At 67.7% G+C, this 111,490-nt stretch carries 113 protein-coding genes, 1 tRNA gene and 1 pseudogene (1 of these 115 cut by a window edge); 68 read left to right on the top strand and 47 right to left on the bottom strand.

The genetic code is table 11. The features are described 5' to 3' along the window. The 4 genes from ileS to dhaM all read left to right on the top strand — a co-directional run. On the top strand, window positions 1-130 hold the end of the coding sequence (ileS, locus tag C457_RS07800) for an isoleucine--tRNA ligase (protein WP_008093438.1). The gene continues 3,002 nt to the left of window position 1, outside the view; 130 of the gene's 3,132 nt are visible here — the last part of the coding sequence; the start codon falls outside the window, past its left edge; the stop codon is at window positions 128-130. 192 nt (window positions 131-322) lie between these two features. Beyond that, the gene (gene dhaK, locus C457_RS07795) at window positions 323-1,321 is read left to right on the top strand and encodes a dihydroxyacetone kinase subunit DhaK (protein ID WP_004976917.1); all 999 of its coding nucleotides are present in this window, start codon (window positions 323-325) and stop codon (window positions 1,319-1,321) included. 114 nt (window positions 1,322-1,435) lie between these two features. Further along, entirely contained in the window at window positions 1,436-2,134 is a 699-nt protein-coding gene (gene dhaL, locus C457_RS07790; RefSeq protein ID WP_008093436.1) for a dihydroxyacetone kinase subunit DhaL, read from the top strand. Further along, on the top strand, window positions 2,131-2,517 hold the full coding sequence (gene dhaM / locus C457_RS07785; protein ID WP_004976921.1) for a dihydroxyacetone kinase phosphoryl donor subunit DhaM: 387 nt from the start codon (window positions 2,131-2,133) through the stop codon (window positions 2,515-2,517). The genes dhaL and dhaM overlap by 4 nt, the downstream gene beginning before the upstream one ends. A gap of 83 nt (window positions 2,518-2,600) precedes the next feature. On the opposite strand, the gene ptsH1 (C457_RS07780) is transcribed toward dhaM, so the two are convergent. The 6 genes from ptsH1 (C457_RS07780) to glpA form a co-directional block, all read right to left on the bottom strand. Beyond that, entirely contained in the window at window positions 2,601-2,876 is a 276-nt protein-coding gene (ptsH1, locus tag C457_RS07780; RefSeq protein ID WP_004976923.1) for a phosphocarrier protein HPr, read from the bottom strand. A 100-nt stretch (window positions 2,877-2,976) separates the two neighbouring features. Then, on the bottom strand, window positions 2,977-4,041 hold the full coding sequence (locus C457_RS07775; protein WP_008093432.1) for a hypothetical protein: 1,065 nt from the start codon (window positions 4,039-4,041) through the stop codon (window positions 2,977-2,979). A 3-nt stretch (window positions 4,042-4,044) separates the two neighbouring features. Beyond that, window positions 4,045-5,577: a glycerol kinase GlpK gene (gene glpK, locus C457_RS07770; RefSeq protein ID WP_008093431.1), complete on the bottom strand. Its 1,533-nt coding sequence runs from the start codon at window positions 5,575-5,577 to the stop codon at window positions 4,045-4,047. A gap of 363 nt (window positions 5,578-5,940) precedes the next feature. After that, window positions 5,941-7,251, bottom strand: coding sequence for an anaerobic glycerol-3-phosphate dehydrogenase subunit C (locus C457_RS07765; protein WP_008093429.1), 1,311 nt, complete (start codon window positions 7,249-7,251; stop codon window positions 5,941-5,943). Beyond that, a complete protein-coding gene (gene glpB / locus C457_RS07760; RefSeq protein WP_049913444.1) occupies window positions 7,248-8,516 on the bottom strand; it encodes a glycerol-3-phosphate dehydrogenase subunit GlpB in 1,269 nt (422 codons plus the stop codon). The genes C457_RS07765 and glpB overlap by 4 nt, the downstream gene beginning before the upstream one ends. Beyond that, a complete protein-coding gene (glpA, locus tag C457_RS07755; protein WP_008093425.1) occupies window positions 8,503-10,287 on the bottom strand; it encodes an anaerobic glycerol-3-phosphate dehydrogenase subunit GlpA in 1,785 nt (594 codons plus the stop codon). Before glpA ends, glpB begins: the two co-directional genes overlap by 14 nt. Before the next feature lie 355 nt (window positions 10,288-10,642). On the opposite strand from glpA, the gene C457_RS07750 reads away from it, so the two are divergent. Beyond that, window positions 10,643-11,845 carry a Cdc6/Cdc18 family protein gene (locus tag C457_RS07750; protein WP_008093424.1) on the top strand — a complete coding sequence of 401 codons (1,203 nt, stop codon included), beginning with the start codon at window positions 10,643-10,645 and terminating at the stop codon, window positions 11,843-11,845. A 138-nt stretch (window positions 11,846-11,983) separates the two neighbouring features. Continuing rightward, complete coding sequence (locus tag C457_RS07745) at window positions 11,984-12,664, top strand: phosphoglycolate phosphatase (protein WP_008093422.1); 681 nt, start codon at window positions 11,984-11,986, stop codon at window positions 12,662-12,664. A 31-nt stretch (window positions 12,665-12,695) separates the two neighbouring features. Here C457_RS07745 and C457_RS07740 read toward each other — a convergent pair whose 3' ends face one another. Next, entirely contained in the window at window positions 12,696-12,884 is a 189-nt protein-coding gene (locus C457_RS07740; RefSeq protein ID WP_008093420.1) for an HEWD family protein, read from the bottom strand. A 177-nt stretch (window positions 12,885-13,061) separates the two neighbouring features. Between C457_RS07740 and C457_RS07735 the strand changes: the two genes are divergently transcribed. Beyond that, window positions 13,062-13,616 (top strand): class I SAM-dependent methyltransferase, encoded by a 555-nt coding sequence (locus tag C457_RS07735; protein WP_008093419.1) that lies wholly within the window; start codon window positions 13,062-13,064, stop codon window positions 13,614-13,616. A gap of 181 nt (window positions 13,617-13,797) precedes the next feature. Continuing rightward, window positions 13,798-13,953, top strand: coding sequence for a rubrerythrin-like domain-containing protein (locus tag C457_RS19965; RefSeq protein ID WP_008093418.1), 156 nt, complete (start codon window positions 13,798-13,800; stop codon window positions 13,951-13,953). A gap of 101 nt (window positions 13,954-14,054) precedes the next feature. Here C457_RS19965 and C457_RS07730 read toward each other — a convergent pair whose 3' ends face one another. Further along, a complete protein-coding gene (locus C457_RS07730; protein WP_008093417.1) occupies window positions 14,055-15,023 on the bottom strand; it encodes a DUF368 domain-containing protein in 969 nt (322 codons plus the stop codon). Between the two features lie 123 nt (window positions 15,024-15,146). Further along, window positions 15,147-18,281, bottom strand: a complete 3,135-nt coding sequence (locus tag C457_RS07725; RefSeq protein WP_008093416.1) for an oligosaccharyl transferase, archaeosortase A system-associated — start codon at window positions 18,279-18,281, stop codon at window positions 15,147-15,149. A 185-nt stretch (window positions 18,282-18,466) separates the two neighbouring features. On the opposite strand from C457_RS07725, the gene C457_RS07720 reads away from it, so the two are divergent. The 4 genes from C457_RS07720 (at window position 18,467) to C457_RS07710 (ending at window position 21,772) form a co-directional block, all read left to right on the top strand. Then, window positions 18,467-19,186: a glycosyltransferase family 2 protein gene (locus C457_RS07720; protein ID WP_008093415.1), complete on the top strand. Its 720-nt coding sequence runs from the start codon at window positions 18,467-18,469 to the stop codon at window positions 19,184-19,186. Between the two features lie 18 nt (window positions 19,187-19,204). Beyond that, on the top strand, window positions 19,205-19,738 hold the full coding sequence (locus tag C457_RS20875; protein WP_239640737.1) for a sulfatase-like hydrolase/transferase: 534 nt from the start codon (window positions 19,205-19,207) through the stop codon (window positions 19,736-19,738). Then, complete coding sequence (locus C457_RS07715; RefSeq protein WP_239640736.1) at window positions 19,705-20,649, top strand: sulfatase-like hydrolase/transferase; 945 nt, start codon at window positions 19,705-19,707, stop codon at window positions 20,647-20,649. The genes C457_RS20875 and C457_RS07715 overlap by 34 nt, the downstream gene beginning before the upstream one ends. A gap of 175 nt (window positions 20,650-20,824) precedes the next feature. Continuing rightward, entirely contained in the window at window positions 20,825-21,772 is a 948-nt protein-coding gene (locus C457_RS07710; protein ID WP_008093414.1) for a hypothetical protein, read from the top strand. A 36-nt stretch (window positions 21,773-21,808) separates the two neighbouring features. On the opposite strand, the gene C457_RS07705 is transcribed toward C457_RS07710, so the two are convergent. After that, window positions 21,809-22,507: a CatB-related O-acetyltransferase gene (locus tag C457_RS07705; protein ID WP_049905203.1), complete on the bottom strand. Its 699-nt coding sequence runs from the start codon at window positions 22,505-22,507 to the stop codon at window positions 21,809-21,811. Between the two features lie 134 nt (window positions 22,508-22,641). Between C457_RS07705 and C457_RS07700 the strand changes: the two genes are divergently transcribed. Both C457_RS07700 and C457_RS07695 read left to right on the top strand, forming a co-directional pair. Continuing rightward, complete coding sequence (locus C457_RS07700; protein ID WP_083864266.1) at window positions 22,642-23,565, top strand: glycosyltransferase family 2 protein; 924 nt, start codon at window positions 22,642-22,644, stop codon at window positions 23,563-23,565. Window positions 23,566-23,844: 279 nt separating this feature from the next. Beyond that, the gene (locus tag C457_RS07695) at window positions 23,845-24,603 is read left to right on the top strand and encodes a hypothetical protein (RefSeq protein WP_008093412.1); all 759 of its coding nucleotides are present in this window, start codon (window positions 23,845-23,847) and stop codon (window positions 24,601-24,603) included. A 57-nt stretch (window positions 24,604-24,660) separates the two neighbouring features. Here the strand turns inward: C457_RS07695 and C457_RS07690 are convergent, their stop codons facing one another. Beyond that, window positions 24,661-26,004 (bottom strand): sulfatase-like hydrolase/transferase, encoded by a 1,344-nt coding sequence (locus C457_RS07690; protein ID WP_008093410.1) that lies wholly within the window; start codon window positions 26,002-26,004, stop codon window positions 24,661-24,663. 101 nt (window positions 26,005-26,105) lie between these two features. Here C457_RS07690 and C457_RS07685 point away from each other — a divergent pair, with 101 nt between their 5' ends. The 3 genes from C457_RS07685 (at window position 26,106) to C457_RS07675 (ending at window position 30,521) form a co-directional block, all read left to right on the top strand. Continuing rightward, window positions 26,106-27,518: a sulfatase-like hydrolase/transferase gene (locus tag C457_RS07685; protein ID WP_008093408.1), complete on the top strand. Its 1,413-nt coding sequence runs from the start codon at window positions 26,106-26,108 to the stop codon at window positions 27,516-27,518. 114 nt (window positions 27,519-27,632) lie between these two features. Next, window positions 27,633-29,030, top strand: coding sequence for a sulfatase-like hydrolase/transferase (locus C457_RS07680; RefSeq protein ID WP_008093406.1), 1,398 nt, complete (start codon window positions 27,633-27,635; stop codon window positions 29,028-29,030). A gap of 48 nt (window positions 29,031-29,078) precedes the next feature. Further along, window positions 29,079-30,521 carry a lipopolysaccharide biosynthesis protein gene (locus C457_RS07675; RefSeq protein WP_008093404.1) on the top strand — a complete coding sequence of 481 codons (1,443 nt, stop codon included), beginning with the start codon at window positions 29,079-29,081 and terminating at the stop codon, window positions 30,519-30,521. A gap of 63 nt (window positions 30,522-30,584) precedes the next feature. On the opposite strand, the gene C457_RS07670 is transcribed toward C457_RS07675, so the two are convergent. Continuing rightward, complete coding sequence (locus tag C457_RS07670; protein ID WP_008093402.1) at window positions 30,585-31,655, bottom strand: glycosyltransferase family 4 protein; 1,071 nt, start codon at window positions 31,653-31,655, stop codon at window positions 30,585-30,587. After that, window positions 31,652-32,806: a glycosyltransferase gene (locus C457_RS07665; RefSeq protein ID WP_008093400.1), complete on the bottom strand. Its 1,155-nt coding sequence runs from the start codon at window positions 32,804-32,806 to the stop codon at window positions 31,652-31,654. Before C457_RS07665 ends, C457_RS07670 begins: the two co-directional genes overlap by 4 nt. 111 nt (window positions 32,807-32,917) lie before the next feature. Here C457_RS07665 and aglJ point away from each other — a divergent pair, with 111 nt between their 5' ends. Then, window positions 32,918-33,826, top strand: coding sequence for an S-layer glycoprotein N-glycosyltransferase AglJ (gene aglJ / locus C457_RS07660; protein WP_008093398.1), 909 nt, complete (start codon window positions 32,918-32,920; stop codon window positions 33,824-33,826). Between the two features lie 58 nt (window positions 33,827-33,884). Here aglJ and C457_RS07655 read toward each other — a convergent pair whose 3' ends face one another. Continuing rightward, window positions 33,885-34,211: a hypothetical protein gene (locus C457_RS07655; RefSeq protein ID WP_008093396.1), complete on the bottom strand. Its 327-nt coding sequence runs from the start codon at window positions 34,209-34,211 to the stop codon at window positions 33,885-33,887. A gap of 138 nt (window positions 34,212-34,349) precedes the next feature. Here C457_RS07655 and C457_RS07650 point away from each other — a divergent pair, with 138 nt between their 5' ends. Further along, complete coding sequence (locus C457_RS07650) at window positions 34,350-34,562, top strand: ribbon-helix-helix domain-containing protein (RefSeq protein ID WP_004976972.1); 213 nt, start codon at window positions 34,350-34,352, stop codon at window positions 34,560-34,562. Between the two features lie 63 nt (window positions 34,563-34,625). Here the strand turns inward: C457_RS07650 and C457_RS07645 are convergent, their stop codons facing one another. From C457_RS07645 to C457_RS07635, 3 genes are all read right to left on the bottom strand, one after another. Further along, window positions 34,626-35,141, bottom strand: a complete 516-nt coding sequence (locus C457_RS07645) for a hypothetical protein (protein WP_008093392.1) — start codon at window positions 35,139-35,141, stop codon at window positions 34,626-34,628. Continuing rightward, complete coding sequence (locus C457_RS07640; protein ID WP_008093390.1) at window positions 35,141-35,827, bottom strand: hypothetical protein; 687 nt, start codon at window positions 35,825-35,827, stop codon at window positions 35,141-35,143. Before C457_RS07640 ends, C457_RS07645 begins: the two co-directional genes overlap by 1 nt. 115 nt (window positions 35,828-35,942) lie before the next feature. Continuing rightward, entirely contained in the window at window positions 35,943-36,230 is a 288-nt protein-coding gene (locus tag C457_RS07635; RefSeq protein WP_008093389.1) for a DUF5779 family protein, read from the bottom strand. Window positions 36,231-36,569: 339 nt separating this feature from the next. Here C457_RS07635 and C457_RS07630 point away from each other — a divergent pair, with 339 nt between their 5' ends. From C457_RS07630 to C457_RS20595, 17 genes are all read left to right on the top strand, one after another. Then, window positions 36,570-37,832, top strand: a complete 1,263-nt coding sequence (locus tag C457_RS07630) for a LeuA family protein (RefSeq protein WP_008093387.1) — start codon at window positions 36,570-36,572, stop codon at window positions 37,830-37,832. 364 nt (window positions 37,833-38,196) lie between these two features. After that, window positions 38,197-39,960, top strand: a complete 1,764-nt coding sequence (gene ilvB, locus C457_RS07625; RefSeq protein WP_008093385.1) for a biosynthetic-type acetolactate synthase large subunit — start codon at window positions 38,197-38,199, stop codon at window positions 39,958-39,960. Beyond that, window positions 39,957-40,613 (top strand): acetolactate synthase small subunit, encoded by a 657-nt coding sequence (ilvN, locus tag C457_RS07620; RefSeq protein WP_008093383.1) that lies wholly within the window; start codon window positions 39,957-39,959, stop codon window positions 40,611-40,613. Before ilvB ends, ilvN begins: the two co-directional genes overlap by 4 nt. Next, on the top strand, window positions 40,610-41,656 hold the full coding sequence (ilvC, locus tag C457_RS07615; RefSeq protein WP_008093381.1) for a ketol-acid reductoisomerase: 1,047 nt from the start codon (window positions 40,610-40,612) through the stop codon (window positions 41,654-41,656). Before ilvN ends, ilvC begins: the two co-directional genes overlap by 4 nt. 11 nt (window positions 41,657-41,667) lie before the next feature. Continuing rightward, window positions 41,668-41,943: a hypothetical protein gene (locus C457_RS07610; protein WP_008093378.1), complete on the top strand. Its 276-nt coding sequence runs from the start codon at window positions 41,668-41,670 to the stop codon at window positions 41,941-41,943. Next, entirely contained in the window at window positions 41,936-43,357 is a 1,422-nt protein-coding gene (gene leuC, locus C457_RS07605) for a 3-isopropylmalate dehydratase large subunit (RefSeq protein ID WP_008093377.1), read from the top strand. Before C457_RS07610 ends, leuC begins: the two co-directional genes overlap by 8 nt. Then, on the top strand, window positions 43,354-43,962 hold the full coding sequence (leuD, locus tag C457_RS07600) for a 3-isopropylmalate dehydratase small subunit (protein ID WP_008093374.1): 609 nt from the start codon (window positions 43,354-43,356) through the stop codon (window positions 43,960-43,962). The genes leuC and leuD overlap by 4 nt, the downstream gene beginning before the upstream one ends. Continuing rightward, window positions 43,955-44,929 (top strand): 3-isopropylmalate dehydrogenase, encoded by a 975-nt coding sequence (gene leuB, locus C457_RS07595; RefSeq protein ID WP_008093373.1) that lies wholly within the window; start codon window positions 43,955-43,957, stop codon window positions 44,927-44,929. The genes leuD and leuB overlap by 8 nt, the downstream gene beginning before the upstream one ends. A 203-nt stretch (window positions 44,930-45,132) precedes the next feature. Then, window positions 45,133-45,900 (top strand): HTH-type transcriptional regulator GlpR, encoded by a 768-nt coding sequence (gene glpR / locus C457_RS07590; RefSeq protein WP_008093371.1) that lies wholly within the window; start codon window positions 45,133-45,135, stop codon window positions 45,898-45,900. Continuing rightward, window positions 45,897-46,814 carry a 1-phosphofructokinase gene (gene pfkB / locus C457_RS07585; RefSeq protein WP_008093369.1) on the top strand — a complete coding sequence of 306 codons (918 nt, stop codon included), beginning with the start codon at window positions 45,897-45,899 and terminating at the stop codon, window positions 46,812-46,814. The genes glpR and pfkB overlap by 4 nt, the downstream gene beginning before the upstream one ends. Before the next feature lie 105 nt (window positions 46,815-46,919). After that, complete coding sequence (ptfC, locus tag C457_RS07580; protein WP_004977002.1) at window positions 46,920-48,047, top strand: fructose PTS transporter subunit IIC; 1,128 nt, start codon at window positions 46,920-46,922, stop codon at window positions 48,045-48,047. Window positions 48,048-48,091: 44 nt separating this feature from the next. Continuing rightward, window positions 48,092-48,556: a fructose PTS transporter subunit IIA gene (ptfA, locus tag C457_RS07575; protein WP_004970773.1), complete on the top strand. Its 465-nt coding sequence runs from the start codon at window positions 48,092-48,094 to the stop codon at window positions 48,554-48,556. Further along, a complete protein-coding gene (gene ptsH1 / locus C457_RS07570) occupies window positions 48,556-48,825 on the top strand; it encodes a phosphocarrier protein HPr (RefSeq protein ID WP_008093366.1) in 270 nt (89 codons plus the stop codon). The genes ptfA and ptsH1 (C457_RS07570) overlap by 1 nt, the downstream gene beginning before the upstream one ends. A gap of 3 nt (window positions 48,826-48,828) precedes the next feature. Then, complete coding sequence (ptsP, locus tag C457_RS07565) at window positions 48,829-50,526, top strand: phosphoenolpyruvate--protein phosphotransferase (RefSeq protein WP_008093364.1); 1,698 nt, start codon at window positions 48,829-48,831, stop codon at window positions 50,524-50,526. Further along, window positions 50,523-50,999: a fructose PTS transporter subunit IIB gene (gene ptfB, locus C457_RS07560; RefSeq protein ID WP_049913440.1), complete on the top strand. Its 477-nt coding sequence runs from the start codon at window positions 50,523-50,525 to the stop codon at window positions 50,997-50,999. The genes ptsP and ptfB overlap by 4 nt, the downstream gene beginning before the upstream one ends. Window positions 51,000-51,163: 164 nt before the next feature. Continuing rightward, entirely contained in the window at window positions 51,164-52,156 is a 993-nt protein-coding gene (gene fba, locus C457_RS07555; RefSeq protein ID WP_008093360.1) for a class II fructose-bisphosphate aldolase, read from the top strand. 204 nt (window positions 52,157-52,360) lie between these two features. Then, window positions 52,361-52,510, top strand: a complete 150-nt coding sequence (locus C457_RS20595) for a DUF7557 family protein (RefSeq protein ID WP_004043442.1) — start codon at window positions 52,361-52,363, stop codon at window positions 52,508-52,510. Window positions 52,511-52,567: 57 nt separating this feature from the next. Here the strand turns inward: C457_RS20595 and C457_RS21035 are convergent, their stop codons facing one another. Further along, window positions 52,568-52,693 carry a hypothetical protein gene (locus tag C457_RS21035; RefSeq protein ID WP_255409903.1) on the bottom strand — a complete coding sequence of 42 codons (126 nt, stop codon included), beginning with the start codon at window positions 52,691-52,693 and terminating at the stop codon, window positions 52,568-52,570. 106 nt (window positions 52,694-52,799) lie between these two features. Then, window positions 52,800-53,246: a DUF5799 family protein gene (locus tag C457_RS07550; protein ID WP_008093358.1), complete on the bottom strand. Its 447-nt coding sequence runs from the start codon at window positions 53,244-53,246 to the stop codon at window positions 52,800-52,802. Window positions 53,247-53,404: 158 nt separating this feature from the next. Between C457_RS07550 and C457_RS07545 the strand changes: the two genes are divergently transcribed. Then, complete coding sequence (locus C457_RS07545; RefSeq protein WP_008093357.1) at window positions 53,405-54,628, top strand: HAD family hydrolase; 1,224 nt, start codon at window positions 53,405-53,407, stop codon at window positions 54,626-54,628. 27 nt (window positions 54,629-54,655) lie between these two features. Here C457_RS07545 and C457_RS07540 read toward each other — a convergent pair whose 3' ends face one another. Beyond that, window positions 54,656-55,252, bottom strand: a complete 597-nt coding sequence (locus C457_RS07540; protein ID WP_008093356.1) for a hypothetical protein — start codon at window positions 55,250-55,252, stop codon at window positions 54,656-54,658. A gap of 406 nt (window positions 55,253-55,658) precedes the next feature. Between C457_RS07540 and C457_RS07535 the strand changes: the two genes are divergently transcribed. Beyond that, on the top strand, window positions 55,659-56,105 hold the full coding sequence (locus C457_RS07535) for a luciferase domain-containing protein (RefSeq protein ID WP_008093355.1): 447 nt from the start codon (window positions 55,659-55,661) through the stop codon (window positions 56,103-56,105). A 76-nt stretch (window positions 56,106-56,181) separates the two neighbouring features. After that, window positions 56,182-57,420 (top strand): mandelate racemase/muconate lactonizing enzyme family protein, encoded by a 1,239-nt coding sequence (locus C457_RS07530; RefSeq protein WP_008093354.1) that lies wholly within the window; start codon window positions 56,182-56,184, stop codon window positions 57,418-57,420. Window positions 57,421-57,701: 281 nt separating this feature from the next. On the opposite strand, the gene galK is transcribed toward C457_RS07530, so the two are convergent. From galK to C457_RS07515, 3 genes are all read right to left on the bottom strand, one after another. Then, entirely contained in the window at window positions 57,702-58,934 is a 1,233-nt protein-coding gene (gene galK, locus C457_RS07525; protein ID WP_008093353.1) for a galactokinase, read from the bottom strand. Then, window positions 58,931-59,512 carry an MOSC domain-containing protein gene (locus C457_RS07520; RefSeq protein WP_008093351.1) on the bottom strand — a complete coding sequence of 194 codons (582 nt, stop codon included), beginning with the start codon at window positions 59,510-59,512 and terminating at the stop codon, window positions 58,931-58,933. Before C457_RS07520 ends, galK begins: the two co-directional genes overlap by 4 nt. An 85-nt stretch (window positions 59,513-59,597) precedes the next feature. After that, on the bottom strand, window positions 59,598-60,233 hold the full coding sequence (locus C457_RS07515; protein ID WP_008093349.1) for a hypothetical protein: 636 nt from the start codon (window positions 60,231-60,233) through the stop codon (window positions 59,598-59,600). A gap of 136 nt (window positions 60,234-60,369) precedes the next feature. Between C457_RS07515 and C457_RS07510 the strand changes: the two genes are divergently transcribed. Together C457_RS07510 and C457_RS07505 are read left to right on the top strand one after the other, a co-directional pair. Further along, on the top strand, window positions 60,370-62,136 hold the full coding sequence (locus C457_RS07510) for a globin-coupled sensor protein (protein WP_008093347.1): 1,767 nt from the start codon (window positions 60,370-60,372) through the stop codon (window positions 62,134-62,136). A 64-nt stretch (window positions 62,137-62,200) separates the two neighbouring features. Then, window positions 62,201-63,343, top strand: coding sequence for an MBL fold metallo-hydrolase (locus tag C457_RS07505; protein ID WP_008093345.1), 1,143 nt, complete (start codon window positions 62,201-62,203; stop codon window positions 63,341-63,343). A gap of 123 nt (window positions 63,344-63,466) precedes the next feature. On the opposite strand, the gene C457_RS07500 is transcribed toward C457_RS07505, so the two are convergent. The 3 genes from C457_RS07500 to C457_RS07490 form a co-directional block, all read right to left on the bottom strand. Further along, complete coding sequence (locus C457_RS07500) at window positions 63,467-63,793, bottom strand: 2Fe-2S iron-sulfur cluster-binding protein (RefSeq protein WP_004969999.1); 327 nt, start codon at window positions 63,791-63,793, stop codon at window positions 63,467-63,469. Window positions 63,794-63,940: 147 nt separating this feature from the next. Next, on the bottom strand, window positions 63,941-64,426 hold the full coding sequence (locus tag C457_RS07495) for a universal stress protein (protein WP_008093343.1): 486 nt from the start codon (window positions 64,424-64,426) through the stop codon (window positions 63,941-63,943). 34 nt (window positions 64,427-64,460) lie between these two features. Further along, a complete protein-coding gene (locus C457_RS07490) occupies window positions 64,461-64,748 on the bottom strand; it encodes a hypothetical protein (protein ID WP_008093341.1) in 288 nt (95 codons plus the stop codon). Between the two features lie 101 nt (window positions 64,749-64,849). Here C457_RS07490 and C457_RS07485 point away from each other — a divergent pair, with 101 nt between their 5' ends. Beyond that, window positions 64,850-66,493 carry a flippase activity-associated protein Agl23 gene (locus C457_RS07485; protein ID WP_008093339.1) on the top strand — a complete coding sequence of 548 codons (1,644 nt, stop codon included), beginning with the start codon at window positions 64,850-64,852 and terminating at the stop codon, window positions 66,491-66,493. Window positions 66,494-66,546: 53 nt separating this feature from the next. Here C457_RS07485 and C457_RS07480 read toward each other — a convergent pair. Beyond that, window positions 66,547-67,585, bottom strand: a pseudogene (locus tag C457_RS07480) (transcription initiation factor IIB). Between the two features lie 141 nt (window positions 67,586-67,726). Here C457_RS07480 and C457_RS07475 point away from each other — a divergent pair. From C457_RS07475 to C457_RS07465, 3 genes are all read left to right on the top strand, one after another. Beyond that, complete coding sequence (locus C457_RS07475) at window positions 67,727-68,710, top strand: lamin tail domain-containing protein (RefSeq protein WP_008093335.1); 984 nt, start codon at window positions 67,727-67,729, stop codon at window positions 68,708-68,710. Between the two features lie 214 nt (window positions 68,711-68,924). Further along, window positions 68,925-69,320 (top strand): hypothetical protein, encoded by a 396-nt coding sequence (locus tag C457_RS07470; protein WP_008093333.1) that lies wholly within the window; start codon window positions 68,925-68,927, stop codon window positions 69,318-69,320. Then, the gene (locus tag C457_RS07465; protein WP_008093331.1) at window positions 69,320-69,946 is read left to right on the top strand and encodes an METTL5 family protein; all 627 of its coding nucleotides are present in this window, start codon (window positions 69,320-69,322) and stop codon (window positions 69,944-69,946) included. Before C457_RS07470 ends, C457_RS07465 begins: the two co-directional genes overlap by 1 nt. A 51-nt stretch (window positions 69,947-69,997) precedes the next feature. Here the strand turns inward: C457_RS07465 and C457_RS07460 are convergent, their stop codons facing one another. From C457_RS07460 to C457_RS07450, 3 genes are all read right to left on the bottom strand, one after another. Then, window positions 69,998-71,650 carry a rhomboid family intramembrane serine protease gene (locus tag C457_RS07460; RefSeq protein WP_008093329.1) on the bottom strand — a complete coding sequence of 551 codons (1,653 nt, stop codon included), beginning with the start codon at window positions 71,648-71,650 and terminating at the stop codon, window positions 69,998-70,000. Between the two features lie 144 nt (window positions 71,651-71,794). Beyond that, window positions 71,795-72,073: a UPF0058 family protein gene (locus C457_RS07455; protein WP_004969989.1), complete on the bottom strand. Its 279-nt coding sequence runs from the start codon at window positions 72,071-72,073 to the stop codon at window positions 71,795-71,797. A gap of 58 nt (window positions 72,074-72,131) precedes the next feature. Next, window positions 72,132-72,344, bottom strand: a complete 213-nt coding sequence (locus C457_RS07450) for a ribbon-helix-helix domain-containing protein (protein WP_004043463.1) — start codon at window positions 72,342-72,344, stop codon at window positions 72,132-72,134. Between the two features lie 182 nt (window positions 72,345-72,526). Between C457_RS07450 and C457_RS07445 the strand changes: the two genes are divergently transcribed. The 4 genes from C457_RS07445 (at window position 72,527) to C457_RS07430 (ending at window position 77,040) form a co-directional block, all read left to right on the top strand. After that, on the top strand, window positions 72,527-73,120 hold the full coding sequence (locus C457_RS07445; protein ID WP_008093322.1) for a sulfite oxidase-like oxidoreductase: 594 nt from the start codon (window positions 72,527-72,529) through the stop codon (window positions 73,118-73,120). Window positions 73,121-73,271: 151 nt separating this feature from the next. Continuing rightward, window positions 73,272-74,603 carry an isochorismate synthase gene (locus tag C457_RS07440; protein ID WP_008093321.1) on the top strand — a complete coding sequence of 444 codons (1,332 nt, stop codon included), beginning with the start codon at window positions 73,272-73,274 and terminating at the stop codon, window positions 74,601-74,603. 120 nt (window positions 74,604-74,723) lie between these two features. Continuing rightward, the gene (gene menD / locus C457_RS07435; protein ID WP_008093319.1) at window positions 74,724-76,472 is read left to right on the top strand and encodes a 2-succinyl-5-enolpyruvyl-6-hydroxy-3-cyclohexene-1-carboxylic-acid synthase; all 1,749 of its coding nucleotides are present in this window, start codon (window positions 74,724-74,726) and stop codon (window positions 76,470-76,472) included. A 55-nt stretch (window positions 76,473-76,527) separates the two neighbouring features. Next, on the top strand, window positions 76,528-77,040 hold the full coding sequence (locus C457_RS07430) for a hypothetical protein (protein ID WP_008093317.1): 513 nt from the start codon (window positions 76,528-76,530) through the stop codon (window positions 77,038-77,040). On the opposite strand, the gene C457_RS07425 is transcribed toward C457_RS07430, so the two are convergent. Further along, window positions 77,037-77,558, bottom strand: coding sequence for a hypothetical protein (locus C457_RS07425; RefSeq protein WP_008093315.1), 522 nt, complete (start codon window positions 77,556-77,558; stop codon window positions 77,037-77,039). The genes C457_RS07430 and C457_RS07425 overlap by 4 nt on opposite strands. Beyond that, window positions 77,551-78,015, bottom strand: coding sequence for a hypothetical protein (locus C457_RS07420; RefSeq protein WP_008093313.1), 465 nt, complete (start codon window positions 78,013-78,015; stop codon window positions 77,551-77,553). The genes C457_RS07425 and C457_RS07420 overlap by 8 nt, the downstream gene beginning before the upstream one ends. Window positions 78,016-78,135: 120 nt before the next feature. Between C457_RS07420 and C457_RS07415 the strand changes: the two genes are divergently transcribed. From C457_RS07415 to C457_RS07380, 8 genes are all read left to right on the top strand, one after another. Then, window positions 78,136-79,053: a 1,4-dihydroxy-2-naphthoyl-CoA synthase gene (locus C457_RS07415; protein ID WP_004043470.1), complete on the top strand. Its 918-nt coding sequence runs from the start codon at window positions 78,136-78,138 to the stop codon at window positions 79,051-79,053. A gap of 144 nt (window positions 79,054-79,197) precedes the next feature. Then, on the top strand, window positions 79,198-80,415 hold the full coding sequence (locus C457_RS07410) for an ABC transporter substrate-binding protein (protein WP_008093309.1): 1,218 nt from the start codon (window positions 79,198-79,200) through the stop codon (window positions 80,413-80,415). Between the two features lies 1 nt (window position 80,416). Continuing rightward, a complete protein-coding gene (locus tag C457_RS07405; protein WP_008093307.1) occupies window positions 80,417-81,385 on the top strand; it encodes an NAD(P)/FAD-dependent oxidoreductase in 969 nt (322 codons plus the stop codon). A 180-nt stretch (window positions 81,386-81,565) separates the two neighbouring features. Further along, a complete protein-coding gene (locus tag C457_RS07400; RefSeq protein ID WP_049913439.1) occupies window positions 81,566-82,504 on the top strand; it encodes a 1,4-dihydroxy-2-naphthoate polyprenyltransferase in 939 nt (312 codons plus the stop codon). A gap of 2 nt (window positions 82,505-82,506) precedes the next feature. Further along, window positions 82,507-83,559, top strand: coding sequence for an o-succinylbenzoate synthase (menC, locus tag C457_RS07395; RefSeq protein WP_008093304.1), 1,053 nt, complete (start codon window positions 82,507-82,509; stop codon window positions 83,557-83,559). Between the two features lie 69 nt (window positions 83,560-83,628). After that, window positions 83,629-84,438 carry an enoyl-CoA hydratase/isomerase family protein gene (locus tag C457_RS07390; RefSeq protein WP_008093303.1) on the top strand — a complete coding sequence of 270 codons (810 nt, stop codon included), beginning with the start codon at window positions 83,629-83,631 and terminating at the stop codon, window positions 84,436-84,438. A 98-nt stretch (window positions 84,439-84,536) separates the two neighbouring features. Continuing rightward, window positions 84,537-85,253, top strand: coding sequence for a ThuA domain-containing protein (locus C457_RS07385; RefSeq protein ID WP_008093302.1), 717 nt, complete (start codon window positions 84,537-84,539; stop codon window positions 85,251-85,253). A gap of 144 nt (window positions 85,254-85,397) precedes the next feature. Next, window positions 85,398-86,156, top strand: coding sequence for a glucose 1-dehydrogenase (locus C457_RS07380; RefSeq protein ID WP_008093301.1), 759 nt, complete (start codon window positions 85,398-85,400; stop codon window positions 86,154-86,156). A gap of 278 nt (window positions 86,157-86,434) precedes the next feature. Here C457_RS07380 and C457_RS07375 read toward each other — a convergent pair whose 3' ends face one another. Beyond that, window positions 86,435-87,310 carry a hypothetical protein gene (locus tag C457_RS07375; protein WP_008093300.1) on the bottom strand — a complete coding sequence of 292 codons (876 nt, stop codon included), beginning with the start codon at window positions 87,308-87,310 and terminating at the stop codon, window positions 86,435-86,437. 412 nt (window positions 87,311-87,722) lie between these two features. Here C457_RS07375 and C457_RS07370 point away from each other — a divergent pair, with 412 nt between their 5' ends. Next, window positions 87,723-89,264 (top strand): ATP-binding response regulator, encoded by a 1,542-nt coding sequence (locus C457_RS07370; protein WP_008093299.1) that lies wholly within the window; start codon window positions 87,723-87,725, stop codon window positions 89,262-89,264. 5 nt (window positions 89,265-89,269) lie between these two features. Here the strand turns inward: C457_RS07370 and pyrI are convergent, their stop codons facing one another. From pyrI to gdhB, 5 genes are all read right to left on the bottom strand, one after another. Further along, entirely contained in the window at window positions 89,270-89,737 is a 468-nt protein-coding gene (pyrI, locus tag C457_RS07365) for an aspartate carbamoyltransferase regulatory subunit (RefSeq protein WP_004977049.1), read from the bottom strand. Continuing rightward, entirely contained in the window at window positions 89,734-90,648 is a 915-nt protein-coding gene (gene pyrB / locus C457_RS07360) for an aspartate carbamoyltransferase (protein WP_008093297.1), read from the bottom strand. Before pyrB ends, pyrI begins: the two co-directional genes overlap by 4 nt. Window positions 90,649-90,816: 168 nt before the next feature. Continuing rightward, window positions 90,817-92,070, bottom strand: a complete 1,254-nt coding sequence (locus C457_RS07355) for a Glu/Leu/Phe/Val family dehydrogenase (protein WP_008093296.1) — start codon at window positions 92,068-92,070, stop codon at window positions 90,817-90,819. Between the two features lie 138 nt (window positions 92,071-92,208). After that, a complete protein-coding gene (locus C457_RS07350; protein WP_008093294.1) occupies window positions 92,209-93,048 on the bottom strand; it encodes an HpcH/HpaI aldolase/citrate lyase family protein in 840 nt (279 codons plus the stop codon). Between the two features lie 51 nt (window positions 93,049-93,099). Continuing rightward, a complete protein-coding gene (gene gdhB / locus C457_RS07345) occupies window positions 93,100-94,386 on the bottom strand; it encodes a glutamate dehydrogenase GdhB (RefSeq protein ID WP_004977053.1) in 1,287 nt (428 codons plus the stop codon). Between the two features lie 184 nt (window positions 94,387-94,570). Between gdhB and C457_RS07340 the strand changes: the two genes are divergently transcribed. Both C457_RS07340 and C457_RS07335 read left to right on the top strand, forming a co-directional pair. Next, a complete protein-coding gene (locus tag C457_RS07340) occupies window positions 94,571-95,071 on the top strand; it encodes a MaoC family dehydratase (RefSeq protein ID WP_338036217.1) in 501 nt (166 codons plus the stop codon). 96 nt (window positions 95,072-95,167) lie between these two features. Beyond that, window positions 95,168-95,623 (top strand): DoxX family membrane protein, encoded by a 456-nt coding sequence (locus C457_RS07335; protein ID WP_008093289.1) that lies wholly within the window; start codon window positions 95,168-95,170, stop codon window positions 95,621-95,623. Here C457_RS07335 and C457_RS07330 read toward each other — a convergent pair. The 4 genes from C457_RS07330 to C457_RS07315 form a co-directional block, all read right to left on the bottom strand. After that, complete coding sequence (locus C457_RS07330; RefSeq protein WP_008093287.1) at window positions 95,607-95,966, bottom strand: DUF5658 family protein; 360 nt, start codon at window positions 95,964-95,966, stop codon at window positions 95,607-95,609. The genes C457_RS07335 and C457_RS07330 overlap by 17 nt on opposite strands. Before the next feature lie 189 nt (window positions 95,967-96,155). Next, complete coding sequence (locus C457_RS07325) at window positions 96,156-97,901, bottom strand: acyl-CoA carboxylase subunit beta (protein ID WP_008093285.1); 1,746 nt, start codon at window positions 97,899-97,901, stop codon at window positions 96,156-96,158. 208 nt (window positions 97,902-98,109) lie between these two features. Continuing rightward, window positions 98,110-99,003 (bottom strand): class 1 fructose-bisphosphatase, encoded by an 894-nt coding sequence (locus tag C457_RS07320; RefSeq protein ID WP_008093281.1) that lies wholly within the window; start codon window positions 99,001-99,003, stop codon window positions 98,110-98,112. Between the two features lie 301 nt (window positions 99,004-99,304). After that, complete coding sequence (locus C457_RS07315) at window positions 99,305-100,219, bottom strand: helix-hairpin-helix domain-containing protein (RefSeq protein WP_008093279.1); 915 nt, start codon at window positions 100,217-100,219, stop codon at window positions 99,305-99,307. A gap of 124 nt (window positions 100,220-100,343) precedes the next feature. On the opposite strand from C457_RS07315, the gene C457_RS07310 reads away from it, so the two are divergent. Continuing rightward, window positions 100,344-101,204 (top strand): 3-hydroxyacyl-CoA dehydrogenase family protein, encoded by an 861-nt coding sequence (locus tag C457_RS07310; RefSeq protein WP_008093277.1) that lies wholly within the window; start codon window positions 100,344-100,346, stop codon window positions 101,202-101,204. Here C457_RS07310 and C457_RS07305 read toward each other — a convergent pair. Further along, window positions 101,201-101,455: a hypothetical protein gene (locus C457_RS07305; RefSeq protein WP_008093276.1), complete on the bottom strand. Its 255-nt coding sequence runs from the start codon at window positions 101,453-101,455 to the stop codon at window positions 101,201-101,203. The genes C457_RS07310 and C457_RS07305 overlap by 4 nt on opposite strands. Window positions 101,456-101,566: 111 nt before the next feature. On the opposite strand from C457_RS07305, the gene C457_RS07300 reads away from it, so the two are divergent. The 5 genes from C457_RS07300 to C457_RS07280 all read left to right on the top strand — a co-directional run bounded on the left by C457_RS07300 (window position 101,567) and on the right by C457_RS07280 (window position 107,075). Then, window positions 101,567-102,559 (top strand): ABC transporter ATP-binding protein, encoded by a 993-nt coding sequence (locus C457_RS07300; protein ID WP_008093274.1) that lies wholly within the window; start codon window positions 101,567-101,569, stop codon window positions 102,557-102,559. Beyond that, window positions 102,556-104,421 (top strand): ABC transporter permease, encoded by a 1,866-nt coding sequence (locus C457_RS07295; protein ID WP_008093273.1) that lies wholly within the window; start codon window positions 102,556-102,558, stop codon window positions 104,419-104,421. Before C457_RS07300 ends, C457_RS07295 begins: the two co-directional genes overlap by 4 nt. Beyond that, a complete protein-coding gene (locus C457_RS07290; protein WP_008093271.1) occupies window positions 104,414-105,472 on the top strand; it encodes an ABC transporter permease in 1,059 nt (352 codons plus the stop codon). The genes C457_RS07295 and C457_RS07290 overlap by 8 nt, the downstream gene beginning before the upstream one ends. A gap of 96 nt (window positions 105,473-105,568) precedes the next feature. Continuing rightward, complete coding sequence (locus C457_RS07285; RefSeq protein WP_008093269.1) at window positions 105,569-105,907, top strand: DUF5798 family protein; 339 nt, start codon at window positions 105,569-105,571, stop codon at window positions 105,905-105,907. 187 nt (window positions 105,908-106,094) lie between these two features. Beyond that, window positions 106,095-107,075, top strand: coding sequence for a PLP-dependent cysteine synthase family protein (locus C457_RS07280; protein ID WP_008093267.1), 981 nt, complete (start codon window positions 106,095-106,097; stop codon window positions 107,073-107,075). Between the two features lie 51 nt (window positions 107,076-107,126). Here the strand turns inward: C457_RS07280 and C457_RS07275 are convergent, their stop codons facing one another. The 3 genes from C457_RS07275 to C457_RS07265 all read right to left on the bottom strand — a co-directional run bounded on the left by C457_RS07275 (window position 107,127) and on the right by C457_RS07265 (window position 109,328). After that, window positions 107,127-107,546, bottom strand: coding sequence for a CoA-binding protein (locus C457_RS07275; RefSeq protein WP_008093265.1), 420 nt, complete (start codon window positions 107,544-107,546; stop codon window positions 107,127-107,129). A 128-nt stretch (window positions 107,547-107,674) separates the two neighbouring features. Next, window positions 107,675-108,286: an RAD55 family ATPase gene (locus C457_RS07270; protein WP_004977073.1), complete on the bottom strand. Its 612-nt coding sequence runs from the start codon at window positions 108,284-108,286 to the stop codon at window positions 107,675-107,677. Between the two features lie 187 nt (window positions 108,287-108,473). Further along, complete coding sequence (locus C457_RS07265; protein ID WP_008093262.1) at window positions 108,474-109,328, bottom strand: geranylgeranylglycerol-phosphate geranylgeranyltransferase; 855 nt, start codon at window positions 109,326-109,328, stop codon at window positions 108,474-108,476. Window positions 109,329-109,422: 94 nt separating this feature from the next. On the opposite strand from C457_RS07265, the gene C457_RS07260 reads away from it, so the two are divergent. Next, window positions 109,423-109,497 (top strand) — tRNA-Arg (locus C457_RS07260). 387 nt (window positions 109,498-109,884) lie between these two features. Then, window positions 109,885-111,222 (top strand): permease, encoded by a 1,338-nt coding sequence (locus C457_RS07255; protein ID WP_008093261.1) that lies wholly within the window; start codon window positions 109,885-109,887, stop codon window positions 111,220-111,222. 81 nt (window positions 111,223-111,303) lie between these two features. Here the strand turns inward: C457_RS07255 and C457_RS07250 are convergent. Further along, window positions 111,304-111,490 (bottom strand): nonhistone chromosomal protein (locus C457_RS07250; protein ID WP_004977094.1); only part of this gene is annotated, 187 nt, incomplete at its 5' end.

Here is a 111,490-nt window from a genome sequence, read left to right as displayed (position 1 = left end):
GAACCGCGACCTCATCGCCGAGGAGGTCCGCGCCCGCGAGCTCGACCTCGGTGACGCCGAGGGCGAGACGGTCGAGACGTGGGACGTCGAGGACGTGACGGTGACCATCGCGGTCACGCAACTCGACTGAGGCGGCCCCGCGCGGTCTCCGGCCGCTGGCGGCGGTCGGCTGGCGTTCGGCCGGCGTTCGATCGCGGCCCGGCCGTCGCCGACCACCCGCGAAATAGTGGGTGACGTAACCCGATTTTTCGCAGACGACGCCGGCTTCGACTTCCGGCTGACCAACACTTTTGGCCTTATCGACCGTGAGGGACTGTGAGTCATGAAGAAACTCATCAACGAACCCGGAGCGGTCGTAGACGAGATGCTCGACGGGATGGTCGCGGCGCACCCCGAACTGCGCCGGCTCGACGGCACGAACGTCCTCGTCCGCGGCGACGCGCCGGTCGATGGGAAGGTCGCGGTCGTCTCCGGCGGCGGGTCGGGCCACGAGCCGACGCACGCGGGCTATCTCGGCGAGGGGATGCTCGACGGCGCGGCGGCGGGTGAGGTCTTCACCTCGCCGACGGCCGACCAGTTGAACGAGATGATTCAGGCCACGGACGCGGGCGAGGGCGTCCTCTGCGTCGTCAAGAACTACGAGGGCGACGTGATGAACTTCGACACCGCCGCCGAGATGGCCGCCATGGAGGGCGTCGAGGTCGAGCAGGTCGTCGTCAACGACGACGTGGCCGTCGAGGACTCGCTGTACACGTCGGGTCGTCGCGGCGTCGCGGGCACCATCTTCGTCCACAAGTGCGCCGGCGCGAAGGCCGCCGCGGGCGGCGACCTCGAAGCGGTCACAGCCGTCGCCGAGAAGGTCGTCGACAACGTGCGCACGATGGGGATGGCCCTCACCTCCTGTGTCACGCCGGAGAAGGGCGAACCGACGTTCGACCTCGGCGAGGACGAAATCGAACTCGGTATCGGCATCCACGGCGAGCCGGGAACCGAGCGCGCCGACATCATGAGCGCCGACGAGATAACCGAACACCTGACCGAGAACGTCCTCGACGACCTCGAACTCGACGAGGGCGAGGAGGTCGTGACGATGGTCAACGGCATGGGCGGCACGCCGCTGTCGGAGCTGTACATCGTCAACCGTAAGCTCCAGTCCATCCTCGACGACCGCGGCATCGAGACGTGGGACGCGTGGGTCGGCGACTACATGACCTCGCTCGACATGATGGGTTGTTCGGTCTCCGTACTCCGCGTCGACGACGAGCTGAAGGAACTGCTCGGCGCGCCCGCGGAGACGCCCGGCCTGACCGTCACCGAGTAAGCGGCGACGCTCGCCGAGCACGCTCGGGGACGACTCCCGACGCGTCCACCGATTTTTCGCGGCAGAACAGTCCCGCGGGACAAGGGATTAACGACAGGCCGACGAAGGACAGCCATGGCTGACGCAGAGACACAACGCGAAGCGGTGCTGGACGCGCTCGACAACGTCGCCGAGCGCCTCGCCGAGGAGAAGGAGTACCTCACGGACCTCGACTCCGCCATCGGCGACGCCGACCACGGCGCGAACATGGAGCGCGGCTTCGGCAAGGCCGCCGACAAGCGCGACGAGTTCGCCGAGATGGAGCCGAACGAGGTCGTCAAGAACGTCGGGACGACGCTCATCTCGAACGTCGGCGGGGCCTCCGGCCCCCTCTACGGCGGCTCTATCATGTTCGCCAGTCAGGAACTCGAAGGCGGCATCACCGCCGAGACTTCGGTGGCGTTCGCGGAGGCGTACCTCGACAAGGTCAAGGACCGCGGCGGCGCGCAGGTCGGCGCGAAGACGATGGTCGACGCGCTCGTCCCCGCCGTCCACACCTACAAGAAGTCCATCGAGCAGGACGACCTCCCGCCGCTCGAAGCCCTCGCCAAGGCCGTCGACGCGGCCGAGCGCGGTGTCGCCTTCACAGTCCCCATCAAGGCGATGAAGGGCCGCGCGTCGTTCCTCGACTGGCGCTCGGTCGGCCATCAGGACCCCGGCGCGACGAGCACGTTGTTCATCCTCGAAGAGCTGCTTGAGACGGCCGAGGAGTACCTCGACGGCGAGGTCGACCGCGACGCTCGGGCCGAAGACGCTGTCGGGAGAGCGGAATGATTGGCCTCGTCGTCGTCTCGCACAGCGCAAAGGCGGCCGAGGGAATCGCTGAGGTCGCCGCGCAGATGGGCGGCGGCAACGCCCGAATCGTTCCCGCTGGCGGCGACGAGGACGGCATCGGAACCTCGCCGGACCGCATCCGCGAGGGCATCGAGGAGGCCGACGACGGCGACGGCGTCGTCGTCCTCGTGGACCTCGGCAGCGCCGTGATGAACGCGGAACTCGCCATCGAGATGGCGACGGACTCCGAGGCGGTCATCGCCGACGCGCCGATTCTGGAGGGGACGCTCAACGCGGCCGTCGAGACGACGAGCAAGAAGGCGACGCTCGACTCGGTCGTCGAGCGCGCCGAGGACGCCCGCGACTACCGGAAGCTGAACTGAGCGGCCGGCTGGCGACCCGGCCGCAGTCGGCGACGCGTGCGGAAAAAAGACACCGCCGCGGGGCGGACCCGGACCGGCGTTTCCTATTCTTCGTCGCCGGCTTCGGGCGTCGAGAGCACTGCTTCGAGGGCGTCGAGCGCCGCTTCCGCGTCGTCGCCCTCTGCGACGAGGCGAATCTCCTCGCCGTGACCGACGCCGAGGCCGGTGACCGCGAGCATGCTGGCGGCGGGGACGAGGTCGTCCTCGTCGGCGCGGCCGAGCTGTACGTCGGCGTCGAAGGAGTTCGCGGTCTCGACGAACTGGGAGGCGGGACGGGCGTGGAGGCCGTCTTTCGGGACGACGGCGACGATGCGTTCCATACGTTCGGTATCGACCGGGGAGCGTTATCGCTACCGGTTGCGGAACGCGTCGCAGAAAAATTGTGAACGACGTGTGCGGGGCCGGGGGCGTCCGGGGCGGTTAGAGCCCGAGGTACGCCGAGTTGGGGATGGCCCCGAGCAGGAACAGCACGCCGATGAGCAGCGAGTAGATGGTAATCGACATCGCCGGTGGGTCCACGTGCGTTCCGGAGTGCGCGTAGGCCACGCGCTGGGTGACCTCGCCGAGCAGCGCGCCGATGAGACCACCGACCGCGGCGGCGACGATGATGAGCGGTTCGCTCCCGCCGACCATCGGGGCGGCGACGGCTCCGAACGCCGACCCACCGAGAGTGATGTGGTGGGTGACGGGTATCTTCTCGACGCCGAGGTTCAAGAACAGCAGGCTGGCCGCGGAGATACCGTAGGCGAGGAAGAAGCTCTCCGTGATGAGCCACGTCCAGCCGCCGAGGATACCGGCTCCGAGACCGATGACAACGATGTTGACCCACTTGTACTGGTGGGGGAGCCACGGTTCGGTCGCGGGCCGGCCGCTCCCGTCGCCGCGCATCGTTCCCTTCTCGAACGGCGACATGTCGAGGAGGCCGCTGCCGGCGGGCGAGCCGATGAGCGGGTAGCCGAAGGCGATACGCGCGATGAACGCCGTCGTCATGACGGACAGTGCGACGCTGTCGAGCGGGAGGCCGATACCTCCCGCGATGCGGGAGATGAGGAGCCCGAGGACGCCGAAGAGGCCGCCGACTGCGAGGATGTCGGGCTGCGTGCCGAACGCGTACGTGATGTCCTTACCGAAGTGGTAGCCGCCCTCGCTGGGGTCCATGTCCGCGTACCGCTTGCCCGCGTAGGCGCTGGCGGCGACGCCGCCGGCGAAGGCGATGTGCGGGCCGACGAACGGGCCGAACCCGATACTGCCGGTGATACCCGTGCCGAGTTCACCTGCGGTGATGAGGTCGGCTCCTTCGAACTGTCGGATGACGATGCCCGCCGTCTCGCCGAGCAGCACGACGAAGCCGGTGAAGATGAACGACGGCAGTGCGCCGATGGCCGCGCCGAACATACCGCCCGCGAACGCCGCGAGCAGGAGGACGACGAATCGTTCGGCGCTGACGCCGATGACCGGAATCTGGAGTGCGAATGTTTCGAACACGAGTTACTCCTCCCGGGCCCAGTCGAGCGAGCGGTCGACGGCCTCTTTCCAGCGGCCGTAGCGCGCTTCGACGTTCTGTGGGTCTTTCGGGGCGAACTCGCGGTCGACCTGCCAGTTCTCGCGGAGTTCGTCGAGCGTCTCCCAGTAGCCGACGGCGAGGCCGGCGGCGTAGGCCGCGCCGAGGGCGGTCGTCTCGTCGACCTGCGGGCGGACGATCTCCGTGTCGAGGATGTTCGACTGGAGCTGACAGAGGAAGTTGTTCTTGACCGCGCCGCCGTCGACGCGGAGGCTGGAGAGGTCGATGTCGCTGTCGGACTCCATCGCCTCGGCCACGTCGCGCGTCTGGAACGCGATGGACTCGAGCGTCGCGCGGACGATGTGCTCGCGGCGGGTGCCGCGGGTCATGCCGACGATGGTGCCGCGGGCGCGCTGGTCCCAGTGGGGCGCGCCGAGGCCCGTGAACGCGGGGACGAAGTAGACGCCGTCGGTGGACTCGACCGACCGAGCGAGCTTCTCGGACTCGGCGGCGTTGTCGATGAGCGTCATGTCTTCGAGCCACTCGATTGCCGCGCCGGTGATGAAGATGGAGCCTTCGAGGGCGTACTGGACCGGCTCACCGGAGCGCTGGAAGCCGACGGTGGTGAGGAGGCCGTGTTCGGACATGACCGCCTCTTCGCCGGTGTTCATCAGCATGAACGAACCGGTACCGTAGGTGTTCTTCGCGTCGCCGGCGTCGAAACAGGTCTGGCCGAACAGCGCGGCCTGCTGGTCGCCGAGCGCGCCGGCGACGGGGACTTCCGCGCCGAGGAAGCTGTCCGCGTCGGTCTCGCCGTAGTGGTCGTCGTCGGACGACGGGCGGACCTCGGGGAGAAGTTCGCGCGGGACGTTGAATTCCTCTAAGAGTTCGTCGTCCCACTCCATGTCGTGGATGTTGAACAGCATGGTCCGCGACGCGTTCGTCACGTCCGTGATGTGGTTCCCCGTCAGATTGTAGATGAGCCACGTGTCGATGGTCCCGAAGGCGAGTTCGCCGTCGGCGGCGCGGTCTCGGATATCTTCGGGTCGGGAGCGCTGGAGCTTGATGGGGTCGGAGTTGTCCAGCAGCCACTCGGCTTTCGTCGCGGAGAAGTACGCGTCGGGCTCGAGACCCGTCTTCGCGCGTACGTCGTCGGTCTTGCCGTCCGCCTCGAGCGTCTCGATGCGGTCGGTCGTCCGACGGTCCTGCCAGACGATGGCGTTGTGAATCGGCTGTCCGGTCTCGCGGTCCCAGATGAGCGTCGTCTCGCGCTGGTTCGTGATACCGATGGCTTCCAACTGCTCGGCGTCGAGTCCGGCGCTTCCGAGCGCCGCATCGATGACTTTCTTCGTGTTCTCCCAAATCTCGTTCGCGTCGTGTTCGACCCAACCGGGCTCTGGGTAGATCTGTTCGTGCTTCTCGTAGGCGTTGGCGACCACCTTGCCGTCGTGGTCGAACACCATGAACCGCGTGCCTGTGGTACCCTGGTCGATGGCACCGACGTAAGTTTCTCCTGACATTTCTAACCAACCTCGATACGAACTCTCGGTGTGAGAGTCCTACCACTACAAACGTGTACAAATTATATGATAAATGTTTCTTTACTACTGGCCTGTATATTGTGGAGAATGAAATTGCATTACAAGGTCTGAAACACCAGAATATGGCGTCTACTATTTCACACGGGCACTATTTCACCCGTTTTAATCGAGGACAGAATCGGGCGGACAAAACGGACGATTCGGTCGAACGACGGACAAATCCGGTGATTAACAAGCAACAATCACCGGAAAGTCCCCGTCGAATCGGCGCGCGCGCCGAGCGCGACGGCGTTCGAGTGGTCCGGCGCTCGAACGAAGTCGTTCGTCAGCCGTGCGCGCGTGTCAGACCAACGCCTCTTCGAGGAGCTGGAGCGGGTGTTTGATGTCGTAGCCCGTTCCGTGCTCCATCTGCATCGAGCAGGTGGGGCACTCGGTCATGCCGACGTTCCCCTGCGCGTGCTCCATGTGGTCGAACATGTCCGCGCCGATCTGCATCGACTTGTCGTACTTCTCTTCCTTCCAGCCGTAGGTACCGGAGATGCCGGAACAGGAGTCGCCCACGTCCTCGATGTCGACACCGTCGAGCTGGCGGAACAGCTCGACCGCCTGCCGGTCGAGACCCTGATTGCGGCCGTGACACGGCGCGTGGTACGCGAACGACTGGTCCTCGACGGACGCTTCTCGAATCTCGCTTTCGAGGTCCTCGTGGATGCGCAGGTACTCGAGCGCCTCGTAGGTGTGCGCCGAGAGGTCCTCGATGCCGTCGATGTCGAACAGCTCGGGGTACTCCTGGCGGAGCGACATCGAACAGGAGGTACACGACGCGATGATGTCGTAGCCCTCGGGGATGAGCCCCGCGAAGTTCTCGACGTTGATGCCGGCGGCGCGCTTTGCGTCGTCGAGCATGCCGTTTGCGAACATCGGCGTCCCCGAACAGCGCTGTTTGGGGACGACGACCTCGTAGCCGAACGACTCGAAGAGGCGGACCATCGCCTTGCCCACCTCGGGTGTGTTGTAGTTGGAGTAACAGCCGTGGAAGTAGGCGACGCGCTTCTCCTCGGAGCGGACCTGCGGGCCGCCGCGTTCGTTCCACCACTCGCGGAACGTCTGGGTGGCGAACTCGGGGAAGTCGCGCTCGGCCGTGATGCCGAGCACCTTCTCGTTTATCTGCTGGACGACCGAGTTGCCCATGACGGCGTTCGCCAGCCGGGGGAACATGCTGCCCAACTGGGCGAGCGTGCCGTAGTTGGCGAGGATGCGGTTGCGGATGTACTCCCGCGAGAGCTTGTCCATCTCCTCGTCGACGTACTCGCCGCGGGCCGTGTTGTGCATCTGGCTGAGCGGGACGCCCGAGGGACAGGCGTCGTCACAGCGCATGCAGTTCGAACACGACATGATGGAGTCGTCGACGGCCTCGTCTTCCTTGCGCTTGAGCCGCCATTGCTCCGGGCCCTGGAACTTCGGCCCGGGGAACTCGTCGTCGACTTCCGCGACCGGGCAGGACACGTCGCAGGCGGTGCACTTGTAACAGTTGTCCGCGCCCGGTCGGAGGTCCATGTCGGTGCTGTCGGGGAACACCTCGACGGCCTCGAAGTCGTCTGTCTGTGCGTCGGGGGTCAGCGTCGGGTTGCCTGGGGATTCTGCGTCACTCATCTGGTTGCCTCCTCGCCCGCGAGTCGGCCGGCGACGGCACCCGTCGCCAAGGAGACGCCGCTCGCGGATTTCTCGCGCGCCACGTCGGCACCGCCGACGACGCCGCCCGCGGCGCGCAGGTTCTCGAAGTGCGGTTCGCCGTCTTCGTCGGTCGGTCGAAGTTCGGCGTCGGGGACGACGCCGAAGCGCGCGAACGCGTGGTCGCCGAACGCCTCGGGTTCGGACCAGTCGTAGCGGTCCTCGGGGTGCGGGACGTGACAGCCGAAGACGGGCTCAGTGACCGACTCTCGGTCGGAGTCGAGGCCCTTGCCGACGAGGCCGCCCGTGGCGAGGACGACCTGGTCGGCCGAGTAGGGTGTCGGCCGGCTCTTCTGGTCGACGATGACCGTCTCGACGCGGCCGTCTTCGGCCTCGAAGTCGACCGCCGGGTTGCCCGCCGAGATGCGGACGCCCGCCTCGTCGAGCGCGTCGAACAGCATGTCTTCGAGCTTGAGCCCGAGCAGGCTCGGCGGGCCGGTCGGCACCTCGAAGACGGGGACGCCGAGGCGGTCCGAAAGCTCCGCGCGGACGTCCTCGTCGTGGTCGTCGCCGAGCATCGCGGGGAAGCCGACGCGCGACTCGCCGTCCAGTTTCTCGGCGACCGTGTCGGCGACGACGGAGCGGACCGTGCCGCCGTCGACTTCCTCGTCGCGGTCGAGTGCCTTGGCGAACCGCGTCACCTTGGCGTCGGCGCGGAACCGCTTGGGGAACTCGACGGTGACGCCGCGGGCAGAAAACGGCACGCCGGCGGCCGTCAGGTGGTCGGCCGCGACGGGCGCGTCGAAGTCCGTGAGGCCCGCAAAGCCGACCAAGAGCATGTCGCCGGACGAACTGGCGAGACCGGGCGCGACCGACTCGGGGTAGCGCGCGGTCGGCTTCACCGCGCCGCCGTGGGTCATCACGAGCGCGTTCGAGTCCGTGTGGCCGCCGCGGTAGGCGTCGCCGACCGCCTCGTCGAAGATGCGGAGGCCGGCGCGGACGCCGTCCTCGCCGACGACGTGGTAGGGGTGACCCTCCGGGAGCGCGTCGAGGCCGGCGGAGGGGTCCGAGAGTGGACCGTCGCCGCCGGCGTAGCCGAGCACGTCGACGAGGCCGCTGGCCTGCCGGAGCGTGCTCTTCTTGTGGGCGAGCAGGCGCACGCGAGCGCCCGTCTCCGCGGCCGAGAGCGCGGCCGTGCAGGCGGCGATGCCGCCGCCGATGACGAGCACGTCGTCAGTTATCGCCATCGGCACCTCCGAGCGCGTCGTCGCCCGCGCGGTCGGTTCGCTCGCGGCCGCCGTCCGCGACCGCGCCGCCGGACGCGACGCCCGAGGCGTCGCCCTCCGAGGCACCGCCGTCGTCGAAGGCGGCGAAGTCGATGTCGGCGTCGGCCGCCGCGGGGTCCTCGTCGCGGTTCATCGTCGTCGCGTGGAGCATGTGCTTCAGCGCGGTCTGTGAGAGCTGCGTGCCCCACATCGCGTGGCGCTCGCCCTTCCAGCGCTCTTGGTAGAGGTCGTCGAGGGACGCGCGAATGGTCTCCTCGTCGTACTCGGGGGCGAGTTCGTTCGCCATCCGGTGACAGCAAATCGCGCCCTGACAGTTGCCCATCGAGGCGCGCGTCTGGATGCGCACGGAGTTGAGCTCCGTACCCGCGGTGTCGAGAGAGTCCTGAATCTCGGCGCGGGTGACGGCCTCGCACTCGCAGACGACCGGGTTGGGGTCGACGCTGTTGAGCACCTCGTCGGCGCGCGAGCCGAGCCGCTGGGCCGACCGGCGGCCGATGGGCGACCGCAGGCCGAAGTCGTCCATGTAGTCGCGGAGGACGGTGAAGTCCTCGCTGCCCGGCAGCGGCACGTCGGCGGTGCGGCACTCGGCCTCCACGTCGAGCTTCTCGCAGACGTGGTCCGAAATCTGCTCGGCCATCATCCGGTAGGTCGTGAGCTTGCCGCCGACGATACTCGTCATGCCCGGCAGGTCGTCGCGGTCGTCGTGGTCGAGCAGGAAGAACTCGCGGGTGATGTCCGTCGGGTCCTCCGTGCCGGTGCCCGGCGGCTCGTACAGCGGACGGACGCCCCAGAAGGAGCGAATCGTCCGCGCCTCGGCCAGCATGGGCACGAGCTCCGACAGCGTCTCTATCATCAGGTCGACCTCCCAGCCCTCCTCGGGGTAGTCCTCCGGGTCCTCGACCTCCTCGTCGGTCGTCCCGAGGATGCACGTCGTCTCGTGCGGGACGATGATGTCGGCGTCGCCCTTCGGCCGACAGCGGTTGACGACCGTGTCGACCTGCCGGGTGTTCATGATGGTCATGACGCCCTTCGACGGGCGGACTTCCACGTCGACGCCGGCGAGGTCACCGATTTGGCCGGCCCACGCGCCCGTCGCGTTGACGACGTAGTCGGCGCGGATTTCCTCGACTTCTCCGGGTTCGCCGTGGACGTAGGGCCCGGTGCCGGTCTGGTGGGTGACCTCGACGCCGACGACCTCGCCGTCCTCGACGAGCACGTCCGTGACCTCTGAGTGCGTCTCGATGCGCGCGCCGTGTTCGACGGCGCTCGCGGCGTTCGCCACGCAGAGGCGGAACGGGTCGACCGCGCCGTCCGGAACCTTGATGGCGCGCTTGATGTCCTTCGCGAGGTACGGCTCTATCTCGCGCGCCTCCTCGGCGGACAGCACCTCGGCGGGGATGCCGCACTCGCGACAGCCCTCCAGCTTCTTCTCGAAGTACTCGTCGGAGTCCTCGGGGCGCTGGACGAACAGCCCGCCCGTCATCTCGACGCAGTGGCCGGCGATTCGCCGCAGGACCCGGTTTTCCTCGATACACTCCTTGGCGGACGGCTGGTCCGACACCGCGTACCGGCCCCCGCTGTGGAGGAGTCCGTGCATCCGCCCCGTCGTCCCGTGTGTGAGATTCCCCTTCTCGACGAGGGTCACGTCCAGCCCGCGCATCGCGAGGTCGCGCGCGATGCCCGTGCCGGTCGACCCTCCGCCAATGACGAGGACGCTCGGCGATTTTTTCATCTGTCTTTCGTGAGGTAGGACCGACGGCACTTTATTTTACCTTCACTCGTCTCGCCCCCCGTTCGTCTCACGGAACGGACCACTTCGGCGACCGGATTGCCATCGTACTGGCCGTAGAATACCGTAGCTCGGCGTTTCTACGCCTATTCGAAACGACGACAATAATTCAAAATTATTGTTCTTATTAGTTACGTCCGGTGTGGGAATCCCGCCGGCAACGAACCTCTCAACTGGCTTTGAAGCGCCCCGGACGGCCGATTTTCGTGTTTCATGTTCTCATTTCTCAGGGGAGATGTCGGTAGTGGTCGATTTTTACGCGTGCGCCGGATACCGTCTGCTACGGACTTTCCACGCCATGCGCCTCGAAGACAGAATCACCAGGCGACGCCGCCGCGGCGGGACGAGACGGCGGCTCGTCCGGGACCTGAACGCGCTCGACCCGACGGTCCACCCCGACGAGCCGACCGGCCGCGGGCCGACGCTCGAACGCATCCTCGACCACCTCGACCCGGTGTTCGACGGCGACCTGCCGTCCGACGCCCACGTCCACGGACCGAAGGGAGCCGGGAAGTCGGCGGTCGTCGCGACGCTCTTCGGGCACCTCTCCAGCGCGCTCCCCTCTCAGCGGTCGGTCATCCACACCGCCACGCGCACCGCCGCCACACCGACGACCTCCTTCGCCTACGTCGACTCCCGCGACGCCTCGACCGAGTTCGCGCTTCTCCACGCGGCGCTCGACGCGCTCTGCGAGGAGCCGGTGCCATCGCAGGGCGTCGGCGTCGAGGCGCTTCGCGAGCGGCTCACAGACCGGGTCGCCCACGACGAACACGCGGTCGTCGCCGTCGACCACGTCGACGAACCGGAGACCTACCCCGCGGCGACGGCGGTCGAGACGCTCTCGTCGGTATCGCCGCACGTCTCGGTGCTCACCGTCGGCCGCGACCCTCGAAGCGACGCGAGCGAGCGCGACGACGGGGACGGAGCGACCGACGCCACCGACGCGGCGTCCATCGCGGTGCCGGCCTACGAGCGCCACAGCCTCGTGGATATCCTCGTCGCGCGCGCCTCGGACGGCGTCACCCGAAACGCGCTCCCGCACGAGGCGACGCGCGAGGTGGCCGAGTGGGCCGACGGCGACGCCCACGACGCGCTCTCGGCGCTCTACGGGGCGGCGACGCTCGCCGCCGCCGACGGCGGGGACGCCCTCGACACCGAGTACGTCTGCGCCGGCATCGACGCCGTCCCCGACGACGGCTGTTCGCTCGGCCGCGTGTTCGCGCTCCCCGAGAGTCGCCGGCGCGTCCTCCGGGCGTTCGTCGCGCTCGACGACGAAGAGACGGCCTCCGTCTCGGCGGCGACCGAGAACATCGCCGCGTCGCCGCGGGTGTCGCTGTCGCCCGCGACCATTCGGCGCGTCCTCTACGAGCTTTCTGACCTCGGCATCGTCCGCCGCGTCTCGGACTGCGACTCCACCGACGGGCCGGGCCGGCCGGCGACGCGGCCCATCCCGAACTTCTCGACGCTGGCGTTCCGCGGACTGGACGACGCCGAACGCTGAGCCGAGGGGGCGACGACCTGCGTGACCTGCGAGAACGGGACCTTCGTGACCCGCGAGAGCGACGACCCGCTCGGGCCGTCCTGCGGCGCGCTTCTCCCCGACCGCTGAATCTTTTTCCCCCGTCTCCCAACTCCGGGTATGGTTCCGCCGCTCGTACTCGACATCGACGGGACGCTCACCGACGCGCAGGGCCGCCTCGACCCGCGCGCGTTCGAGGTGCTCCCGACGTGGGACGCGCCCGTCATCCTCGCCACCGGCAAGGCGTTTCCCTACCCGGTCTCGCTGTGTCACTACCTCGGCCTCCCGCAGACCGTCATCGCGGAGAATGGCGGGGTCGTCCTCGCCGACGGCGAGGTGACGTTCACCGGTGACCGCGAGGCCGCGCAGGCCGCCGCCGACGAGTTCGTCGCGCGCGGCGGCGACCTCGGGTGGGACGCCGCTGACACCGCGAACCGCTGGCGCGAGACCGAACTCATCGCTCGTCTCGACGCCGACGAGGCGCTCCTCCGGGAAGTCGCAGACGAGTTCGACCTCGAAGTCATCGACACCGGCTTCGCCTACCACATCAAGACGCCGGGAGTGGAGAAGGGCGTCGGCCTCGAACGCATCTGCGAGACGATTGACTACGACCCGGCGGACTTCGTCGCCGTCGGCGACAGCGTCAACGACGCCTCGACGTTCGCCGTCGTCGGCCGGTCGTTCGCCGTCGCCAACGCGGACGACGTGGCCAAGGACGCCGCCGACACCGTACTCGAACAGTCGTACATGGACGGCACGCTCTCGGTACTCGAATCGCTCCGGGAAGAAGACGCGGCGTAGCCGCCGGCCGCGCGCGCAGTTCGTCGGCGTCTCAGGCCGGCTCTTCGAAGGGAGCGAAGCGGCCGTTGATGTCCCACTCGTGGATGCAGTAGGGGCTTCCGACCCGTTTCTCGCCGTCCTCTTCGGCGACGACCCACGTCGCGGTGTCGTCGTCCCAGCGTTCCACCCGACCGCAGCGCTCGCAGACGCGTCGCGTCGGTCGTCGAAGTTGGGGTTCCATACGTGTGAGACTGACTGCCGGGCAAAAAAGCCCATCGCCGTCGGCAGTTTCGCGGTCGACCCGTCCGGTCCGCACCGCTCGCCACCGGAGCGAACCCACCGGGTCGGTTGTGCACACGACGAACACGCGTCTTCCGGAACCGATGGGACTTACGGGTCGGGGTGCGGAGTGATTCGCATGGGCTTTCACACCTTCGACGCCGACAGGGCGGCGAAACTCGACGACCCCTCGCGGTTCCGATTCGTCTCCCGGGAGGAACTGCTCTCGCACCTCGGCGTCGCTCCCGACCGGGTCGTCACCGACCTCGGCAGCGGCACCGGCTTTTTCACCGACGAGGTCGCTCCCCACGTCGGCACGCTCTACGCCGTGGACGTACAGGAGGTCATGCACGACTACTACCGCGAGAAGGGTGCGCCCGACAACGTCGAGTTCGTCACGGCCGACGTGGCGACCCTCCCGTTCGACGACGACCACCTCGACGCCGCGTTCTCGACGATGACCTACCACGAGTTCGCCACCGACGACGCGCTCGCCGAACTCGCCCGCGTCGTTCGCCCCGGCGGCACCGTGGTCGTGGTCGATTGGTCCACATCCGGCTCGGGCGAGGACGGGCCGCCGCTCGACGAGCGGTTCGGCCTCGGCGACGCCGTCGACGCGCTCGAATCGGTCGGCTTCACGGTCACCCATGGCGAGACCCGACGCGAGACGTTTGTCTGCGTCGCCCGGCGCTGACGCGGCGGGGTCGGTGAAGCGCCACCGTCCTCCGAAATCCGGCAGAACTGAACAGTACGGTGTTCTGATGCGGATTCTATTTTCGGTCGGGGCTCTTCTACGGCATAGAATATTAACATACTAGAGTAATTTGGGGAATATCAGGACAACGCTTACCACGAAAACCATGGTAAAATATACCATGGCATTGCATAACTCAGTCATCGACGACTATCACCCGACAGAGGGGTACTACGAGTGTCGCTCCTGTCGCACGCGGACGGTCAGCGCGACCCACCTGTCGAAATGTCCCGACTGCGGGGGGTCGGTTCGTAACATCGCCGTCGCCCGCGAGTGAGATTCGCCGCCGCCCGCACGACTCCGTGAATGTATCGGTCCGAACAGACAGCCGACTTCCTTCTCACCGGGTCGCCGTGGCCACCCGCCGCGACGGCCCGCTCAGGATTCGATGATGCCCGTGTACCGGTCGACGAGTAGGACGACCGCCGCGCCGACGACCGCGGCCACGGCGAACGCGGCGTAGAGTTCGGTCGACCACGACCGGCCCGCGTCGACGAGAGCGTTGGTGCTCTCGACGACAGGGGCGCGGAGCGCCCCGACGATGAGGCTCACGAGGAACGCCAATGTCGCCCGGCGGTGGTGTTCGAGCGCCCAGCGGACGACGTGCGCGATGCTGAACAGGCCGACGACCGCCCCGAGCATGAACGTGATGACGACCGTCCCCGGTTCGACGATGACCGACAGCGATGCGCCGCCGGCGATGTCGATGAGGCGGTCGATGAACGTGTTGAGCGCCGCGTTCATGTACTCGTACTGGCCGAGAATCAACAGGAGAAGCGACCCCGAGACGCCGGGGAGAATCATCGCGCTGACGGCGATGCCGCCGGCGACCGCAATCGCCGGGAGCGAGTGCCCGAATGCGCCGCCGCTCCCGCCGGAGGCGACGAAGGCGATGACGAACCCGGTGACGGCGGCCGCGATTTGCCGCGGGCCGTCGAGCGAGACCTGCGCGTACAGGACGACCGCCGACGCGGCGATGAGCCCGAAGAAGAAGCCGTAGGTGGGGACCGGCGCGTCGTTGAGCGCGATGTGCAGCACGCGCATCACGGTCACGATGGCGGTGGCGATGCCCGCGCCGAGCGCGAGCAGGAAGCCGACATCGACCTCGCGCATCGCCGCGATTGCGTCGGCCCGGCGTCCCGGGACGACGACGCCGAGAGCGCGCTTGATTCGGCCGGGCGTGATGGCCGTCACCGCGCTGATGAGCCGTTCGTAGATGCCCGTGATGAGCGCGATGGTGCCGCCCGAGACGCCCGGCACGGCGTCGGCGGCACCCATACAGACGCCCTTCAGGTAGATGAGAAGCCACGAGAAACGGGATGTCGTCCCGTCTGAGTTCCTCGACATTTCGTTGTCGGATGCTCTCTCGGGAAGGATATCAGTCCACCGCTCTGCCGGTCGGCGGCGAGAAGAGAAACGCGTCGAAACGGCGATCAGCGACCGGGCGGCAGCCCGGCCCGGTTCGAAACCTTACGCGGCGACCGAAACCGCGCTGGCGTCGACTGATGCCGAGGTCGATGCCGACTCGTTCGTCTGCGAGTCGTCTGAATCGGAGTTCTCCGTCAGGTTGAACTCCTGTTCGTTCCGTTCGAGAGTGACCTCTACGGCACCGTCTTCGGCACCGTTGACGAGGCCTTCCTCGACGGCGACGTTCTGCGCCTGGTAGCTGACGATGGTGTTGTTCCCGGCGAAGGTCGTCGGCCCGGTGAACGTGTAGTCGCCCGTCGCGCGGACGTCGACGTTCGTGTAGCCGTTGTCCGGACCGTACTCGTCGTAGCCGGTCGTGGAGTACGGGAGCGTCATCGTGAACTCACCGTCGGCGTCGGTCTGCGCCTGCTGCGTGTACGTGAAGTTCGTACCAGTTGTCTGGTCGCGCATCTGGACGCGAGCGGTCACCGTCGCGTTGGCCGGGGCACCGCTGCCTTCGACCGTCGCGCCGGGGACGCGCTCGAACGTCTTGACCCACGAGGGGTTGTTGGGAACGAGCGCCTGCGCTTGGATGCCGTAGGTGTTGCCCGCGCGGATGAGCGAGTTCTGGTAGGACCCCGAACGGAGCGCCGAGTTGTTCGAGGACTTCACGAGGCGGTAGTGTTCGAGGGCGGCGACGCGTTCCTCGGGGAACGTGCCGATGCCACCGATCTGCGAGGTCGGGTCGTTCGCGACGTACTCCTCGGCGGCGGTCATATTGTCGAACACTCTGACCGCCTGCCCGTCAGACGGCGTCACCTTGAACGTGGTCTCCCCGTCGGCGGACGTTCGTTCTTCCCAGTCGACGACGATGGGCGACGCCTCACGGGCGCTGCCGTGGTACGCGTAGAGCCGGACCATCAGGCTCTCGTAGTACCGCTGGTCTTTGAGGCTCGACACAGCGGCGACTCTCGTCTGTCCCTCCTGCTCCTGCAGGCGGTACATCGTACTGTAGAAGTCGGACGTGGAGACGTTCGACTCGTCGTAGAAGACGGTCGGCGCACCGAACTTCGAGTCGGTCGAGGCCATCTGCCAGTCGACCATGACGTAGCGGGTCTCGTTACCCTCCTCGCTCATGTCGGCGAGGACGTCGGAGGCCTGCTCCTCGTTCGGCGCGAGGAGGAAGTTCGCGGCCTCGGTCGCGCCCTGCTGGAACGGATTGGCGTTCGGGATGCGCTCGCCGAGGACCGTTATCCAGTGACCGTAGTCCCACCACGACATGACGCCGTACGTTCCCTCGGCGTAGTCGAAGTCGTCGGTTCGTTCGTAGGTTCCGTAGTAGTCCATCTCGTTGGATGCGCCGCCGAACTGCCCCTCTTCGGGCGTGCTGTTCTGCATCCACTCGAAGCTGTCCTGCCACTGCGTCACCGTGCCCGGTCCGGTCTGGGACGACTGGAGGGCGTTGCTGCTGGTGCCGGCGTTGCCGAGTTGAATCGGCACGACGAGCACCGGGGTGAGGACGAGAAGCAGGGCGATGGCGACGACCGCGACCGTCCCGTACGACACGTCGTCGAGGCGGTCGGTGCCGGCGAGGTCGATGATACCGAGCGAGAGAATCTCGCGGAGGAGGTACGCGTTCATCACCGCGACCACGACCGCGAGGTAGTAGTTGAAGCGGACCTGCGTGAAGGCGGCCGAGGTGATGATGGCCGCCCAGACGAGGACGAACAGGTGTTCGCTCTCGTAGTCGGCCTGCAGCACCGCACCGACGATGAGGGCGCTCGCGATGGCGAGGCTGACGAGCGAGGATTCGAGGCCGAGGAGCCCGCCGATGCCGGCCGGGATGGCCGGAATCAGGAAGATAACGCCGAAGACGGCGAGACTGCCGGCGACGTAGCCAATTTTCCGAGTGTCGCCGTCGCGGACGAGCGGCTTGCCGACGAGCCAGATAGCACCGACGAGGCCGGTGAAGAACGTGAAGCCGTACTCGGACATGATGCGCTCGGTCGCGGTCATGCCGCTGTTCTGCAGGACGCTCGCGGCGATGAAGGGCTGTGCCTCGCCGATGGTCCGCGTCGCCGCACCGGCGCTGAAGCCGACGGTGCGGAGGAAGTTGACGCTCACCTGACGGAAGGCGTCGGGGAGGACGACGGCCGTACCGATGACGGCGACGAGGCCGAGGGCGGCGACCGCAACCGGGTAGCCGCGGTCGTCGACGTCGTTAGACTCCCACCACCGGGCCAGCGCGGCGAGGAACACCGCGCCCGCGCCGATACCGAAGGCGAACACGGGTTGGAGGAGGCTGAAGTTCGTCACGCTGAACGAGAAGTCGGTGAGGGGGACGAACATCAGGAGGCCGGTGACGAGCATCGAGACTGCACCGACGAATGCGACGTGTTCCGGGGACTGACCGCGGACGTAGTCCGCGACCATCTGGAGGACCAGGTACAGGCCGAAGATGCCGACCAGGAGGATGCCCGGCGGCCACGCCCACATATAGAGCGTCATTCCCACGCCCGCGAGCGCGGACCAGATGAGCGTGGAGCGGAGGGCGTCGAAGTCGCGGGCGGCGACGAGTTCCCAGACGGGCTTCTCGCGGTTCGCCACCGAGAGAGCAATCATGATGGCGACGACCGCGAAGCCCTGGAAGAACGGCTCTGCGATGTTGTGGTCGGCGAAGCCGACGAGGCCGCGCTGGAGGAACGTCCCGGGGAGTAACGCGAGGATGACGACCCCGAAGACACCGCCAAGCCGACCGCCGAGGCGGCGACCGATGAGGAACGTCGGGATAGCGACCAGTGCCCCGAAGACTGCCGGCGCGACGAGGAGGGCCTTGGCCACGAGGTCGGGCGACGGGCTACCGAGTCCGACGACGAGGGCGGCCGTGGCGATAATCTGGTCGTAAATCGTCCCGAACTGGCCGACGCTCGTCCCGTACGGGAAGTACGTCCACGGGTCGAACGGCATCGTCGACGGCCAGTTTTGGACGGTGTACGTCACCTCTCGGAGGTGATACCAGGCGTCGTTCCCGGAGAAGAGGACATCACCGTCCCTGATGAAAGTACTATACGACCGAAGGCGGACGGCCAACATGGCGACCAGTATCACGAGGAGGGCGGGAACGTGATACCAGTCTTTAGCGAGTTCGAGGACCGACTTCGAGTCGGGGTCCTCGATACGCTCTGTGTCTGCGCTCATCGCTTCGATGGACTGGGAAAACCCGCATAAGCCTTATGACTCGGTTTCACCGCCGACACGGGCTATTTCCGGGAGAGACTCGATTCTGCGTGGGTTCGCGGCCGTCTCGTCGCTGTTTCGCGGCCGAGCGAGGCCGACCCGCGCGAACGACACTCTTTATACGGGACCTTCTGATAGCACTCAGTATGGCCGACGGGGATACGGAAGACAGGAGCCACGAGGGTGCGCCGTACCGCGACGACACGGCGCGGGCGCTCGACGTGACCGCCACGCTCTCCAACGCGTCGCTCGTCGTCGCGAGCAACCGAGAGCGATGTTACTCCAGTGAGACCGCCCCGGAGTGGCTCGACGTCGTCGTCCGCACCGACAAGGGCCGCAACTACGCGCGAAACAGAGCCATCGAGGAGGCCGAAAACGAGTGGATAATCGTCGCCGACGACGACATCACCTTCCCCACTCGGCTCGCGGCACACCTCGTCGACTCGATGCACGAGTTCCAGGTCGTCGGGCTGGAGGACTTCTGGCCCATGCGGTGGACGCTCACTCGATTCATGATATTTCACCGAAGCCTGTGGGAACGCGTCGGCGGCTTCGACGAGCACCGTGAACACGGCGGCGATACCGACTTCGCGATTCGTGCCGAGAAGGCCGGCGCGGAGGTTCACCGCCTGCCCCGTCGCATCGTCCCGCACCACGATACCGAGTCGGACTTCGACGTGGGGACCCACCTCGAATGGCTGTTTTACCTGTTCAAGCGCCACCCGAAGCAGGTCGCGGTCCCCGCGCTCAAACTGGCGCTCGCGAAGGTGAACGTCATCTCCCCGTCGAAAATCGAGTACGACGCGTCGTGGGCCGGTGACGTTTTCTCGCTCAGCGACGCCGACGACGCACCGCTCGAACACTGAGTTTCAGACCTCCGAATCATGAATATCCTACTCCTCATCATGGACAGCGTCCGTGCGAGCAACACTAGCCTGCACGGCCACGAACACCGGACGACCCCGTTCTTGGAATCGCTCGCCGACGAGGCCACGGTCTACGAGACCGGTATCAGCCCCGGCTCGTGGAGCCTGCCGAGCCACACCAGCATCTTCACCGGCTACCACGTCGCCGAACACGGCGTCACCGGCGCGAAAAACAAGCTCGAACCCGGACACACCATTTTCGAGCGGCTCGCCGACGAGGAGGGCTACTCGACCGGCATCTTCTCCGAGAACACGTGGGTCACCGAGATGGACGTGGGACTGAAAGAGACCTTCCAGACCGTCGAGGGCGCGCGGAACATCCCGTACGTCGAGGGTCTCGACCCGAGCAACTTCGTGCTCACCGAGGGACAGGGCAACTACGCCGGCTACCTCAAGCGGTGTCTGTCCCACGACCACCCGGCGAAATCGCTCGCAAATGGGGTCGTCACGAAGCTCGCGTGGGACTACCCGCAGTACCTCCCGACTCGCTGAAGGCGACTACACCCGCGGACGTGTACGTCGACCTCTTTCTGGACTGGGAGGAGACGCGGAACGACTCGTGGGCCGCCTGCATCAACCTCATGGACGGCCACATGCCGTACGAACCCCGCCCGGAACACGACAACTGGGGCGGGAAACGCCTCCAGAAGCTCCAACAGGACGTCGACGACCAAGTGTGGGAGTACCTCGGTGGCCACCGACCCTGGTGGGAGAAACGCGCCATGGAGGGGCTGTACGACGGAACCATCCGACAGATGGACGCCCAAATCGAACGCCTCGTCTCGACGCTCAAAGAACGCGGCGAGTACGAGGACACGCTCATCGTCGTCACCGGCGACCACGGCGAGGGCTTCGGCGAGAAGAGTCAGGTCAAGCCCGATGTGCGACTCGCCGGCCACGGCAAGGACGTACACGAGGCGGTCCTCCACGTCCCGCTCGTCGTCAAGTTCCCCGGGCAGGCGGACTCCGAGACGGTCTCCGCGGCGGCCTCGCTCACCGAGTTCCCGCGCGTGGTCGACGCTGTCCTCGACGGCGAGTGGGACTGCGACGCGTTCGTCCCCGACGACGGGGCGGTCGTCGCCTCGACCCACGGCCTCGACGAACCCTCACAGGCGCTCGCCGAGGAGTTCTGCGGGTCCGTCATGCCCTACGGAGGCGTCTCACGGACCGTTTACGAGACGACCGACGAGGGCGTGGTGCAGTATCAGGCCTGGGAGGACGCCGCCAGCACGGTTCGCATCTTCGACGCGAAGACCGCGTGGAAGGCCGCCGATACCGACGACGGCGTCGTCTCGGAGACGTTCGGCGCGTTCGACGACCTCGGCGTCCGCGAGGAGAGCGAGGGTATCGATGCCGCCGAGGGCGCAACGAAAGAGCGCCTGAAGGACTTAGGTTACCTGTAGCGGGGCGTCTGCGGTTATACGGTCGCTCTCAAGTCCGACCCGTCGACGAAAGCGGATACCCGGGTAGCGGGGCGTCTACGGTTATGGGGTCGCTGTGACGGCGGGTCGCCGTCGCGGCCCGTCCTGTTCCGAAGCCATAGAAAGTTTTTCTTTGGTCGGTTGGGTCCGGTCCTCTATGTCGAACGCATTCGACCGGATCAAATACGGCCTCTCGCAGATCGCCGAGAACGGCCGGAGTTTGAACTGGTGGCGGGGGACGCTGATGCGGCGGGGAAACGGGGCGATTCAGACGAAACTGTATCCGGGCAGGCGCGGAATCGACGTGGTCGACGCGGATTGGGACACGCTCGTCGTCCTTGACGCGTGCCGGGCCGACCTCTTCGAGGAGTTCGTCGACCTCGACCAGTTCGACGACTACCGCGCGGAGACCAGTCGAGCGAGCGCGACTCCCGAGTGGCTCCCGGTCTCGTTCCCCGACGAGTACGGCGACATCGTCTACGTCTCGGGCAACCCGCAGGTCTCGAAGAAGGTGCCGGACAAGTGGCACAAGCTCTTCGAAGTGTGGCAGGACGCCTACGACGACGACGTGGAGGCGATTCTCCCCGGACCCATCATCGACGCCGCGATTCGAGCGCGCGAAGAGTACCCGGACAAGCGGCTCATCGTCCACTTGATGCAACCGCACGTCCCGTTCGTCGGCCGCCCGGACCTCCACTTCTGTACCTACCAACTGTTCGAGGACTTGGACATGGACGGCGACGACCGCGCCGGAAACGTCTTCGAGGCCGCGGCCAAGGGCATCGTCGACGAAGAAGAGATGTGGCAGGCGTACGGCGAGAACCTGACCTACGCGATGGACGAGGTCCAACGGCTCATCGACGCGTTCGACGAGCGCATCGTCCTCACGTCCGACCACGGCAACGTGGTCGAAGCAAAGTCGTGGCCGCTGCCATTCACCTACCACCAACACCTGCCGTACCACCGCCACCCCGGCCTCGTGACGGTCCCGTGGGCGGTCCTCGACGGCGAGCGGCCGACTATCACCGACGACGGCGTCGAGTCCAGCAGCCGCGCCACCTCCGCGGAGGTCACGGAGCGCCTGGAGAATCTCGGCTACAAGTAATCAGCCGGGGTTCCGATTCGAATTCGTCCGGCAGTCTCACCCGAGCACGTCGGAGACGCTCTCGATGCTCGTGAGGTCCGTCTCGAAGAACTGCCTGTTCTCTGCTACCTTCTCCTCCGACCAGTTCCACCACGCCGTGTCGAGCAGTTCCTCTCGGATGTGTTCGTCGAACCGCCACTTCTTTCGTTCGGCGGGGACGCCCGCGACAACCGCGTAGGGCTCTACGTCGCTCGTCACGACGGCCCCCGCGCCGACGATTGCGCCGTGGCCGATAGAGACTCCCGAGAGGACGGTCGCGTTCGAACCGATCCACACGTCACTCCCGACGTCGATGTCTCCTTTCGAGGTCCACGCCAACTCGTCGCCGGTGACCTGTCGGTACAGTTTCAACTGCAGCGTCGGGTTCGCGGTCGTGTGGTTCTGCGACCGGAACTCCGCGCCGGGGGCAACGGCACAGTATCGTCCGATATCGACGGTCCCTCTGAGTGTGTTCCGACCGTTGAGATTCGTCCCCCGTCCGAGACCTACCGTCCCGTTGAGTACGCAGTCGGGACCGACGTGCACGTCGTCACCGAGTGAGATATCTCCTCGCATCGAACAGCCGGATTCGATGCCGACGTTCCGCCCCCGTGAGAAGTTCGTCTCCGCGGGCGACTTGTCGATGAGCGTCGTGGCAATCTCGGGGTAACCAAGCCGCGAAACCACGGATTCGACAGTCGTCTTTACGCTCCGCATTGTACGGAGTCTCCGCGTGGTGCTATATCAGCCTTGCCCCCCAGTTATCAATGTTGATAGAGAATGGCGATGAGCACGCGACTGCGATGACGACCGGACAGTTGATTTTTAACCTCGTGTGGGGCACTCTGAGTATGCCCAGTTCCCCTCGCTACTCCATCGCGGTCTGTAACTACAACATGGCCGAGACCATCGAGGAGTCGCTTCGGAGCATGGTTGAGCAGGTCGACGAGGAGCTGTACGAGGTCGTCGTCGTCGACGGCGGTTCGACCGACGGTAGCCGCGATATCCTCCGCGAGCTGGAGGCCGAATTCGACAACTTGCGGGCGGTCCTTGACCGGTCGGACGAGTGCGACTGGCTCGGCGGGGACCGAAACATCTCCTTCGAGGAGTCCCGCGGCGAGTACGTCCTCGAATCGCTCGACACGGACGACTACTACCACGAGGGGGTCATCGAGGACTTCGTCGAGATATTCCACGCGCTGGAGGCGCAGGTCGACCGTCCCTTCTTCCTCAGCGGGCGCGGGATGAACATCGCCCCCCGCGGACTCCTGCTCGACGTGCCGTACTACGACGTGGGCGGCGCAGAGGACCGCGACCACTGGCGACGGCTGTACGCCCGCGACGCGCTCATCTGGCTGGACCACGGTCACGTCTCGGACTCGCTGGGCTACGACTTCGACCTGCGCGGCGAAATCAGCCGCGACATCCACGGGAAGATAACCGACTTCCAGTCGGGCGTCTCCTTCTGGAGCGCGATTCGGTGGACGCTCCACCACGAACACCACTACATCTTCGAGCGGCCGCGGAGCCTCCCCCGAGAGGTCCTAAAGCGCCTCTACGACCTCGCGACGTTCCCGTACGCCTACCTGAAATCGCTCCCGCTCGAACGACACGAGGCCCCGGCGGAGTTCCAGCGGAAGGGCGCGCTCGAAGCGCGCATCGCAGCGACGCGGATGACGCTCCCCGAGATGGAAGCCCACTACGGCTTCCAGGTCGACTGCGACGAGTTCAGCGAGGCGGGCAGGAAGGCGTTCTGCGAATACGCCGACACGTGACCGACGCTGGTCTCACACCGACCGGTAGGATACCCGGTTTCTAATTATCAAACTGTATTTCTGTGGAGAAACGTTCAAACCCCCCTGAAAGGAGTGTACCCTATGGGGCTTGGCGATTGGGTATCTAACGCACGGTGGTACTATCAGAATCTGAATCTCGGGACCGCGGCGAAAGTCAGCGCCGCGGAGCTACTGGGGGGCGCGGTTCGGCGGGCGTATTCACGCGCTCCACGACTTGGGAGACCGATATACGAGCGGGACTGGGACGCGCTGATTATTTTGGACACGTGCCGTCCCGACGCTCTCGAAGCGGTCGCATCGGGGTACGATTTCCTCCCCAACGGTCGCGTCCCGACGGCCACCTCGCTCGGGTCGAACTCCCGCGAGTTCATGCGGTACAACTTCACCGAAGAGTATCGCGAGGAGATGGATCAGACGGCGTTCGTCACGTTCAACCCGAACTCTGACGCCATGCTCGACCCCAACGACTGGTTGCTGTTGGACGAGGTGTGGCGGGACGCCTGGGAGGCCGACATCGGGAGCGTCCGGCCGCGGACGGTGACGAACCGCTCGATAGCGGCTCACCGCGAACTCGATCCAGCGCGAACGATTATCCAGTACCAACAGCCGCACACGCCGTACCCGCACTTCGAGAAGCACGACTGCGGGGCGCTCGCCATCGAGGACGACGCGAACGACCGGTCCGGGATATTCGGCGCGATTCTCGACGGAAAGATAACTCGTGAGGAGGCGTGGGAGGGCTACCTAGACAACCTACGCTGGGCGCTCGACGACCTCGAACTCCTCCTCTCGAACCTCGATTCGGAGCGGGTGATAATCACGTCGGACCACGGCGAGTGTTTCGGCGAGTGGGGGCTGTACGGCCACCACAAATCGACCCCAGTCCCGGAACTCATTCGCGTTCCGTGGGTCGTCACCGAGGCGACTGACGAGGGAACCCACGAGCCGCCCGCCGCATCCACCGATCCCGACGATGTCGGGCTCGACAGCAAGCTCTCTTCGCTCGGCTACCTGTAGCGTCCCGTCGTAGCGGGACGACACCACGCTATCGCCGCTGGCGACGTCTCCTCGCGGTCAATCCATATATCCGAGTTCTTCGAGTCGCTTCTGTACGTCCTCGCTCACGTCGTCGGCCTCCGGGACGCCCTCGGTCGTCTCGCGCAGCAGGTGCGGCGGAATCTCCGACCGGAACGAGGCACAGCGGTCGGGGTGGTCGGCCGCGACGTTCTCGCGCTCTTTCGGGTCGGCGCGGAGGTCGTACAGTTCGTCTTCCTCGCCGTCGACCGCGATGTACTTCCAGCCGTCCTCGCGGACGCCGACGACGGGGCCGGCGTCGCTGAACGATCCGGTCGAGACGACCCGCCGGGGACCGCCCTCGAAGAGGTCGGTCCCGCGGAACGCGCTCGGTGGTTCGACGCCGTGGTTTCGCGCTACCGTGGGCGCGAGGTCGAGCAGTTCGCGCTGTTCGTCGACGACCCCGCCGTCGCCCCGGTTGGACTTCACCACGAGCGGGACGTGCGTCAGTTCGTCGTAGGGGCGGTTCCGGTGGTAGTAGTTCCCGTGGTCGGCGAACTCCTCGCCGTGGTCGGCGGTGAGGATGATATCCGTCTCGTCGTAGCGGCCGAGCGACTGCAACCCGTCGAGGAAGCGGTCGATGTGGTCGGACGTGTACCGGATATCAGAGTCGTAGAGGTCGACGATTCGCCGACGCTCCGCTTCGGTCACGTCTTCGGGGTGGATTCCCGCCTTGGACATGAGACGGCGAATCTCCGACTCGTCGGCGGGCTCGCCGTACGCCGGGTCCTCGAGGTCGATGCCGTAGGGGCGGTGTGGGTCCATGTAGTGGACCCACAGGAAGAAGTCGCCGTCGACGCCGTCGAGCCACTCCAGGGCCCGGTCGGTCGTCTTCTCGGCGTTCTCGTACACCGTCTGCTCCATGATGAGCGACGCTGGGAAGACGGCCTCCTGAATCCGTTCGGCGAGGGGACGTATCCCGAGCGACTCGACCGTCGGACGGACGAGGTCCATCGTCCGCCGAAACAGCCTGTGGGCCGCCGACGGCGACCCCGAGTCCTCGGAGTCCATGATGCCGAAGTCGTCGAAGTGGTCGAAGTCGGCCGGGCGGGGGACGCGGCTCGCGAAATAGGTGTTCGAATGGATGCCGGCGGTCGATACCTCGTCGGGGAGCGGAGAGGCGATGTTTGGCCCGTCGCGAGCGTGCTCGTCCCCGCGGTACCGGGAGGTGAGAAGCGACGGAACCGAAATTCCCGTGTTGGTCCCGTTGGCGAAGGCGGCGGTGAACAGCGTCGAGTCGTCGTCGAGCAGGCGGTCGAGGACCGGAAGCGTGTCCCGCTGGTAGCCGTACTGGCCGACGTGGCCGGCCCGGAGCGCGTCGACGGTGATCAACACGGTGTTCATTGCTTCGGTGGTGTGGCAGGTGCGTTCAAATATCTGTTGCTCAGCGGTCGGCGCACTCGAAGGTGCTATAACCTCCGGCGAAGAATCGCCGACAACCCGAAATGAGAAACGTCGTCCTCATCTGCCTCGACACCGTCCGGAAGGACTACTTCGACCGGTTCGCCGAGCGGTTGCGCGAGCGGGCCGACGCCTCTTTCGACCAGTGTCGGGCTGCGAGTGGCTGGAGCGTTCCGAGCCACGCGAGCATGATGACCGGGAAACTACCGCACCAACACGGGATTCACGTGTACAACCGGGATTTCTCAGGGCTCCGTCGGGAAGACACGTTTCTCGCTGACCTCCCGGACCATCGGGCGTTCGGGTCGAGCGCGAACGTCTACGCCAGCGACGCGTTCGGCTTCGACCTGCTTTTCGACGACTTTACCAGCGTCTCGCCCGACCGGCGGTTCCCCGATGGCATCGACGCCGAAAAGTTCGGACAGGAGTGTGAGGAGACGGGGCTCGCCCGCTACCTCGCCTTCCTGAAAGCCTCGCTCGCCAGCGACCACCCGGTCCAGAGCCTCGCCAACGGCGCGCTCGTCGAGTTCGACCGACAGTTCGCCGAGCTCCCCGTGCCGAAGCCGCTCGACGACGGGGCAAACATCGTCGCGCGCGAGGCGGTGAAGCTCGTCCGCGAACACGGCGACGCAGACCCGTTTTTCATGTTCACGAACTTCATGGACGCCCACGGTCCGCTCACCCACGTCCGCGGCTACGACTCAGACCTCCACGACGCGCCGTACTCGTGGACGACGGGCGAATACAGCACCCACGAGGTCAACGTCTCCGGCAAACTCGAAGAGAACCGGGAGCACATCGAACACACCCGCGGGCTCTACGGCGCGGCCATCGACTACCTCGACCGCAAGGTGTGTTCGTTCGTCGACCGCGTGCAGGCTGAGACGGACCGAGAGACGACGTTCGTCATCACCGCCGACCACGGCGAGAACCTCGCGTTCGAGGCCGACGGCGGCCTCCTCGCCCACAAGGGCGTCCTCACGGAGGGGCTGCTCCACGTCCCGCTTCTCGTCGTCAACGCGCCCGAGGGCTACGACGACAGCGAGACCGGCTACTTCTCGCACGTCGACCTCGGTCGCTTGCTCGTCGGACTCGCCCGCGGGGAGACGCCCGACGTGTTCGAAGCGCGCATCGCCGCCGAGCGAATCGGCTCCAACATGGCCGCCGACGCGTCCGAGGCGGAGCGCCGCGAGTGGGACCGCATGATCCGCGTCGTCTACGACGGGGCCGACAAGTACGAGTGGGATTCCAACGGGACTCGGCTTCGCCACCGACTCGACCCGGATCGACCGAACTGGCAGGAACTCGCGGCGGAGGACGTCGACGTCAGCGACCTCGACGAGGCGTTCTTCGACGTTCCGCTCGACGAGTACAAGCGCGAGGCCGTCACCGCGAGCACCGACCACGACGTGGACCAGACGACGAAGGCGCGCCTGAGCGACCTCGGCTACATCTGAACAGCTGACGCGCCGGTCGGCGACCGCTTCCTCCCGATTTCGGGCGGTTTCGGCGGCGATTTCGGTCCCGAAGAACCTTTCTATGGCCGCCACATCACCCACCTGTACCGACGTATGAGAAATGTCGTCCTTATCTGTCTCGATACTGTCCGAAAGGACTTCTTCGATTCCTTCTCCTCGCGGCTCCAGGAGCGGGCGGACATCGTCTACGACCAGTGCCGAACCGCCAGCACCTGGAGCGCCCCGAGCCACGCGAGCATGTTCACGGGGACGCTCCCCCACGAACACGGCGTTCACGCCTATCACCGCGACTTCTCGGGTATCGGTCGCGACGACACGTTTCTCGCCGAGCTTCCGGACCACCGCGCGCTCGGCGTGAGCGCCAACGTCTGGGCCGGGTCGTCGTTCGGATTCGACGGCTTCTTCGACGAGTTCTCCAACATCTCTCCCGACCGGCGTTTTCCCGAGGGCATCGACGTGGCCCGGTTCGGCCAGTCCTGCGAGAAGACCGGCCTCGGGAAACAACTCGAGTTTCTCAGGCGCGCGCTCGAACACGACAAGCCGGTCCAGAGCCTCCTCAACGGCGCGGCAGTCCAGGTCGACAACACGCTTGCGACCGCGCCGGTTCCGAAGCCGATGGACGACGGCGCGAAGACGCTCATCGGGCAGGCAAACCGCCTCGTCGGCGCGTCCGACGAGCCGTTTTTCCTCTTTACGAACTTCATGGACGCCCACGGTCCCCTACGGCACATCCTCGGCTACGACGGGAGTCTCCACGACGCGCCGAACTCGTGGAGCTCCGAGCGCCTCGACTGGTCGCGAATCGTCGCCGAGGGCAACGAGACCGAGATGACGCGCTACCGCGACCTCTACGGCGCGGCCATCGACTACCTCGACCGCAAGGTGTGTTCGTTCATCGACGAGGTGCGGGCGGCGACCGACGAGGAGACGACGTTCGTCGTCACCTCCGACCACGGCGACAACCTCGCGTTCGAGGCCGACGGCGGCCTGTGGGGTCACACCGAAAGCAGCCTCAACGAAGCGCTGACGCACGTCCCACTCGTGGTCGTGAACGCGCCCGGTGAGGGCACCGACGTCGTCGACGGCTACGTTTCGCACCTTCGGCTCGGCGACCTCCTCGTCGGCCTCGCCCGCGGGGAGCGCCCCGACGTGACCGGCGCGCGGATTCCCGTCGAGCGAATCGGCCACAGCGGCAAACAGCACAAGCTCGCCGAACAGGCGCGGGACACGAACCGGATGCTCCGCGCCGTCTACGACGGTGACCGCAAGTTCGTCTGGGCCGACGACGGGAGTCGAGAGTCCTACCGTCTCGACGCCGACCGCCCGTGCTGGCAGGCCGAGACCGACGAACCGTTCGACGCCGAGTCGCTCGACGACTCGTTCTTCGAGACGCCCGTCGCCGACTACGCGGAGCGCGCCCGGTCCGCCGAAGACGAACTCGGCGTCGACGGCGCGACGGCGGACCGCCTCCGCGAACTCGGCTATCTCTGACCCAGCCGTGACTGACTACTCCCTCGCACGCCGGTCGTTCAGCCTCCCATGAAAAAGACAGACAGCCTCTCCATCGGCCGCGAGGCGTTCCTTTCCCTGTTTTCGAAGGTCCTCACCGCCGGTACCGGTTTCGCCGGCGTCGTCATCTTTGCGAACCTCCTCGGCGACGTCGGCTGGGGAACGTACCGGACCGTCCTCGCCGCCGCATTCGTCCTCACGCAGGTTCCGAGCGGTATCGGTGCGGCGGTGAAAAAGCGGGTGAGCGAGGTCGGCGTCGAGCCCGGCTCCTTTTTCGGGACGGCGCTCCTCGCGCACCTCGCGTTCTCGCTCGTCGTCGCCGGCGCGTACGTACTCCTCGAACCCTACGCAGTCGACTACTTCGGAACCCGCGAACTGGCCGTCGGCGTGGTGCTCGTGGTGGTGTCGCTCGGACTGTTCAACATCGCGAACAAGCTCTACGCCGGCACGGGTCACCCGGCGGTCTCCTCGTGGGTCGACGGCATCCGGAGCCTCCTGACCATCGCGCTCCAGCTGCTCTTTTACTGGCTCGGCTTCGAGGCGTTCGGGCTCGTTCTCGGTCTGGCCATCGCGACGGTCGGAACGGCCGTCCTCGCCGCGGTCCTCTCGCGCGTCCTCCCCGCGCGCCCGACGAAACGGGTCGCAGAGCGAATCTACGACTTCGCCCGGTGGAGCGTTCCGACCTCGATGCTGTCGAATTTCTACTCTAGCGCCGACGTGCTCATCATCCAGGCGTTCGTCGGCCCGGCCTCGGTCGCGTACTACTCGGTCTCGATTCAGCTCGCCCAGCCCGGGGCGATGTTCGCGACGACCATCGGAAACGTGCTGAACGTCAAGTCGAGCGGCGTCGACTCCGTCGGCGGCGACGTGCGGTTCGACCTGATAAACTCCATCTCCTACGCGGGGCTCATCGCGATTCCGGTCTTCTTCGGCGCGGCCGCGATGCCGAAGGAGTTGGTGACGACGCTGTTCGGTAGCGACTTCGCCAACACGCCGGTACTCGTGGTCGTCGGAATGACCCTGTTCCAGATCGGCAATGCCTACCGCCACCCCTTCGAGGCCGTCCTACAGGGCACCGACCGCCCGGAGCTCGTCTTCCGGGTGAACAGCTTCATCGTCCTCCTGCACCTCCCGGCCGCGGTCGCGCTCGGGAGCGTCTACGGGCTCGTCGGCGTCGTCGCCAGCACGGTCGCCGCGGAGGTCGTTCGACACGCCGTCTTCCAGTACGTCGCCCACCGCGAGTTCGGCGGCGTCGTGTTCACGCGTCCGATGCTCGAACAGACAGTCGCCGGCGCGGTCATGTTTGCCCTCGTCTGGTCGGTCCTCGAATACGCCGTCTCGATTACCGGATGGGTCTCGCTGCTGCTCGTCGTCGGGTTCGGTGCCGTCGCATACTTCACGGCGCTCCTCGGACTGAGCAGCCACTTCCGCGAGACGGTCAGAAACACGGTCCCCGGGCTCTCGGGCGAGTAAGCGAGCGACGCCGGCGTCGAGGGCCGCCGCATCGACTCAGCCCGACCCGACCCGACCCGGTTCTCAGTGCGCCGCGTTCCAGCCGCCCCGACAGACCGTGTCGTAGACCGCGGTCGTCCGCTCGACCACGGACTCCCACGCCGGAAGCGGTTCCGCCGGCGCGTCGAGGTCGACCGCGCGCTCGATGCCCGAAACGAGAGCCGCGGGGTCGACGCCGACGCAGTCGTCGCGGTCCGCCCAGTCGACGAGCGCCCCCGCGTTGCGGACGACGCACGGCGTTCCCGAGGCGAGCGCCTCGGCGACGGTCATCCCGTAGGCCTCGAACTCGGACATCGTCACAAAGGCCGCCGCGCCGGCGTACAGCCCCGGTAGATCCTCGTCGGCGACGAAGCCGAGGAAGTGAACGCGGTCTTCGACGCCGACCTCGCGGGCGAGTCGCTTCAGCTCCGGGCCGTAGTCGCCGGAGCCGGCGACCACGAGGTCACAGCCGAGGTTGGGGAGGGCTCGAATCACGTGCTGAACGCCTTTGTACTCCTCTAACCGGCCGACTGAGAGGAGGTAGGTTCGGTCCGCCCACTCGGGGTCGGGCGACGCCTCGGCGAACCGCGCCACGTCGAGACCGTTCGGAATCACCGTCGCCTCGACCCCGAAATCGTCTGCGAGTCGGCGGCGCTCCCAGTCGCTCACGGCGATGCGGGCGTCGGCGCGGCGGAGCGCCCACCCGCCCGGGGCTCGGTAGACGGACAGCAGTTTGTCCCGCAGGTCGGAGGCGCTCCCGCCGTGGTAGTGCGGCGTGGCGACGAAGGGGGTCTCAGCGACGCCGAGCGCCGCGAACAGGAGCGGAAGCGAGTGGTAGTTGTGGGCGTGGACGAGGTCGGCACCGCGGGCGAGGCGGCGCACGGTCGCCAGTATCTCCGGGGCGACGTGGAACGCGCCGCCGGGGGCGACGCCGGGGTGTCGAATCACCCGGACGCCGTCTCGGTACTCCGCCGAGCGGGTGAGTCCCTCGGCGTCGGCGGTCAGGACCGTCACGTCGTGTCCCGCCGCTGCGAGCCGGGTCGCGAGCTCGGCGACGTGTGCCTCGACGCCGCCGGTGTGCGGAGGATACCGCGTCGTGACGTAGAGGACGTTCATTCGAAGTACTCCCTCGACTCGCGGTCGAGTTCCCACGTGCCGTCGCCCTCGTCGCGGAGGAGTTCGACCGCGGCGACGAGCAGCGACACCTGCGAGTCGAAGACGGCGTACAGTGGCTGGAGCGGACCGAGGCGTTCGGACTGGCCGGCCCACGCGAAGGCGGCGACGGCACCCGGCACGGCGAGGCCGAGCGGCCCCGCGAGGAGGACGCCGGCAGCGGTCGCCAGCACGACGGTCGCCGCGAGCAGCCACGGCGAGACGACCATGAACCACCAGTTGAACGGGAGGACGACGGTCCCGTAGAACCCGTAGCGGCCGAGCATGTCTCGGTTCTGGACGAGGAGTTTGAGCAGGCCCATCGCCCGGCGGTCCTTGCGCTGTCGGCGCTTCGAGAACTTAGAGACGCCGGACTCGGTGAACGCCATCGCGGGGTCCATCACGACGCGCTTACCGGCCCGGCGGATGCGAAGCGCGAGTTCGGTGTCATCGGCGAGGGAGTCGGGGGCGATGGGGACGAAGTCCTCGGCGCGGAACGCGAAGCAGGGGCCGTGGAAGATGAACGTCGAGTCGAGGTGGGATTCGAGGCCCTGAATCTTCGTGAGGATACCGCGGTAGTCCGATTCGACCTCGCTGTCGCCGAGGACTTCGGACTGTTGGCCCGTCACCGCGCCGATGGTCGGGTCCGAGAGGTTCCCCGCCGCCTGCCGGAGCACGTCCGGTGCGAGCTTCGAGTCGGCGTCGGTTCGGAAGACCAGTTCGTTGCTCGCCGCCGCGAACGCCTCGTTGAGGGCGGGTGCGACTCCCCGGCGCTCGTCGTCGTGGAGGAGCGTCAGTTCGGGTGCGTCGCGTCCAGCGAAGAAGTCGCGGACGACCGCGGGCGTGTCGTCGTCGCTCGCGTCCGCGACGACCACCTCGACTTTCTCCATCGGGTAGTCGAGCGCGAGGATGTCTTCGAGCTTCGCCTCGATGATGCTCGCCTCGTTGTAGGTCGGGAGGACGATGCTCACGGTCGGTTCGTCCGGGGACTTCCGGGCGGGCGACCCCGAGGTGTCGACGACCCGGAGCAACGCGAGGTAGACGAGGTAGGGGACCCCCGTCAGAGAGAGGAGTCCGAACGTCGCGACGAGGAGGCGACGGAGGCGTGCGCGCATGGAATGTGGTTTTCCCACCAAGAATAAAAGTGCTGTAGGTTGCTCTCGCCCCGCGGATTCGCGGGGACACATCCAGAAGTCCTTTTATACTGTCCGCTGGATGTCCCGCTGATGGACTACGCGGACGTTTGCGTCCTCGTCCCAACCTACAACGAGGCGGAGACTATCGCCGAGGTCGTCGCCAGCTACCGAGACGAGGGGTTCCACAACGTCCTCGTCATCGACGGCGACTCCACAGACGGGACGCGGGAACTCGCCGAGGAGGCCGGCGCGCACGTCGTCGTACAGCGCGGGAGCGGGAAGGGACAGGCGGTCAGGGAGGCGGTCGAAGAGCACGTCGAAGCGACGTACGTCCTGATGCTCGACGGCGACGGAACCTACGAGGCGGGCGACGCGACGAAGATGCTCGACCCGCTCACCGAGGGGTACGAACACGTCATCGGCGACCGCTTCGCCGACATGCGGCCGGGCGCGATGACGCGGCTGAACAAGGTCGGAAACCGCATCATCAACCGGGCGTTCGCGTTCATCCACGGGCAGGACTTCCGCGACATCCTCAGCGGCTACCGCGCGTTCACCCGCGAGTCGTTCCTCGACATGACCCTCACCTCCGACGGCTTCGGCATCGAGACGGAGATGGCCGTCGAGTGTGCGAAACGCGGCATCGAGACGACGGTCGTCCCCACGACGTACTACCCTCGACCGAACGGGTCGGACACGAACCTCAACCCGGTCCGCGACGGCGGTATCATCTTCCTCGAACTGTACCGCCGCGCCAAGACCAACAACCCGCTTTTCTACTTCGGGAGCGTCGGGCTCACGTCGACCGCGACCGGGGTCGGCCTCGCCGGCTACGTCGCCTACGAGTGGTTCGTCCGCGCTATCTCCCACGAGGTCATCGCCGTCGTCTCCGCGGCGGGCATCCTCTTCGGCGTGCAACTACTGATGTTCGGCGTGCTCTCGGACCTCATCCTCTCGTTACACCGCGAGCAGATGAAACGAATCGAAGAACTGGAGTGAGCGTCGGCGTCGGCTCGCGCCGGGCCGTCGGAACCGGGTGAATCGACCGAGACCGCCTTCAGAACGGGACGAGCGAACGGAGCCGACCCATCAGACTCTTCGACGCCTTGGCGCGGAACTCCTCGAACACGGGGTGGAGCGTCTCCAAGAGGTCGCGGCGGGAGTCGAACCGGTCTTTCGGCGCGGCGGCGAGGGCGTCGCTTATCGCGACCGTGTTGCCCGCGGCGTCTATCGGCACGGCGACGTCGTCGAGCGCCCGCGCAATCTCTCTTGCGTCTGCCGGGTAGTCGATGTCTGCGGCGTCGACGTCGGCGGCGAGCGCAGCAATACCGAATTCGATTGAGTCCGGCTCTGACGTATCGTTTTGGGGCGGTCTCGCGGCCATCGAACGTGTATAGGATGTCCCGCATGGAAAAACCCCCGACCTTCGGTGATACCGCCGGTGAGCGCCGAAAAACCGCGACGGGCGTTTGGTTCGTGACCCACCGTTGGGGTTAACCCCGCCCGGAGCCACGTTCGAGCCATGACCGAGTACACGACGGTCTCGATACCGAAGGAGTTGGCTGCTCGCGTCGACGACACGCTCGAAGGAACCACGTTCTCGAGTACGAGCGACCTCGTCCGGTTCCTCCTGCGCAGCATCGTCATCCAACACGAGCGCTCCGGCGGCGACCTCTCTGAGTCGGAGTTCCAGGAGATAGCGGAACAGCTGACCGACCTCGGCTATCTGCGGTAGTCGGCCGAGGCGAGCGGCCGCCACCCGCGGGCCGGCAGCGCCGGCCGGCCGAACGGGGTCGGCTCAGTCGAGTTCTTCCCGCGGCGGTTCGGCGTCGAGCACGACGAGTTTCAACTTCCGCCCGGCGCGGTCGAAGGCGGCCAGCGTCCGCCCCTCCCACGGGGGAACGGCGAGGAGCACCACGGCCGCGAGGTCGTCGCGCTCCGTGAGTTCGAACGGCCCCTGCGGGTGGGTGAGAAAGCGGGCGCGGCCGCGGCCGGCCGGCGTCCCGAGGTCCATCCCGAAGACGGCGCTCACGGACTGGCCGGCCTCGGCCATGTAGAAGTGGGTGAGAACCGGCGTCTCCGGGTCGAGACCGAGGTCGTCGTCGAATTCGCCGGCGGGCGTCGGTGCGAGAACGAGGTTCATGGACGCCGGCTCGGCCTCCTCGGCCATATCGAGCAGCACGTCGACGAGCCCTCGCGTGACGTGGACTCGCTGTCGCTCCGACTCGTCGACCGCTCTATCGGTCGCGCGGTCAGACTCAGTCTCGGTGCCGGGCGTGGTCTCGTTGCCGACGGCGGTTGTGTCGTCTGACATCAGTTCGAGAGCATCGAGGTGAGCGACCGGAGGTAGGCGCTCGGGAGGTTTCGTCGGGCGTTGCCGAGTGCGGTCCGGAGTTCGTCGCCCGCGTTCACGGGTACGCCCGCGCCGTGGCCGACGAGTAGCCGCTCGGGGTCGTACCGGGAGAGCACGCGCCGCGGTGGGAACGGCCGGAGCATCGGGTGGACGCCGAGGTGCTCGCCGCGGGCGCAGAAGTAGCCGACCGTGCCGACCGATTCGGGGACGACGAGCAGGTCGTACCCGTCGTGATAGAAGCCGACCTCCTGCCACGGCGGGACGGAGCGGTCGACGAGACGGAACGCCTCGAAGCCGGAGTCGGCGAGGTCGGCCCCGAAGCGTTCGACGGTCGCGTCGAGTTCGTCGGCGACGCCGGTCATCCACGAGGCGACGTAGACCGGTACTTCGTGGCGGTTGGCGATGGCCGCCGAGTCGCGTTTGTGTCGGTCGAGTCCGACCACGACGCCGGCCACGTCGCCGAATTCGGCGAACAGGTCGTCGACGCCGGGGGCATCGACGGGGTCGAACAGCCACACGTCGCCGTCGACTTCGACGGCGTGACTGGCCCGCTGCATCGTCTCGTCGGGGTACGCGAGCCATCCGACGCCGTGGTCCCATCGGTCGATTTCGCGGAGGTCGGAGGTACCGCGACCTTTCATCGGCATGCCAGTATCGTGGGGCGCGCGGCGCATAAGAACTCTCCCCGCGGCCGATGCGCCCGGTTCTGGTCGGTTCGTTCCGTTCGTCGGGACCGCGGAGACCGCGAAGCGGGCCGCCCGGTCAGAGGTCGTCCGTGTTGATGTCCACGCCCGGCGGGGAGACGACGAGGAACTTCCGGAAGTGCATCAGCTGGCCGCCCATATCCTTGATGTCGCGTGCGAAGCCCGACGCGAGCTTGTTGAGGTCGCCCTCGATGGCGAGAAAGAGGACGTTTCCGCGGGCGACGGACTGGACCCACTCCTCGGACGGGGTCGACCCGTCGAGGACGCCGAGGACCACGTCACCCTCGGCGTCGTCCTCGTCGAGGTGTTCTTCGGCCGTCTGCAAGTTGAGATTGAAATCGCCCATACCCGCTCGGTTGTCGAGCGACGAGAAAAGGGTTCGGTCGAGCAGTGAACGGCCTCGACGGCACAAACACGCACATTGGTATCACGTTTCACACGACAGTCGCAGTTTGCTCCACGTTTGTCCAGTCGAGAGTGCGCGCACCGGGTGCTAAATTTTGTTTCTAAACTCTATTTAGTTATATTATTACTCAGAAGCTATCGAACGACGAGCAGACATATCAAGTCAACATATGTCATGATATCATATAAGGACGTTTAGGTACAGCGATTAGCCCCGAGAGTGGTTGTCACGCAACACCCGCTGAACGTTCGTGATACTGTCGGGGAGAAACGTTTAAATATGAGTTCGGGCACGTCACTGACACGATGTCTCACAACGACACGGAGGATTCGTCGGGTTCCCCGGCGGGTCGAGTTCTTCCAGGGCACATTAGCCCAACAATCTGAAATCGAAGACGTACGAATCTTCGACACGACACTCCGCGACGGCGAACAGTCACCGCGAACCTCGTTCAGTTACGAGGAAAAGCGCGACATCGCCGAAACCCTCGACGACATGGGTACCCACGTCATCGAGGCCGGGTTCCCGGTGAACTCGGAAGCGGAGTTCGAAGCAGTCGCAGATATCGCTGCTTCGACGGACGCGACGACGTGCGGGTTGGCCCGCGTCGTCGACAAGGATATCGAAGCCGCGCTGGATTCCGGCGTGGACATGGTGCACACGTTCGTGAGCACCAGCGACGTCCAGTTGGCCGACTCGATGCACGCTTCCCGCGAGGAAGCCGTCGAGCGGGCCGTCCGCAGTGTCGAACACGTCCGCGACGCGGGCGTTGAAGTAATGTTCTCACCGATGGACGCCACCCGAACGGACGAGGACTTCCTCATCGAAGTCGTCGAGGCCGTCTCCGAGGCGGGCGTCGATTGGATCAACCTGCCGGACACCTGCGGCGTGGCGACGCCGACTCGCTTCGCCCGCATGGTGGCGACGGTCAGAGAGCACACCGACGCGAGAATCGACGTGCACGCGCACGACGACTTCGGACTGGCGTCGGCGAACGCGATGGCCGGCTTCGAAGCCGGCGCCGCACAAGCGCAGGTGTCGGTCAACGGCATCGGCGAGCGCGCCGGTAACGCCGCCTACGAGGAGGTCGTCATGGCCGCCGAATCCCTCTACGGCGTCGACACCGGCATCGACACGACGAAGATAACCGAGCTGGCTCGCGTCGTCGAGGCGGCGTCCGACATCCCGGTCCCGGCGAACAAGCCGGTCGTCGGCCGCAACGCCTTCTCCCACGAGAGCGGTATTCACGCCGCCGGCGTCATCGAGAACGCCGACACCTTCGAACCGGGCGTCATGACCCCGGAGATGGTCGGCGCGACCCGCGAGTTCGTACTCGGCAAGCACACGGGGACGCACTCGGTACGCAAGCGCCTCGCAGATATCGGGTTCGAACCCTCGGACGCCGAGGTCCGGGAGGTCACCCGCCGCGTCAAAGACCACGGCGCGGAGAAAGAACGCGTCGACGACGCGACGCTCGAGGTGTTCGCCCGCGACGTGGGTATCACCCACGAGGACGACACGGAGGAGGAGGTCCGCGCCTGATGGCGCCGGGCTGTGGCCCTACGGGGCGACCGCCCTGCTCGCGTCCGACCTCCCGCGCGGCGTGCAATCGTTGCCCGCCGCGAAAGCATTATTACGGCCGGGACGGACGTGTGGCATACGATGACCTCGCACGACGAACACGCGGTTCGCGCGACCTCGGAAGCCGGGGCCAGCGCCGCCGCCGTCGGTGCGATTCGGTCGCTCATTATTGTAGGGGCATAGCCCCCTACCACACCATCTCTCCGTCCCGCGTATTCGCACCGTTTTCAGACACGTCCGCAGTCCCCACAATGGCGCACCAGCACCACACGCAGTCACCAGACAGTCCGTATCGACGACCGACCACACACCACGGAGCCCACACATGAGCGAACGAACCGCAGCCACGACCGACCCCGACGCGACCGACGGGGCAGACGATTCGACCGAGACGCCGACCGAGATTACCTCGGGTTCGACGTCAGTCGTCCGCGCCCTCGAAAACGCCGGCGTCGAGACCGCCTTCGGCGTGCAGGGCGGGGCGATAATGCCCATCTACGACGCGTTGTACCACTCTGACATCCGTCACGTGACGATGGCCCACGAGCAGGGCGCGGCGCACGCGGCCGACGCGTACGGCGTCGTTCGCGGCGACCCCGGCGTCTGCCTCGCCACGTCCGGTCCGGGCGCGACGAACCTCGTGACCGGCATCGCCGACGCGAACATGGACTCCGACGCGGTGCTCGCGCTCACGGGACAGGTCCCGTCCGACATGGTCGGCTCCGACGCGTTCCAGGAGACCGACACCACGGGCGTCACCGCGCCCATCACGAAGCACAACTACTTCGCCTCGTCGCCCGACACCGTCGGCGACACCGTCGGCGAAGCGTTCGCGCTCGCCGCGGAGGGACGACCCGGCCCGACGCTCGTCGACCTCCCGAAGGACGTCTCGCTCAACGAGACCGACCGCGAGCCCGGTCCGGCGCAGGCACCCGAAACGTGTCGCGCCCGCACCGACCCGGCCGACTCGCAGGTCGAGGCCGCCGCGCGCGCAATCGAGCGCGCGGAGAAGCCCCTCCTGCTGTTCGGTGGCGGCGTCGTCAAGGCCGACGCGACCGAGGTCGCCCGGCAGTTCGCGACCGAACACCGGATTCCGGTCGTCACCACGATGCCCGGAATCGGCGCGATGCCGGAAGACCACGAACTCTGCCTGTCGTGGGCGGGGATGCACGGCACCGGCTACGCCAACATGGCCATCACGCACACCGACTGCCTCATCGCGGTCGGCACGCGGTTCGACGACCGCCTGACCGGCGGTATCGACACGTTCGCGCCCGAGGCCGAAATCGTCCACATCGACATCGACCCGGCGGAAATCTCGAAGAACGTCCACGCGGACTACCCGGTCGTCGGCGACGCCGGTCGCGCCATCGAGCGCGTCGACGCCGAACTGGGCGAGAGTCCCGACGCGCGCGAGTGGGTCGAACAGTGTCTCACCTGGAAGGAGGAGTACCCGATGGACTACGCGGCCCCGGACAACGAGCCGCTGAAGCCGCAGTTCGTCGTCGAGGCGCTCGACGAGGCCACGCCCGACGAGACCATCGTCACGAGCGGCGTCGGTCAACACCAGATGTGGGCCGCCCAGTACTGGACGTTCACCGAGCCGCGGCGGTGGGTTTCGTCCCACGGTCTCGGCACGATGGGCTACGGCTTGCCCGCCGCAATCGGCGCGCGGGTCGCGGCCGACGACGACGAGACGGTCGTCTGCGTCGACGGCGACGCCTCGTTCCTGATGACGATTCAGGAGCTGTCGGTCGCCGTCCGCGAGAATCTCGACATCACCGTCGCCATCCTGAACAACGAGTACATCGGGATGGTTCGCCAGTGGCAGGACGCCTTCTTCGAGGGCCGACGCATGGCCGCCGGCTACGACTGGTGTCCCCAGTTCGACAAGCTCGCCGAGGCGTTCGGCGCGCGCGGCTGGACCGTCGACTCCTACGAGGAGGTCCCCGGCGCCATCGAGGAAGCGCTCGCGTACGACGGCCCCTCGGTCATCGACTTCCACGTCGACCCGGCGGAGAACGTCTACCCGATGGTCTCCTCGGGCGGCGCGAACGGCAAATTTGCACTCTCGGAGGACCAGTTATGAGCGACAATCGGACAGGACTGCAAGGCCCCGCGCCCGACGAGCGGCCACACCCCGACGGCCGACGCAACGCGCAGGGCATCCGCATCGACCCCGAAGCGGAATCGGAACACGAACCGCGGCGAACGGTCTTTTCGGCCATCGTCGAGGACGAACCCGGCGTGCTCTCGCGCGTCGCCGGCCTCGCCGCCCGCCGCCAGTTCAACATCGAGAGCCTCACCGTGGGCCCGACGACCGTCGAGGGCCACTCCCGTATCACGATGGTCGTCGAGGAGCCCGAACCGGGCATCGACCAGATCGAAAAACAGCTTGCGAAGCTCAAGCCCGTCATCTCCGTCGGCGAGCTGGACGACGACGCCGTCCGCGCGGAACTCGTCCTCCTGAAAGTCCGCGGCGAGGACCCTGACAAGGTCCACGCCATCACGGAGATGTACGACGGCCGCACCCTCGACGCCGGCCCCGAGACCATCACGGTCCAACTCTCCGGCGACGAGCGCAAGATAGACGACGCCGTGGACGCGTTCCGGCGGTTCGGCATCATCGAAATCGCTCGGACCGGACAGACCGCGCTCGCCCACGGCTCGAAGAAGACCGTCCCCGGAGAGGAACCCGGAACCTCCGGCGAACCCACCAAACCAAACACGAACACGCAATGACAGAACTCACCACGGAAGTTTACTACGACGACGACGCCGACCGCTCCCAGATCGACGACAAGACCGTAGCCGTCATCGGCTACGGCAGTCAGGGCCACGCCCACGCGCAGAACCTCGCCGACAGCGGGGTCGACGTGGTCGTCGGCCTCCGCGCGAACTCCTCGTCCCGCGACGCCGCGGAAGCCGACGGCCTCCGCGTCAAAGAGCCGGCCGAGGCGGCCGCCGAGGGCGACATCGTCTCCGTGCTCGTCCCCGACACCGTCCAGCCGGCGGTGTTCGAGGAGATTCGAGACTCCCTTGAGGCCGGCGACACGCTCCAGTTCGCCCACGGCTTCAACATCCACTACAACCAGATTCGGCCCCCGGAGAACGTCGACGTGACGATGGTCGCACCGAAGTCGCCGGGCCACCTCGTCCGCCGCAACTACGAGGCGAACGAGGGGACGCCGGGTCTCATCGCCGTCTACCAGGACGTGACGGGCGACGCCAAGGAGGAGGCGCTGGCCTACGCGCACGGCCTCGGCTGCACCCGTGCGGGCGTCATCGAGACGACGTTCCAAGAAGAGACCGAGACCGACCTGTTCGGCGAGCAGGCCGTCCTCTGCGGCGGCGTCACCTCGCTGGTCAAGCAGGGCTACGAGACGCTCGTCGACGCGGGCTACTCCCCCGAGATGGCGTACTTCGAGTGCCTGAACGAACTGAAGCTCATCGTCGACCTGATGTACGAAGGCGGACTCGGCGAGATGTGGGACTCCGTCTCTGACACCGCCGAGTTCGGCGGGCTGACCCGCGGCGACCGCGTCGTCGACGAGCACGCCCGCGAGAACATGGAAGAGATTCTGGAGGAGGTCCAAGACGGCACCTTCGCCCGCGAGTGGATTCTGGAGAACCAGGCGGGCCGGCCGTCGTACTCCCAGCTCAAGGACGCAGAAGAGAACCACCACATCGAACAGGTCGGCGCGCCGCTGCGCGACCTGTTCGCGTGGGCCGACGACGAAGAAGAAGCGGACGCGGAGAAAGCCGAAGCACCGGCGGACGACTGAACACGACACCAATGACACGCGACGACACGACCGACCGAATGCGAGACATCAGCCACACGAACCCCTATACGGGCGAGACGTTCACCACGGTCTACGAGCGCGGCCCGGCCGTCACCGACGGCGGTCGGAGCGACGCGACGCCCGCGACGACGGACACGGACGCGACCGAGACCGAGACCGAGACGATGGGCGACGTGGATCACACGCCCCGCAACGGCGAGGGCGCGAACCATGTCTGGGAACGCGGCCGCGACGACCGCGTCGTACCGGGTGACGGACATGAGTGAGGGAACGCTGTACGACAAGGTCTGGGAGGAACACACGGTCTCGGAGCTTCCGACCGGCCAGACCCAGCTGTTCTGCGGCCTGCACCTCATCCACGAGGTGACGAGCCCGCAGGCGTTCGGCATGCTGCAGGAACGCGACCTCGAAGTCGCCTACCCGAACCGGACGCACGCGACGGTCGACCACATCGTACCCACGTCGGACCAGTCGCGGCCGTTCCGCGACGACGCCGCAGAGGAGATGATGGCTGAACTCGAACAGAACGTCCGCGACGCGGGCATCAATTTCTCGGACCCGACCTCGGGCGAACAGGGTATCGTCCACGTCATCGGGCCCGAGAAGGGACTCACCCAACCCGGCATGACTATCGTCTGCGGCGACAGCCACACCTCGACCCACGGGGCGTTCGGCGCGCTCGCGTTCGGTATCGGTACGAGCCAGATTCGCGACGTGCTGGCGACTCAGACGGTCGCGATGGAGAAAAAGAAGGTCCGGAAGATAGAGGTCACGGGCGAACTCGGCCCCGGCGTCGAGGCCAAGGACGTCATCCTCGAAATCATCCGTCGCCTCGGGACCGAAGGCGGCGTCGGCTACGTCTACGAGTACGCCGGCGAGGCCATCGAGAACCTCGACATGGAGGGTCGGATGAGCATCTGTAACATGTCCATCGAGGGCGGTGCTCGCGCGGGCTACGTCAACCCCGACGAGACCACCTACGACTGGCTGAAAGAGACCGAGTACTTCCAGGAGAACCCCGAGCGGTTCGACGAACTCAAGCCGTACTGGGAGTCCATCCGCTCCGACGAGGACGCCGAGTACGACGACGTCGTCACCATCGACGGCTCCGAACTCGAACCCGTCGTCACGTGGGGGACCACGCCCGGACAGGGCGTCGGCATCACCCAGCCCATTCCGGCCCCCGAGGACCTGCCCGAGGAGAAGCAGGACACCGCCCGGATGGCGCAGGAACACATGGGCGTCACGCCCGGCGAGACCATGGAGGGCTACGAAATCGACGTGGCGTTCCTCGGCTCGTGTACGAACGCCCGAATGCCCGACCTCCGCCGCGCGGCGGGAGTCGTCGAGGGACGACAGGTCGCCGACGACGTCCGCGCGATGGTCGTCCCCGGCAGTCAGCGCGTCAAGGCCGCCGCGGAGGCGGAGGGCCTCGACGAGATATTCACGGAAGCCGGCTTCGAGTGGCGCGAGGCGGGCTGTTCGATGTGTCTCGGCATGAACGAGGACCAGCTGGAGGGCGACGAGGCCTCGGCGTCCTCGTCGAACCGTAACTTCATCGGTCGGCAGGGGTCGAAAGACGGTCGCACCGTCCTGATGAACCCGCGGATGGTCGCCGCCGCGGCCGTCACCGGGCACGTGACTGACGTGCGCGAACTGAAGGAGGTGAGCGTCGCATGACCGACGAGATTCCCGAAATCGACTCGGCGTCCGGCTCCGGCGTTCCCATCCGCGGCAACGACATCGACACGGACCAGATAATCCCGGCGCGGTTCATGAAGGTCGTCACGTTCGACGGCCTCGGCGAGTTCGCGTTCTTCGACCAGCGTTACGACGAGAACGACGAACCCAAAGAGCACCCGATGAACGAGCCGCAGTTCCAGGACGCCGCCATCATGGTCGTCAACGCCAACTTCGGCTGTGGCTCCTCTCGGGAGCACGCCCCGCAGGCGCTCATGCGCTGGGGCATCGACGCCATCATCGGCGAGTCGTTCGCCGAGATTTTCGCGGGCAACTGCCTCGCGCTCGGCATCCCGACGGTCACCGCGGACCACGAGACGGTCACCGAACTGCAGGACTGGGTCGACGAGCACCCGGACGCAGACATCGACGTGGACGTGGAAAACGAGACGGTCACCTACGGCGAGACGACCGTGGACGTGACCGTCGACGACGCACAGCGAAAGGCGCTCACCGAGGGCGTCTGGGACACGACGGCGCTCATGAAGTCGAACGCCGACGCGGTCGCCGAGAAAGCCGCTTCCCTGCCCTACGTCGATGACTGAGGAAATCGTCGTCATCCCCGGCGACGGCATCGGCGCGGAGGTCATCCCGGCGGCGGTTGACGTGCTGAAGGCCGTCGGCGACTTCGAGTTCGTCGAGGCCGACGCGGGCGACCACGTGAAAGAAGCCACGGGGGAGGCGCTCCCGCAGGAGACCTACGACCTCGCCGCAGAGGCCGACGCGACGCTGTTCGGCGCGGCCGGCGAGACCGCGGCGGACGTCATCCTGCCGCTTCGGACCGCGGTGGACTCGTTCGTCAACGTCCGCCCGGCGAAGGCCTACCCCGGCGTCGACGCGCTCCGCCCGGAGACGGACCTCGTCTTCCTCCGGGAGAATACCGAGGGCGTCTACGCCGGTCACGAGGACTGCCTCTCCGAGGACCTCTCGACGCTCACGCGCGTGGTCACCACCTCGGCGTCCGAGCGACTCGCCGAGTACGCCTGCGACTACGTCGGCGGCGAGGGCGGCAGTTTCCAGGTCGCCCACAAGGCGAACGTGATGCGCGAGACGGACGGTCGCTTCCGCGACGCCGTCGTCTCCGTCGCCGACGACCGCGGCGTCGAGACCGAGGAAGTCCTGATGGACGCCTTCGCGACGCGCGTCTGTCTCGACCCCACGCAGTTCGACACCATCGTCTGTCCGAACCTCGCGGGCGACGTGCTGTCCGACCTCGCCGCCGGCCTCGTCGGCGGCCTCGGACTGCTCCCCTCGGCGAACATCGGCCCGGACGCCGCGCTGTTCGAACCGGTCCACGGCTCCGCGCCCGACATCGCCGGCGAGGGCATCGCCAACCCGGCCGCGACGATTCTGTCCGCGGCGATGCTGCTCGACTACCTCGACTACGAGGAAGAAGCCGACCGCGTCCGGTCGGCCGTCGAAGGCGTCCTCGCCGACGGGCCGCGCACGCCCGACCTCGGCGGCGACGCCTCCACGGAGGACGTGACCGCCGCGATTCTCGACCGACTCTGAGCGTCGGCGGCCCACCGAATCGACGGTTCGACGTTCGTTTCGAGCGTTCTCGTTTTCGTTTTTGATCGTTTTCTCACCGTCGAGCACCCCGTGTTCGTTCTTGTGTGAGATTCGGCTGTTTCGAGCATATACGGTCGGAATCCAACATAAACAATTAACACTACTCCCCGACCTACCTTCCACCTAACGAGGAATCGCTACCGATGTTACCAGCAGAGCGCAAACGCCGCATCGTCGAACTCGTCTCCGACTCGGACGGCCGGTCGGTCGAGTCGCTGTCCGACCACCTCGGCTATTCGAAGGCGACGATACGCCGTGACCTGCGCGAACTCGAAGACCGTGGGCTCATCGAGCGGTCGCACGGCGGAGCCGTCCCCGTGACCTCCGTCGGGCGCGAGCAGACCTACGGGCAGAAGGAAGTACAGAATCTCGAAGGGAAACGCGCGATTGCGGACCGCGCGGTCGAAGAACTGGCCGAGGGACAGGTCGTGTTCTTCGACGCGGGGACGACCACGATGGAGGTGGCCCGGAAGGTCCCCAAGGACGGGACGATACTCGGCGTCACCAACTCGCCGCGGCTCGCCATCGAACTGAACGAGGAGGACAACGAGGTCAAACTCACCGGCGGGACGCTCCGGCGGCGGACGAAGGCGCTCGTGGGGCCGACCGCGGAGTCGTTCATGGAGCGGACGAACTTCGACCTGCTGTTCCTCGGTACGAACGGGCTGGACGTGGACTCCGGCCTCACGACCCCGAACGAGGACGAGGCGCGGATGAAGGAGCTGATGGTCGAGAAGGCCGCGAAGGTCGTTCTCGTCGCGGACCTCTCGAAGCTCGGCCGACGGAGCTTCGTCCAGTTCGCATCGCTCGAAGATATCGACCTGATTATCACCGACGGAACGCTCGACGCCGACTCGCGCGAGGAGATAGAGAACGCGGGCGTCACCGTCGTCGACGGAGTTGCACGATGATTCTCACAGTCACCCCGAACCCAGCAGTAGACCACACGATTCACTTCGACGAACCGCTTCAGCCCGGCGTCGTCCACCGGACCGACGACGCGGTGTTCACCGCGGGCGGCAAGGGTATCAACGTCGCCAAGTACGTCTCGGCGCTCGACGCCGACGCGACCGCCTCGGGCTTTCTCGGCGGCCACTTCGGGAAGTTCGTCCGCGACCGACTTGACGCCGACGGCATCGCCTCGGACTTCGTCACCGTCGACGCGGACACGCGCCTGAACACGACCGTGCTCGCGGAAGACGGCGAGTACAAACTCAATCACAACGGCCCGCAGATTCGTGCAGCCGACGTGGACGAACTCGTCGAAACCGCGCAGGCGAACGAGCCCGACACGCTCCTCGTCGGCGGCAGTCTCCCGCCGGGGATGTCCCTCGACGACGTCGATAGACTCGCCCGCGCGGGCGACTGGCAGATTGCGGTGGACATGGGCGGCGAGTACCTCGCCGAACTGGACGCCGACTACTACGTCTGCAAACCCAATCGTTCCGAACTCGCGGCGGCGACGGGCCGAACGGTCGAGACCGAAGCCGACGCCATCGCGGCCGCCGAGGAACTTCACGCGCGCGGGTTCGAGTACGTGTTGGCCTCGCTCGGCGCGGACGGCGCGCTCCTCGTCACCGACAGCGAAGTCCTCTCCGCGCCCGCGCTCGACGTGGATGTCGTCGACACGGTCGGCGCGGGCGACGCCGTCATGTCCGGGTTCCTCGCCGCGCGCGAACACGGCCTTTCGGACGCCGACGCCCTCCGAATGGGCGTTCTGACCGCGTCCCGCGTCGTCGGGGTCGCGGGCACCCGCGTCCCGAACCTCGAAGACGTGCTGACGAACGAAACGCACGTCGAGGTGACGACCGTCCGGAGCCGATGATTCTCAGATGAACGTTTGTTAACGACTGAAACGCTCAGTAACGTTCATATTCGAAAGGGTTTTTGAGCACATTTGCGTATGTTCTTTCGTAGGGGTGGCAACACTATGGCAAACGACGCAGAAGACGCGGTTCGGTCCTACCTCACTTCGGTGAAGGAGGACCTCATGACTGGGGTATCGTTCATGATTCCGTTCGTGACTATCGGCGGAATCTTCCTGGCGCTGGGCTACGCCGTAGCCTCGCTTTCGAACAACGTACAAGACGTATTCAACAGCACGGGGACCGCCGGCTGGTTCCTCGCGCAGATCGGCGTCGCTGGGCTGACGCTTATGGTTCCGGTGCTCGGCGCGTACATCGCGTACGCTATCGCCGACCGTCCGGGCCTCGCACCGGGCTTCATCCTGTCGTACATCATCCAGCAGGGTAACGTCCTGCAGGCGGCCGGTGACGTCATCGGTCTCCAGGGCGGCTCCGCCGGCGCGGGCTACCTCGGCGCTATCGTCGCCGGGTTCCTCGCCGGCATCGTCGCGCGCTGGTTCAAGCAGCGCGACGTACCCGAGTTCATCGCACCGATGATGCCCGTGCTCCTCATCCCGGTCGCGACGACCGCGGTGCTCACGCCCATCATGCTGTTCGTGCTGGGCGTCCCGATTTCCATCGCGAACGCGGGACTCACGAACTTCCTGAGCAACATGCAGGGCGGCGGACAGGCGATTCTCCTCGGGGGCATCCTCGGGGCGATGATGGCGGCCGACATGGGCGGCCCTATCAACAAGGTCGCCTACGTGTTCTCCGTCGGCCTCATCTCCGAGGGCGTCACCGCACCGATGGCCGCGGTCATGATCGCGGGTATGGTCCCGCCGATCGGCCTCGCGCTGTCGAACTTCATCGCGCCGCAGAAGTACGCGGCCGAGATGTACGAGAACGCCAAGAGCGGCGTGCTCCTCGGCTTCTCCTTTATCACTGAGGGCGCGATTCCGTACGCAGCGGCCGACCCGGCCCGCGTCATCCCGAGCGTCGTCGCCGGCAGCGCCGTCGCCGGCGCGGCCTCGATGGCGCTCGGCGTGAACATGCCGGCTCCGCACGGCGGCATCTTCGTGGTTCCGCTGTCGAACCAGCCGTTCATGTTCATCGCGTGCATCCTGCTGGGCTCCATCGTCACCGCGGTCATCGCGACGGCCATCAAGCCGAACTTCGACGCCAAGGTGGCCGCCCAGAGCTCCGACGACTGACCACACCGAACTAATCTTTCCAGACCCGAACGAAGTACAATACAATGGACGTCACTGACATCAGCACCATCACACCGCTCGAACTGATATCGCTCGAAGAGCCGCCGGCGACGAAGGAGGGAGCCATCGAGTTCCTCCTCGACCTCGCGGTCGACGCCGGCCGCGTCGACGACCGAGACGCCGCGCTCGACGCCCTCCTCGAACGCGAGGAGGAGGCGACGACCGGCGTCGGCTTCGGCATCGGCATCCCGCACGCGAAGACCGACGCCGTCTCGAAGCCGACGGTCGCCTTCGCTCGCTCGACCGAGGGCATCGACTTCGACGCCATGGACGACAAGCCGGCGAAGCTCCTCTTTATGATTCTCGTCCCCGCGGCGGGCGGCGAGGACCACCTGCAGATTCTGAGCGCCCTCTCGCGGTCGCTCATGCACGAGGACGTGCGCGAGAAGCTCCTCGAAGCCGAGAGCAAGCAGACCGTCCAGGACGTGCTCGCCGAGGTGGTCGAGTGATGGAGCGGACCGTCACGGTCGTCCCCGAAGACGGGCTTCACGCCCGTCCGGCCTCACAGTTCGTCGAGACCGCGAACGAGTTCGACGCCGACATCCAGCTCGGGCGCGCCGACGAGGACGACCTCGTCCCCGCCGCCAGCATGCTCGCGGTCACCGGCCTCGGCGTCGGCCACGACGAGTCCGTCCGACTCGTCGCCGAGGGCGACGACGCGGAAGCGGCACTCGACGCCCTAGAGGACATCCTTTCGACGCCCGAAGCCAAACAGTAAGCTATGACCGAACGAACCCTCTCTGGCATCGGCGTGACACCGCTTTCGGGCGTCGGCACCGTCGTCTGGTACCGACCGGACGCCGACCTCCCCGAGCCGCCGGCACCGGAAGACGTGGACGAAGACGCCGAACTGGCGCGCTTCGAGGACGCCCGCGCGGCCGCCGAAGACGAACTCGAAGCCGAGCGCGAGCGGACCGCCGAACGCGTCGGCGAGGAGGAGGCCGCGGTGTTCGACGCGCACGTCCAGTTCCTCAACGACCCGCAGATAACCGACGGCGTCACCGACGCCATCGAGGGCGGACTCCCGGCCGAACACGCCGTTCAGGAGACGTTCTCCGAGTTCGTCGAGCAGTTCGAGAACATGGGCGGTCGCATGGGCGAGCGCGCCGACGACCTCCGCGACGTGCGCGACCGGCTCGTGCGCGTCCTCTCGGACGGCGAGCGGGTCGACCTCTCGTCGCTGCCGGAGGGGAGCGTCGTCGTCGCCGAGCGCCTCACGCCGAGCGACACGGCGCAGCTCGACCCCGAGCGCGTCGCGGGCTTCGTCACGGTGACGGGCGGCCGCACCTCCCACGCGGCCATCTTCGCGCGCTCGCTCGCCCTGCCGGCCATCGTCGGCGTTGGCGAGGAACTCCAATCCGTCGAGGACGGCACCGAAGTCGTCGTCGACGGCGAGTCGGGCGACCTCGTGGTCGACCCGACCGACGAGCGCAAGGAGGCCGCCGCGGCCGCCGCCGAGGTGGATATTCGACACGAGTCGGTCGAGACCGCCGACGGCGTCGACATCGAGGTCGCGGCCAACATCGGCACGCTGGCGGACCTCGGGCCGGCCGTCGACCGCGGGGCCGACGGCGTCGGCCTGTTCCGCACCGAGTTCCTCTTCCTCGACCGCGAGTCGCCGCCGGACGAAGACGAGCAGTACGAGGCGTACGTCAAGGCGCTCGAATCGTTCGAGGACGGCCGCGTCGTCGTCCGCACGCTCGACATCGGCGGCGACAAGCCGGTCCCGTACCTCGACCTGCCGGACGAGGAGAACCCGTTCCTCGGCGAGCGCGGCATCCGTCGGTCGCTCGGCCCGGACGCGGACCTCTTCGAGACGCAGGTACGCGCGCTTCTGCGCGCGGCGGCCAGCGCCGACGGGGCGAACCTGTCGGTGATGCTCCCGCTCGTCTCGACGGTCGAGGAGCTTCGCGCCGGCCGAGAGCGGTTCGAGTCGGTCGCAGCCGACCTCGACTCCGAGGGCGTCGAAAACGAACTGCCCGAGTTCGGCATCATGGTCGAGACGCCCGCCGCGGCGTTCATGGCCGACCGGTTCGCGCCGCACGTCGACTTCTTCAGCATCGGGACGAACGACCTCGCGCAGTACGTGATGGCCGCAGAGCGCGGCAACGAGCGCGTCTCCGACCTCGGCGACTACCGACAGCCGGCGGTCCTCCGCGCCATCGACGCCACCGTCTCGGCGACCGAGGGCGAGGACTGCTGGGTCGGCATGTGCGGCGAGATGGCCGGCGACCCGGACCTCACCGAACTGCTCGTCGGGCTCGGCCTCGACGAACTGAGCATGAGCGCCGTGACGGTGCCGCAGGTCAAGGCGGCCGTCGCGGAGACCGACACCGCGGACGCCCGTGAACTCGCGGAGCGCGTCCTGCAGGCCGACACCAAGGCTGAAGTCGCGGAAATCCTTACACTAGACCAATGAAACTCGTCGCAGTCACATCCTGTCCGACCGGAATCGCACACAGCCAGATGGCGGCCGAGAACCTCCTGCAGGCCGGCGAGCGCCTCGGCCACGACATCGACGTCGAGGTCCAGGGCGCGATGGGCACGCAGGACGAACTGTCCTCGGACGCCATCGCCGAGGCCGACGCGGTCATCATCACCTCGGACACGTCGGTCAGCCGCGACCGCTTCGACGGCAAACTCGTCGTCAAGGGGACGGTCAAAGACGGCGTCAACAACGCCGAGGCCGTCGTGAAGAAAGCGGTTGAACTCGCCGAGGCCGGCAAGACCGGTTCGGTCACGTTCGGAAGCGGCGACGACGGCGAGGACGCCGACGCCGACGCCGGCACCGACGACTCGTCCGGCGACGCCGCGGAATCGGACGAACCCGTGCGCCGCGGCGGCGACCCCGAAAAGGGGCTGTTCGCCCGGCTGAAGAAGCTGTTCTCGTAACGCCGCCGCCGGCTCTTCGTTTTTCGCTCGCCCGTCAGCGGCGGCGCTCCGCCCGCCGCCGAAAATTAACTCGAACGCGAACAAACGAAAACGTGCAGAATCGAAACTCGCTTCCCATACATTATTAGTCTCGCAGTCGTTGACGAAACCGAGGTGAACGCATAATGCCGTTCTACGGCGGGGAGGAACTCGCCACAGTGTACGACGAGGCGCTCGACGAAGGATTCGGCCTCATCGCGAGTAACATCGCGGAGCCGAACATTATGATGGGTCTCATGGAGGGGGCCGACCGGATGGACTCGGACCTCCTGTTGCAGATGAGCGGCGGGGCCTGTCGGTTCGCCGGTGACGGCGACGCCGTCGCGGGCCTGAAAGCCATGGGGAACTACATCGAGACCGTCGCCGAGCGGTACGACATCGGCGTCTTCCTCAACATGGACCACCAGACTGACCTCGAGTTCATCGAGCAGCAGATCGAACTCGACATCCCGTCGTCCATCATGATCGACGCCTCCCACGAGCCGTTCGACGAGAACGTCGCGACGAGCCGCGAGGTCGTCGAGATGGTTGAGGCCGCGGACTCCGACGTCCTCATCGAGGCCGAACTCGGCCAGATAAAGGGCGTCGAGGACGAAATCGAGGCCGAAGAGGCGTTCTACACGGACCCCGAGCAGGCCGTCGAGTTCGTCGACAAGACGGGCGCGGACCTGCTCGCCATCTCCGTCGGGACGCAGCACGGCGTCGCCAAGGGCAAGGACCTCGAACTCCGCCCGGACCTCGCAAACGACATCCGACAGGCCCTGCGCGACCACGGCCTCGACACGCCGCTCGTCCTCCACGGCTCTTCGGGCGTCCAGCCCGACCAACTGCAGGAGATGCTCAAACACGGCATCTGCAAGGTCAACAAGGACACCCGCTACCAGTACGAGTACACGCGCACCGCCTACGACCTCTACAGCGAGGACCCCAACGCCATCGTCCCGCCGGAGGGCGTCGAGGACGCCCGCGACACGTTCTTCAACGAAACGGAGTGGTCGCCGAACAAGGACGTGTTCGACCCCCGCGTCGTCGGTCGCGACATCCGCGAGCGCATCGCCGACGTGCACGCCGGTCTGACCGAGGTCTCCGGCAGCGCCGGCCAGTCCCTGTTCAAGTAACCCGCGCGGGCGGTGATTCGTTCACCGTCGAGCGTTCGCCGCGCCCGCACGGCGGACCGGAACCCGGTTGTCGTCTCCGCCCGGCACTCCGCCGGCTCTTCGTTTCGATACGCTTCTCGCCCAGCGGCGGCGCTCTCGGGGTTCGACGGCAGTCGAATTCGATGCCCCACGTCGCTTAAGGTGTCACGTGGCGTGAGTGTAGGTATGCCGCAGATTCACCTCGACGACGAGACGGTCGCCCGACTCGACGCGCTCCGCGAGGACGACGAGGAGTACGACGACCTCATCAACGAACTGATGAACATCTACGAGGCGAGCGAGCGGACGCTGTTCCACGCCGGCGACGAGTACTGAGCCGTCGCCGCCGACGCTCGGCCGTCCGACCGGTTCGTGGTCGCTCGCGGTGGTCCGTTACGAACCGAGCCACCGCGCGAGCGCTCCCGCGAGGAGCACCAGTGCGCCGGCGATAAACGTGCCGGGAATCGGAAGCACGAACAGGAGTCCACCGAACGCGAAGATCAGCGTTGACGGTCTCATCTAGCAGCGACGTTGCGCCCGCGCCTGTTACGAATTGTGGCCCTCGAACGGAATGTCGACACCGGGACCGGGTGAGCGCTCCCGTCGCGGCCGGTCGCCCGGCCCGCTATTCGAGGTAGCTGACGCGGACCTGATTCCACTTGCCCTTCTTTTCGAGGTGGTCTTGGAGCGCGTCCGCGTACTCTTGTGTGAGTCGTTCCGCGTCCTCGAGTTTCTCCTGTTCGCCCTTCTTGCCGCCGCCGCCCATGCCGAGCGCGCCCTTGATGGAGTCGACGATGCCGCCGCCGGACGACGAGTCGCCTCCGCCGCCGCCGCCCATCGCGCCCATCTGGCTGCGGATGTTGTCGAGTTCGGGGATAATCTGCGGGACTTTCTCCGTGTCGGCGACGATGCGCGCCTCCTCGGGGTCGTCCGCGTTCTCGATTTCGAACTCCGTCGCCGTCATGATGAGACCCCACTCCTGACTGTTGAACCGGGAGTTCATCACCTGCTCGTTGAACTCGCGGTCCACCGTCATCCGGTCGCCGACGATGCTGTCGGTCCAATGTGCCATGTGCACACGTCGTCGGCCGGTCGGTATCAGAGTTGCGGGGCCGACCGGCTCCGGAGGCGACCGACCGCGGAGGCGACCGCGTCCCAGTCAGCCGACGAGACGCCGGGACGGATTGCCTCCCACGCGGGTTTAATGCGGTTGGGTGACGACCCCGAATCATGGAGCGGTACGACCTCCTGTACAGACTGTACGGGAACTTCGACGCGGACGCGGTCCGGGACGCACAGGACTTCGTCGACCTCTTGCCGCCGCTCGGCTCGCCGGTGGCGCTGTCGCACTGGCAGGCGGTCGACGACGAACTCACGGCGAAGAAAGACCGCATCCGCCGGGCGCTCTCCGACGGCGACCGCTACGCCGAACTCGCCGCGCGCGCGACGCGGGACCAGGCCTTCACCGCCCTCGACCTTTACACGAAGTACGGCCGGGCCGTGAACGCGCTCGTCCTCGACGTGGACGAGACGCTGCGCTCTGCGGGACAGACCGACAACGAGATTCCGCGCGAGGTGCTGCACCTCCTCACCCAGTTCCACGAGGAGGGCGTCCCCATCGTCATCTGCACCGGCCAGACCTTGGAGAACGTCAAGGGCTTCGCCATTCAGGGATTGGGCAACGAACTCGTCCACTCGGGGAACGTGAGCATCGTCTACGAGGCGGGCACCGGCGTCTTCACGCCCGGCCACGGCTCGGATACGAAGCGCCTTCTCTACGAGACGCTCGACGACCCGGTGCAGTCGGTCTTCGAGTCGGTTCGCGGGCGCGTCATCAGCGACCTCCCCGACGCGCTCCGCGGTGGCGTTCACCTGCAGGGCAACGAGTTCAACGTCACGCTCAAGCCGAACTTCGAGACCGGCAGCGACGACGCCGAGGAAGTCATCGACGGCGCGCTCGTCTATCTGCTGGACCTCCTCGGCGAGGCGCTCACCGACGACCCCGCCGGCCCCGACTGGGCGCGGGCGTACTTCGCGGAGCGCGACCCTGAGATAGCGGGCGTGCTCGACGACCGCGACGCGCTTCCCACCTCGGAGGCGGCGGAGATTCCCGATGACGTGAGGCGGACGCTGGAGCGCGTGACGGTCGCGTACTACCACGCCGACGCCGCGGAACTCTCCGCGGTCGACCTGAACAAGGCGGCGGGCGTCCGCGCCGCGCTCGACGTGCTCGGAGTGGACGACCCGTTCGTCCTCGTGATGGGAGATTCGAAGTCCGACCTCGACGTGATGAGTTGGGCCGCCGAAAACGAGTGCGGGCTCGCGGCCGCCCCCGAGCACTCTTCTCCGGGTGTGCTCGAACACGTTCGCGAGACCGACGAACTGGTGTTTCCCCGCGGCGACGCCGCCTCGGTGCTCCGGACGGCCTACGCGCTCAATCTCTTGGTCGACTGAGGGTGGGGCGCCGCACGGTGTCTCAGCTCACACCGTGCACATTCCGATGTCGTCACCCGAGTCGTCGTCGGTCGAATCGTCCGAAGACGAGCCGCTGTCGTCGGTGTTCGAACCGTCGTCGTTCGAGTTGTCGTCGGTGTTGTCATCGTTCGAACTGTCGGCGGACGAACTGTCGTCGGTGTTGTCACCGTTCGAACTGTCGTCACTCGAGTCGTCGTTCGAACTGTCGTCACTCGAGCCGTCGTTCGAGTCGTCGCTGTTATCGTTCGATCTCGAACTGCTGCGTTTCTTCGAGGACTTCTTCGTCGTCGAGTCGGTGTCGTCGTCGGCAGCGTCGGTTTCGACCGTCTCGAACGCGCCGGTCGCGTTCTCGGAGTCGTCCGCGGACGAGCCGCCGTCGGTATCGTCGGCGTCACCCGAGTCGTCGCCGACGACGGGCTCTTCTTGGATTTCGATGTCCTCGTCCGGCGCGTCGCCGGCGGGGTCGGTCACGTCGGCGCCGATACTTCTGTCGGCGTCGTCGGCGGGAGCGGGCGTCTCGGGCGTATTCACGCCGCCGGAGAGGAGGGCGAACACGACGATGACGAGGACGACGGCACCGACGCCGAGTTGGCCGAGGTTCATCGCGCGGCCTCCCGGGAGTCGAAGTCGGGACCCTGTGTCGGTACATCGGTGGCAGTCAGAGACATGGTTCGTCCCGTTATTTGCGTCCCGAGGCTTTCGTTACGAATCGTCTACCCCGGACACCGCAGTAGTTCGGGATTCCGTCGGTCTGAGAGCGCGCCCCGCGACGAGGCCCCGACGCGAAGTCGTCGCGGGACGCGAAAATTCGCGTTCCTAACCCGTGTTAATCCGCGAATACCGCGCTGGTCTGAGTGTCTATTTTCGATTGACTCTCTCTGTGAACTGAATATCTGGAAATCCTGTGGTTATCGCCCGACTACGGAGTGTTTGACGGACGGTGTCTGGGCCGACACTCCCCGCCGGTCCGACTTCGCAGTTATCTCCTCGGAACGCGTACATTCACCGAATGACTACCTCCATCGACAGAATCGTCTCACGGGTCTCGCGGTGGCCCGGCGTCGAGACCGCGCCGCACCGCTTCGGGGGAACGGAGTTCCTCGTCGCCGGCCGGGAGATCGGCCACGTCCACGACGCGGGCGTCGTCGACCTCGCGCTCACGAAACGCGCCCGCGACGTGCTCCTCACCGACGGCCTCGCGGACCCCCACCACGTGCTCCCCGACTCGGCGTGGGTGACCTACCGCGTCCGGAGCGCCGCCGACGTGCCGGGCGCGATGCGCCTGCTCAGGCTCGCGTATCTCTGGCGACTGCTCGCGCTCCGCCGCCGCGGCGTCGACCTCGATCCGGCGATTGACCCCGACACCGACCTCCGGCGACTCGGCCTCCCCGCCGACCTCGACGCGCTCGTCCGAGAGACGTTCCGCGACACGCTCGACCGACGTGCGCCGGTCTAACTCCGTCCCCGCGGGTCACCGAGCGACGGCTGTCTCGGTCGGAAAACTTTACTAATCTACGAGTAAACCTCTCCACATGGGTAAGAACTACGCGGAGTTACACGATCCGAACGCGGAGTACACGATGCGAGAGCTGTCGGCGGAGACGATGGGCGTGACGGCCAAGCGCGGCGGCGGCCGCGACGTCGAAATCACCGACGTGCAGACGACGATGGTCGACGGGAACTTCCCGTGGACGCTCGTCCGCATCTACACCGACGCGGGCGTCGTCGGCACCGGCGAGGCCTACTGGGGCGCGGGCGTACCCGAACTCATCGAGCGCATGAAGCCGTTCGTCATCGGCGAGAACCCCCTCGACATCGACCGCCTCTACGAGCACCTCGTCCAGAAGATGTCCGGTGAGGGCTCCGTCGAGGGCGTCACGGTCACTGCCATCGCAGGCATCGAAATCGCGCTCCACGACCTCGCGGGCAAGATTCTCGACATCCCCGCGTACCAGCTTCTCGGCGGGAAATACCGCGACAAGGTCCGCGTCTACTGCGACTGCCACACCGAAGAGGAGGCCGACCCCGAAGCGTGCGCCGACGAGGCGGAGCGCGTGGTCGACGAACTCGGCTACGACGCACTGAAGTTCGACCTCGACGTGCCGTCGGGCTTCGAGAAGGACCGCGCGAACCGCCACCTGCGCCCCGGCGAGATTCGGCACAAGGCCGAAATCGTCGAGAAGGTGACAGAGCGCGTCAAGGACAAGGCCGACGTGGCGTTCGACTGCCACTGGACGTTCTCGGGCGGCAGCGCCAAGCGCCTCGCCGCCGCGCTCGAAGACTACGACGTGTGGTGGCTCGAAGACCCCGTGCCGCCGGAGAACCTCGACGTGCAGGAGGAGGTCACGAAGTCCACGCTCACGCCCATCACGGTCGGCGAGAACCGCTACCGCGTGACGGAGCTTCGTCGGCTCATCGAGAAGCAGGCCGTGGACATCGTCGCGCCCGACATGCCGAAGGTCGGCGGGATGCGCGAGACGCAGAAAATCGCGGACGTGGCGAACCAGTACTACGTGCCGGTCGCGATGCACAACGTCTCGTCGCCGGTGGCGACGATGGCCTCCGCGCACGTCGGCACGGCGATTCCGAACTCGCTGGCGGTCGAGTACCACTCCTACGAGCTGGGCTGGTGGGGCGACCTCGTCGAGGAGACGGTCATCGAGGACGGCTACATCGAGATTCCGGAGAAGCCGGGCCTCGGCGTGACGCTGGACATGGACACCGTCGAAGAACACATGGTCGACGGCGAGACGCTGTTCGACGAGGAGTGAAACGACTCGTCGAGCCAGCAGCACACCGTGCTGCGCTGTTTGACGAGGAGTGAAACGACTCGTCGAGCCAGCAGCACACCGTGCTGCGCTGTTTGACGAGGAGTGAAACGACTCGTCGAGCCAACAGACGCGTAGCGTCTGTTATGTTCGACGAAGCGTAAGCTTCGGCGAGCCGGCGAATCTCCGATTCGCCTCGTTCGACGAGGCGTAACCGAAGTCGAACTCGCGGACCCGCGTTCGATTTTTTCCGAGGCTCAACGCGGAGCCGTCGGCTCGTCTCCTCACTCCTCGTCGACCAGCCGAACGCCACCGGAGGGGCGACAGGCGAACACGTTGGCGTCGGGGCCGACGCGCTCGGGGACCGCGTCTCGAATCGTGCGCGCCGCCCGGTCGAGCGCGTCGGCGTCGACCAGCGCGACCGCGCTCCCGCCGAAGCCGCCGCCGGTCATCCGCGCGCCGTAGACGCCCGGCGTTTCGGCGGCGAGTTCGACCGCCGCGTCGAGCTCCGGACAGCTCACTTCGTAGTCGTCACGCAGGCTCTCGTGGGCCGCGAGCATCGCGTCGCCGACGCGGTCGAGGTCGCCGGCGGCGAGCGCGTCGCGGGCGCGGCGGACGCGCTCGTTTTCCGTCACGACGTGTCGAACCCGGCGGCGGTGTACCGGATCCAGCGCGTCGGCGTGGGCGTCGAGGAGGTCGCGGTCCACGTCCCGGAGGGAGTCGAGGTCGCGGTCGGCGCACTCCCGGAGGCGGTCGAGCGCCGCTGCGCACTCGCGGACGCGGTCGTTGTAGCCCGACTCGGTCAGTTCGTGGGAGACGCCGGTGTCGATGACGAGGACGCCGACGTCGTCGCCGACCGGCACCGACTCGAACTCGCGGGTTCGGCAGTCGAGAAAGAGCGCCGAGTCGGCTTCGCACAGCGCCGCGGAGAACTGGTCGAGGATGCCGCACTCGACGCCGACGCCCTCGCGCTCGGCCCGCCAGCACGCCAGCGCGAGGTCGGCGGTCGGGAGGTCGCGCCCGGAGACTGCGAGAAGCACGCGGCCGACTGCGAGTTCGAGCGCGGCCGACGAGGAGAGGCCCGCGCCCGTGGGCACGTCGGAGGCGATGGCGAGGCCCGCGCCGCCGACGGGGCCGTCCTCGCGGAGGACGCGAGCGACCGCGGCGACGTAGGCGACCCACCCATCGGGGTCGTCGTTGGGGGCGAGTTCGGCCGTCTCGTCGAAGTCGGCGGCGCGGACGCGGAGCCGGTCGTCGTCTCGTGGACGGGCCGCGACCGCGACGTGGCGGTCGACGGCCATCGGGAGGCAGAGGCCGTCGTTGTAGTCGGTGTGGCCGCCGACGAGGTTCACGCGACCGGGGGCGACGGCGACGACTGGGTTCGCAGGCTCGGTCGGCTCCGGGGGCGAAGTCGAATCGGAGGCGTCGCCGTCGGCGCTGAGCGCCGCGAGAGCAGCCTTCGCGCGTTCGACCGGGGTTCCGGCGGTCGCGTCGTCAGCATCGTCGTCGCCGGTCATACGTGGCCGTCCCCGTGCGGTTCCTCGGCACTCGTCCCGCCTTCGTCGGCCGCGACGGCCTCGCCGCCGAGTCGTTGGGCTATCTGCCGACCCAGTTCGCGCGGGTTCGCCTCGGTCACGCGGAGGTCGTCGCCGACGGCGACCCGGCCGGGCGAAAGCACGTCCGCGCAGATGCCGCCGCGGGACTCGCGGAGGGCGTCGCCTACGTCGTCGCCGACGAGGTCCGCGAGGTGCGCGCAGGGCGGTCTGCGCTTCGTTCCGCGGAGTTCGGCCCCGCCGAGTTCGAACGTCGCGTCGAGCAGAGCGTCGAGGTCGACGCCGCGGACGACGACGTTCCGGCGGTGCTCGCCGGCCGAGAGGTCGAGGTCGTACTCGCGCTTCGCGTCGTCCAGCACCGCGGCGTCGACGAGCGTCACCTGACAGCCGTCGGTCGCCGAGTAGAAGCCGTCGCCGTCGAAGTAGCGGTCGCTCTCGATACCGGCCTCGGCGACCGCGACGGTCTCGTGGGAGACCATCGGTTCGCCCTTCGACGGCGCGGTGTACAGCGCCTCGACGCGTCCGCGGACCTCGGAAGTCATACCTCCGGCTACCACTCCGGGACACGAATAGGTTGGGTCGGTGAGGCGAGGTGGTGCAGTCCGGGTTCCGAAGCGCCGAGCCGACTCAGCAGAGCGGCTTCGGGTCGACGCCGAGTTCGGCGAGGCCGTCGGCGTAGTCGTCGTACGCCAGCTGGACGACGTACTCGGCGACCATCCGGGCGCGCTCCCAGTCGTCGTCGGTCTCACAGCGGTCGGCGAGGAGGTCCAGCCCGGTCGCAAGCGTCTCTTCGGTCTCGGCTTTCAGCTCGCGGAAGAGGTCGGCGCGGGGCTCGTCGGCCTCGTTGACGAAGAAGCCGATGACCTGCGTGTGGGTCCGAACCGAGACGAGGCCGCGACCGACCATCCCGGCGGCGGCCCGCTCGACCGTGTCTTCGCGCCCGCGGAGGTACGCGTGCATTACGCCCGGTTCCTCCGGGAGATCGACCTCCTCGTCGAGCGCGTCGAGGACGCGGTCGAGGTGCTCGGCTTCTTGGGCCGCGGTGGCCTCGAAGGCGGCTCTCGCGTCGTCGTCGGGCTCGTCGTCGGCCCACGCCTTGAACGTCCCGCGGGCCGCGTGCTCGGAGTACGCGGCGGCGCGGAGCACCGCCGGTTCGGAGAGGTCCGCATCGGTCAGCGCCAACAGGAGCTTCGACGAGCCGAGTCGGTCGAGTTGCGTCCGTTTCGCCGCCTCGACTGACTCGCGGAACGAATCGGCGTCCATACCGCCCATCGGTCCGCCAGTCACCTGAACATTCGGACCGGTCCACGAATGCGGGGCTCTCACGGCAATCAGCACCGGTATCATTCGTGATACTCCGCGGTGAGACTTGAAATACTGGAACCTATTGGGAACGGGTATGACGAACTCCTCGGCACCAGTCGACGCCAACGCGCGAGCGCGTGTCGACGGGGATGCGCTACTCTCAGAACTGGACATCGATGCGGCGGAAATCGACCGCCGGAAGTCGTTCGTCCGCCTCTCGGCGGCGGACGAGCGACGATTGAGCGACCTCCAACCGCTCTTCGACGAGTTCGCGGACGAGTTCGCCGCGGAGTTCTACGACCACCTCGGCGAGCACGCGGCGGCGACGACGTTCTTCGGTCGCTCGACGAAGAACACGGAGATGCTGCAGGCCGACCAGGCGACGTACCTCCGCGAACTCGGCCGCGGGGAGTACGGCGAGGACTACTTCGCGAAGCGGGCGCGAATCGGGAAGTTACACGACATGATAGACCTCGGGCCGAAGTTCTACCTCGGCGCGTACTCGGTCTACTACGAGGGCATTCTCGGTGCCGTCGCGGACGAGGTGAAAGCCGAGTTCACCGGCGGCGGGCGGACGGTCGGCGACGCGTTCGGCGCAGACGGCGACGGTGCGGGCGACGCTGAGGACGGTGGCGGTCTGCTTTCCGGGCTCTTCGGCGGCGCGGCCGGCGTCTCAGGTGGGCTCCGCGGCGGCGACGACCGGGTCGAAGACGCCGTCGACGAGGTCGTCGCGCGCATCCTCCCCGTGCTGAAGCTCCTGTCTCTCGACCAGCAGGTGGCGATGGAGACGTACATCCACTCGTATAGTCAGGCAGCGCGGGAGGCGGCCGAGCGCCGACGCGCCCTCGCAAACGAGGTCGAAGCCGACGTGAGCGAGCCGGTCGAGTCGCTCCTGCGGACCTCCGAGGAGGTCACGGAGCGGACCGACGATATCGAGACCACGGCGCGGGCGCAGGCCGACGACATGGCGACGGTCGCCGCCGAGGTGTCGGACATGAGCGCGACCGTCGAGGAGATTGCGGCGACCGCGGAGGAGGTCGAGCGGACCAGCGCCGACGCCGCCACGCGCGCCGCCGAGGGCGAGGACGCGGCCGACGAGGCCATCGACGTGATGCGCGACGTGAGCGAGGCCGCCGAGACGGCCTCCGAGGACGTCCAGCAACTCCACGACCAAATCGCGGAGATAGACGAGGTGCTCGACGCCATCAACGACATCGCGGAGCAGACGAACCTGCTCGCACTCAACGCCTCCATCGAGGCCGCCCGCGCCGGCGACGCGGGCGAGGGGTTCGCCGTCGTCGCCAGCGAGGTCAAGAACCTCGCGGAGGAGTCGCAGGCCCGGGCCGCCGAGGTCGAGGGCACGGTGGGCAACATCCAGTCCGAGGCGCGGGAGACCATCGAGAGCCTCTCGCAGACGACCGGCCGACTCTACGACGGCATCGACCGCGGCGAGGACGTGATGCGCAGTCTCTCGGACATCTCGGCGGCGGTCGAGCAGGCGACCGTCGGCGTCGGCGAGGTCGCCTCGGCGACCGACGACCAGGCCGAGAGCGCCGAGCAAATCGCCGGCATGGTCGACGACGCGACGGAGCGCGCGACCGCGGTGTCGGACCAAATCGGCGAAATCGCCGACGCCAACCGCTCGCAGACCGAACAGGTGCTCTCGATTCGCGACGCGGCCGCGCGACTCGGCGGCGGCGAAACGGGCGGCGCTGGCGGGGCGGGAACGCCCCTCGAACCGAACTCCGACACTCCGACAACCGGTGGTGTCGACGGCCCGCCGGCCGGCGTCCGCGACGAATCCGGCTTCGACGAACCGCCATCGAGACGCCTGAGCAACGACGGCGGAACGTCGGAGTAGCGCGTCACTGTTCTCTCTTCGGTCCGCGTAGCGTTCTTGCGGCCGGCGCGCGTACCGTGTGCGTATGACTCCCGAGGAACTCGCGACCCGACTCGCCCGCGGCGACCCGACGGCGATTCTCGACGTGCGCGACCGCGACGAGTTCGAGGCGTGGCGCGTCGACGGCGCGGCCGTGACCGCGACGCAGATTCCGGCGATTCGCTTCACGCAGGCCGAGATTCGCGGGACGGTCTCCGAGCTCGCGGCGGCGTTCGAGGACGCTCCCTCGCCCGTGGTCGTCGTCTGCGCGGAGGGCCGGTCGAGCGCGCACGTCGCCGACGTGCTCTCCGAGGCCGGCGTCCCCGCGGAGAATCTCGAAACGGGAATGGACGGCTGGGCGCGCGTCTACCGCGCCCGCGAACTCCCCGTCGGAACCGCGGACGCGACGGTTCTCCAGTACGACCGCCCCTCCAGCGGCTGTCTCGCCTATCTCGTCGTCGCCGGCGACGAGGCCGTCGTCATCGACCCGCTTCGGGCGTTCGCAGGGCGGTACGTCGAAGACGCACGCGAGTGCGGCGCTGAGGTCGTCGCCGCCGTCGACACCCACGTCCACGCCGACCACGTCAGCGGCGTCAGCGCCGTCGCCGAGCGCACCGGAGCGACCGTCGTCCTCCCGGTGGGCGCGACAGACCGCGGCCTCGACTTCGACGCGCGACTCGTCGCGGACGGCGAGACCATCAGCGTCGGTGACGCGGAACTCGTCGCGGTCCACGCGCCGGGACACACGACCGAGATGACGGCGTTCCGACTCGGCGACCTGCTCTTTGCGGGCGACAGCCTCTTCCTAGAGAGCGTCGCGCGCCCGGACCTCGAAGACGGCGACGAGGGCGCGCCCGCCGCCGCGAGGCGGCTCCACGCGACGCTCACGGAGCGGTACGGCGAGTTCGCGGACGACACGCTGGTCGCGCCCGCCCACTACGGCCCGCGGACGGTCCCGGACGAAAACGGCGCGTACGTCGCGGAAATCGGGACGCTCCGGGACCGACTCGGGGCGCTCTCGATGGACGAGGCGACGTTCGTCTCGTTCGTCTGTTCGGACATGCCGCCGCGGCCGGCAAACTACGAGCGAATCATCGAGACGAACCTCGGTCGGGACTCGCTATCGGACGAGGAGGCGTTCGAAGTCGAGTTGGGGCCGAACAACTGCGCGGCGACGAGCGAGGCGTGAGGCGCGGTCCGCGGGCCGAGCGAGTGCGTCGGTCCGACGCGTCGGTCCGGCGCGTCAGCTCGGCGACTCGGTTCGAAACGGAAAAACGCGGGCCGGCGCGCCGGCCCCGGAGAGTACCCGTCGTCAGTCGTCGTCCGCGGCGGTGCCGGCGGCCGCGGCGTCGCCTTCGATGCTCGGCGGGTAGACGCCGCGGTCGAGTTTGAGGTCGCTCTGCGGGCGGGCCATGCAGGTGAGGGCGAACCGCTCTGCCTCCTCGTCGGTCAGCCCGCGGGCGGCGGGCTGGGTGACGTCGCCTTCGAGAATCTCGGCGGAGCAGGCGAGGCACATCCCGACGCGGCAGGAGTACTCCTGTGCGATTCCTTCCTCGATGCAGGCCTTGAGGATGGTCTGCTTGTCGGAGACGGTGATGGTTTCGCCCGTGCCGACGAACTCGACGGTGTACTCGGTCATACCGCGGCGTATGAGCGACCGCACCAAAACTGTTTATCAAAGTCGCGGCGACCTCGTCGCCGACCGCGCGGTCGAAGCAGGCTGCCGAGCAAGGCGGGAACGTGCGACCCGTGCCCGCGCCCGAGTTCGGACTCCGACGTGGTCGAGTTACTCCTCGGCCTCGGCCTCGGCGTCCGTCTCTTCGTCCGCAGCGTCATCCTCGTCTTCGTCGTCCAACCGGATGGTGAGCACCGGGACCGGCGAAGTGCGGACGACGCGTTCGGTGACGCTCCCGAGGAGGTAGTGACTCAGCCCCGTGCGCCCGTGGGTACCCATGACGACGAGGTCGATGTCGTGGTCGTCGATGTACTCCCGGATGGAGCGGTAGGCGGTCCCGGTGACGACCTCGGCCTGCACGTCGATACCGGCCTCCTCACCGGCCTCGCGGACGTGTCGGGTCGCGGCGTCGCCCTCCCGTTCGAGGGCGTCGATGACCACGTCCGCGCCGGCGTCGAGCGAGGTGTAGATGCTGGTGTCGACGACGTACAGCGCGTGAATCCGCGCGTCGTAGGTCTTCGCGAGGTCGAGCGCATGGTCGATGGCGCGTTCGGCGGCCCTGCTTCCGTCGGTCGGGACGAGGATTTCGCGGTACATGACAAATTATACTTAGTTCGGAACGCGGTTAATACTACTCCTCGTTCCCGTCGTCTCGGAACGACAGAATGGCCTCCTCGCACGCCTGCAGTCCGTCGATTCGCTCGGTCTCCTCGTCGAGTTCGACCGTCTCGACGACCGACCAGCCGGCGTCGTCCTCGTAGGCGGCGGCCTTGACCCACGCCTCGGTGGCGAAAAGCAGGCTTCGGGCGGGGCTGTCGTCCTCGACGGCGACGACGAGTTCGAACGCGTCGGCGCGGTTCAAAGACGTCAGCTCCTGCGGTTCGAGGGGGCGAGCGGGTAGCGACTCGATGAGCGACATATCCGAGTGCTACCGGTCGGCGGGGATGACGCTTTCGAAGGGGCGGGCCGCCGGCCTTCCAAGTCGTAACCTTTCTGCCGTCCGGCGCGCCACGTCATCCCATGATTCCCTCCCGCGTCGGGCGGCGACCCGACCGAACGACGCTCGCCGTCGTCGCGCTCGCCGCCGCGGCGCTCGTCGTCCGCCTCGTCGGACTCGGCGACCGGCCGCTCCACTGGGACGAGGCCCGCGTCGGCTACTGGAGCCTCCGGTCGCTCGAAACCGGCTTCTTCTCGTACCGCCCCGTCGCCGGCGGGCCGCTCGTCTACCACCTCTCGCGGCCGTCGCTCGCGCTGTTCGGCGCGACCGACTTCGCGCTCCGCCTCCCCTTTGCGCTCTTCGGCGCGGCCCTCCCGCTCGCCGCGCTCCTCTTCCGCGGCCGCCTCGCCGACGACGAGACACTCGGGTTCGCGGCCGTCCTCGCGGCGAACCCGCTTCTCGTCTACTACGGCCGGTTCGCCCGCGGCGACGTGCTCGCGGTCGGCTTCGCGCTCGTCGCCTTCGGCTTCGCGGTCCGTCTCGTCGACGGCGCGGGGCGGCGAAACGCCTACGGACTCGCCGCGGCCGTCGCGCTCGCCGTCGCCTCGTCGGGGCTCGGTCTCGTCGCGCTCGGCTGTCTCGCCGTCGCCGGGCTCTTGGTGTTCGACCACGCGGCGCTCCTCTCGTCGGCGCGCCCGGCCGCGATGCGCCTCGGCGAGTACGCCGCCCGACTCCGCGGCGCGGCGACCCCCGCGGCCCGCGCGCTCCTCGTCTTCGTCGCGCTCCACGTCTTCGCGTTCGCCCCGCGCGCGGGCGACACCGACGGCGCGGGCCTCTACGCGCCGGGGACGATTCTCGGCGCAATCGACGCGGCGCTGTTCGACTCGGTTCGCCGCTTCGTCGGCGTCCGCGTCGTCGACCGCTACCCGGAGGGGACCCACGAGTATCTCCCGTACTTCGGCGACCTCCTCGGCGCGCTCGCGCTCGCGGCGCTCCCGGTCGTCCTCCTCGGTGCGGCGGTCTTCCTCGTCGACCGCTACACGGCCGGCGGGCCGCGGTCGGAGGTGTCGGCGGCGGTCTACTGGGCCGGCGCGTCGCTGGTGTTCGTCCCCATGCTGACCGAGGTGTCCGCGCCGTGGCTCGGCGTCTACGTCGTCGTCCCGCTCGCGCTCCCGGCGGGTATCGGCCTCGCGGCGCTCGTCCGCTGGGGTCGCAGCGCGTTCGACTCGCGGGACGTGCCCCGCGTCGCGGCCGCGGTCATCGTCCTACTCGCGCTCGTCGCCCAGACCGGCGCGGTGGCGACGACCGAGGTGTACGGCCCGAGCGACCGCGACACCGAACTCGCGCACTTCGCACAGCCGTCCAGCGAGTTCTCGTCGTTCCGTGACAACCTTTCGGCGTGGGTCGGCCCGACCGACGACGAGGGGCCTGACGTGCTCTACTACGGGAGTTCGATGTACGTCGCCGACGGCGCGGCCGACTATCCGCCGGTCCCCGACTCGTGGGGCGAACAGCTCCCGATGGCGTGGTACGTCGAGCGAATCGGCGCCGACTCGACGTCGGCGGCGACGCCCGAGGCGCTCGAAGCCCGGTCGTCGATTCCGCCGGTGGTCATCGCGCCCGCCGACGAGCGCGGGACGGTCGCGCCGCTCCTCGACGGCTACGTCGCACACCAGTACGACACCGGCCTCTGGGGACGGCCGGTCGTGGTGTTCGTGAAAAACTGAGTGTCGTCGACGTCGTCAGTCGGTGATGGTGAGCCGGGGCGGCGGGCCGACGCTCAGCGGAAGCCCATCGCTTCGATCTGTTCTTGGTAGCGGTTCCGGATGGTGACTTCCGTCACCTGCGCGACGTCGGCGACTTCGCGCTGGGTCTTCTTCTCGTTGCAGAGAAGCGAGGCGGCGTAGATTGCGGCGGCGGCGAAGCCGGTCGGCGACTTGCCCGACAGCAGGCCCTGCTCGGCGGATACGTCGATGATCTCGGTCGCCTTCGCCTGTACCTCCTCGGAGAGGTCGAGCGCGGAGGCGAACCGCGGGACGAACTGCTTGGGGTCGACGGGCTTGAGTTCGAGGCCGAGTTCCTGCGAGATGTAGCGATACGTGCGACCGATTTCTTTCTGCGGGACGCGCGACACTTCCGCGACCTCGTCGAGCGAGCGCGGGATACCTTCCTGACGGCAGGCGGCGTAGAGCGCCGAGGTGGCGACGCCCTCGATGGAGCGCCCGCGAATCAGGTCCTCGTTGAGCGCGCGGCGGTAGATGACCGAAGCGACCTCGCGGACCGACCGCGGGACGCCGAGCGCCGAGGCCATGCGGTCGATTTCGCTGAGGGCNGCGGCGGTAGATGACCGAAGCGACCTCGCGGACCGACCGCGGGACGCCGAGCGCCGAGGCCATGCGGTCGATTTCGCTGAGGGCGAACTGGAGGTTGCGCTCGCCGGCGTCCTTGGTCCGGATGCGCTCTTGCCACTTGCGCAGGCGGTGCATCTGCGAGCGTTTCTCGGACGAAAGCGAGCGACCGTAGGCGTCCTTGTCCTTCCAGTCGATGGTCGTCGTCAGCCCCCGGTCGTGCATCGTCTCCGTGATAGGCGCACCGACGCGCGACTTCGACTGCCGCTCGGAGTGGTTGAACGCCCGCCACTCCGGGCCGCGGTCGATCTGTCGCTCGTCGAGGACGAGTCCGCAGTCGTCACACACCAGCTCCCCCTGGTCTGCGTCCGTGACGATCTGGTCAGAGCCACACTCCGGACAGTTGACTTGCTCGTCCTCTTGTGCCGTTGCCTCCTCCTCTCGCTGACGCTGCCGGCTCGGACGTTCCATTAAAAGGTTTCTGGTGGAGCGTGAATTTAAACCTTTGTAACAGAAATATGATAAAGGCCGCTGTCTGGCGATTCGACGAGCTCGGATTCGGGGGATTCGGACGCAGCTACTTATACAGTTCCCTGACTAACGGTGAATCGAATGGTCAGACGTGCTACCGCGACACTCGTTGTCGTCGTTCTCGCGGTCCTCGCGGGCTGTCTCGGTGGAGGCGGCGCGGGGGCGGCGGCGACGGTCGAATCGACCGCGACAGAGACGGCATCGCCGACGGCGCAGTCGGGGTCGCCGACGACCGCGGCCGCCGAAGGCGACGTGACAGTCGAGGTGGTCGAGGTGGTCGACGGCGACACCATCAAGGTCGTCATGCCGGACGGCGCGCGCGAGACAGTTCGGCTCCTCGGCGTCGACACGCCGGAGGTCCACGCCGAGAACACGCCCGACGAGTTCGAGGGCGTCCCCGAGACCGAGGCCGGGCGGACCTGCCTCCGCGCGGCCGGCGAGGACGCGAGCGCCTACGCGAAGTCCCGGCTCGCCGACCGGACCGTCGAACTCCGGTACGACGAGAAGGCGGGCGAGCGCGGCTACTACGGCCGGCTCCTCGCGTACGTCGTCGTCGACGGCGCGGAGTTCAACTACGACCTCATCGCCGAGGGCCACGCCCGGTTCTACGAGAGTTCGTTCGAGGAGCGCGAGCGCTACGAGCGCGCCGAGCGCGACGCCAGAGAGCGCGGGGTCGGCCTCTGGTCCTGCGCGACCGAGGGCGCGGCCGCGGGCGGTGCGGACGCGACCACCGACGACGGCCTCTCCGTCTCGGTCGTCGCCGACGCGCCCGGCAACGACAACGACAACCTGAACGAGGAGTACGTCACGCTCCGGAACGACGGCGACGACCCCGTCGACCTCTCGGGGTGGACCGTCTCCGACGCGGCGGGCGCGACCTACACGTTCGCCGAGGGGACCGCACTCGACCCCGGCGCGTCGCTGACGCTCCACACGGGCTCGGGAACCGACACCGATGAAGACGTCTACTGGGGTCGCGGCGGCGCGGTGTGGAACAACGGCGGCGACACGGTCACGATTCGGGACGCCGCCGGAACCGAAGTGCTCGCGTACACGTACGAGTAGAGTCGCCGGCTCCGGGCGGAACCGCCCCGCGGGGTCAGGGGGAATGGGGGTGGAGCGTGTGCCCCCACGAGCAGTACGGTACCAACGGACATTACTCTCTAGGCTGTCATATTTGCGCGGCGAACCCCCGTGCCATCAGCGGATTTCACGCACAGAAATTACTACTAGGCATTTACAAAGATATATACATAACCAAAGGAAATGTGTGTGCAACATGAGCACGCTCGAATCCTCGTCCGTCGAAGCCGGACTCGTCGCCGGCCGTCCCGCCGACCTGACCCCCGTCGTCCTCGACGCCGCGGGTCTGGAGTCGACCGCTCCCGCGCACCTCCGCGACCTGAAGACCGAACTCGCCGAGGAGGGGTACCTCCCCGCCGAACTCACCGTCGAAGCCCGCTTCTGCGAGGACGACCCCCTCGCGGTGCAGTCGGAGTCCGACCGCCTCCGCGAGTACGTCCGCGCCGCCGCGTTCCTCGGCGTCGGGCGCGTCGCCGTCGACGTCGCGGAGTGCTGTCGCCCCGACGACGCCGAGTCCGCGCTCGCGGCGCTCGGCGAGCGCGCCCGGCGCGAGGGTGTCGCTTTTGAGCTTCGAGGTTCCATCGACGGCTGATGGCAACCAAGGCCGCGCTGGAGGCGCAGTTGGCGGTGGTCGCCGGCTTCGAGAACCCGAAGGTCTCGCTCGAACAGTACCCGACGCCGCCGGACCTCGCCGCGCACCTCGTCCACCTCGCGGACCTCCGCGGCGACATCGAGGGCGCGACGGTCCTCGATTTGGGCTCCGGAACCGGCATGCTCGGACTCGGCGCGGCGCTCCGCTCGCCCGCCCGCGTCGTCGGCGTCGAACTCGACGACGCGGCGCTCGACACCGCGACCGATAACGCTCGCCGCGTCGGCGCGAGCGCCCCCATCGACTGGATTCGCGCCGACGCGACCCGCCTGCCGCTTTGTCTCCCCGACGACCGGCAGGTCACGGTGCTCATGAACCCGCCGTTCGGCGCGCAGCGGGGCAACGAACACGCCGACCGCGCGTTCCTCGAATCGGTCGCGTCGGTCGCCGACGTGTCCTACTCGGTCCACAACGAGGGGAGCAAGGAGTTCGTCGAGTCGTTCGTCGCCGACGCGGGCGGCGACCTCACCGACGCCTTCCGGGCGACGTTCGACCTCGACCGCCAGTTCGACTTCCACGACGAGGACCGCCGACAGCTCGACGCCGAAGTGTTCCGCATCGAGTGGTGAGGTGGCCGTGACCGCGCCGTCGTCAGCGCGCGCGTCGACCCCCGACCCAGCCTAATTGTACGTCTCTTGTCGCGCGATGCGGACTTTCGTCCCCCGCGACTCGGCGAAGACGAACGACTTCTCGCGGACGAATCGAATGCCGTCGAGCGTCGTGCTCGCATTCTTCGTCGGCATCGGTCCCCTGACGGTCCCACTGTCCGACGACACCTGTATGTCGTAGCCCGCCGCCGTCGGCACGACCGAGATGTTCCGCCGGGCGACGACCGGTTCGGCCCGGACCGGCCCGGTTTCGTAGGCTAGTCGCGCTTCGCCGTCGGCGACGAGGAACACCCGGTAGGCGGTTCCCGCGCCCGAGACGACGTAGCCGTCGCGGACCGCCGTCACCTGGTCGCGCCAGCCGAGGCCGCCGAGCCTGACCGCCGACTCGCCGTCGAACGCCAGCCGACTCGTGGAGACGGCCGTCGTCCAGATACCGCGCCGCTCGCTTCTGACGATGACCCCGGAGGTGTTGGTCGTCGTCGACTCGCCGAACAGTTCGATGTCAAAGACGGCGGTCAGGCCGTTCGGCACGTCCTCGGCGTAGGTCACGTCGTAGTCCCTGACCGAGACGCTCTCGCCCGGCAGATCGTCGCCGCTCGCGGTGAACGTGTTGTACAGCATCGCCGGTCCCGACAGGGCCGCGACGACGACGAGGAGAACGGCGACGCCGACCTGCCAGCGGCGGGCCGAAAATACCGAGTTGTCGGGCGCGTACTCGCGGAGCGGCTTGTCGGAGGCCGCGACGGTCAGCGCGACGATGGTCGCGAGCGCGACGACGAGCGCGAAGCCGACGGCGCGAAACAGCACGTAGGTCTCGCCGCCGCGGTACCAGTACACCGCCCACAGCGACTCGCTCACGGAAAACAGGAGGACGCCGGCGAAGCTCCGGAGCGCGGGCGGGTTCGACCCCTCGCGGCGGTGAGACAGCCACACGCCGAGGAGGACGCCGAACAGGAAGCCGATGGCGTGGCCCTGAATGGCGATTTGGGACCACCACGGCGTCGAGAAGATGGGGCGGGCCGACGAGACGACTTCGGGCGACAGCATCGCGTTGTAAAACAGGCTGACGACGCGCCCGGAGACGAACGCCAAGATGGTCGACAGCGGCCGGAAGACGAGCGCGAAGCCGGCGAACGCGAACACGACGCCGGAGAAGCCGACGACCGGGCCGAGCGCGAAGACGGAGGTCAGAAGCCCCACGCCGACGACGGCCGCGGGGAAGACGACGAGCGACCGGACGTAGGGGTTCTCGCGGGCCGACCCGAACGAGGTGGACCCGCGGCGCGTCGGGTAGTGTCCCCACGCGTACTCCGCGACCGGCGCGAGCGTGAGCGTGCCGACGAGGTTGCCGACGAGGTGGCCGGCGCTGGAGTGGGCGAATGCGGCGGTCAGCATCCCGGCCGGGTAGAAGTACGACCACGCCCGGAACGGGATGACGACGGGCCGGTACCACGACGACCAGCCGTCCTGCACGACGAGATAGACGAGGAGGACGCCGCCGACGCTGACGAGCGTTCCGAGCGGGAGGCCGAACAGGAAGCGCCGCCGGAGGGCCACCGAGAGGCGAGTCGGCCTGTCGACGACGGCGAGCGCGGCGGCGGCCGCGAGGAGCGCGAGGAGCGCGGCGAGCCGCTGGAACGGTATCCAGCCCGGTATCTCTAGCATTAGCTACCTGTGTCGTGCGAACGGGTGATAAAGAAACCCGCGGAGAACTGCTTGAGAAGTGCTAGCGGGCGACACGAATCCGACGGCGGGTGACGGCTCAGCGTCGGGCGGTCGGTCGCGGGGCGCGCTGCGGCGGACGGCCGCTCAGATTTTCCCTTCGGCGTCGTCGGCCAGTTCCTCCATGCGCTTGCCGACGCGGCCCGCGCTGGAGAACTCATCGTCACTCATCGCGGTCGCGAGGGCGTTTCCGAGCACGAACACGGCGTGTTTGTGCTCGCTTTTCGATTTGTGGACGTGGGAGGGCTCGACGGCGAGCTCGTCGTAGGGGTCGAACAGGCTCGAATCGACGTGCTCGCGGGCCGAGAAGTGGTCCTTGATGATAACCATCTGTTCGTGCAGCTCCAGCAGTTCGTCCTTGTGCATGAGCGTTGGTTAGGCGCGAGGGCGGTTTAAGCGTTATTGGGGGATACTGTCACTCGGCTCAGAAGACGTACTCGTCTTCGTGGCCCATCATTCCGTCGTCTTCGTACGCGCGGTCCTCGTCGGACATCGGACCGCTGGTCTTGTACGCGCGGATACCGGTCGACAGCAGGTCCTCGATGGCCTCGTCGCGGTTGACGAACTCGCCCTGTTCGACGAGTTGGACGATCTGCATCTCCAGGTGTTCCGGCACGGTAATCTCTACTTTGGGCATCTGAACGTCCGTCGCTTTGGAAGGGCCGTATATAACTCTACCGGGGAAATAATCGGGTTTTCCGAAGGTCGTTCCGGCGAACGCGAATCTCCGTTTACGTTCGGTTAGTGCGGCTGCCGCCCCTGTCGCCGACGGGTGTCCGGAGTCGTTAGTGATAGGTGCGTCGGGCCGAAGATTCGACCATGGCCAACGACGTGACCCACCTCTACGAGGAGTTCGGCGACGACCGACTCCCGCCGGGCCAACGCGAGACCCAGCGGTTTCCCGTGCTCTCCAAGAGCGGCACGCCCTCGTGGGACCCCGAGACGTGGTCGTTCGAGGCGTGGGGCGCGGTCGAGACCGAACTCGATCTCTCGTTCGACGAGTTCCGAGACCTCCCCTCCGAGACGCAGGTACAGGACTTCCACTGCGTCACCGGCTGGAGCAAGTTCGACTGCGAGTTCGAGGGCGTCACGTTCCCGACGCTCGCAGACGCGGTCGGTGTCGACGACGACGCGGTCCACGTGATGTTCCACGCCATGGACGGCTACACCACGAACCTGCCCCTCGACCAGTGCATGCGCGACGAGGTCATGTTCGTCTGGGGCTACGACGGCGAGGACCTGCCAGCCGACCACGGCGGCCCCCTTCGGGTCGTCACCCCGCACAAGTACGCCTACAAGGGCGCGAAGTGGGTCTCGGGCGTCGAATTCCTCACCGAGCCCGAACGCGGCTACTGGGAGAAACGCGGGTACTCGAACACGGCGAACCCGTGGAACGAAGAGCGGTACAGCTGAGCTGATTTCCAGCGTTTTCGGCGGTCGCTTCGCGTCCGAGCCACCAGCGTTGTCGTTCGGTGGACAGATGTGCGCGTTCCGCCGACTCCCCGGGGCGGCGCGCGGGACAGAAGGGAGAGTTTCAAGCGTCCCCGGTCCTGACCCACGGTCGATGGAACCGTTGCGGACAGACGAGATGGGGGCCCATCTCGTCAGCAGGTCGGTTCGACTGTCTGCGCCGCCCGTCTCGGCGTCGCTCGCGACGATGCGCCGCCCGCGGGCGCTGTGGACCGCCCCCGACGAGCCGACAGTCGTCGGCGGCGGCGTCGCCGTGGCCGTCGAGGCCGACGGCCCCGAGCGACTCGCGCGCGTCCGCGAGTCGGCCACGTCGCTGTTCGACGGCGCTGACGTTGACGCCCCTGACGTCGCCCGCCCGCGATTTTTCGGCGGCCTCGCCTTCCACGAGGAGGCGACCGGCCGCGACCCGTGGGCCGACTTCCCGGCCGCGCGCTTCGTCGTCCCCGAGGTGCAGGTCGCCTTCGACGGCGACGACGCGTGGCTCACGGTCACCGCCGTCGGCGCGGACGCCGACCCCGAGGCCGTCGGCGACCGACTCGACGAGGTCCGCGAGACGCTCGAATCGCTCGACGACGCTCCCCCCGAGGGACCGCCGGGCGTCTCGAACCGCCACCGGACGACCTCGGTCGAGGCGTGGCACGAGAGCGTCGACGCCGCGGTCTCTCGCATCCGCGCCGGCGACCTTCAGAAGGTCGTCCTCGCGCAGGCGCTCGAAGTCGAACTCGACCGCCCCGCCGCCGCGCCCGACCTGCTCGCCCGCCTCGGTCGGACGTACCCCGACTGCCACCGCTTCCTCGTCGAGCCGAACGGCGGGGCGAGCTTCCTCGGCGCGACGCCCGAGCGACTCGTCTCGCTCCGCGGTCGCGAGGTCGAGACCGGCGCGCTCGCCGGGACGACCGGCCGCGGCGACACCGACGACGAAGACGAGTGGCTCGCGAACGAACTGCTCGGAAGCGAGAAGGACAACCACGAACACGAACTCGTCGCGGAGACGATTCGGGAACAGCTCGCCCCGCTTTCGGCCGAGATTCGCGTCGGCGACCGCGGGATTCGGAAGCTGGCGACCGTCCAGCACCTCTGGACGCCCATCGACGCGACGCTCGAACGCGACGAACACGTCCTCTCGCTCGTGGACGCGCTCCACCCGACGCCCGCGGTCGGCGGCCTCCCGCCGGAAGCCGCCCTCGACGTGATTCGCGACACCGAACCGTTCGACCGCGGCTGGTACGCCGCGCCGGTCGGCTGGTTCGACGCCGACGGCGACGGCAGTTTCGCGGTCGCCCTCCGCTCGGCCATCGTCGAGGAGACGCTGGCGACGCTCTTTGCGGGCGTCGGCCTCGTCGCCGACTCCGACCCCGACGCGGAGTGGGACGAGGTGCAACTGAAGTACCGACCCATCCTCGACGAACTCGAACGCGACGACTGACGCCGTAGCCGGCGACCGACATCGTAGCTGACGACCGACATCGTAGCTGACGACCGACATCGTAGCTGACGACCGACTTCGACTCGACTCGATTCAATCCGATTTGACGACCCAGACGAGATGACAGCACCGAACCGAAACGCCCTCTGGGCACGGACCTTCGCCGACGAACTGGCACGCACCGGCATCGACGCGGTGTGCATCGCACCCGGCAGTCGCTCGACGCCCCTCACGGAGGCGTTCGACCGCCACGACGACATCGAGACGTTCTCGCACCTCGACGAGCGCTCGGCGGCCTACTTCGCGCTCGGCCGCGCCCGGCGCACGGGCGAGGTGACGCCCATTCTCTGCACTTCGGGCACCGCCGCCGCCAACTTCCACCCCGCGGTCATCGAGGCGTCGCAGGCCCGCGTGCCGATGCTCGTCCTCACGGCCGACCGACCGCCGGAACTCCGCGACAGCGGAGCCAACCAGACCGTCGACCAAGAGAAGCTCTACGGCGACGCCGTCCGCTGGTACAAGGACATGCCCGAACCGGAGGCCACGGACAGGAAGCTCCGGAGCCTCCGAACCACCGCCGGCCGCGCGATCTCCGAGGCAACCGGCGTCGACGCCGGTCCCGTCCACCTCAACTTCCCCTTCAGAAAGCCGCTCGAACCGACGTACGTCGAGGGCGACGTGCCCGCCGACCTCGACCCCGAGGCGCTCGACGGCCGGAGCGGGAGCCGACCCTACGTCAAGACGACCGCGGGCGCGCCGGAACTCTCCGAGGACCACCTCCGAAAGCTCGCCGACGACCTCGCGGTCGACCGCGGACTCATCGTCGCCGGTCCCGCCGACCCGCCGGGATTCAACGCCGAGGCCGTCGCCGCGTTCGCCCACGCGACCGGCTTCCCCGTCGCCGCCGACCCGCTTTCGGGGCTCCGATTCGGCGGTCACACCCGGACGACGACCGTCCTCGGCGGCTACGACGCCTACCTCGACGAGCGCGTCACCGCCGACTGGCCCGACCCCGAAGTTGTCGTCCGCATCGGTGCGTCGCCGACCTCGAAGGCGCTCCGGAAGTACCTCGCGCGCACCGACGCCCGGCAGTACCTCGTCGACCCGACGGGCCGCTGGCGCGAGGCCGAGTTCGGCGCGACTGACCTCGTTGAGGCCGAGCCCTCGGTGCTCGCGTGGCGGCTCTCGCAACTCATCCGCAACCGCCCGGACGAGGGCTGGAACGCGCGGTGGACCGACGCGGAGGACGCCTACTGGAGCTTCGTCGACGACGAGACCGACGCCTTCGAGGGCCGGCTCGCGGCCGACGTGGCCGACCTCGCGCCCGAGCCCTCGACGCTGTTCGTCTCGAACTCCATGCCCGTCCGCGACCTCGACCGCTTCGCGCGACCCTCGACGAAGTCCCGGACGGTCCTCGGCAACCGCGGCGCGTCCGGCATCGACGGCATCGTCTCCTCGGCGCTCGGGGCCGGCTCCGCGGCGACCGACCACCTGACGCTCCTGACCGGCGACCTCGCGTACTACCACGACATGAACGGCCTGCTCGCGCTCGGTCGCCTCGGCGTGGACGCGACCATCGTCCTCGTCAACAACGACGGCGGCGGCATCTTCCACATGCTCCCCATCGAGGAGTACGAACCGCCCTTCACGGACCAGTTCAAGACGCCCCACGGCCTCGACTTCGCGGCCACCGAGGACCTCTACGACCTCTCGTTCGCGTCGGTCGACCCGGACGACTTCCCCGACGCCTACGCCGAGTCGGTCGCCACCGACGGCACCGACGTTATCGAAGTCCGTACCGACGCCGAGGACTCGCACCGCGTACGCGAGCGTATCGCCGAGCGCGCCAGAGAGCGACTGTCCGACTGACCGACCGAACCAGTCGACCGACTGACTTTTCTCCTGCGCTCCGAATCGTGGCGACATGTCCTCCGCACTCTTCCGCCAGTACCGCGGCAGCGTCTACGCCGTCGCCGGGTTCCTCGGCGTTCTCGCGTTCGCCTACGCGACCGTCGTCGCGTACGAACCCCTCGCCGGGGTCTTCGCGGGCGCGACCGTCGTCTTCGGCGTGGTGCTTCTCTCGGACCTCGCCGAGCGCGGCTATCCCCCGGCGCTCGGCCGCCGCGGGACGCTCGCGCTCGTCGCGGTCGTGGTCGCCTTTCCCGTCCTCTGGTTCGTCGTCCAGCGGCCCCTGACGGGCCTCGGCCTCGCGCCGCTCGTCGCCGTGGTGGCGTGGGGGCTCGCGCGGTTCAAAGCCGGCGGCTACCCCGAGTCGATGGGTCGCCGCCGGTCGCTCGCGACCGCGGTCGTCGGGACGGGGCTCGTCGCCTACGGCTCCGTGGCCGGAACGACCGCCTTTCTCGTCGGCATCGCGGCCGCGGTACTCGTCGGACTGACGTCGTGGTTGACGAGTCCGCGCGGTCCGCTTCGAGACTAGCCCCCCGCGTCGGAAGCGTCGTCCGAGACATCTGACTTCGCCCACGGCCCGACGAGTCGCCCGGCGGCCCAGTAACAGCCGGCGTCGAGGACGACAGACAGGCCGCCGATGACTCCGCCGACGACGCTCGCGGCCGCGACGCCGATGAGCGCGATGAACGCCAACGAGAGGAGCGGGGCTCCGTTCAGAATCGCGCCGACGAGGAGCACCCCGAGGAGGAACGCCGCCCCGATGAGCGCGCCTGCCGCGAACCCGCGGAGGACGAGTCGCCACAGTCCGCGGAGGCCGTCCTGTAGGTCGGCCAGCCCGCCGCCAGCCAGCGCCCATCGGGTCGCGGCCGCGGTGAGGAGCCACAGGTAGGCGAAGGCGGCGACGCCCGGAAGCGTCCCGAAGTTGGCGAGTTCGCCTTCCAGCGCGCCGCTCGCGTGGGCCGCGAGGAGTCCGACGAGACTCAGGACGACGAGATTGAACGACGAGACGGCCCACGCCTCGAAGCGGCCGGCGGCGGTCTCAGCCATGCGCCAACACCTCCGCGAGCGCGACGAGGACGAGAAGCGCGGCGGCGGTCGCGCCGTAGCTCTTCGCGAGGAGCGAGCGCCCGGCACCCACCGGGTAGTCTCGTCGGAGCCTGAGCGCGACGAGCGTCCGGACGAACGACCCGAGGACGAACGCGGTCACCGCGAGGAGCTTCACCGTCAGTATCGTTCCCCAGCGGCCGGACGGGCCGGGCGGACCGAGCGCGCCGAGGTTGCCGACGCCGGTGACGACCATCGCGCCCATCGCCGCCCAGAAAACCCACTCGTAGGTGGTCGCGAGAGTCGACGGGTCGCCGACGACCCCGGCCGAGTCACCCGCGCCCTCGGTCCCGGAACCGGGCGCTCTGAGCGTCGTCCACGCGAACACTGCGCCACCGAAGACGAGCGCCATCCCGACGATGTGGACGAATCTGACGAGAAGGCTGGTCGCGGCCGACATGCGCGAGAGTAGTTCGCCGACTGACAAATAGTTCCGGGCCGAGCGGAGAACGCGGCGGGACTCGGCCCCGAACCATCGCCGCAAGCGAATCTTTTTGCGCCGCCCGCGCCGCCACTCGGTATGGTCTCGGAGATTTTCGACCCCGACCGCTGGGAGCCCGTCCCGGGGTCCGACGAGTTCGACGACATCACCTACCACCGCGCCGTCGACGTGCCGGCGGTCCGTATCGCGTTCGACCGCCCCGAGGTCCGAAACGCCTTCCGACCCGGAACCGTGGACGAACTCTACGCCGCGCTCGACGACGCCAGAAAGCGCGCGAACGTCGGGTGCGTCCTCCTGACCGGCAACGGTCCCTCCGAGAAGGACGGCGGCTGGGCGTTCTGTTCCGGCGGCGACCAGTCGGTCCGCGGCGGCTCGGGCTACGAGTACCGCGACGACGACGAGGCCGACGCCTCCGACGACCCGCTCGTCCGCGAGGCGAAAGCCGGTCGCCTGCACATCCTCGAAGTCCAGCGGCTCATTCGCTTCATGCCCAAACCCGTCGTCGCCGTCGTGCCGGGGTGGGCCGTCGGCGGCGGCCACTCCCTGCACGTCGTCTGCGACATGACGCTCGCCTCCGAGGAGCACGCGAAGTTCCTCCAGACCGACCCCGACGTGGCCTCCTTCGACGGCGGCTTCGGCTCCGCGTATCTCGCAAAGCAGGTCGGCCAGAAGAAGGCCCGCGAGGTGTTCTTCATGGGCAAGACCTACTCCGCCGAGGAGGCCGTGGACATGGGCATGGCGAACGAGGCGATTCCCCACGAGGAGCTAGAGGACGTGGCGCTGGAGTGGGCCGACGAGATGACGAAGAAGTCGCCGACGGCCATGCGCATGCTCAAGTACGCCTTCAACATGACCGACGACGGCATGGTCGGCCAGCAGGTGTTCGCCGGCGAGGCGACCCGGCTCGCCTACATGACCGAGGAGGCCCAAGAGGGCCGCGACGCCTTCCTGGAAAAGCGCGAACCCCGCTTCCGCGACTACCCGTGGCACTACTGAGGGCCTGACCCCGGCTCTCGCCGGACGCCGGACCCGCAACCGCGATGCGGCCCCTCCCGTCGGGCCGAAACACGTCGCCTCGCCAAGGTTTAGGCCGGCCGAAAAATAGGAACGCTCTTATACATTTAGGTTAGCCTAAATCCCATGGAAGAGAAATCCACCGGGCAGGAGGGACTCACGCGACGCAACTACATTCGGTACGGCGGCACGGCTCTCGGTGCCGGGATGCTGGCCGGTTGTACGTCGGACTCGTCGGGGAGTGACGAGGCGACCACGGCGGCCGAGACGACGACCGAGGCAGCCACCGAAACGAGCGCCGAGACGGAGACCCAGACGACCGAGGCGGACTCCTCGTACTCGGTGACGATGGAGCCGATGGGCGAGGTCACGTTCGACTCGGTTCCCGAGTCGTGGGCCGCCTACGACGGCGGCTACGCGGACATGGCCGTCGCGCTCGGCGTCGGCGACGGGCTGACCGGCGTCGGCGGCGCGGGCCGGTACTACACCTACGTCTACGACGAACTCCCCGGCGTGAGCGTCGACCGCGAGCAAATCGAGGCGTACCCCGAGGTCCGGACGAAAGAGGAGTTCTACGAACTCGACAACGACGTCCACCTCTACGACCCGAACATGCTCATCAACTGGTTCGACTGGGACCAAGCCGACGTGGACGAAATCGCGGAGAACGTCGCCCCGTTCGTCGGCAACCTCGTCTTCCGCCGGTCGGACGGCTGGCACGACTACCGCTACTACACGCTCTACGAGGCGTTCGAGAAGGTCGCGCAGGTGTTCCAGCGCGAGGACCGCTACGAGGCGTTCGAGGCGTTCCACGACGAGTTCATCGCGGAGATACAGGCGGAACTGCCGCCCGCGGACGAGCGCCCGAACGTCTTTCTCACCTTCGAAGGGACGACCGAACCCGAGACGTTCTCGCCGTACCGCCTCAACGACAAGGGCACGAGCAAAAAGCAGTGGAACGACCTCGGCGTCACCGACGCGCTCTCGGGGACCGACATCGAGAACCTCAGCACGACCAACCGCGGCGAACTCGACTACGAGAACCTCCTCGAAATCGACCCCGACGTGATTCTCGTCCGCGGCCACGAGCGCAAGACGCCCGAGGAGTTCCGCGACACCGTCCTCGCGTACATGGAGGACCACCCCGTCGGCGGCGAACTGGCGGCCGTCCAGAACGGTCGGGTCTACCGCGGCGGCTACCTGTTCCAGGGGCCGATTCACAACCTGTTCCTGACCGAGCGCGCCGCGAAGCAGTTGTACCCCGACGTGTTCGGCGACGTGACGGGCGACGCCGAACTGTTCGACCGCCAACGCGTCGCGGACATCGTCAACGGGGAGTTCTGAGATGGCGGACGCCGAGCGCTCGGAGGGGACGGCGACGACGACAGCGACCGACCCCGAAACGGCGGCGTTCGACTACGACGTAGCCATCGTCGGCGGCGGGCCGACGGGCTGCTCGGCGGGCGTCTTCACCGGTCGGTACGGTCTCGACACCGTCGTCTTCGACCGCGGCCGGTCGTCGCTCCAGCGCTGTGCCTATCTGGAGAACTACCTCGGCTTCCCCGGCGGCGTCGACGTCGAGACGTTCTACGGACTCATCCACGACCACGTCGAGGCGGCCGGCTGCGACCTCGTTCCGGCGCTCGTCGAGGCGGTCGAACCCGCCGGCGGCGACGGGACCGAGACCGCGGACGCCGCCGGGCCGGGCTTCGAGGTCACGACGCAGGACGGCGAGACCGTCACGGCGAGGCGGGTCGTCGCGGCCGCCCGCTACGGCGGCGACTTCCTCGAACCGCTCGACGACGACGAGATGTTCGTCACCTACGAGTACGACGGCGAGACGCGGACGAAGTTCGACCGCGACTACGCCGACATCGAGGGCCGGACAGCCATCGACGGGCTGTACGTCGCCGCGCCGGTGAGCGAGGTCAACGTGCAGGCCATCATGTCGGCCGGACAGGGCGCGCGCGTCGGCCGGTCGGTCATCACCGACCACCGCCTCGAACGGGGGTATCCCGAGGCCCTCGCGCATCACTGGGACTGGATACGTCCCGAATCGGAACTCGCCGGCGAGGAGACCGCCCGCGACGACTGGCGCGAGCGGTTCGACAGCCGAGTCCCCGACGACTGCGACCTCGCCGAGGAGCGACTCCGCGAACTCCGCGAGGCCGACGTGGAGCGTCAGCGCGAGATGTACATCTCCGAGGAAGCGGTCGAAGCTCGGGCCGAGCGCGGTCGCGAGCGACTCGCCGACCATCTCGGCGTCGCCGCCGATTCCGGTCCCGCCGCTGATTCCGCTTCCGACTCCGAATAGCGAGTCATCGACACCCCACCGTCGGCGACGGCGATGACCACGTCGTCGCCGACGTCGGGGCGCTCTCCCTCGTCGGGGCCGACGCGCACGCCGGGGGGCCGCCGTCTCCCACCCACCGCCTCGGCGTCGCGCGCTTTCGGATAGGAACTTACTCACTGCTTCGGCCCTCGTATGCAGACAATGAGCACGCAGGACATCTCTCGCAGGCGGGCGTGGGTGATGGCGTCGCGGCCGCAGACGCTCCCGGCGGCCGCCGCGCCGGTCGTCGTCGGCACCGCGGTCGCGGTCCACGCCGACCTGTTCGCCCCGCTCCCCGCGCTCGCGGCGCTCGTGGGCGCGCTTCTCATCCAAGTCGGGACCAACTTCGCCAACGACTACTACGACGCGGTGCAGGGCGCGGACACCGAGGCCCGCGAGGGGTTCACCCGCGTCACCGCGGGCGGGCTCATCCCGCCGGCCGAGGTCAAGCGGGCGATGTATCTCACCTTCGCCGCCGCCGTCCTCCTCGGCACCTCCCTCGTCTACGTCGGCGGCGTGCCCATCCTCGTCATCGGCCTGCTTTCGGTCGCCTCGGGCATCGCCTACACCGGCGGCCCGTACCCCCTCGGCTACCACGGTCTCGGCGACCTGTTCGTCTTCGTCTTCTTCGGCCTCGTCGCCGTCGTCGGAACCTTCTACGTGCAGGCCGCGAGCGTCCTCGCCGCCCCGCTCACCGTCGGTATTCCGGAGGGGACCGTCACGGTCGTCGCCGTCCTCGCCAGCCTCCCCATCGCGGCCATCTCCACGAACATCCTCGTCGTGAACAACGTCCGCGACAAGGAGGAAGACGCGACCACGGGCAAGCGGACCCTCGCGGTCCGGTTCGGCTACGGTTTCGCCCGCGCCGAGTACGTCGCCATGCTCGCGCTCGCCTACGTCGTCCCCGCCTACCTGTGGACCCGCGCGGGCTTCGACTGGTTCGTCCTCCTGCCCATGTTCTCGATGCCCGTCGCGGCCCGCATCGCGCGGACCGTCGTGACCGAGACGAAAGGCGAGAAGCTCAACCCCGCGCTCGAAGACACGGGCAAACTCCTCGCCCTCTACGCCGTCCTCTTCTCGGTCGGCCTCGTCCTCGCGTGACGATGCGTCTCCGCGAGTTCGCCGTCGACCTCGAAACGCCGCTTTCGACCGCCAAGGGCGACATCGAGCGCCGCGAGGGACTTCTCGTCGCGGTCGACGTTGCGGGCGAGACTGGCGTCGGCGAGGCGACGCCGCTTCCGGGCTGGACCGAGTCACTCGCCGACTGCCGCGACGCGCTCGCCGACCTCGCCGAAGGCGACGCCGTGGCCGACGCCAATCCCGAGTCCGCACTGGAAGACGGGACACTCGCAGACGCGCCCGCCGCGAGACACGCCGTCTCGCTCGCCGTCTCCGACGCCCGCGCTCGCGCCGCCGACCGACCGCTCGCCGCGTCCCTAGCCACCGACTCGCACACCTCGCTTCCGGTGAACGCGACCCTCGGCGACGACGGTCCCGAGGCGACCGTCGAGGCCGCCGAGACCGCCGTCGAATCGGGGTACGACTGCCTCAAACTGAAGGTCGGCGCGCGCGACCCGACCGACGATGTGGCGCGTCTCCGGGCCGTCCGCGAGGCGGTCGGTCCCGACGTGTCGCTGCGGGCCGACGCGAACGCCGCGTGGGACCGCTGGACCGCCGACCGCTTTCTCGACTCGGTCGAGGAACGTGACCTCGACCTCGACTACCTCGAACAGCCGCTCCCGGCCGACGAACTCGACGGCCACGCCGTCCTCCGGCGGCTCCACGACACGCCCATCGCGCTCGACGAGTCGCTGGCGGCGGTCCCGCCGCAACGCGCGCTCGCCTCGAACGCGGCGGACGTGCTCGTCTGCAAGCCGATGGCGCTCGGGGGCCCGGACCGCGTCCGCGACCTCGCGGCTCGCGCCCGCGACGCCGGCGTCGACGTCGTCGTCACGACCACCATCGACGCCGTCGTCGCCCGACTCGGCGCGCTCCACGTCGCGGCGTCGCTCCCCGGCGACCGGGCCCACGGGCTGGCGACCGCCTCGCTCCTCGACTCCGACCTCGCGGTCGACCCGGCACCCGTGCGCGAGGGCCGGATGCGCGTCCCCGAGGCCCCGGGGCTCGGTATCGACGTGTCCGCGCTGTTCTCCTGAGCCGGTCAGCGACGATTCAACTCTCCACGGTCCAAACGTTTTTCACGGTTCTGCACGTCGAACCGGGAGATGACCGAGGTCGAACTCGACTCCGACGCGGTACGGCTCGCGCTCGACGACGGCGTGGCGACGGTGACGCTGGACGCCCCGGCGGTTCGGAACGCGCTGACGGTCGAAGTCACCGCCGGCGTGCGCGAGGCGCTGGGCTCGCTCCCCGACGAGACGCGCTGTGTCGTCCTCCGCGGGAGCGACGAGGCGGGCGCGTTCTGTGCCGGCGGCGACGTGAACGCCATGCTGGAGCTACAGGCCGACGCCATGACGCTCCCAGAGGCGGTCGACCACGTCGTCCGCGACACCGCCGACTGCGTGCGCCGCGTCTACGAGTGCGACCTGCCGACGGTCGCGGCCATCGACGGCCCGGCCGTGGGCGCGGGCGGCGCGCTCGCCATCGCCTGCGACCTCCAACTCCTCCGCGAAGACGCCTCCGTCGGCTTCGGCTTCCGCCGGGTCGGCCTCGCGGTCGACTCCGGGCTGTCGTACCTCCTCCCCCGACTCGTCGGGCGCAACGTCGCCATGGAACTCGTCTACACGGGCGAGAAACTCGGCCCCGAGCGGGCGCTGGAACTCGGCGTCGTGAACCGCGTCGCCGACGAGGACGAGTTCGAGGCGGAACTCGACGCCCTCACGGCGCGCATCGCCGGCGGCCCGACGAAGGCGCTCACCGCCTCAAAGCGACTGCTCCGCCGCCCCGACGACTCCATCGAGGCGGCCATCGAACACGAGGCGTCGGCGCAGGCGGTCATGTTCGGAACCGACGACCACGCCGAGGGCGTGGAGTCGTTCATGAGCCGGCGGGAACCGGAGTTCGAAGGGACGTAGCCGACTCGGTGGGCGACCGCCACGGGCCGCCCTCGCCCTCGCCTTCGGCGCATTTCGCTGTCGGTGCATACTTGTCGCCGCCCGGCGACGGCGGGAGTATGGTCACCGTCACCGTCTGGAACGAGTACCGACACGAGAAGGAAAACGACGAGGTCGCCGAAATCTACCCCGACGGTATCCACGCGACGATAGCCGAGGGGCTCCGCGAGGCGGGGTACGACGTGCAGACCGCCACGCTGGACGAACCGGAACACGGCCTCACCGAGTCGGTCCTCGACGACACCGACGTGCTGGCGTGGTGGGGGCACAAGGCCCACGACGAGGTGGACGACGCAATCGTCGACCGCGTGGTCGACCGCGTCCGCGACGGGATGGGACTGCTCGTGCTCCACTCGGGCCACTACTCCAAGCCGTTCAAGCGCCTGATGGGGACGACCTGCTCGCTGAAGTGGCGCGAGTCGGGCGAGAAAGAGCGCGTCTGGGTCGTCGAGCCCGGCCACCCCATCGCCGACGGCCTCCCCGAGTCGTTCGAGGTCCCCCGCGCCGAGATGTACGGCGAGCGGGTCGACATCCCCGCGCCGGACGAACTCGTCTTCACGTCGTGGTTCGAGGGCGGCGAGGTGTTCCGCTCCGGCTGTTGTTACACCCGCGGCAAGGGCCGCGTCTTCTACTTCCGACCGGGCCACGAGACCTACCCCATCTACGAGCAGGAGGAGGTTCGGACCGTCCTCGACAACGCCGTCGACTGGGCGGCCCCCGGTGACGGGCCCGACCCGTACTTCGGCAACGCGGAGCCCATCGAAGACCTCGACTGAGCCGTCGGTCGGAGAGAGCGGACGAAACACTATTTTCTCGGCCGCGAGAGCGTCACGCGTCCCTGAAGAGGCGTTATTTCCGAGTGACACCTACTGGCACGCACGACCGCGCAGCCCACGCGGCCGGCGGGTCGTGGTGATATCATGAAGGGAATCGATGGGAAAGTCGCGCTCGTCACGGGCGCGGCGTCGGGTATCGGTCGGGCGACCGCGCTCCGGTTCGCCGAGGAGGGCGCGATGGTCGCGCTCTCGGACGTGCAGGTGGACGCCGGCGAGCAGGTCGTCCGAGAGATAGAAAGCGAGGGCGGCGACGCCGCCTTCTTCGAGGCCGATAGCTCGAAGGAAAGCGACGTGGCGAGCCTCGTCGACAGGGCGGTAAGCGAGTTCGGCGGCCTCGACTTCGCGCACAACAACGCGGGCATCGAGGGGACGCCGGGGCCCATCGCCGAGCTGTCCATCGAGGACTTCCAGCGGGTCATCGACATCAACCTGACCGGCGTGTTCCTCGGCCTGAAGTACGAGATTCCGCGCCTCGTCGAGAACGGCGGGGGCGCTATCGTCAACACGTCTTCCGTGGCGGGACTGACCGGCGGCGCGAACCTCGCGCACTACTACGCCGCCAAACACGGCGTCATCGGGCTGACCCGCTCTGCCGCGCTCGAAGTGGCGACCGAGAACGTCCGCGTCAACGCGGTCTGTCCGGGCGTCATCGAGACGCCGATGATAGAGCGATTCACCGCCGGCAACGACGAGGCGAGGGCCGGACTGGTCGAAGACGAGCCAATCGGCCGCCTCGGCAAACCCGAGGAGATAGCCAGCGCGGTCGTCTACCTCTGTTCCGACGACGCCTCGTTCGTCACCGGCCACCCGATGGTCGTCGACGGCGGCTACGTCGTCCCGTAGCCGACCCGCGCAGAGCCCCGTTTTTTCGCCGCCGGAGTCCGCCCGCCCGGACGGGACCGTCCGGAGCGCCGACTATCATAAGTGGGTGCGGTCCGGAGAACGCCCATGGCACAACCGACGAGCGGACAGCGGCGACTCATGTTCGCCCTGTTCGCGTTCGCGGCGCTCGTCTTCCTCCTCGGCATCGTCGTCATCGGCTACCTCGCCGGCGCGTTCTGAACACTCCCGAGGGCACCCGTGACCGTCCCCGCGGCTCGGGACGGCGAACAGCGGCCGGCTCAGCGGGTCGCGTCTTCGGGGTGGTAGGTCTTCCCGCGAGAGCCGTCGGCGGTCATCCGGCGGAGCGTCGCGGCGGCGTTGCTCGCGTCGTAGCCGAACAGCACGTCCTTCGCGTACTCGTCTGCGACCTCGATGGCGTGGATGAGGTCGTCCACGTCCACGTTCACGGCGTACAGTTCGAGCGAGAAGTCGACGTCGTAGGGCTCCAAAAGCGAGACGAAGCCGCGGGCGATGGTTTCGAGCCAGTAGGTCGTCCCGTAGTTGGTGTCGTAAAGCGGGACGACGAACTCGTCGACGTGCGCCGAGAGCGCCTCGACGTCGAGGCCGGAGCGGCGGTAGAGGTGGCCCGGATAGGGGTCGGGATAGAGCGTGAGATACAGGCGACCGGGGACGCGCTCGGCCGCGTCGGCGACGAAGTCGGTGATGACCTCGGCGCGCCACTCGAACCAGGCGTCCTCGTCGTCGGCGTCGCGGCCGCGGTCGGCGGCCCACGCCTCGAACTGCGAGGTACACCGGTCACACCGGCAGTACTCGTCGCGCGGGAAGCCAACGTCGTCGAGGCGAACGTCGCCGTTGGCCGCGGCGGCGTCCTCGACGATTTCGAGCAGACCGGCGCGGTACTTCTCGTTCGTCGGGCAGATGTACGCCCAGTCGAAGTACGTTCGGTCCCGCGTCGCCGGGTTCCCCTCGCCGTCGACGGGGACCAACTCGGGGCTCTCGTTGGCGGCGGCGTTGTCGCCGAAACACGATATCATGTTGACGGCGTTCGACAGCGGTTCGGCCGCCCGGCCGGTGACGTCCTTGACCTCGTAGAAGCCGCGGTCGAACTCCGGCCAGTCGACTTCCTCTTCGTTGCGCGTGACGACCCCGTACATGGCTCCGCCTTCGCGCGGGCGGCGGGTAAGTCGTTCGCTCTCGGCCGTGCACGCCCTCTTCGGGCGTCGTCACTGACCGGCCGCGAATGAGGCGAACCCGGCCGAACGCGGCCGAGCACGCGAAAAAGTGGTTACTCTTCGATTTCGACTTCGACGGTGTCTCCGCTCCCGGAGAACACGGTGTAGAGGACCGCCACGAGCGCCAGTACCAGAACCAGTTTGGCCTTCTTGGACATACCGAATACTTCGACTGCACCGCACTAAGTGATTACGACACCGGGGCAACTGCGGCGAGCGATTTAAAAACTGGATGCACGTTCCGAACTGTCGTTGATTAAATGACAGAACGCGCAGAAAAGTTATCTTATCTGAGAGCATTCCGTTACTCGTTCAGTTTCCTCTGCTCCGCCCGATGCAATTCGATACTCCGCTCCGCGTCCTCTCCGCCGACGGCGACCGCGCGATTACCCGCGCCGTCCAGCGGACGGTCTCGAACGCCGTCGTCGAGTCGGCCGAGACGCTCGCCGCCGCTCGCCGCGCCCTCGACGGCGACGACGCGTACGACTGTCTCGTTCTCGGTTCGGCGTTTCCCGACGGTGACGGGGTCTCCCTGCTCCGCGAGATTCGCGCGGCCGGCGGCGACCTCCCGGTCGTCTTCCTCGCGCCCGGTGACGCCGACCACTCCGTGACCGAACTGGTCGATTTAGCTATCGACGCGTACCTCGCCCGCGAGGAAGTCCTCGCGCGGGCGACGGCGACCGCCGACGACGCCGGTGGTGCCGACGACGCCGAAGACCCGCTCGGCTCGCGGGTCCAGCGACTCGCCCGCGAGCGCCGCAGGACGCGGGCCACCCGCGGGACGGCCGAACGGGTCGAGGAGGCAGTCGACACGGAATGGTTCATCGAAGACGCGCTCGACGCGCTCGACGACGTGTTCTACGTCTACGACAGCGAGGGGAAACTCGTCTCGTGGAACGAGCGACTCTCGGAGCTCACCGGCCTGTCGGACGCCGAACTCACCGGCATGTCGGCCGACGCGTTCTTCCACGAGGCCGACCGACCGGCGGTCGAGCGCGCCGTCGAGGAGGTGATGCGGACGGGGACGACCGTCGTCGAAGCGCGGCTCCCGACCGACGACGAGACGCTGTTGTTCCAACTCACCGGCCGCCGGCTCACGGGGCCTGACGGGGAGGTCGTCGGCTTCTGCGGCGTCGGTCGCGACATCACGACCCGCCGGCAGCACGAAGAGCAGCTCGCACAGCAAAACGAGCGACTCGGGGAGTTCGCCCGGGTCCTCTCGCACGACCTCCGAAACCCGCTTTCCATCTCGATGGGCTTTCTCGACCTCGAACGAGAGGCCAACGACTCCGAACATCTCGAACGGGTCGCGACCTCGCTGACCCGCATCAGCGACATCGTCAACGACGTGTTGACCGCGGCCCGAAGCGGAAGGGCGGTCATCGATTTCGCGCCCGTCTCGCTCGAAGCGGTCGCCCGCCGGGCGTGGAACACGGTCGAGACGGGCGACGCGACGCTCGTCGTCGAGTCCTCGGCGACGGTTCACGCCGACCCCGGTCGGCTCCAGCGGCTGTTCGAGAACCTGTTTCGGAACTCGGTGGAACACGGTTCCACGGGCGGTCGAACCCCGCCGCTGACCGTCCGCGTCACCGCGTCGCCGGCCGAGGTGACGTTCGCGGTCGAAGACGACGGTTCCGGCATCGACGCCGCCGTCGCAGCGCGGGTGTTCGAACGCGGCTTCACCACCTCGGCCGAGGGGACGGGCTTCGGCCTCGACATCGTCCGGTCGCTCGCGGAGGCCCACGGCTGGACCGTCTCCGTCGGGTCGGCGGCGACCGGCGGCGCGCGCTTCGAGTTCGACGGCGTCGAGTTCGCCGACGAGGACCACCGCTGTCAGGCGAGCGCCGCGCGAAAAAGGCCGTCGAACGAGTCCTAAAACGGTCAGTTCACGTCGAGGTTGGCCGCGACTTCGTCCTCGCGGACGATGGTCTCGCAGTAGTCGCAGCGCACGCCGTCCGAGAGGACGGTAAAGCGGGACCGGATGGGTTCGTCGGCGTTTGAGATGCAGTTCCTGTTCGGACACGAGATGATGCTCGCGACGGCGTCGGGGCGGACGACGCGGTTCTTCTCGACCACGTCGTAGTCGCGGACGATGTTGATGCTCGCGGCGGGCGCGATGAGCGACAGCACGTCCACCTCGGACTGGCTCAGTTCGCGGCCTTCGACCTTCACGATGTCCTTGCGGCCGAGGCGGTCGGAGGGGACGTTCATCCCGACCGAGACCGCCTCCCCGCTGGTGCCGTCGATGCCGAGGATGGCGAGGACGTTGAGCGCCTGTCCCGCGGCGACGTGGTCGATGACGGTGCCGTTTCGAATCTTCGAGACGCGGAGTTGGTGGTCGTCTGTCATCGGTCTTGGGAGAGGAGGATGTCCAACAGCGCCATTCGGACCGGGATGCCGTTGTGAGCCTGTTCGAAGTATGTCGCGTGGTCGGTGTCGTCGATGTCCGGCGAAATCTCGTCCACGCGGGGGAGCGGGTGCATGACGGTGAGGTCGTCCGCCGCCGACTCCAGCGTCTCAGAGTCGATTTGGTACTGTCCCGCGACTTTTCGGTACTCGTTTTCGTCGGGGAAGCGCTCGCGCTGGATGCGCGTCACGTAGAGCACGTCGAGTTCGGGGAGCACCTCGTCGAGTTCGGTGTGTTCTCTGACCTGCGCGCCCGAGGCGTGGAGGTCGTAGCGGACGTTCCGGGGGAGCCGCAGGCTCTCGGGGCTGACGAAGTGCTGGCTGGCGTCGAAGTTCGTCAGCGCCTCGGCCAGCGAGTGGACCGTCCGCCCGTACTTCAGGTCGCCCATGATACCGATGGTGAGGTCGTCGAGGCCGGCGTTCTCCCGGATGGTGTAGAGGTCGAGGAGGGTTTGGCTCGGGTGCTGGCCCGCGCCGTCGCCCGCGTTGACGAGCGGTACGTCGACGAACTCGGAGGCCATCGTGGCCGCGCCCTCGCTGGGGTGTCGGAGCACGAGCGCGTCCGCGTAGCCCTCGACCACGCGGACGGTGTCGGCGAGCGTCTCGCCCTTCTTGACCGACGACGACTCGACCGGTCCCATATCGACGGTCTGGCCGCCGAGGCGTTTCATCGCGGAGTCGAAGCTCATCCGAGTTCGCGTGCTCGGCTCGAAGAAACAGAGCCCGAGAACCTTTCCGGCGTGTCGCTGCCGGAACGCGGCCGGGTCGTCGTCGATGTCGGCCGCGCGGTCGAGCACCGCCTCGATGTCCTCCCGCGAGAGGTGCGACGCGGAGATGAGGTGGTCCTGACGCATCGATGAATGACGCGACCTACACCGACTTGAATCCCCCGGCATCGGACGCTTCGCGTGATATTCACCACCATGCACAGAATCACCGACACCGCCGACCGCGGCGGAAACAGAAACTCGGTCGAAACGGTCGGAAAACGAGGCGACGACCGACGCCGAACCGACTCGACCTTACGGCCAGTTACCGGCGGAGTCGTAGGAGTCGACGACGCGCCGGATGGCGACGACGTAGGCCGCGGTGCGGAAGTTCGGCAGGTCGTGGGTCTCGTAGGCGTCGACGAGTTCCTCGAAGGCGTCGACGATGACGCGCTCCAGTTCGTCGTTGACGCGGTCTTCGGTCCAGTAGAACCGCTGGCGGTTCTGGACCCACTCGAAGTACGAGACGGTGACGCCGCCGGCGTTGGCGAGGATGTCGGGGAAGACGTGGACCTCGCGCTCGGTGAGCACGCCGTCGGCGTCCGGCGTGAGCGGGCCGTTCGCGGCCTCGACGACCACGTCCGCGTTCACGTCGTGAGCGAGTTCGCCGTCGATGGCGTTCTCCAGCGCGGCGGGGACGAGCAGGTCCACGTCCAGGGTGAGCAGTTCCTCGTTGGAGATGGCCTCCGTTCCCTCGTAGTCCGAGACGGTGCCGGTCTCGTTTTTGAACTGCTTGACCGCGCGGGTGTCGAGGCCGTCGGGGTCGTAGATGCCGCCGGAGGAGTCGGAGACGGCGACGACCGACGCGCCGAGGTCGTCGATGAGCTTCGCGGCGACGGAGCCGGCGTTCCCGTAGCCCTGGACGGCGACGGTCGCGCCCTCGATGTCGCGGTCGAGGTAGTCGAACGCCTCGCGGGCGGTGAGCATCGTCGAGCGACCGGTCGCCTCGACGCGGCCCTCGCTCCCGCCGTTCGAGAGCGCCTTCCCCGTGATGACGCCCGGAGCGGTGGTGTTTTCGAGGGTCTCGTAGGTGTCCTTAATCCAGTTCATCTCGCGCTGGCCGGTGTTCACGTCGGGCGCGGGGATGTCGCGGTTCTCGCCGATGAGTGGGCGAAGCTCCTTGGCGAACGACCGGGTGATGCGTTCGAGTTCGGACTCGGAGTACGCCTTGGGGTCGATGACGATACCGCCCTTGCCGCCGCCGTAGGGGATGTCGACGACGGCGCATTTGTACACCATCCAGCCCGAAAGCGCCTTCACCTCGTCTCGGCTGACGTTCGGGTGGTAGCGAATCCCGCCTTTGTACGGGCCGCGGTCGCCGTTGAACTGCGACCGGTAGGCGCGAAACAGTTCGACGTCGCCGTCGTCCATCTCGACGGCGAGGTTCGTTTCGAGGACTCGCTCGGGGTTTTTCAGCCGCTCGATAACGTCGTCGCGCACGTCGAGGTAGGCGGCCGCGTCGTCGATTTGCTCCTGTAGACTCTCGAAGGGATTCGCCTCTTGTGCCATGTCCTAATACGCTCCGGGCATCCGGTTAAGCGTAGCGGGGATTTTAGCATACCACAATATTGAGACACATACTCATCGATAAAAGGTAACAGCCAACGGCGGTTGGTTCGACGGGCGGCCGCGCCGGCCCGAGCGCGCTCAGTACGACTCGCCGGCGCGGTCGAGGATGTTTTCGGCCTGCTTGACGAGCGGGGCGTCTATCATCTCGCCGTCGACGCCGAAGACGCCTCGACCCTCTCGTGCGGCCTCGTCGCGGGCGCGGAGCACTTTCTTAGCCCACGCGACATCCTCGTCGTCGGGCGAGAACGCCTCGTTGATGACGGGCACCTGCGCGGGGTGGATGGCGAGTTTCCCGTCGTAGCCGAGCCGTCGACCGAACGCGGCGTCCTCGCGGAGCCCCGCTTCGTCCTGATAGTCGACGTGAAGGGTGTCGATGGCGTCGACGCCGGCGGCCGCGGCCGCGACGACGACGCGCTCGCGAGCGTAGAGCACCTCGGTCCCGTCGTCGCTCCGGGTCGCGCCCACGTCGGCGGCGAAGTCCTCCGCGCCGAAGACGACGGCGGCGGTGTCGGGCGCGGCCGCGACCTCGGGAGCGGTGAGGACGCCCGCCGCGCTCTCGACGATTGCGATGACGGGACAGTCCGCACCGGCCTCGCGGGCCGCGACGGCGACGCTCGTCACGTCGTCCGCGCTCGTCGCCTTCGGGACCACGAGCGCGTCCGGCGGGTGGGCGGCGCAGACGGCGGCGATGTCGTCGCGGCCGGCCTCGCCGGGGTTGACGCGGACCGCGACCTCGGCGTCGGGGTCGAAGTCGGGGTCCGAGAGGACCGCGGCGACGGTCTCCCGAGCCTCGGCTTTCCTGTCGGGCGAGACGGCGTCTTCGAGGTCGAAGACGAGCACGTCCGCGCCCGCACCGGGGGCTTTCCGCAGCAGTTCGGGTCGGTCGCCGGGGGAGAACAGGACGCTTCGTCGGGGCATGGTGTGTGTATCGAGGTGGGTTGTGAAATACCGACCCGTCGCCGACCCGGCTCAGGGCCAGAGGCCGCGGTGTTCGTGGGCCTCGGAGACGCGTTCGAGCGCGACCATGTAGGCGGCGTCGCGCCACGTCACGTCGTGTTCCTCGACGCGCTCGCGGACGGCGGTCCACGCGCGGAGCATCTCGGTCTCCAGTTCGTCGTGGACGCGTTCGAGCGACCACGAGCGGTGGTTGAGATCCTGCAGCCACTCGAAGTACGAGACGGTGACGCCGCCGGCGTTGGCGAGGATGTCGGGGACGACCGGAAGCTCGCGCGCCTCGAAGATTTCGCCCGCGGCCGACGTGGTCGGGCCGTTCGCGCCCTCGACGATGAGGTTCGCCTGCACGTCGCGGGCGTTCTCGGCGGTCAGGACGTTACCGACGGCGGCCGGAATGAGCACGTCCACGTCGAGTTCGAGCAGTTCCTCGTTCGAGAGCTTCCGCGGCGCGTCGTACTTCATGACCGCCTCGGGCTCTTCCTCGTGGGTCGGCACGTCGCGGGTGTCGAGGCCGTCGGGGTCGTAGATGGCCCCGTTCACGTCGGAGACGGCGACGACCGTCGCGCCCTCGTCGTCGAGGAGTCGCGCGGCGGGCGCGCCGACGGACCCGAACCCTTGGACCGCGACGGTGGTGTCTTCGATGTCCCAGCCGAGGTAGTCGATGGCCTCGCGGGCGATGATGGCGACGGAGCGGCCGGGCGCGGTGTCGCGGCCCTTGCTCCCGCCGACCACAGGTGGCTTCCCCGTGACGACGCCGGGCGTCGTCTCGCCTTCCTGCATCGAGTAGGCGTCCATGAACCACGCCATCGTCTGGGCGTCGGTGCCCATGTCGGGCGCGGGGATGTCCTTCGTGGGGCCGATGAAGGGGCGAAGCTCTTCTGCGAACCGGCGGGTGAGCCGCTCTTTCTCGTCGGTCGAGAGGTCCTTGGGGTCGACGACGATGCCGCCTTTCCCGCCGCCGAACGGGAGGTCCATCACGGCGCACTTCCAGGTCATCCACATCGAGAGCCCGATGCACTCGGCTTCGGTCACGCCGGGGTGGAACCGGAGGCCGCCCTTGTACGGCCCGCGGACGCTGTCGTGCTGGGCGCGGTAGCCGGTGTAGACCGCGGTCGAGCCGTCGTCGCGTTCGAGGGGCACCGAGACGCGGTGGACCTGATTCGGGTGTCGGAGCCGCTCGATGACGCCGGGGTCGACGTCGAGGTGCGCCGCCGCGCGTTCGAGCTGCCGGCGGGCCGTCTCGAGGGCTGTCTCTTCCGTCGGTTCGTCGTCCGTCGCGGTGGATGGTGCTGCGGATGCCATGATGGTTCGTGCCGGGCGGATGCCGGCTGAGCCGAGAGACAGACGCGCTGTCCCGCGCCCGTCGGGGCCGACGAATCGGCCGCCATCGGGCGCTTTCGCAATCCTCTATTGTGGATAATTATAATGGTTGTTATCTAGTTTCGCTCGGGGCAATAGTTGTCACACTGGAGTGCCGACCGGCACGATTTTATCACGGTCTATCACACGATTTGCCATGACCGGGCTGTACTACGAGGAGTTCGAGGTCGGTCAGACCATCGAACACGAGAAACGACGCACCGTCTCGGAGTCGGACAACCAGCGCTTCTGCGACATGACGATGAACCAGCAGCCGCTCCACCTCGACGCCGAGTTCGCGGGCGACTCGCAGTTCGGCGAGCGACTGGTCAACGGCCTCTACACGATGAGCCTCGCGGTCGGTCTCTCGGTTCCCGACACGACAGACGGGACCATCGTGGCGAACCTCAGCTACGACGACGTGTCCCACCCGAACCCGGTGTTCCACGGCGACACGCTCCGCGCGCAGACGACCGTCCTCGACAAGCGTGAGACCTCCGACGGCGAGCGCGGCGTGGTGACGATGAAAGTCGAGGCGTTCAATCAGGACGACGACCTCGTCTGCGAGTTCGAGCGGACGGCGCTGTCGCTGAAACGCGAGTTCGCCGCCGACGCGGACGACGCCTGAGCTGGGCCGGGTCGGGTTGGGCCGAGCCACGGCGCGTCGCCCCGCGTCTCCGTAACCCACCCGCACCGTTTTCTCCCCGGCGTCGCTAGCCGGGACATGGATTTCGACGGCCTCTCCGCGCGCGCCACGTCAGTCGCCGACTGGGCCGCCTCGGTCGCCGCCCGCGCCCCCGAACCGACGACCGTCGCCCGGGTCGGCCTTGGCGCGATGGTGTTCGCCGCGGGCGTCCACAAGCTTCTGGACCCGCTTTCGTGGTCGGCCTACGTCGTCCCGTGGCTCGCGCCGTTGCTCGTCGTCTCGCCGGTGACGTTCATGCTCGCAAACGGCGTCCTCGAAGTCGGGTTCGGCGCGGCCATCGTCGCCGACCGCTACACTGCCCTCGCGAGCGCCGTCGCGGCCGTCTCGCTGTCGGCGACGTGTCTCTATCTCGCGGTCGTCTTCGTCGCGGAGGGCGGCCTGTTCGGCGACGTGCTCGCCCGCGACATCGGGTTGGCGGGGCTCGCGTGGGCCGTCTTGGTCGAGTCGCTCCGGCGGCCTACCCGAACACCGTGACGAGGATGAGTTGGGTGTTCATCAACCCGGCGACACCCCACGGGACGGCCACGCCGATGGGAATCGCGCCGCGGTAGCGACTGGGGAGAACGCGCCACGCGACGACCGCGACCGCGAGGACGACGAGTTTCAGCGAAATGAGCGCGCCCACCGGGCCGAACGCCGGGATGAGCGCGAGGACGACGGGGTTCAGTTCGGCGAGGCCCCGGCCGAGCCCGTAGAGCGTCGTCAACACGTCGAGGACGAACGCCAGCATCGTCACGGTCCAGAGGACGTGCTCGTCGCTTATCGCGTGTGCGAGTGCCGCTCGGGGCGTCTCGGGAAGGGGAACTTCGTGGCTCATGGCGGGCTATCGGCAGGCGACGGCCCCGAAGCCGGGACGTGACAGGTCGGGTGGGACCGAGTGGGACGGAACGGGAGTCGGCCGACGATGAGGTCCGTAGCATCCCGACCGTCCTCAGTACGAGCCGCTTAGGTCAGTTACCGTGAGATTACCTGCCGGAAAAACGGAGCATTAACCGCCGAGACCGGCTCAGAGAACCGTTCCGTGCTTCTTGTCCGGGAGCGACTTGTCCACGTCGGCGTAGAACTCGAAGCGGGCGACGAGTTCGTCCCGGAGGCTCGACGGCGGGACGATTTCGTCGATGACGACCTCGCTCGCCATCCGGTGGGCGTCGATGTCCTCGCGGTACTCCTCGCGGAGTTCGTCTTCCATCCGCGCCCGCTCTTCGGGGTCGTCGATGTCGGCGAGCTTGTTCGCGTAGACCGCGTTGATGGCGGCTTCGGGACCCATGATGCCGATTTCGCCCGAAGGGAGCGCGATGACGCTCTCCGGGTCGTAGGCGGGGCCGCCCATGGCGTAGATGCCCGCGCCGTAGGCCTTCCGCACGATGACGGTCTGTTTGGGGACCGTCGCCGACGACGTGGCGTAGATGAACTTCTTGCCCTTCTCCAGGATGGCGTCCTTTTCGACCTGCGAGCCGGCCATGAAGCCGGGGGTGTCGCAGAGGTAGAGAAGCGGAATCTCGTAGGCGTCGCAGGTCCAGATGAACTCCGCGGCCTTCTCGGCGGCGTCGGGGAAGATGGCTCCCGACCGCTCTGTGGGTTGGTTGGCGACGATGCCGACCGGCCGGCCGTCGATGCGGGCGAACGCGGTGACGATTTCCTTCCCGTAGTCGGGCTTCAGTTCGAACACCGACTCGGCGTCGACGACGCGCTCGATGAGGTCGTGGGCGTCGTAGGGGCGGTTCGGCGATTCGGGGATGAGTTCGTCGATGCCGTCGGGCGAGTACCGTGGCGGTTTCGACTCGGAGCGCGGCGGCTTCTCGCCGGCCTTGTCGGGGAGGTAGGTGACGAGTTGCGAGACGAGTTCGCGGGCGTGCGCCTCGTCGCGGGCGACGAGGTCGGCGCTGCCGGACTCCTCGGCGTGCATCCGCGCGCCGCCGAGGTCCTGCATGGATATCTCCTCGCCGGTGACCATCTTCACCATGCGCGGCGAGGCGATGGCCATCGCGGACATCCCCTCGACCATGATGGTGAAGTCGGCGAAGACGGGCGTGTAGGCCGCGCCGGCGATACACGGCCCGTAGAGGACGCATATCTGCGGGACGTACCCCGAGAGCATCGAGTGGTTGTAGTAGTACTTCCCGATGCCCTCGCGGTTGGCGAAGAAGCCGGTCTGCTGGTCGATGCGGCCGCCCGAGGAGTCCATCAGGTAGAGCACCGGCTTGCCCGTCTTGAGCGCCCGCTGCTGCATGCGGAGGAACTTCTCGACGCCGCGGCGGGCCATCGACCCGGCCTTGACGGTGAAGTCGTTGGCCATGAAGTGGAGGTCGCGGCCCTCGAACTCGGCGGCACCCGTGAGGAGACCGTCGCCGGGCAGCCGGGTGTTCGGGTCCGCCTCGTCGACCTCGGGGGAGTTCTCGTGCCACGAGTCGAAGTTGGCGAATTTGCCGTCTTCGAACTTCAGTCCCTCCGGGAACCAGAGGTCGAGGCGGTCGCGAACGAACAGTTTGCCGGACTCCGGCAATCGCTGTTTGTACTTCTCGGGGCCGCCGCCGAGGATGTCCGCTATCTCCTCGCGGAGTTTCTCCTCGCGCTCGGTCGGTCCCAAGTCGTCGTCGAGCGGGAAGGTGTCCGCGGGCGGTTCGGCGTCCGCGACGGCCTCCTCGCCGTCGCCGACGAAGACGTTCACGTCCGTCCCGAGGTGTCGCGCCAGCGCGCTGGCGATGGCCTCGGCCTCGTCGCCGGTCGCGCCGTCGCCGATTCTGACCTTCATACTCGGTGATGCACCACCGTATTCAAAATGGTTTTCCATGCACGATTTGCTGGTCGGGCGAATGGAGGCCGACGACTATCTGGCCGGAGACCGCTCGCTGTCGACGACGGAGTCCGCGGAAAACGAGTGTGCCCGGTCGTTTCGGTTCGCTCGGTGCGGTCGGTGCGGTCGGCGGACTAGTCCCGCCAATAGACGGGCTGGCCGCGCGTCAGTCCAGCGCCGCTTCGAGCTTCGCCACGAGGTCGGTGTTGCCGACGTACATCGGGGTCCGCGCGTGGAGGTCGTCCTTGTCCACGTCGAGGAGCGACTTCGCGCCGTCGGAGGTCGCGCCGCCGGCCGTCTCGATGACGTAGCCGATGGGGTAGCCCTCGAACTGGACGCGGAGTTTGCCCTCGGGAGCGGACTCCAGCGTGGGGTACGCGAAGATGCCGCCGTAGGTGAGAATCTGGTTCACGTCGCCGATCATCGAGCCGCCGTAGCGGAGCTTGCGCGAGGCGTCCTGTTCGACCTCGCGGGCGAACGCCTCGAAGTCGTCGGTCCAGTCGGGGACGCGGCCGCCGAAGCCGTAGACCGAGCCCTCGTCGGGGAGTGTGACGTCCTCGCGGACGAGTTCGTAGCTCGCGTCGTCGTGGATGACGTACTCGTCGACGGTGCCGTTGCGGGCGACGACCATCGTCATGACGGGGCCGTAGAGGACGTAACCCGCGGCGACGAGGTCGCGGCCGTGGGCCGGAAGCGGGCCCTCGTACACCGCGAAGATGGTCCCCATCGTGTTGTTCGGCTTCAGGTTCGACGAGCCGTCGAGGGGGTCGACCGCGACCGACAGCCGACCGGTGCCCACGTCGACGGACTCGGGGCGCTCTTCGCTGGCGTACTCACCGACGCCCTCGAGCGCGCCGATGCGCTCGCAGAGGAGGTCGTCGGCGAACACGTCGGCGGCCATCTGCGTCTCGCCGCTCGGGTTCTCGTCCTCGGCGGTGACGCGGCGGCCGGGAAGACCGGTTCGAATCTCGGGCGCGGTGCTCGCGATGACGTCGACCACCCCATCGATGGTCCGCACGTCGCGGGCGGTGTCGGCGGTGTTGATGTCCGTCGTCGCCATCAGGCCCACCCCTCGGAGCGTCGGCGAGTCGGGCGTGAATCGTCGGCGAGTCGGGAGCGTTCCCCGAGCGTCGTCGGGGCGGGAGATACCGTCTGCGGGGAGTCGACGGCCGTGTCGGAGCCGGGCATCATCTGATTCAAAGTGGTGTAACTACCTATATAAAATCTGCGTCTAATGTGGTTTAGGAGATATTGCCGAATTCCTCCGTTATGGGGTTCGTAACGAAATATTACGGCAGATGATTCTCCGAATGAAAATTACTACTCAGATAGTAAAAATTCGGATGTGGCGGCGGGAGCGCTCACTCCATCGCGTCGCGCGCCTGCGCCTTCCACGCGCTGACGACGGTCGGGTCGATTCGGAGGGCATCGGCGACGTGTTCCGGGTCCGCGGTGGCGAGTCGCCTGACGGAGCGGACGCCCGCCTCGGCGAGCAGTTCGGCGTCGTCCTCGTCGACGCCGGCGAGCGTCGTCAGCGGCTTCGGCTTCGACCGCTCGCGCCACGCCGCCTCGGCCGCGAGCGCGTCTCCCGAGCCGTCGGCCGACGCGTCGTTCGTCTCCCGCCCGCTGGGTGTCCAATCACCCGACTCGGTCGTCTTCGAGGGCGCATCCGCGTCGTCGCTCGCTCCCGACGGCGTCCAGTCGCCGTCCCGTGCTGGCCCGCTCGAACCCGCCGCTTCGCTCCGGCCGCTGGGGGTCCAATCGCCGGCGTCGCGCTCGTCGTCACCGGTGTCTGCCTCGTCGGTCGCATCCCAATCGCCCGAACTCGCGGCGACCCACGCGCGCTCGTCGTCGCCCAGTCCGCGAACCTGCGAGGAGCGTCGGTCGAGGTCGTCGCCGGAGTTGAACGACCACGAAAGCGAGTGCCATCGCCGAATCTTCGCCGCGACGCCGGGGTTCGTGCCCGCGGCGACGAGGTCGCGGTAGCACACCTCGCCGTCGACGATAGCGTCCACGTCGATGTTCGACTCGGCGAGGGATTCGGCCGTCGCCGGGCCGACGTACTTCAGGTCCTGTAGCTCGGTCGGCACGGCGTCGCTCGCGCGGGCACCTCGCGGTCTGAGCAGGTGTGTCAGCGCCTCGTCGGGGTTCGACGGCCCCTCGTCCGCCTCGTTTGCCCGGTTCGTGCCCTCGCCGTCGCTCCGGCGCGCGTCCGAGACGGCTTCCCCTCCGTCCCCGCCCGCGTCGTCTTCGTCGTATCTGCCGGCGTCGTTCACCCCAGTCACCGTTGCATATCCCCATTCTTGCGCCCGACTTGAGTCTTCCCGTGGTAGTCACGAGTCTGTCACTATTCCGAACACATCGGCAAGTTTTACCTCCCCACCTCGCGCAGACCCGGACATGTACGATACCGAAGATATCGACACGGTGGGCGTCGTCGGCGCGGGAACGATGGGCAACGGCATCGCGCAGGTGGCCGCGATGGCCGGCTACGACGTGGTCATGCGCGACCTCGAAGCGGAGTACGTCGAACGCGGGCTGTCGGCCATCGACGACAGCCTCTCGCGGTTCGTCTCGAAGGAGAAACTGACCGCGTCGGCGGCCGACGCGACCAAGGGGCGTATCTCGGGGACGACCGAACTCTCGGACCTCGCCGACTGCGACCTCGTGGTCGAGGCGGCCGTCGAGAACATGGACCTGAAACGCGACATCTTCGCCGACCTCGACGACATCGTCCCCGAGGGCGTCGTGCTGGCGACCAACACCAGCACGCTCTCTATCACGACCATCGCGGCCGCGACCGAACGCCCCGAACTCGTCGTCGGCCTCCACTTCATGAACCCCGTCCCGATTATGAAGGGCGTCGAGGTCGTCCGCGGCGAGAAGACCGACGACGAGGTCGTCGCCTTCGCCCACGACTTCTCCGAAGACCTCGGCAAGGAGACGTGGGAGTCCGACGACAAGCCCGGCTTCGTCACCAACCGCATCCTCATGCCGTGGCTCAATGAGGGCATCCGCGCCTACGACGAAGGCGTCGCCTCCAAGGAGGACATCGACCGCGGCATGACTCTCGGCACGAACGTCCCGATGGGTCCGCTCACCCTCGCGGACCACATCGGCCTCGACATCTGTCTGGACGCCTCCGAGACGCTGTTCGAGGAGCTCGGCGACCGCTACAAGCCAGCGTACCTGCTCAAGCGCAAGGTCGCAGCGGGCGACCTCGGCAAGAAGACGGGCAAGGGCTTCTACGAGTACGACTAACGGCGCTCTCCGGTCGGCGCTGTCTTCGACCCCGAACCCGAACCGCGGCGATAGCGCATTACACCGGCACCGACCGCCCCCGCGACCAGAAACAGCCCGCCCAGCCCCGCCAGCGCCACCGCCAACCCTTCGACGGTCTGTGACCCAGCGGCGGCGACGAAGGCGATGAGCGCGCCGAAGAGGAACACGGCGGCGACGAATCCGCCGACGAAGAGGACGAACGACGGCGAGAGGAAGTCGTCTGCGGGCATACTCTCACCTTGACCGCGAGGAGACGAAACTGTTGCCCCGCGAAGGAGAAGGCTATCAAACCTGAAATCCCGCGCGAACCCTTTTATCCCGTCCCGCGTGAAGGTCTCTCAATGATTACGGTCGAGAACCTGCGGAAGACCTACGGCGACTTCCCCGCCGTCGTGGGAAGCGATTTCTCGGTCGAGTCGGGCGAGGTGTTCGGCATCGTCGGCCCCAACGGCGCGGGGAAGACGACGACGCTGAAGATGCTCGCCGGGCTCGTCGAACCGACCGGCGGGTCGGCGTCGGTGCTCGGATACGACCCCGAGGAGCCGGCGATGCGGCGCAAACTCGGGTTTCTCCCCGAGGAGTCGCCGCTGTACGAGGACATGACCGCGCGGTCGTACCTCCGATTCTTCGCCGACCTCTACGACGTCCCCCGCGACGTGGCCGACGAGCGAACCGGCGCGGTGCTCGACCGCCTCGACCTCGAATACCGCGACCGCCGACTCGGCGACATGTCGAAGGGGATGAAGCGCAAGGTCGCCATCGCCCGGTCGCTCGTCAACGACCCCGACCTGCTCATCTACGACGAACCGGCCAGCGGCCTCGACCCCCTGACGACGAACGTCGTCTTGGAGTTCGTCCGCGAGCTCCGCGACGAGGACAAGACGGTCGTCTTCAGCGCGCACAACCTCTTTCACGTCGAGTCCATCTGCGACCGCGTGGTCATCATGAACCGCGGCGAAATCATCGCCCGCGGGACGGTCCCCGAGATTCGCGCGGAACACGGCGAGACGACCTACCGCGTGTTCACGACCGTGCCGCTCCCGGAGACCCTGCCCGCGGACGACGAGGTCGGAGGCGAAGGCGAGGAGCGCCACGTCGCCGTCGTCGACGAGATGGCGGCCGTCGAGTCGCTCCGCGAGGCGGCCGGGGCCGCCGGCGGCCGCGTCGCCGACATCCGAACCGACGAGGCGTCCTTAGAGGACATCTTCCTCCGACTCGCTCGCGAAGCACCGACCACGAGCGAAGCCGAGGGCGGTCGCGGAACGGCCGCCGCTGGCGACCACGTCGCCGGCGAGCGCGAGCAACGTGTCGCCGGAGGTAACGGGCAGTCGTGACCGACCTCCGAACGCGACTGGTCGCGCACGCCCGGACCGTCCTCCGCATCGCCCGCTGGGAGGTGTCGCGCTCGGCGGGGACGCTCGACCGCCGGACCGCCGTTATCGGACTGGTCGCCGTCCTCGTCGCCGGCGGCATCGCGGCCGGCGCGGCCGGTGGCGGGGTCGCGCTCGACCGCGACCTCTACCGCGTCGGCATCGCCAGCGACAGCCCCTACTACGACGCGGTCGACCAGTCGTCGACGCTCGACCCGCGACCCGTCTCGGACCCGAACGTCGAACTCGTCGTCAGCGAGACGCACATCTCGGTCGCCGACACGCAGACCGGCCGGGCCGCCTACAGCGCGTTCCGCGACGCGGTCCAGTCGTACAACGAGCGGCAGATGGCCCGCGAGGAGAACCAGTCGGCCGCGTTCCCGGTCGTCGTCGACCTCCAGTACCGCGAGCGCGCCGCGCTTGTCCCGGCCGGGAGCCGCGTCGACGGCGGCGCGGGCGGAGGCGGCGGCGAAGCCGGAACCGGCGACGGGGGCGGAACCGACGCTGGAACCGGAAGCGGAACCTCCGGCGACGCCGACGGTGCGGGCGGGACAGCGACCGACGGCCCGGCCGCGTCCGACGCCGCGGCGGCCGACGACGGCGGCGTCGACGCCCCGTCGCTCGGTGGGATGGCGAGCCTCTTCGGCGGCGACACCAGCGGGTCGCCGGCGAGCATCAGCCCGCCGTTCCCCTTCGCCTCGCTCGTCCTCGCCTTCGCCTTCCTCGTGCCGATGAACTTCGTGATTCAGGCCTACGGGTCGAGCGTCCTCAACGAGCGCATCAACCGCCGCGGCGAGCTGCTCCTCGTCGCGCCCATCTCGCCGGGCGACATCGTCGCCGGCAAGACGCTCCCGTACCTGCTCGGCACGGTCGCGATAACTATCGCCATCGCGGCGGCGGTCGGCGGCGGCGTCGTCTCGGTGGCGGCGGTCGTCCCCATCGGCCTCCTGTTTCTCGCGTCGACGTTCGTCGGCGCGATGTTCGCCCGCTCGTTCAAGGAACTCACGTTCGTCACGGTGACGGTGTCGGTGTTCCTGACGACGTACACGTTCGTCCCGGCCATCTTCACGAACGTCACGCCCATCGCGCTCATCTCGCCGCTGACGCTCGTCGTCCGCGACCTCGCCGGCGAGTCGATTCCGCTCGGCGAGTTCCTGTTTTCGGTCGGGCCGATTCTCCTCGCGGCGGGCGTGCTGTTTCTCCTCGGCGTCGGCGTCTACCGCGAGGAGGACATGTTCACCCAGCGGCCGGTCCCGCTGAAGTTTCTCGACGCGCTCGACAGCCGAATCTCGCGGGCGCGCTCCGTGGCGACCCTGTCGGCGCTGTCGATTCCGTTCGTCTTCATCGCCGAACTGCTGGCCATCGCGGTGCTGTTCGTCCTCCCGGTGGACCTGACCGTCCCGATGATTCTCCTCGCGGTCGCGGTCATCGAGGAGTTGGCCAAGAGCCTCCACGTCCTCGCGGCCTTCGAGAAGGCGCGGTTCTCCCGGACGCTCCGGTCGTCGCTCGTCCTCGGCGGGCTCTCGGGGCTCGGCTTTTTCGTCGGCGAGAAGTTCACCGCCATCGCCCAACTCGCCGGGTTGCAGTCGCTCACACTCGGGCAGACCGCCTTCGCGCCCTCCGGCGTCGGTATCGGCGACGGGACCGGCGTGAGCGCTCTCGTCGTTCTCGGCTTGTTCCTCGCGCCGCTGGCGCTCCACGCGGTGACGGCCAGCGTGACCGCCTTCGGGGCGAGCCGGGGTCGCTCGGCCTACGGCGTCGCGCTCGCGGGCGCAATCGCGATTCACCTCGTCTACAATCTCCAGGTGGTGAGCGCCCTTGGGTAGCCCGCGACTCGCCATCGCCCGGCGCGAACTCGGCAGTCTCCGCAAGGAAAAGACCATCGTGCTGGCGCTGGCCATCCAGCTGTTCGTCGCGGCGTTCTCGTCGTTCCTCGTCGTCGGGCTCGTCTCGCTGTACGACCCCGGCGCGGCGAGCTATCAGGTCGACGTGGCCGTCGCGGGCGACGAGGAGGCAGTCGAGGACCTGCTCCGCGCCGTCGGGACCGAAGACGGTCTCAGCGGGCGGCCGTACTCGTCCACGTCGGCCGCGATGACGGCGTTCCAAGAACGGCAGGTCGATGCCGTCTTAGAGGCGTCAACGGGCGAGGACGGCAGGATACGAGTCGCGGCGGTCGCGCCCGATACGGGCGTGGAGACGACGGCGGTCGTCGTCCGCCTCCGCGACGCGCTCCGCGAACTGGAGCGTAACGAACGCGCGGAGCGGAGCGCGTTCCTCGCCACGGACCCGCTGTCACTCCCGCCGGCGGCGGAGTCGAGCCCGTACTTCGGCTTTACCTACACGGTGCTCGTCCCGCTGTTGTTGTTCCTGCCCGTGTTCATCTCCGGGTCGCTGGTGGTCGATTCGCTCACGGAGGAGGTGGCCCGCGGGACGCTCGAACTCCTGCGGGTCGCGCCCGTGAGCTTCGCGGCCGTCGTGGACGGAAAGCTCCTCGCGGCCGGCGGGCTGGCACCCGTGCAGGCGGTGGCGTGGATGCTCCTCCTCCAACTGAACGGGTCGACTATCGAGAGCGTCCCGTGGCTGTTCGGCATGGTCGCCGGGCTCTCGGCCGTCGTCGTCACTCTCGGCGCGGCGGTGGCGATTACCTCGCCCGACCGCCGGGTCGCCCAACTCCTGTACTCCATCGGCGTGCTTCTCGTCTTCGCGGGTACGTCGCTCCTTCCATTGAGCCCCGCGAACACGGCCGCGCGGCTGGCGCTCGGGACGGCGGGGGTCGGCGCGAAAGTCGCCGTCGCGGGGCTCGTCTTCGTCGGCGTCGTCGCGCTCGTCGGCCTCCGGTTCGTCGTCGACCGGGTGGACCCGAACGAACTCGGCTGAGGCTCCGTCTCTCAGTTCCGCTCTCGGCGGTCGCGTCCGACTCCGCTCCGACACCGCACCGGAAGTCGTACAAGCCCCGAGTCCGAGAGGCGACACATGGCACTCGGAGGCACCGCGAAGAAGCTCCAGAAGGTCGCAGAGATGGCCGAAGACGTGTACAAGAAGCTCAACGAACTGCGCGAGCAGGTCGTCGAGGTCCGCGAGACGGTCAACGAGACGAAGTCGCGCGTCGACCGGCTCGAAGCCGAGAACGCCGAACAGCGGGCGATTCTCGAAGCCATCGCCGAAGAACAGGGCGTCGACCTCGACGCCGCCATCGCGCAGGCGCACATCTCCGAAGCCGAGGAAGGCTCGGCCGGCGGCGACACCGAGGCGACCACGGACGCGTCTGGCGCCGATGCCGACGCACCGAGCGACACCACCGACGAAGCGTAATCCGACCCGCCCCTCCGTCTCTCTCCGTTCTCTTTCGACATCCCGTCCCCGCCACAGCCTCGCTGCCAGTCCCGAAGACGACGCTTTGCTTTCGGCCGGCGTCAGTCGCTCCGGTCGCGAGTCGACCGCCGACGAGGGACGAACCGGGATGAAAACGTTCAGGGCCAGGGGCAACTTTTGCCCACGTATGACCACGCACCGCGACCCCCTCGACTCGGTGCTCGACGCCGTCGGCGAGACGCCGCTCGTCAGAGTCCACGCGTCGCCCGACGAGGTGCCCGTCTACGCGAAGCTCGAATCGTTCAACCCGGGCGCGAGCGTCAAGGACCGCATCGGGACGTACATGCTCGAACGGATGCTCGAATCGGGCGAACTCCCCGAGGGCGGCACCATCGTCGAGCCGACCGCCGGCAACACAGGCATCGGCTTCGCCGTCGCGGCCGGACAGCTCGGCATCCGCGCGGTGTTCGTCGTCCCCGAGCGGTTCAGCGTGGAAAAACAGACGCTCATGCGCGCGCTCGGTGCCGACGTGGTGAACACGCCCACCGAAGACGGGATGGGCGGCGCTATCGACCGCGCTCACAAGCTCGCCGACGAACTCGACGACGCCGTCGTCCCCCAGCAGTTCTCAAACCCGCTCAACCCCGAGGCGCACTACGAGACGACCGCGCCCGAGATTTACGACGCCCTCGACGGCGAGGTCGGCGCGCTCGTCGCCGGCTGCGGCACCGCGGGCACGCTCATGGGCATGGCGCGGTACGGCCGCGAGCACCACGAGGACACGTTCGTCACCGCGGTGGAACCCGAGGGCTCGCTCTACGCCCGGCTCCACGGCCGCGACGTGGCGGAGGCGTCGTACAAGACCGAGGGCATCGGGACGCACGACCCCGCGACGAACGAGCTGTTCGACCCCGAACTGGTGGACGAAATCGTCCAAATCGCCGACCGCGACACCCACGACGAGATGCAGCGCCTCGCCGCCGAGGAGGGCCACCTCGTCGCGTCGAGCGCCGCCGCCAACTCGCTGGCCGCCGTCGACGTGGCCGAGCGCGCCGCCGCCGGCGACCTCGACCTCCCGTACGACGCCGTCGTCACCGTCTTCCCCGACTCCTCGGAGCGATACCTCTCGAAGGGCGTCTACGGCGACTTCGAGTCGTGGGAAGGGTGAAAACGGCGGTTCAGCGGCCGGCTCAGGCCGACTCGTCGCTCCGCCGTCCGCTCAGGCGAGCCGCGAGTGTTCGACCTTGAAGCACTTGTCCTGGACGAACGAGAGCCCCGCCTCCTCGGCGCGGGCGGCCGCGTCGTCGTCGCTGATGCCGAGTTGGAGCCAGACGGCCGCCACGTCGCCGCGGGCGTCGGCGCGCTCGATTGCGGCGTCGACGATGCCGCCAGCCTCCTCGGACGGCCGGAACACGTCCACGAGGTCGATGTCCTCGTCCACGTCGGCGAGCGAGTCGTACGCCGTCTCGCCGAGGATTTCGTCGTGGAAAGGGTTGACCGGGACGACGCGATAGCCGTGGCGCTGCATGTACGCCGGGACGTCGTGGGCGGGCTTGCCGGGCGTGGCCGAACAGCCGACGACCGCGATGGTCTCGGCGTCGAGCAGCGCGCGGATGTCGTCGTCGCTGGTGATGGGCATACCTACGACGTGGCCGGCTGCGGATAAAAATCTCGGGCGGCTGTGCGGTCTGCTCGCCGTTCCAGTAAGTCAGAAGACCCGTCGATTTTGCCGTCGTCGCCGACGCGGTCGCCGCTGAAACTCCCCGATTAGTGGTCCGCGATGCGGATGTCCGGCGGCGCGTCCTCGTGAGTCGTGATGATGCCGTCGAAGAGCTGTTTGATGGTGTTCATCGTCCGGTCGTCGTGGGCGTCGGCGTCGATGGTGAACAGGCCGAGGCCGCCGACGCTCTGGATGCGGCCGGTGAACACGTGGAGGAACCGGAAGACGGTCTGGAGGTCGGCGTACATCAGGAGCGTCGACAGCGAGTGGAGCATGATGCGGTTCTCCGGCAGGCCGCGGTCTTGGTAGTACTCCTGGAGAATCTCCGAGAGCTTGATTCCGATTCCGGTCATGTCGACCGGCGACGACGTGTATCGGATTCGCTCGTCGTCGCGGACCTCGCCGACGCCCTGCTGTTTCGTGACGCAGTCGACGACCGCGACGGGTTTGCCCTCGTAGTCGAGTCGCTTGCCGAAGTCGTTGAGGATGCGGTCCGCGCCGTCTTTGGTCGTGACGATAACCGCGCCCTCGCCGTTTCGGGTGCCCTCGGCGAGAATGTCGAGCGCCAGCGAGCGCTTGCCGGTCAGCGGCGGCCCGACGAGAAGGAGGTTCGTGCCCGGTTCGACCTCGACGTCGAGGTCAGCGCCTAACTTATACATGCGGGTACCTCGGTTCGACGGTATCGACTCCGAGGAACGCAATCGCGTGACGCTTCCGCTCGCCGAGGGTCATCGGATAGTACGACCATGCGGTGAGCCGGTAATATTCTTTTTGATTGGCGGATAGAACGCTCCCCGTTCGTCGGCGCGTTCCCCGGAATCCGACCGATTGTTCGTCCGCATACATTTATATGGTTCCTCCAGTCTGCGCCGTCGCCCGTCCGACGATGAAGGCGAACGCCGCTAAAAACATCCCGTATTTGAGTCGGCGCTGCGCCGCGGCCGGGTCGGCGAACGACCGAACCGCGGCCGCGAGCATGACCGCGTCGGCGGGGGCGACGATTCCGAGGTACGCCAGCCCGAACCCGCCCCAGACGAACGGCACCGCGCTCGCGGCGACGGCCACGACCAAGACGACCGCGCCGAGCCACAGCGACGCCTCCTCGCCGACGACGATGGGAAGCGTCCGCAGTCCCTCTTCCCTGTCGCCGCCGATGTCCTCCACGTCTTTGACGATTTCGCGGGTCAGCGTCGCCAGCGCGGCGAGTACACAGAGGACGACCGCGCCCAACGGCTCGCCGATGGCCGCGCCGCCGAAGAGGAACGTCGAGCCAGTGAGCGCGGCGACGACGACGTTGCCGACGCCCGGGAGGCCCTTGAAGAACTCCGTGTACGCGAGGAGCGCGACGAGGTTGACGACGGCGATGGCGATGGCGACGACCGGGAGGACGAACGCCGAGACGACCGCCCCGCCGAACAGCGCGATGCTGAACCACTTCGCCTCGGCCGCGGTCACCGCACCGCGCGGAATCGGCCGGTCAGGGCGGTTGATGCGGTCGATATCGCGGTCGAAGTAGTCGTTGATGGCGTTACCCGCCCCCGTGGCGAACACGGTGGCGAGCATCGCCGCGACGACGACGAGCGCGTCGCTCGGGGACGCCCCGGCGACGAACGCCCCGGTGAACGTGAGGACGCCGGCGGCGACGGCGTTTCCCGGTCGGGTGAGTTCGGCGAACCCGCGCGCTCGCGTACCGAGAGACATACCCCGTACTGTTCGGAGGTCGCGTATAAATCGCGCGGAGTCGCCGCCTCGAATCAATCCATTTAAAACAATCCACGACAGACGAAGTCATGTAGGGCGCTTAGCTCAGTCTGGACAGAGTGCTTGGCTTCGGACCAAGTTGCCGTGGGTTCAAATCCTGCAGCGCCCATGATTCTCTCGCAAACAACGTGAACTGAGAGTCATCTTCCGCGGGAACTGGAACTCTGTGGCCGGGGCGGCAGACAGCCTCTCCCGCCAGTCACCGCCGTCCGCGTCGCCTCTTCTCACGGAACGCCACGGAACGAACCGCGGTAAGGGTCATGCGTCGGGGGGAGGCCCCACGCGAAGGTAACCCTCTAGGGTCGGGAGAGAATCCCCCGCCGTCGCACGCATCACGCTCCTTCCGTGGGGCGTCGGAGCCGTCGTACCGACGCTCGGCTTTCCGCTCTAAACTCGACGGCAGACTCGACTTCACAACCCAAACTTGCGCCGCGCCGAAACCCCGATTCTCCTAGGCACAATCCAGTTAGGGACGGCTCCCCTCATATCCGACCACATGGACCGGACCGAATACGCGATACTCACGGTCATCGCACTCGCGACGGTCGGAATCGGCGTGTTCACGACCACGGAGCCGCTGGGAACGTTCCTCGTCGAGAGCGCCCGAGAGGCGCTTTCGACGACCGCGGCCATGGCGTGGGTGACGTGGTGGGCGCTCGTCGTCGGCTTCGCAATCGCCGGCGGCGTGGAGGCGTGGACCTCGGGCGAGGAGGTCTCGGAGCTACTGGAGGGCCACGGTCCGAGAGAAATCGGCTACGGCTCGCTGTTCGGCTTCGTCTCGTCGTCGTGTTCCTACAGCGCTATCGCCACGGCGAAGAACCTGTTCAAGAAGGGCGGGTCGGCGGCGGCGACCCTCGGGGCGTTCATGTTCGCCTCGACCAACCTCGTCATCGAAATCGGCGCGGTCATCTGGATTCTGCTCGGCTGGCAGTTCCTCGTGGCCGACATCCTCGGCGGGTTCATGCTCATCGGGTTGATGGCGTTCGGCTTCGTCTACCTCGTGCCCGACGAGGTGGTCGAACAGGCCCGACAGAACGTCAAAGACGAGGGTTCGGAGACCGTCCGCGACCCCGTCTGCGGGATGGAAGTCGACCCCGACGAGACCGAGTACTCGGTCGAACACGACGGGCGGACGTTCTACTTCTGCTCGACGTCGTGCAAGGAGAGCTTCGACCCCGAGAAGGCAAACACGACGGTCCGCGAGCAGGCGACGTCGCTGTCGGGGTGGAAGGCGCTCGCCGACAAGCAGTGGAAGGAGTGGGGGATGCTCTGGGACGAAATCGCCATCGGGTTCGTCTTCGCCGGCCTCATCGCCGGGTTCATCCCCGAGTCGGTGTGGACCTCGGTGTTCTCGGGACCGACGTTCGGCGTTCCCGTGTACGTGTTTTGGACCGCGGTCCTCGGGGCCGTCATCGGCGTCGCCACCTTCGTCTGCTCGGTGGGGAACGTCCCGTTCGGGGCGGTCCTGTTCTCGAACGGCCTGCCGTTCGGGAGCGTCCTGAGCTACATCTACGCGGACCTCATCGTCCCGCCCATCATGGACGCCTACCGCGAGTACTACGGGACGAAGTTCGCGGCGATTCTCTCGGGGATGATATTCGTCGCGGCGGTCCTGACGGGCGTGGTCGTCCACTTCGTCTTCCTCGGCGCGGGGCTCATCCCGTCTCCCGAGAGCGTCCAAATCGTCGAGGTAAGCATCGAGGCGGATTACAAACCCGCGTTGAACGTGTTCGCCACCGGCCTGTTCGGCGTCCTCTACTGGCTCCACCGCTCGGAGTCGGTCGGCGACGAGGGACGCGGCGGCCACGGTGAGGCGGCGAACGTCGGCGGCTAAGCCGCCGACTCGACACGTAACCCACGAACCGCAAAAAACGAAGTCGGGGTTTTCCGGCCCGGCCGAATCCCCGGTTCACGTCTATCGGTGCTCGATGCCCTGCTTCGAGACGTTCGCTCGGGTGACGTAGTCGTCCATCCACTCGGGGTCATCGTCGCCTTTCTCCTCGGTCCACGCCCACCCTTCGTAGACGTGGACCCGGTCGGTCCCGCGCTCGCGGAGCCTGAGCGTCGCTTTCCCGTCGATGTCGTCGGGACTCGGGGCGGGG

The organism is Haloferax prahovense DSM 18310 (genome assembly GCF_000336815.1).
Lineage (GTDB): Archaea > Halobacteriota > Halobacteria > Halobacteriales > Haloferacaceae > Haloferax > Haloferax prahovense.
This window is presented reverse-complemented; position numbering and strand designations above follow the sequence as displayed.

Excerpts from the sequence above, each read along its gene's own strand:
- dhaK (WP_004976917.1), top strand. The coding sequence starts at position 323 with ATGAAGAAACTCATCAACGAACCCGGAGCGGTCGTAGACGAGATGCTC.
- dhaL (WP_008093436.1), top strand. The coding sequence starts at position 1,436 with ATGGCTGACGCAGAGACACAACGCGAAGCGGTGCTGGACGCGCTCGAC.
- dhaM (WP_004976921.1), top strand. The coding sequence starts at position 2,131 with ATGATTGGCCTCGTCGTCGTCTCGCACAGCGCAAAGGCGGCCGAGGGA.
- ptsH1 (WP_004976923.1), bottom strand. The coding sequence starts at position 2,876 with ATGGAACGCATCGTCGCCGTCGTCCCGAAAGACGGCCTCCACGCCCGT.
- glpK (WP_008093431.1), bottom strand. The coding sequence starts at position 5,577 with ATGTCAGGAGAAACTTACGTCGGTGCCATCGACCAGGGTACCACAGGC.
- C457_RS07765 (WP_008093429.1), bottom strand. The coding sequence starts at position 7,251 with ATGAGTGACGCAGAATCCCCAGGCAACCCGACGCTGACCCCCGACGCA.
- glpB (WP_049913444.1), bottom strand. The coding sequence starts at position 8,516 with ATGGCGATAACTGACGACGTGCTCGTCATCGGCGGCGGCATCGCCGCC.
- glpA (WP_008093425.1), bottom strand. The coding sequence starts at position 10,287 with ATGAAAAAATCGCCGAGCGTCCTCGTCATTGGCGGAGGGTCGACCGGC.
- C457_RS07750 (WP_008093424.1), top strand. The coding sequence starts at position 10,643 with ATGCGCCTCGAAGACAGAATCACCAGGCGACGCCGCCGCGGCGGGACG.
- C457_RS07745 (WP_008093422.1), top strand. The coding sequence starts at position 11,984 with ATGGTTCCGCCGCTCGTACTCGACATCGACGGGACGCTCACCGACGCG.
- C457_RS07740 (WP_008093420.1), bottom strand. The coding sequence starts at position 12,884 with ATGGAACCCCAACTTCGACGACCGACGCGACGCGTCTGCGAGCGCTGC.
- C457_RS07735 (WP_008093419.1), top strand. The coding sequence starts at position 13,062 with ATGGGCTTTCACACCTTCGACGCCGACAGGGCGGCGAAACTCGACGAC.
- C457_RS19965 (WP_008093418.1), top strand. The coding sequence starts at position 13,798 with ATGGCATTGCATAACTCAGTCATCGACGACTATCACCCGACAGAGGGG.
- C457_RS07730 (WP_008093417.1), bottom strand. The coding sequence starts at position 15,023 with ATGTCGAGGAACTCAGACGGGACGACATCCCGTTTCTCGTGGCTTCTC.
- C457_RS07725 (WP_008093416.1), bottom strand. The coding sequence starts at position 18,281 with ATGAGCGCAGACACAGAGCGTATCGAGGACCCCGACTCGAAGTCGGTC.
- C457_RS07720 (WP_008093415.1), top strand. The coding sequence starts at position 18,467 with ATGGCCGACGGGGATACGGAAGACAGGAGCCACGAGGGTGCGCCGTAC.
- C457_RS20875 (WP_239640737.1), top strand. The coding sequence starts at position 19,205 with ATGAATATCCTACTCCTCATCATGGACAGCGTCCGTGCGAGCAACACT.
- C457_RS07710 (WP_008093414.1), top strand. The coding sequence starts at position 20,825 with ATGTCGAACGCATTCGACCGGATCAAATACGGCCTCTCGCAGATCGCC.
- C457_RS07705 (WP_049905203.1), bottom strand. The coding sequence starts at position 22,507 with ATGCGGAGCGTAAAGACGACTGTCGAATCCGTGGTTTCGCGGCTTGGT.
- C457_RS07700 (WP_083864266.1), top strand. The coding sequence starts at position 22,642 with ATGCCCAGTTCCCCTCGCTACTCCATCGCGGTCTGTAACTACAACATG.
- C457_RS07690 (WP_008093410.1), bottom strand. The coding sequence starts at position 26,004 with ATGAACACCGTGTTGATCACCGTCGACGCGCTCCGGGCCGGCCACGTC.
- C457_RS07685 (WP_008093408.1), top strand. The coding sequence starts at position 26,106 with ATGAGAAACGTCGTCCTCATCTGCCTCGACACCGTCCGGAAGGACTAC.
- C457_RS07680 (WP_008093406.1), top strand. The coding sequence starts at position 27,633 with ATGAGAAATGTCGTCCTTATCTGTCTCGATACTGTCCGAAAGGACTTC.
- C457_RS07675 (WP_008093404.1), top strand. The coding sequence starts at position 29,079 with ATGAAAAAGACAGACAGCCTCTCCATCGGCCGCGAGGCGTTCCTTTCC.
- C457_RS07670 (WP_008093402.1), bottom strand. The coding sequence starts at position 31,655 with ATGAACGTCCTCTACGTCACGACGCGGTATCCTCCGCACACCGGCGGC.
- C457_RS07665 (WP_008093400.1), bottom strand. The coding sequence starts at position 32,806 with ATGCGCGCACGCCTCCGTCGCCTCCTCGTCGCGACGTTCGGACTCCTC.
- aglJ (WP_008093398.1), top strand. The coding sequence starts at position 32,918 with ATGGACTACGCGGACGTTTGCGTCCTCGTCCCAACCTACAACGAGGCG.
- C457_RS07655 (WP_008093396.1), bottom strand. The coding sequence starts at position 34,211 with ATGGCCGCGAGACCGCCCCAAAACGATACGTCAGAGCCGGACTCAATC.
- C457_RS07650 (WP_004976972.1), top strand. The coding sequence starts at position 34,350 with ATGACCGAGTACACGACGGTCTCGATACCGAAGGAGTTGGCTGCTCGC.
- C457_RS07645 (WP_008093392.1), bottom strand. The coding sequence starts at position 35,141 with ATGTCAGACGACACAACCGCCGTCGGCAACGAGACCACGCCCGGCACC.
- C457_RS07640 (WP_008093390.1), bottom strand. The coding sequence starts at position 35,827 with ATGCCGATGAAAGGTCGCGGTACCTCCGACCTCCGCGAAATCGACCGA.
- C457_RS07635 (WP_008093389.1), bottom strand. The coding sequence starts at position 36,230 with ATGGGCGATTTCAATCTCAACTTGCAGACGGCCGAAGAACACCTCGAC.
- C457_RS07630 (WP_008093387.1), top strand. The coding sequence starts at position 36,570 with ATGAGTTCGGGCACGTCACTGACACGATGTCTCACAACGACACGGAGG.
- ilvB (WP_008093385.1), top strand. The coding sequence starts at position 38,197 with ATGAGCGAACGAACCGCAGCCACGACCGACCCCGACGCGACCGACGGG.
- ilvN (WP_008093383.1), top strand. The coding sequence starts at position 39,957 with ATGAGCGACAATCGGACAGGACTGCAAGGCCCCGCGCCCGACGAGCGG.
- ilvC (WP_008093381.1), top strand. The coding sequence starts at position 40,610 with ATGACAGAACTCACCACGGAAGTTTACTACGACGACGACGCCGACCGC.
- C457_RS07610 (WP_008093378.1), top strand. The coding sequence starts at position 41,668 with ATGACACGCGACGACACGACCGACCGAATGCGAGACATCAGCCACACG.
- leuC (WP_008093377.1), top strand. The coding sequence starts at position 41,936 with ATGAGTGAGGGAACGCTGTACGACAAGGTCTGGGAGGAACACACGGTC.
- leuD (WP_008093374.1), top strand. The coding sequence starts at position 43,354 with ATGACCGACGAGATTCCCGAAATCGACTCGGCGTCCGGCTCCGGCGTT.
- leuB (WP_008093373.1), top strand. The coding sequence starts at position 43,955 with ATGACTGAGGAAATCGTCGTCATCCCCGGCGACGGCATCGGCGCGGAG.
- glpR (WP_008093371.1), top strand. The coding sequence starts at position 45,133 with ATGTTACCAGCAGAGCGCAAACGCCGCATCGTCGAACTCGTCTCCGAC.
- pfkB (WP_008093369.1), top strand. The coding sequence starts at position 45,897 with ATGATTCTCACAGTCACCCCGAACCCAGCAGTAGACCACACGATTCAC.
- ptfC (WP_004977002.1), top strand. The coding sequence starts at position 46,920 with ATGGCAAACGACGCAGAAGACGCGGTTCGGTCCTACCTCACTTCGGTG.
- ptfA (WP_004970773.1), top strand. The coding sequence starts at position 48,092 with ATGGACGTCACTGACATCAGCACCATCACACCGCTCGAACTGATATCG.
- ptsH1 (WP_008093366.1), top strand. The coding sequence starts at position 48,556 with ATGGAGCGGACCGTCACGGTCGTCCCCGAAGACGGGCTTCACGCCCGT.
- ptsP (WP_008093364.1), top strand. The coding sequence starts at position 48,829 with ATGACCGAACGAACCCTCTCTGGCATCGGCGTGACACCGCTTTCGGGC.
- ptfB (WP_049913440.1), top strand. The coding sequence starts at position 50,523 with ATGAAACTCGTCGCAGTCACATCCTGTCCGACCGGAATCGCACACAGC.
- fba (WP_008093360.1), top strand. The coding sequence starts at position 51,164 with ATGCCGTTCTACGGCGGGGAGGAACTCGCCACAGTGTACGACGAGGCG.
- C457_RS20595 (WP_004043442.1), top strand. The coding sequence starts at position 52,361 with ATGCCGCAGATTCACCTCGACGACGAGACGGTCGCCCGACTCGACGCG.
- C457_RS21035 (WP_255409903.1), bottom strand. The coding sequence starts at position 52,693 with ATGAGACCGTCAACGCTGATCTTCGCGTTCGGTGGACTCCTGTTCGTG.
- C457_RS07550 (WP_008093358.1), bottom strand. The coding sequence starts at position 53,246 with ATGGCACATTGGACCGACAGCATCGTCGGCGACCGGATGACGGTGGAC.
- C457_RS07545 (WP_008093357.1), top strand. The coding sequence starts at position 53,405 with ATGGAGCGGTACGACCTCCTGTACAGACTGTACGGGAACTTCGACGCG.
- C457_RS07540 (WP_008093356.1), bottom strand. The coding sequence starts at position 55,252 with ATGAACCTCGGCCAACTCGGCGTCGGTGCCGTCGTCCTCGTCATCGTC.
- C457_RS07535 (WP_008093355.1), top strand. The coding sequence starts at position 55,659 with ATGACTACCTCCATCGACAGAATCGTCTCACGGGTCTCGCGGTGGCCC.
- C457_RS07530 (WP_008093354.1), top strand. The coding sequence starts at position 56,182 with ATGGGTAAGAACTACGCGGAGTTACACGATCCGAACGCGGAGTACACG.
- galK (WP_008093353.1), bottom strand. The coding sequence starts at position 58,934 with ATGACCGGCGACGACGATGCTGACGACGCGACCGCCGGAACCCCGGTC.
- C457_RS07520 (WP_008093351.1), bottom strand. The coding sequence starts at position 59,512 with ATGACTTCCGAGGTCCGCGGACGCGTCGAGGCGCTGTACACCGCGCCG.
- C457_RS07515 (WP_008093349.1), bottom strand. The coding sequence starts at position 60,233 with ATGGACGCCGATTCGTTCCGCGAGTCAGTCGAGGCGGCGAAACGGACG.
- C457_RS07510 (WP_008093347.1), top strand. The coding sequence starts at position 60,370 with ATGACGAACTCCTCGGCACCAGTCGACGCCAACGCGCGAGCGCGTGTC.
- C457_RS07505 (WP_008093345.1), top strand. The coding sequence starts at position 62,201 with ATGACTCCCGAGGAACTCGCGACCCGACTCGCCCGCGGCGACCCGACG.
- C457_RS07500 (WP_004969999.1), bottom strand. The coding sequence starts at position 63,793 with ATGACCGAGTACACCGTCGAGTTCGTCGGCACGGGCGAAACCATCACC.
- C457_RS07495 (WP_008093343.1), bottom strand. The coding sequence starts at position 64,426 with ATGTACCGCGAAATCCTCGTCCCGACCGACGGAAGCAGGGCCGCCGAA.
- C457_RS07490 (WP_008093341.1), bottom strand. The coding sequence starts at position 64,748 with ATGTCGCTCATCGAGTCGCTACCCGCTCGCCCCCTCGAACCGCAGGAG.
- C457_RS07485 (WP_008093339.1), top strand. The coding sequence starts at position 64,850 with ATGATTCCCTCCCGCGTCGGGCGGCGACCCGACCGAACGACGCTCGCC.
- C457_RS07475 (WP_008093335.1), top strand. The coding sequence starts at position 67,727 with ATGGTCAGACGTGCTACCGCGACACTCGTTGTCGTCGTTCTCGCGGTC.
- C457_RS07470 (WP_008093333.1), top strand. The coding sequence starts at position 68,925 with ATGAGCACGCTCGAATCCTCGTCCGTCGAAGCCGGACTCGTCGCCGGC.
- C457_RS07465 (WP_008093331.1), top strand. The coding sequence starts at position 69,320 with ATGGCAACCAAGGCCGCGCTGGAGGCGCAGTTGGCGGTGGTCGCCGGC.
- C457_RS07460 (WP_008093329.1), bottom strand. The coding sequence starts at position 71,650 with ATGCTAGAGATACCGGGCTGGATACCGTTCCAGCGGCTCGCCGCGCTC.
- C457_RS07455 (WP_004969989.1), bottom strand. The coding sequence starts at position 72,073 with ATGCACAAGGACGAACTGCTGGAGCTGCACGAACAGATGGTTATCATC.
- C457_RS07450 (WP_004043463.1), bottom strand. The coding sequence starts at position 72,344 with ATGCCCAAAGTAGAGATTACCGTGCCGGAACACCTGGAGATGCAGATC.
- C457_RS07445 (WP_008093322.1), top strand. The coding sequence starts at position 72,527 with ATGGCCAACGACGTGACCCACCTCTACGAGGAGTTCGGCGACGACCGA.
- C457_RS07440 (WP_008093321.1), top strand. The coding sequence starts at position 73,272 with ATGGAACCGTTGCGGACAGACGAGATGGGGGCCCATCTCGTCAGCAGG.
- menD (WP_008093319.1), top strand. The coding sequence starts at position 74,724 with ATGACAGCACCGAACCGAAACGCCCTCTGGGCACGGACCTTCGCCGAC.
- C457_RS07430 (WP_008093317.1), top strand. The coding sequence starts at position 76,528 with ATGTCCTCCGCACTCTTCCGCCAGTACCGCGGCAGCGTCTACGCCGTC.
- C457_RS07425 (WP_008093315.1), bottom strand. The coding sequence starts at position 77,558 with ATGGCTGAGACCGCCGCCGGCCGCTTCGAGGCGTGGGCCGTCTCGTCG.
- C457_RS07420 (WP_008093313.1), bottom strand. The coding sequence starts at position 78,015 with ATGTCGGCCGCGACCAGCCTTCTCGTCAGATTCGTCCACATCGTCGGG.
- C457_RS07415 (WP_004043470.1), top strand. The coding sequence starts at position 78,136 with ATGGTCTCGGAGATTTTCGACCCCGACCGCTGGGAGCCCGTCCCGGGG.
- C457_RS07410 (WP_008093309.1), top strand. The coding sequence starts at position 79,198 with ATGGAAGAGAAATCCACCGGGCAGGAGGGACTCACGCGACGCAACTAC.
- C457_RS07405 (WP_008093307.1), top strand. The coding sequence starts at position 80,417 with ATGGCGGACGCCGAGCGCTCGGAGGGGACGGCGACGACGACAGCGACC.
- C457_RS07400 (WP_049913439.1), top strand. The coding sequence starts at position 81,566 with ATGAGCACGCAGGACATCTCTCGCAGGCGGGCGTGGGTGATGGCGTCG.
- menC (WP_008093304.1), top strand. The coding sequence starts at position 82,507 with ATGCGTCTCCGCGAGTTCGCCGTCGACCTCGAAACGCCGCTTTCGACC.
- C457_RS07390 (WP_008093303.1), top strand. The coding sequence starts at position 83,629 with ATGACCGAGGTCGAACTCGACTCCGACGCGGTACGGCTCGCGCTCGAC.
- C457_RS07385 (WP_008093302.1), top strand. The coding sequence starts at position 84,537 with ATGGTCACCGTCACCGTCTGGAACGAGTACCGACACGAGAAGGAAAAC.
- C457_RS07380 (WP_008093301.1), top strand. The coding sequence starts at position 85,398 with ATGAAGGGAATCGATGGGAAAGTCGCGCTCGTCACGGGCGCGGCGTCG.
- C457_RS07375 (WP_008093300.1), bottom strand. The coding sequence starts at position 87,310 with ATGTACGGGGTCGTCACGCGCAACGAAGAGGAAGTCGACTGGCCGGAG.
- C457_RS07370 (WP_008093299.1), top strand. The coding sequence starts at position 87,723 with ATGCAATTCGATACTCCGCTCCGCGTCCTCTCCGCCGACGGCGACCGC.
- pyrI (WP_004977049.1), bottom strand. The coding sequence starts at position 89,737 with ATGACAGACGACCACCAACTCCGCGTCTCGAAGATTCGAAACGGCACC.
- pyrB (WP_008093297.1), bottom strand. The coding sequence starts at position 90,648 with ATGCGTCAGGACCACCTCATCTCCGCGTCGCACCTCTCGCGGGAGGAC.
- C457_RS07355 (WP_008093296.1), bottom strand. The coding sequence starts at position 92,070 with ATGGCACAAGAGGCGAATCCCTTCGAGAGTCTACAGGAGCAAATCGAC.
- C457_RS07350 (WP_008093294.1), bottom strand. The coding sequence starts at position 93,048 with ATGCCCCGACGAAGCGTCCTGTTCTCCCCCGGCGACCGACCCGAACTG.
- gdhB (WP_004977053.1), bottom strand. The coding sequence starts at position 94,386 with ATGGCATCCGCAGCACCATCCACCGCGACGGACGACGAACCGACGGAA.
- C457_RS07335 (WP_008093289.1), top strand. The coding sequence starts at position 95,168 with ATGGATTTCGACGGCCTCTCCGCGCGCGCCACGTCAGTCGCCGACTGG.
- C457_RS07330 (WP_008093287.1), bottom strand. The coding sequence starts at position 95,966 with ATGAGCCACGAAGTTCCCCTTCCCGAGACGCCCCGAGCGGCACTCGCA.
- C457_RS07325 (WP_008093285.1), bottom strand. The coding sequence starts at position 97,901 with ATGAAGGTCAGAATCGGCGACGGCGCGACCGGCGACGAGGCCGAGGCC.
- C457_RS07320 (WP_008093281.1), bottom strand. The coding sequence starts at position 99,003 with ATGGCGACGACGGACATCAACACCGCCGACACCGCCCGCGACGTGCGG.
- C457_RS07310 (WP_008093277.1), top strand. The coding sequence starts at position 100,344 with ATGTACGATACCGAAGATATCGACACGGTGGGCGTCGTCGGCGCGGGA.
- C457_RS07305 (WP_008093276.1), bottom strand. The coding sequence starts at position 101,455 with ATGCCCGCAGACGACTTCCTCTCGCCGTCGTTCGTCCTCTTCGTCGGC.
- C457_RS07300 (WP_008093274.1), top strand. The coding sequence starts at position 101,567 with ATGATTACGGTCGAGAACCTGCGGAAGACCTACGGCGACTTCCCCGCC.
- C457_RS07285 (WP_008093269.1), top strand. The coding sequence starts at position 105,569 with ATGGCACTCGGAGGCACCGCGAAGAAGCTCCAGAAGGTCGCAGAGATG.
- C457_RS07280 (WP_008093267.1), top strand. The coding sequence starts at position 106,095 with ATGACCACGCACCGCGACCCCCTCGACTCGGTGCTCGACGCCGTCGGC.
- C457_RS07275 (WP_008093265.1), bottom strand. The coding sequence starts at position 107,546 with ATGCCCATCACCAGCGACGACGACATCCGCGCGCTGCTCGACGCCGAG.
- C457_RS07270 (WP_004977073.1), bottom strand. The coding sequence starts at position 108,286 with ATGTATAAGTTAGGCGCTGACCTCGACGTCGAGGTCGAACCGGGCACG.
- C457_RS07265 (WP_008093262.1), bottom strand. The coding sequence starts at position 109,328 with ATGTCTCTCGGTACGCGAGCGCGCGGGTTCGCCGAACTCACCCGACCG.
- C457_RS07255 (WP_008093261.1), top strand. The coding sequence starts at position 109,885 with ATGGACCGGACCGAATACGCGATACTCACGGTCATCGCACTCGCGACG.